This is a genomic window from Enterococcus mundtii (genome assembly GCF_002813755.1).
In the GTDB taxonomy this organism is placed as follows: Bacteria; Bacillota; Bacilli; order Lactobacillales; family Enterococcaceae; genus Enterococcus_B; species Enterococcus_B mundtii.
This window is the reverse complement of sequence record NZ_CP018062.1, coordinates 57672-147076: the sequence shown is the minus strand read 5'-3', so window position 1 is coordinate 147076 and position 89405 is coordinate 57672. Positions and strand designations below refer to the sequence as shown.

Genomic DNA, 89405 nt, shown 5'->3' with positions numbered 1-89405 from the left:
AACTAGAGTTTATTATTCAAGAAATTTACGCTCGTCTCATTATATACAACTTTTCAATGGAAATTGCTCAGGTAGTGGCGTTATCAGCTCCTTTAAAGCAGTTCTATCAGCTTAATTTCACACAAGCTATAGGCATTTGTAAAAGATTTTTTCTTGATCAAACCGTCAATGTAGAAATTTTGATAAGAAGATATCTCCTACCCATACGACAGAATCGGAGTGACCAGAGAAATATAACAAAAAAGAAATTTGTTGGTTTTTTATATCGTATTGCCTAATATTATAAATCGGACTATACCGTATAGGACGTTTTATTGTGTTGCTCAAAATATAAAATTAGGCAAGTTAATAAGAAAAAAAGCAATATACTTGAGACTATTATTTACTTTTTTTGGCCCTTAACTTAATGACAATTGGGGGTAATACCCTGTTGGACTAAAAATCAGTAATCTTACTGAACCCAATTTAAACGGGCTATCGAAAGAGTTTTAGAAATGAAATAATAAAAAAGGAACAAAAATTTACTAATTTTAACTAATCATCCTCAGCATAATGAATTACTTTTTTGTATATCCTTTGGAAAGATATCGATACGATTTTTTTAAAAGTCTTCCGATCTCAAATAGTATTCCTGCATAAAATTCATCTTCAGTAGTAAATATACTCTCTATGTGGTAAAAAGAAATTTTTTAAATTTATTGGAATCTGTATTCAAAATATTCTCCGTTGAACTTTACATAATCATAATATTTTTCTATATTAATGACTTCTTGAATACTAGTTATTCCTTTCCCTTTTATCTTCGCAGAATATTGGGAATGATGCCCCCCATGACAAATAGAAATACCTGTAGGATAATAAAATTTTATTTATTATATTTTTTTCCCCCTTTTTTTCTATCAAATTCGTTATCTTTTGTGGCAATACTTGTAATAGCGTTAACAACACGTTGGAGCCATCCATGGATTAAGAACAATAGGATTATTTGCTAAATCTATAGATAGATCATAGTCAATTACTTTATAACCTTCCTTTTTATAAGATAAAGTATTTTCTCTACTAGTTTTTTTCAATAGTATTTTACTAATCTTTTCAATTGACTGTTTTGAACCTTTTCCTTCAAAAAATTTTCAAACATATTGCCAATATCAGGATATGGGTTCGAATAAGAATTCATTGCTGCCTTTATTGTTATAATAATCTGTAATTTGCCTTTACAAAGCTAAAAATTGGGTGTAGCTCGTCTTCACAAATCGGTGATTCAGCGATAATAAATTTGGCTTGTTCTATATACTTCTCAAACCATTGGATTATTAGTGTGGTGTTGTAGTTTACTAGAATTAACCTTTAAGTAATCAGACATATTTTCCTCCCTATAAGTTATAAATAAAAGCTTCTGGTAATTCTCTTCTAGAATCCCAACTATTTTAAAAAATCTACATAAACACAAAATAAATAGGTTCATTGTAAAGCGACGTAAAGATAAAACTTCTTTCTCTTACCCTACCTTCTCGATAATATAATTTTGTATTCTTATTAAGTCTTAGGAGTGAAGTTTTAATGAAACATATCAAATTTATTACTATTGGTTTAGCAACTTTATCTTTATTATCTGCTACAGTTCCTGTAGGAACTACTCTTGTACAAGCTGACGAAATCAAAAGCGTTGCTTCAGAAAAAGATCACTTTAAAGGATTAAGTGATAACGAACTACAAAAACTGGGATTTTCAGCTGAAGAGATTGCTATCTATCACGATAACTTAAATAATCCTGTCTATCTTGAAAATGGTATTATTCTAAATAGCAAGGAACAGCACCAAGAAAGAGGTAAATTTACTTGGGCTGTAAAAGCTATTAGAAAAGGCTACAACAAGTTACCAACTTCAGTTAAAAGATATATTGCTGCACACACAGGATTAGAAACTTTATTAAGTTTCATAGAAAATGCAACTGGTACAATTCAAGATGCAGTATACAACGCATGTAGAAAAGTTGGTATGAGTAAAAGTGTTGCTAACATTGTAACAGCAGCTATTATGACTCTAATATTTTAATAAGAAATCCGATTAGTCAAAAAACTAGTCGGATTTCTTATTAATTTCATGTACAAGTAACCAAAAACCGTAAATAGTGAAACCACCCCATGCTAAAAAAAAGAGTATTAAAAAGATATTTAGTTTAGTGAGTGCAAAAAGGACGTACAACATTAAAATAATGATACTAATAAACCAATAAAAGCTTTTCTTTTCTTTCATTTTATTCAAATAATCTCTTCTTTCTTATATATACCTTATATATACGTTTATAAAACAAACTTTAAAATGATTAAAGCAAACCGTGTTTAAAATAATTTAAAGATATTATTATGGTACAAAATTAGTATCCACTTTCTTTTTCATACAGTTGAAATCATTATTCAACTTTTCCAATTCTTTATAAATTTGATGGATTTCTTGTTTAAATCTCATAACTTCTTTTGTATTCACTGGCCATTGCCCTCTTAATTCTTGATTCTTTTTCAACAAGTCATCGACAGAAACACTATAGATTTCTGATAACAAAATTAAGTTATCCATAGAGGGGACATGCTCGATCATTTTCCCAACTTGATATAGATTGACGACTTATGTGTAATTTATTTGCTAATACGATCTGAGATATCCCAACTCTTTCCCTAAGATATTTTAACGTGCTACCTAAAGTCATTATTTAACTCCTTTGTAACTAAAAATTTACTCAAATACATAGTAATACCAATACTAGGAAAATAGAAATTAATTTCATAAAAAGTTGTTTTAATATCATAATTGTACAAAAAGAAAGAAAGTCATTTAGTACAAGACCAATTGACTTTCCTTAATAAGTATTACTAGTTTTCATTTAAATCCTTTAACAATAATTTTGTGCTTTTAATCTTACATCAGTCGCATTTTTGCTAGTAAATAGTTCCTTTCATCCAAACCAGAAAAATATATAATGGAAATACTGTGAAAGATCATGACGTTACAAGTCAAACTGTATACAGAATTAAAAAGACAGCATGCGTAATGACTAAGATTTTTTCATTTCGTTTTTTTCATAATAAGAAGTTCCTTTACCATATTTATTCATAAAACCATCAAAATCAAGAATTTCAACAAGAGTATCTTTAGTCATAGGTGCGACCACCTCATATTCATTAAATCCCTTTTCTTTGAAGGAAGAGATATCAATTGCTTTTTCTGCTTTCATCACTATGACAAAACCTCGCAGATCCTTGCCTGAGAAATAATCAGAACCTATAACATCAACATCTTTCGTAAAAGATACCCAATGACTATTAAATTCAATACAGCTTATATCATTACGTGCCTTCCATAAATCATGCTTTTCACGGAATATTTTATCTTGATAATCTCCTCTATCAACGTAATCATCTAATACAGGTTCATCATACCCTCCAGAATGAACTCTAAATAGCAAATCCCCTTTTGGATATCTATATTCAGGATCACTATTATAGAAGTCTTCCCAATATTTATCAGATTTCTCCCAAGTTTTCTCTCCCATTTGATCCCATTGAATGATTAATCCATTGATCTAACATTAAATAGATTCCTCCCTTTATTTTTCACCATTTTTTATGATTTTAAAACAAATTATCTTTCTATTTGAATAATATATTAAAACATTTTTGGAACAAAAGTGATAGCACTTTTTTCTGTTTTCTTTTAAAAGTGACGTCACTTTTTTAAGCTTGGAATCTCAAAGTCAGCCTTTTCCTGTTCAATCAACAAATCCAAAGCAACACACATGATCTTTGACTCACTTTTATGATATTTTTCCTTCATCTTTTGGAGTTCCTTTTTTCTGTGATCATCTAAAGTAACTGGCAGCCTTTTATTTCCAATTGCAACAGTCATTTTATAAATCTCCTTTCATCGAAATATTCCTATAAAGAAAACTGTAAGGATCGCTTTCAAAATAAACCAGACAATAGCTACTATTAGACGCCAAAAAATTAAACAGAACAATAGTATTGCGATAAACAGTAAGGAATTCATGTGGAATCCTGTGCTTATATGACGCATGATTGTTTCACCTACAAATAATACAAATAGTAATGGAATAATTTTACTCATAATTTATAACCTCTTTCTTTTTCTTAGGGAAATCGGGCTTTGCCCGCTTATTTCGCACCACCTTAACGGCGGTGGCAGGTGGGAGTGTGGTGGTGCGAAATAAGAACGCATCTAATCTATTTTCGATAGACGATATTCTTATTTCAACCACACACTTTCACTTTTCAGTATAAATGCTAAAATTAACTATATTTCTTTAATAAAAACATTTGATAAGCAACTTGTTTTCTCTCTAACTCTACTAACATTTGTTCGGTCTCATCAAAATGAAATGTCTCATACAGTTCTTTACGCATTTCAGAGTTATTGCCCTTTGAATTTGCAACTTCTTTTTTGTACTCATCAAGAAATGATTGAGGTACTGTTAAAAAATATCCATTGCCAAACACTAATGCTAAATCAGTCTCGGCTGTTAGAAATTGAGCAAAAAGCACATAATAATCAAAGTGATTATATTCTTTTTGATTTAGCTCCTCCATTCTTTCTTCCATGTCCTTGCCACTTTCTACAAATGTTACATAGTCATTTTCTGAATAGTATTCTTTCCTAAGAATCACGCAATTAATATAATTTTTTACATACTCGTTGGTCTCTAAAAATACTTCCATGATATAATGGTCGGTCTCAAAACGTAAAAGAGTACTGTTATTTTCCATTTTAGGTAGAAGTGTATAATAATTAACCTTAGCTTCAACTTTTAAAACACTCGTTTGCTTCTCGTTATATAGCTCTTGTTCCACACTATTTACAAAGTACCCTAACTCTTCCATACAACTAAAAGAATGTTTCACTCTTCTTGTTACCTCATTTAAATGTTCCCTATTTGTCAAAAATTGACAAATGTCCTCCGTCGATAATTGATATACAACCTCACTCATCTTCATTTCCCTCCAATTCAAGTGTGTACAATGCGCCATATTCTTTGATTTTTTCAAATAAATCTAGCCATTTATTAGAAATTGTCTTAGCTTTTTTTGTTTCCGAATATTTGGCATAAGTAAGCTCTAACGCCTGATACTCGGAAGGAGTAATCGCACTCGGTTTAACACCTGAATCCAAGCACACCAGTGCTTGAAACAACCATTTTGGATTTTGTTTCTTCAACTGTTCCAAAGTTCGGTAATACGTTTCAATCAAATTGATTTCTACACTAGATTCAATCATTTCCTCGACAGCTACTGATAGCTGTTTTTTGTAATGTTTTTTTTGGCACACGAGTCTCATTGTAAAGAAAGGTCATATCTTCCATTTTTTGTGCCATTTTTTCCAAAGGTAATTTAGCAAATTCATCATAGTATTTTTGAACCATGTTTTATTCCTCCAAGTCATTTTCGATTAAAATGTAGTCGCCACGTACTAATGAATATTTTCTTCCACATGTCTTACACTGATAGCGATATACAGATTTTATAGAATCCGCTTTTTCTCCACAGTCACATGCAATCTGATGTGGTACACTTTTATACCTTATATTTGGTATTGGATACAACACACTAAAAGGTACACCCCAATAATCATATTTTTCTCTCACAGTTGACCCTGCCTCCTCTTAGGGAAAGGTTTTGAACCTTCCGCCGTTTCTTTCTTTATTGATTTGTTGCCCAGAATGAATCAACTAAAACAGCAAAGGACAAGGGCGCGCAGCGTGCATTTTACCTTTGTCCTTTGCTGTTTTTGGTGATAAAAGGCAACTTGTTGCCGGTCTGGCAAATCAATAAAGAAACAGCGGACTGGATCAAATCTTTCTACCAGAGGACGCCTTTACGATCCGTCTTGCGTAGCAAGACCCCATTTCTTTACGAACGCTTTGCGTTCGCTTTTCTCGAACGGCGGTGGCGGTTGGAGTGAGAGAAGGGTTTTACAATTGAGAAGGCGTTTACGCCTTCCTAATAAGGCTGTTTCATTTTTATGTATAAAAAAAGCTACCATTCCATAAAGAAATAGTAGCTTGTCTTTTATCTAAGTTAGATTCCCATACTCTTTGTATAATGGTCTGGATTCAATAAATCCATTGTTTCGATTACTAGTTGTTTTCTTTTATTGAAATGGCCAGTTACAGCGATATTGTATTTATCATCTTCCATAATCAATAACCTATCTGCAATATCGATATTTGCGACAACACAATTAATCGGTCCATTTGTTGTTTGTAACGTAAATCTTAACAGTAAAGGTTGTGTTTGAATTACTCTAATTTTATCAAGTAAACCAATATATTTTTTCATTACGCTCACCTCGTAAAGAGTATAGCAAAATCCTATAAAATTGGAAATTTCAAGTGTGCTATAATGTTATTGCTGTCTGCTACCCCGGCCTATTCTGGCAAGGGGAGGAGGTTATAGATTTGAAAATTCTTTTTGATTTTGTTTTTGCAATCATGGCAGAGGTAGCCGCACACTACATCTGCAAATGGCTTGATTGCAAATTTGCCAAGAAAGACAGTAAGCCTACCCGTTAATTCTTATAATAGAAACGTAAAAGAAAACCACTAGCCCGCCAGCTAGTGGTTTTCGGTTATAGATTGAAAATTCTTTTTGTTGTCTAAATTATAGCATAAACCGTATCAAATGCAACCTGTAGAAGAACCTATTTCGAATGGATAATCTCGTCATAACTGATATTAATTAGACGACTGTCAAAACATTATCTAATTGATAAATAATTTTTTCAAAAGAAAACACGCTAGTATTCCTTAATTTTAGCATTCTCAAAATTAAGCTATAGCATAATAGTCTAAATTTAAAGTATTATATTCATTTTGTTTTAAAAGTCGCTCAGTGTCTCCATGATAAACGAATATCGCGGTTAATAAGTTTTCCCTCAAATAATTGATTAAAGTAATACTTGTTTCATGATCTAAGTTAGCAAATACCTCATCTAACAAAAGTATGTCTGGTTTACTAAGCAAAGCTCGAATCAATTTAATTTTCTGTAATTGTCCACTACTTAAGTTTAAAGAAAATGCATTAACTTTTCGATTTAAATCTATTTCAAATTTGAATTTCCTAATTAAATAAAATAAAAAATCTATTTCATATTCAGGAAGTCCTTTTGTTAAGTTTTCCTTTACTGTCCCTTCAAACAAAAATTTTCCTGTGGTATATAAATAATTTTCACGTTTTTATCTATTTGAATATATCCAGTAAAATTTTTGTGATAATTTATTAAGCATTGCAATAAAATTGACTTTCCTATTCCATTCTTTCCTGAAATTTTTAAAAGTTCTCCCTTTTTTATATTAAAATTAAGCTCAGTCTTTAATAATGGTCTTTTTTCCACGTAAGGAATGAGCTTACTAACAGAGATCAAGCAATCATCAGAGCATAGAAACCTATCATAGATACCTTCTTTATATATTTCAGCTGGTATTTTTACCTCTTTAATTCTTTCAATAGATACCTTCAATTGAGAAATCATAGGGGATATATTCAATAACCTTCCTATAGGACTAAACAGCAGAGCTGTATAAGTATTGAATGTAATAAGTGATCCCAAACTAAGTTTGTTGTTAATGACTAAAAAGCTACCAACTAACAAAGTAATTAATGGCGTAATTACAGCAATTAAATTAGATATATTATTTAAAAAAGATATAATTGTATTTGTTTTTACATTCACATCTTTCAATTGCGTAGAAACCTTATAAAAATAGTTTGTTTCCTCTCTTCTTGCTCCATAGAGATCTATTAAAAGTTTATTACGAACATAACTATTTAAGAATTCAACTAGCCTATCTCGATATCGTTGTAGCTCTTTAGTAAGAACTGAAACTTTTTTTGAAGTAAAATACGCAATTAATAAAAATAGTGGCAGTCCTAATAAAAGGATTCCAACTAAAAAAGGATTCAAAAATATCAATATTGAAAGATATATGACAATCAAAAGTATATTAGGAAAACTATTAATTATAATATTTAATAATTGTTTCCCAATTAATTCGCAATCATTAGTTATTGTATTAATAAATAGACCATTCTTTTTAGAGTTTTCTTTACTATCAAAAAAAGACATACTTACGTTTTTACGTAACTCAAAAATAATTAATTGATTCCATTTTGAGCATAAATAACTCACAATAATATTCAAAGGAACTTGTACTACAATAAGGATCACTGCAACCATTATAATAACTTTTAACTTGTCTACTTGTTTTTTCATTAAGACTTCATCCACAATAACTTTTGTTAAATAAGGATACGAAGCACTTATACAGATCTGAATAACCATTAAACTAGCTAAAGTCAGAAGTAATAACTTTCTTTTTAATAGAATCTTTTTTACTTGAATAATCTTCATCTCCCAATTTTGAGTCACTTATTACAGAAATTCAGCTTGTGCTTTATAAAATTAGGCAGACTTCATATCCTTGAGTTTCTAAATATTGAAAAATAAATTCTCTAATTGAATTTGCTTTTGCTTCATCAAGTATGTCTAATATCTTTAGGCCTTTTTTTATTGATACTGAGTCCAGTGTTTGATTACTAATACTTGGAAGTAAACCTTTAAAAATCAATAAATAAATTTTAGCTTCTACAAATCTTGAATTAGCACTTACAATCTCAAGATGTCTTACAAATAAACTGGCTAAATTAGCATCAGCTCTTTCAAAACCTAAAAAACAGCCATTAATTAAAAATGTACTTATTAAACTATTGTAATGTGCCTTATCTTGTAATAACCACATCCGAGAAATTACATTCTCAAATTGAACAACTATTTCTTCACTATAAAAAATGAATAAAACATTGTTAAAAATGGTAAGTTCAAAATGACACCAATTCTCTACTTTAAATAGATACTCTTTAATTAGTCGGATAGCCTCATTTTTTTCTAATTCATTAATTTCCAATATAGCAGCTTTTAATATTTTTAGTTGAGCAATAATCATTAAGTAAAAATTGTCTTTGTGCTTACTATAGACATCTTCCAATTGAGTTAAATAAACTTCCAACTCTTTCCTATTAAAATTACTATTTATAATCTCTATAAATCTATTTATTACTTTTTCTTTTTGACTCAACAGATTATCACACAATAGAAATTGGAACTCGTCAAATTTTACATTTAACTTGTCTAAATACTTTAACAGAGCAGAAGAAGATAACTCTGTGTTCCTTCGTTCAAATGAACTAAGTGTTGTTCTCGTGGATATTCCTTTTGCTAACGCTTCTTGTGAAATTCCACGCTCAATCCTAAGTTTTTTTATAATATCCCCTTGCTTCACATTGGTCACCTCGAAAAAATCCTTTATTAAATATAACATATAAAAATTTCATACGATAACACTCGACGCATTTCTATACAATTCAAAATAACCAATATTTTTATGAATATACTTCTTAAATAAGGAGGTAAAAAATATGAAAGATACAGAAAGAGATTATTGGTTAATCGAAGCACAATAAAGGAGTATATAGTCATGGAAAATAAAAGAGTAAATATATTTGAACAAAATCGTGTGAAAGATAATTTTTTTATTGAAATACCGCTAGATACAGAGAAAAAACAGTTTGTGACGACTACTTGGACAGAAAAATTACTAAATTTATCAAAAGATCCTGAAATGTTACAAGCCTGTACCCAACAATCTATCAAACAATTTTTCACTCAATTGTTTAAAAATGAAATTTTAAAATCATCTAATGTTAAGAACAATAAAGCAAAAGTCGTTATGGGAGAAACATGGGTATATACGAACTTTACTATTGCTGTTGAAGGCGGAGGAGTTGTCCTTACTCTAGTTGCAGTAGCTGCAGAGATAGCATTAATAGCTGTGAAAGAAGATAACATAGCAGAAAACTCTTTACGTAGCGAAAAACATAGAGCAATTTCTAAATTTGCTACTAAAAATGGCGGTAGTGATTTTGGTAGCAAAGTTACAGAGATTTTCCAAAAACTTGAAGCCGGAGAATCAGTAAGGCTATAAGGAGGCACCTATTATGACCCATGAGAAAGAATTAGTAAATTGGTTGTCACCTACTAACGCAGCGATAATTACATCTTATAAATGTAATGCACAGTGTAAAGAGTGTTGCTTTGGATGCAGTCCCTTTCAAAAAATCAATACTAATCTCAAGGATTACACAACATTTATTGATAGTGTTATAAAATACAAATCTGTTAAATTTATTGTATGGACTGGTGGAGAGGCAACTTTACTAAAAGAAGAATTACTACTTGCTATTAAATATGCAAAAAGTAAAGGATTGTTCTCTAGGTTAGTAACAAATGGAGTCTGGGCTAGTAACTATGATCGAGCGAATAAATTTTTAAAGAACTTAAGAGATAATGGTGTAATGGAAATAAGCTTTTCTACCGGAGACAATCATTTAGAATTTGTTCCTTTGGATAGAGTGATGACAGGTGCATTAGCATGCATTGAAAATGGGATTAGATGCACTATTTCAGTTGAATCAACAAAACATTCTAAATTTAAGCAAGAACACCTTTTTTTACATGAGTTATATCAAAAAATTGAAAACCATCCTAACAAAGAATTATTTAGCTCCATAAGTAGTACTTGGGTTTCTTTCCATAAAGACACAATTTATGAGTATAATGAGCTAAATCCTTTAGAAGTACAAGATGGATGTAATAATCTTTTTGAATTTATAGGTCTTAATCCAAATAACGAATATATTTCATGCTGTGGATTAACTAATAAATATATTGCAGATATGAAACTAGGTCCGCAAAATACTACTGATCTCCAAGATATTTACAATAAACAGAAGAATGATTTTATGAAGCGTTGGTTGTATGTAGATGGACCAATTAATATACTTGACCAGGTCATTAAATGGAATCCAGATATTAAGCCACCAAAATTTAGACATCATTGTCAAACATGTGCTTATATTTATAATAATCCAGATATTCGTAAAACAATTATCGAAAACTATCCTCTGATAGTTGACGTTATTAACAAAAAATTTTATGATAAACTAAAATTAAGAAAATACCTTTATGCATAAAGGAGTTCATCCTATGAACAAGAAAAGTTTTGTTTTAGTTTGCCTTACATTGTTGTTTTTTTTAATTTCATTATTAGTTCTCCCACAAAATATAGTTTCCCATATAAACAAATTTGCTGTACCTACAGCTTTTAGCAACAAATATATTATGTTTCTAATGTTTGCAGTTATAGATATAGTTGGCAGTATTTTTTGGAATAATATAATCAATAAACTTCAAATAATGAAATTACTTCCCATAATACAAGAAAAATTAGCGATATACTTCAGTTTTCTAATGCTAGTGTTACTTCTTACACTTATGGTTTCTACAATATCTTCATTATTGGCTACCTGTTTATTAATAGGTGGACATATCGTATACGTTCTTTATTTGATTTTCAATATACAAAAATATTCCGTTAAATAAGGAATACATGTATATAATATAGAAACTTAAAACCCCATCAGCATACAGACCGATGGGGTTTTATGATATAAAGAATTATTTCTTTGCAATATAATTATAGTAATAGGAGATTGTAATTTCCAATTAATTAAAATGGTAACTCGTCATCGCTGATATCAATCAACCGACTATCAAAAGGATCCTCTACTTGATTAGTATCATCCTGTTTCTCAAAGTGAGTCGTTCTTGAACTATCTTGCTCTGGATTATACTTGGCACGATTTTCAGTGGCTGTTTTACTTTCTAACAACTGAAAATTATCGGCCACAACTTCTGTCACATATACGCGCTGTCCTTGCTGATTGTCATAGGTTCGAGTTTGAATTCGGCCAACAATACCAATCAGGCTACCTTTTTTAGCTAATGTAGCCATCGTTTCCGCTGGTTTACGCCAAATCACACAATTGATAAAATCGGCTTCTCGATTGCCACTTTGATTGGTAAAATTACGGTTAACGGCTAAAGTAAAAGTGGCTACTGCTGTACCACTAGCTGTATACCGTAAATCAGGATCTTTAGTTAACCGTCCTACTAAAGTTACATTATTGATCATTTTTATCTCTCCATTTCTCGATTCATCTGTTGGTGTCTTTGATAAGCTAGGTTTCGTTCTTTTTCTTCGACGTGAATCACTTTTTCCATCAAATTGCTAATCGAATTCATTGTCTCTTCGTACGTGATCGATGCAGCATAAGGATTACTTTTTTGATATTTCTTCCAAGTATCTTTTAGCTCATTACTATTTTTCAGTACATCCATATCTTTTTTATAGTAAGTCTTTAACGGATCAGTTTTTCCTCGACGTGTGAATGTATTTCTCACACTGTCTTTCAAGGTCTTCTCATCGATCTTCTCCATTTTAGGAATAGTATAGAGATCATAAAAATCTTTTCCTCTCGAATTGTCAGTTAAAAAATCAAAGGTTGCACTTAATTTTTCGGCAATAATTTGTTCTGTAGGATAAGATTCCAAAGGAATTGTTCGATCTTCAAACATCAATTTATGACTGTGAGTGATCGTTGCTGGATAGATCGAATCACCTGTAGTTACATCTACCTTAAAATCTGGCCGCATATTCTCTAAATGTGCCAGCACACGTAAGCTAAAACCAGGATAATAATCGGCTTCTTTCGTTTCTTTTATTCTTTGGATCTCAAATTGAATTCCTTCTTTCGTCGGTGTGGAGAAAATATCGTTTAAAACTTTTGTTAATGTCTCTTTTGTCACTTTCATTTCTCGTAAAGTCGTATCAATGTCTTTGGTTGTTCGATTTTCAATGCCATACTTTGATCCAATTAGGAAGCCGCCTTTTAAAACAAAATTTTCACGATAAGGAGATTCTGAGATTTTTTCCAAGAATTTTTCCATCATAAAATGTCTTAAAACGAGCTGCGGATCAACTTCTTTTTCTCTCGAAATATTCTTCACTTTTGCTTTTAACTGCGTAGGTGTCATGTTTCTTCTCCTTTAATTTAAAGCCATAATATAAGAGCGCATCGTTTTGTCTGTTGGCAAAATTCTTCGATACTCATTCAATTTTCTAAGATTTTTTCTATTCGATTCCATGTAGTTTTTGATTGCTTTTACTTTGATTTCATCCTCAACGTTATACCAGGGATTCCAAATGTCACACAAGGTTCTTTCTTGATCATAGGCTATAACAGGATTCCCATAGCGACTTTTTATTTCAACCTTACCTAGTTCATACCATTCTGTTTTTGTATAGTGTAACTCAACTGCGAATTCCTTCAATCCTTTTCCAGAAACGTGATAACCGTAAGGAACAGTCAAATCGATCTGTCTAGGAATCATATCTGTTAAATCATACAAATCTAACGCGGTAATATGTGAAATAATGCCGCGCTCATATTTCTTTTGCGCCATAAACAATTCATCAGGAAATTGGCCAGGTAAAGTGAAAAAACCTGGATACTCTCGATCCAGCTCCCCTCGATCTACCATACGTTTGATCGTTACAGGAGAAATGCCCGCTTTTTTGGCATCCTTCAAAGCCAAAGTTCCATTAAATTCTTCTAGCAGCTTGTATACCATTGCTTTTGTCATTTTCTCCCTCCTTTGTATACGAATAAACTTATAAATACAGTATAACATAAGTCTATTCGTATACAATAGTCAGGAAGATTTTATCGATCTAATTCGATTTCTTTTTGAATCCGCTGCTGATTCTTTAATTGTTGCAGTCTTCTTTTATTGGCACGTAATTTCTCTTGTTCTGAACGAATTTTTGCTTTTTGATTTTCGATTTCTTGTTGTTTGTGTGTTGTATTTCGCATAAGGTAACTCCTCCATTATTTTGTAGTGCGGCGTGTTCTTTTCTTATAGTTCGATTTTTTCTTTTCAGAAAACTCAAAGTCTGTTGTGAAGTCTTCTTTTAAAACGATCGTTGCTTCAAACGAACCTTTCTGACCTTTTAGTCCTCTGACTGGTTGGCTTGTTCGGCCGTTCTGAATGATCTCTTTCAGTTGTGTCGCTGTGAGTTTCTTTTTGGCAATCGTTACCCACAATTTAAAATCACAGGCTTCAGACGTGCAAGCCGCCACCTTCTGATAAAGTATGACCTCTTTTTCCTGGCACTTTGGACAAGATCCTAAATGACGCGCCGCTTCTTGCTTTTCAGTGGCTGCTTTCACCTCTTGTAACGTTGCTCCAAAATCAGTGGCTTGGATTTGTCCTGGGACGACTTCCAACAAGTGAGAGACAAATTTTTGGATATTAGCTAAGAAAGTTTCTTGTGTCCCTTTTTGCTCACCAATCTTTGTAAGATAGCTTTCCCATTTGGCGGTCATTTCGGCACTTGTTAGCAGCGGCTCTTTTTCCACGGCTTGGCAAAGTAAAATCCCTTTATTCGTCACCACAAGCTTATTTTTCTCTACCTTGATGTATTCCTTTTGTTTCAAAGTTTCAATAATATTCGCACGTGTCGCTTCTGTACCGATTCCTTCGACTTCTTTCAATATGGATTGTGCTTCTTCACTATCCACAGTTTTCCCAGCTGTTTTCATCGCAGTGATCAACGTACCTTCCGTAAAAGGTTGTGGTGGTTTTGTTTCTTTTTCCTGGACTTGTAGATCCACCGTGACCGTTTCTCCTTTTGTCACTTTAGGAAGTAGCGCTTCTTCTTCTTTCTCTTTTCTGTCACTCTCTTTGCCAAACAGCTTTTTCCAACCTAGATCTACTGGTACTTTTCCGACTGCCTTTAGCTGAAGCTGCTGGACTTGCGTCAAGATCGTTGTTTCTTCATAGGTATATTTTTCCGCAAACATGGCCACCGTTGTTTTTAAAACTTGTTCATAAATGGCCTGCTGCAGCGGACTTAGTTGTTCAAAAGCCGCTGCTGACATGACTGTTTTTGTAGGAATGATCGCGTAATGTTCCTGGACTTTCTTATTATTCACATACCGACTATTCGGTGTATGAGTAGGAGTCGGAATTGCTTCAGCCTTTAAAAATTTCTTGTAATCGTCTAAATGATCCAACAAATACGCATATTCCCCTTCTGTAATATAAGGGGTATCCGTTCGCGGATAGCTTAGATACTTTCCTTCATATAACCCTTGCATGGCTTCCAATGTATCTTTGGCACTAGCTTTCATGAGTTGATTCATTTTAGACTGAAGGCTCGATAAAGAAAAAAGACGTGGGCTAGCTGCACTTTTTTTCTCTGTTTCGACTTGAAGGATCGTGCCTGGCTGTTTTCCTACTTGAACACCTTTTTCTTTTAAATACGCTTCAAATGTTTCTTGCGTCACTTGGGTTTCGTTGGGATCAAGCTTCGCATCAAATGTGCCATTTTGAGCGGTTACTTGGGCTTTCCCTTCAAAATAGGGTTCTTTCTTGAAGTTTCTAATCTTTTCCTGCAACTGATAAATCATATAAAGCGTTGGAGTCTGAACTCTGCCTAAGGAGAAACTCCCTGGTATGCCTTTTTGCTGTAAGAGTAAACTATATAGTGGACTACCGTTCATACCGATCAACCAATCGGCGATCTGACGTGCTTGAGCTTCCTCAAATTTTGGATAGGTCTCTCCAGCGTCTCGTAACTGCTGGAATCCCTGATAAATCGCTTCTTTTTCTAATGAATTGATCCAAAGTCTTTTATAGGTTTTTCCCTGGTCTGCACCTGCTTGTTGAATGATCGACCAAGCAATCAATTCACCTTCACGATCGCTATCTGTCCCAATAACAACGGTATCGGCCGATTGAAGTTGCTGCTTCACTACGTTAAATTGCTTTTTCTTATCTTTAGGAACATGATAGCGATAATGTGTAGGGAAAATAGGCAAATGTTCTAGTGACCATTGTTTCCATTTCTCATCATACATATCAGGAGAATCTAACTCGACTAAATGACCAAAGCCATAAGTGATTACAATTTCTCCTGAAAATAATTGATCTTGAATTTCAAAATAACCGTCTTTTCGAGTGGCTTTAGAAAAGCTTTCTGCGTAAGCCTTCGCTTGTGACGGTTTTTCTGCTAAAATGACGGTTTTCATCGTGCTTACTTCACTCCCTTTCTTGTTGTCTGCTTTGTTGAAACAACATGGCACGTTTTTGTTTTCTGATTTCTTGTTGCTGGATCTCATGTTTCAATTGATCATTCCAGTCTTTTTTTACTTCAGATACAAATTCATGTTCATGTTTTTTATAGCCCTTATAGTACTCTTCCGCCTTATAAGAAAAAAGAATACTCGCATTCACATCTTTCATATCTGCTTTCTTACTATAAAAACGATCAAAATCATACGTACCATCAGATCGCTCACAAGCTTTTAATTCTTTGGCAACTGTAGTACAGGCTTTCTTTAAATCAATCGTTTCTACCTGTTCGTTGACTGTCAATTTCTTTCCAAATGCTGATTTAACATTATGTGCGGATACTAATTGATTGGTTGGCTCTAAATTATTTTCCGTCTTGTGGATTGCCATAATCGCTTCAGCTGCCACTTTCTCTTCTCTAGCAACTTCTTCATAAATTTCTCGATAGTCTTTAGGTACTTGCCAATCATTGGCAATGCCTCGTTCACACCGAACCCTTTCATTCGTAAACGGATTAACTGCCCCCATCATTTGTTCTTTTTCATAAAAAATATGCCCTGCTCGATCATTATCTACACAAACTTCAATTGATTTTGGAAACTCTTGTTTCTGACTCAGTTCAGAAACAGCTTCTCCAAAATAATGACTTATTACGTTGTGCTTTAAGCCTTCCATAGAAACTAGCCAGGTATCTTGCAACTTCTCACGATTTAACGCTGCATAACTGAGCATATCAATGCTGCTTTCAAAGAATTTTAAGTGCTTCGGATCACCAATTTTTAAATTGAATCCATGATTCGCTGTTGAGTTCTTATCAATATGTTTATACGTTCCTCTTTCACCAAATCGATCAAAGTCTATCTTTGTTCCTTGATAACTTGCTCCAACCGTTTCTTTTGTCTGGGGGTCTTTCCATAAAAAAGCAACGGCATAATCTAAGCGATCGTCTCGAACCAAGAAATTTTGCCGTTCATTTCTTGGCTTTAATTCGGCCAGCAACCCTTCGTTTTCCGCATAATCAATTAACCAACCTGGTAATTTACGTTCTTCCTTTAGATAACTTCTACCTTTTTCTGTAAGTGGTTGGTAATCATTAGGGTGATCTTTATATTGTTCTGTTTCAAAATGGAGATTATCGACTCGTTCTACTTTATTTTCACTCTTTAAAATGAAGTTCGTTGCTGCTTTAAATTGTTCTTTTGGATCTTGAATTTCCTTATCAATAAAGAATAATTTGGTTAATTCAATAATATCTCCATGAATATTTTGACTATTCCAGTGAAACCGTTGTTTTCGTCGATCAAAAACAAAAGAATCATGATCTTCTAACCGATAATCTCGTCCTTTATTAACCACAGCCATTCCATTATTTCGTGCAAAATCTACGATATCGATTTGTTTACATCGTTCTACAATACTCATTTTCTTCTCTGTCATTTTTAAACCTCCAAAAAGAAAAAAGACTATCTGCTTGTTCAGATAGTCTTTCTTGCTTGTTTTATACTCGTTCTTTTTGTGTCATTTGCTGCTCATGATAGATTTCATTTTTTCGTTTCGCCATTTCTGACACTGTTTCTTGCGAAAAATGAAATGGATTACCTAGCGCAAATTCCTCTGAAGATAATGCAGTCTGGATCTCTTTTCCATAACTTTTTCCTTTCAAAATCACTTGATTATGCTGCGGATCTTCAATAAACGCAGCTTCTTTCAAGGATAGCGTTCGTCCGGTATCTTCTTCCATAACTTTGCCGTCTTTCTTGTCGATCCAAAGGGAACCGACACGAACAACATTCTTTTGTTCTACCATTTCTACAGGATTTTTATGATCTTGCTTCACTTCTGCTTGTTGGATCTCAGGATCTCTTTCTCTGTACTGATTGATCTCCTTAGAAATGGTTTGAATGAATTCATTCGCGACACGGCTGACATCATTCATGATTTTCCCGCGTTCCGTTGCTTCTTTATCATCCAAAATCTGACCATTCTTCGTCCATGCTGCAATATAGGGAATTGCTTTTTCAGACATGTCCATTCCAAAGTGCTTGCAAACAATATAAGAGGTCATTTCTGCCTGCAGTTCTTTGGTCGCAGTGTCTAATTCTGAAAATTTGTGCATTCTGGCATGCGCTAATTCGTGAATACTTGTAGCTAAATGCTGCGTCGGTGTATTTCTAGTATTCATGACAATTTCTTCTTGGCCAGTAAATTCGTTATGAACATACGCCCCACGTGCTTGTCCTAATTCTCTTGGATAAACTTCACTCTCTGTCATATCTCGAATTTGTATACCAATAGTGTTGGCTACCGCTTGAATCCCAGCTTGTAGTTCTGATTGTCCTTTTTTATCCAATTGAAAATCAAACACACGGTTCGGAAAGATTTTCGGATAGTCTTCAGGTTTCAACTGTGTTTGTGTGATATCAAACACTTTTTCAATCGTGTAGTAAGGTTTTTTGATCACTTCGATTTGGCCACTTTCGATTCGTTTTTTATCTTCTGGTGTAGCCTCTGTTTCTCGAACAAAGCCACGTCCTTTATCATAGAATCCTTTGACCGTTTTTCTGACAAAGATCTTGTTACCTTGTTCTCCTTTTTTGATATAAATGCCTTCTTTTTTCAACGCGGCACGACCTAAACACGCCGTTGCTCCTGGAAATTGTTCCTCGATCAATAACTGATTTCTAAAAGATCGTTCTGGAAAACGCGACATAAAGTTCAAGAGTTCTTTGACGTCTTCAGGAGAATGGGTATATTTTTTCACCGCGTCCAGTGCCTGTTGGGAAAGCGATTTGACTTCTTGCTTAATCTCTTCTGTTGACCGTTTTTGATAACTTGGTTTCTTTGTCTCTACCTTTTTATCGTGGCTACCTATTTCATTTTTTATTACTTTTTCAGTATTCTTTTCTAATGTTTGGTCACATAACTCCTCTAGCTTTTGATAAATAGCAGCATTCAATTGTAACCCGTCTCCAACGTCTAGTCGTAACTGATTAACAACTTCACCTTCTTTTACTTCTTCAAAATAAAATTTGTGGTAGCTTGTTTTCCCTGTATAGTGTGTGTCTAACGCTTTGATTTGTTCAAGAAGTGATTGTGTCACGATTTCACCCTGATAGTTCCGCATTGTTCCATCATTTTCATTGAATTCTACACGATAATAATGATTGGGTTCTTGCTTTTGAACACCATATTCGGCCATCTTATTTTCAAGTAACTCACTCACAATTCTTTTTTCTTCTTCAGTCTTTGGTTGGTATCTTTTTGATACTTCAAATTCGCCTTGTTCATTCAACTCTAATGCCACTTTACGATACCCTTTAACAAAATATATAGTTGGATTTTTTTCCCACTGAGTAACGCGGCCACTTTCAATAATTGCCTGCGCTTCAGGCAAAATATTGGCTTTTCCTTTCTCTGATTTTTCTTTCAACTGTTCCAATTCAACTAATTTTTTTTGATACTTTTCGATTGTTTTTACTGAAAATTGAGATTTTCCATTCCTAAATTTTTCGATCTCCTCTTTGATTCGTGGAATATTCTCGATTGTAAGATCTAGCCCACCGTATTTGTTATATCCCATTTTTCTAAGCTCAGATTGTCTAGTCAATTTCTCAACATAATTTTCTTGTTTTTGAATCTCTTCTTGCAATTGATTAATTTTATTTTCGATTTTTTCTCTTTGACTAAACCAGCTAGATCCGTTTCTTTTATCATTCATTGGCTGACCATTTGTTAATTTCTGGTGTTCAGCCAGCCTTTCAAATGTCGTAACATACTCATTTCTTAATCGGATAAGCTTTCTTTGTGCTTGTGCAAGCCGACTATTTCCAGTGATTTCTTCTTCGTTTAAAGTGAGACTACTTTTTCCCTTTACCTCTTCTGGCAAAACTGGTGCAGTGAGTTCGCTAGTTGAAACTACTTTGGGGTAGTTTTCCATCATTCCTAACTCTTCAGCTGTCTCCCATAAACTTTCTGGAATATACATAACCCCACTATCTTCATATTGATCTAACCATTCTCTACGGGTTGCTTTGAAGGTGCTAACTTCTTTTTCTAACTCTTTGTATCGTTCTTCCCAACCCTTCCCTACAGGCGTCCCCAATCCTGTAAAAATATTTTCAGTATCCTTTAAATCATATTTCATTAAAGCAATTCTGAAATTAACAGGATTTTGAGAAAAGATCACTATAATTTCATTTTGTGCTTCACGTGAAAGTGATTCCCATTTCTTTAGTTGTTCTTGTACTTCAGGATTTACTTGTTGAGATTGTTCCATTTTGTTCACCATCTTTTCTTAAATAAAAGGATAATTTTCTGCAGCATCGACAAATTTTTTGGTAGTGAGATCTAGTATTAAGAGATCACCTGGTCGATACGCTTTTGCTTCTTTGTCTGTGACAATAAATGTTCTTTCTGATTCGACTTCTTTCACAAACACTAGATTGTCTCGACTCTTATCAACAATCACAGCTGTAATTAATTGGGCCATTTTTATTCACCTCCCTCCTCTTCCAACTAAAAAAATAGTTTGATATAATACGCTTGAAACACAGCACTCAGTGAATTGGCGAAAACAATTCATTGAAAAAAAGAGTCCTGAACAATCACGTTCAGGACTCTTTTACGTCTCCTCCTATTGTCTCTCTTGTTCCAATTGAATTCTTCGTTGTTGTTCCTCATATGTCTTTAAAGCTTGGTATTTTTCTTCATGGGCGCTAATTGTACGATTCAATTGTCGCAAGCTCCGTTGTGTGACCACGCGTTGTTGATATTGCTTTCTTTTTTTTATCCATTCTTCATAACTATATTTATACTCATGAGTTGGTAGCTGCTTGAGTGGTTTAAATGATTGTTGATTGTAAATCATCTGTAGATCGTCTAATCCTTCAATCAACGGCTTTATAGTGCTATCTTGTTTCTTCAATTCAGGTTGATATTGTTTTCTTTTCTTTATCCATTCTTCATATCTGTTTTTATACTCATCGGTTGGTAACTGTTTAAGTGTTTTAAAAGATTGTTGATTATAAATCAAATGCAGCCCATCTAATCCTTCAATCAACGGTTTTATAGTACTATCTTGTTTCTTCAATTCAGTTAAAATGGCATTTCCTGTTCGCTTTTTCAAATCAAAAAGAGCATTTTTTTCTGCATCCTTTGATTCCCTTTTACTTTCTCCGTAAAGACTTTTTGCTTCTTCTTTTAATGCTTTTGAAATCTGCATATATTCCTGATATTCAGGTTCATTTGTTAAAACATATTTGGTTAACTCATCGAGTTTCTCCCTAACGTAAGGTGAAAGCTTGGTTCGATTTTCATCCCCGTAGTTCCACTCAGAACGTTTTTCAGGTAAGTTCTTGTAAACTTCTTTTAACAAATTCAAAGCGTGTTGATCGTAACGTACTGGGTTTTTTACTACTTTTGTTAAGGTGTTACGTAAATCACTTTTCCGAGTCAATAAATTACGTTTCTCCATACCAATCATTCGATCTTTTTCATAAGAAAAACGTTCTAACTCATGTACATAATTGGTTTTCATGGCATCTAATGTTGCTTGCCTTCTCTTCCCTTTCGGTACGATATAACTCATCCCATTTTCAATCTCAGTGTACGGCTTGCGCGTATTTTCTTTTTCAACAATTGCAAAATGAATATGGATATGTTTCGTGTTTCGATGAATTGTTGCCATCCAGTAGCCTGTGTCATTTAGTTTCTCTTTCTCAAATAATGTCTCCATCATTTTTCTTCCAGCCGCTTTCAAACCTTCTTCATCTAAGGTGTCTGTTTTGGGATCGTACAGTCCTATGTTTTCAAGATACGAATGATCATGAGAGACAACATCTTGATAAATGATCGACCCTTTTTGTTGCCCTCTTTGGAAAATCTGCTTGATCTCTTTCAAATCACTTCCTTTCACTTCATCCGAAGCCATAGAAAAAACTCCAGGAAGATTTCCTGAAGTTTTTTGATGTGGTTCTGTTTGATATTTTTTCATTGCTTGGTTCAAGCGTTGGTATTCTTTTTGTTCACTTTGCGTAAGATTATTTTTTTGTTCTAACGCATAGTGACGTGTCATATAAGAAAGATATTTAGTAAAATCTTGTTCCTCTAACTTGTCAAAATTAATCCCATTTTCCATCAAGGATTTAGCTTCATTCGACGTTTCACTGAATTCTTTGTCTGTCTTACTCTCAGAAAAAGTTTCCCCTTTAGGAATATAAAAATCCTCTAAAGCATTCTTGATCAAACGCAATTCTTGTTCTTCTTCAGGTGTTCGTCGGTCTATTTCTTCCAGTGCTTTTTCTCTTGTCATATAGTCAATATACGTAGAAAAGGATTTTTTATTGGGTAATGTAAATTGACAAGTGAGAATAACCGCAGGCGATCTACTACTCATAATACTCTCCCTCTATATTTATCTTTTTAAAATCTTTGTTGGATCAAATGGGTTTACTCTTTCATGATCAGACTCATTCATTGGCTTCTTAACCTTAGGAGAATATTTCTTCGTTTGATTCACTTTTATCTTTCCTTCCACTCGCTCTTTTGCTTCTTGATAAACCGTTGAGTTTGTACCAAATAGTATTCCTGTATCTTTCAAATGAAGTTCAGCAAACTCTGAAACGATTTCCGTTAATATGGAAATTTCTTTGCTCATTCCATTTAACTTTGCTTGATTAGAATTTAATTTTTTCCCCATTTCAGGATCATAATTCATACATAAAAACCGAACAGCTTCACTATAATTTTTTACATCCGCATGAGTTGCAATGATTTCATCTAGAATATCTATATGGGTTTCGTGAAAATAAATGTGTTTGTCTATGACTTTAGACATGCTATATCTCTCCTCTATTCTGTTCAATTAAAAGTTCGATAATTTGATTATTCTGTCGAATATATTCTTCTAAAATTTCCGTATTATGACTTTGAACTACAGAAAATTTATCTAATAACTGATCAAATTTTTCTTGTTTATATTCCATCAAAGGACGATCAAAATCATTTTCAATGAGTAGCTTTAAATAGTCATTGCGACTCCATTTATTTCCTGTTCGATTGCTTAGTTCTTTACACCTTTGATCAATTTCCGTTATATATTTTGGATCAATGTGTCTTAAAATTAAATCCATCATTCATTAGGATAGCAAAGAGGAGCCTATCCTTTTTGCTATCCTACTACCCTCCTTTTACTATCCTTAGCTATCCTTTTACTATCCTAAATTAGATAATTTTGATATCAGATTTTTTTCTTAGAAACGTGGTAGGCACAGCCTACCTAGCACCTTTTTTTAAAAGGTGATATCACGTTTCCTTATGCTCTTTAAAAATTAAGAAGAACTTGAAGTGAAATCATTTGTACGGAATGGCTTCAACGACCTTTTTGATTTCATCAAGTTCTTGTTTATCTGGCAATGAATCGTATTTTCCATAACATTGCACCACTTCATAATTTCCATATTTTCTTTTCTCTATCTCAACTGTATAACGATGCTTCTTTCGTTCATATTTCCAAATAGTAGAACCACCTCTTTGTATTTTTCCTAAATAGCTATACACACAATGATGCATAGTTAATCCTTCTAGTAAGAGTTCCTTATTTGTTTCAATCAAAGTAAAATAAGGATGACTTCGTAAATGTTTGATAAGTAACCTGTATTTACCGTTCTGTTTTAATTTAAATATTTTTATTCTTTTAGCTTGCTTCAAATTATATTCTTCAACAATTTGATTATGTTGTCTTGATAATCCTCGTTCTGTTTTAAAATTGAATTCGAGTTTCTTATTTAAAGAAAAACTCATGTCGATTAAATCAGACAAAATAATTGTTGCAAAACTTGGTAAAATACATTTTTGAACATAACTAATTAATAAGTCTTTTACGAATTCACGACTGTTCTTCCTTGAAAACATAAATATTTCTGAAGGAAAAAGATCATTGTCTTTTTGTTCCATCGCAGCTTCTATTTTTCTAAACTGTTTGCTGGTTACTCTTGGTCTTAACTTGATCAACGCATAAGTATAACGTAGAGGATATTTGTTTACTTTTTTAGTAAATCTTTTTGATGGGTACTTCTTACACAACAATTCATATTTATTTTTTGCTTTTATAATTTCAGCCCAAGTGAAAGGTAATGAATCTTTTTCTCCCATCATTTCTTCAATAAACGGATTGATTTTTTTAAATATTGATTCACAGGAACAATCCATGAATGTGAGAGAACTCTCGTAAGATAATACAATTTGTTTTTTCCTTCTTCGTTCTAAAATAGTAAAACCATTTGCTTCATCTTGCAAAAACAAATGTTGAGAATCATTATAATGGACATAAAATGGTTGTGTGCTTAAATAAATAGATCGACCGATACTTTCAAATTTTAGTTGAATAAATTTCAGACAATCATATTCTTCACCACCATAGATTTGAAATCCTTGATCATCTTCTATCAGTCGTTGCTTTCTTTGATAATTGACTCTTACTAAATATTCTAAATTCGTTGTTCCATCAAATTTTATTTCTGAAATAGTTTCTTTATTTTTACTGATATAATTTTTGAATCGTCGTAAATGGGAAATGATTATTGATTCTTTAGGATCAATAATTTTTCCATCAAGACAAATAAATGTCAGATAGTTTTCTTCTTTTTCTAATTGGAATAATCGCATCAATTCATCGTTATCTTCAAATGAGAACTGTTGAAAGTGATTACTGATATCTTCAAACAATTCGTTTAAATTGATCATATTCATTGAATCTCATCTTCTTCCATAGGAAGTTTTTTAGGCATTTCTAGAACCCCACTTTTCCAATGAAAATAGGATTTGTTTTGTTGGATATTACTTCCATCTAACCTTACATGCCCGATTCCATATCGTAAGCTTGCTTCCACTTCATAAAAATTGTAGACCTTCTTTTGTCGATCAATGAACTTCCTTTTTTGCTCTCCTTGAATAGAGTCTTTGATTTCCTTATTCGTAACTTCTTGAATACTCGTGTGAACGGTATTCGTATGAAGCAACCCGTCATACTTTCCATAGTCAACATAGTACTCATAACCAAATAGTGTTGGTATCAAATCAATATCTATTTCTTTTTCAATTGAACGTTTAATGAATTTTGTAGAGACATACCCTATTAATGCAAGAACACATCCAGACACAAATAAATACATATATTCATTAATAAATTGAATGAACGTTGTCAGAAAGTCCTTCAATCCCTCGATCGTTCTTCCTGATTGTTCGATCCTTTCTGTTAGGGTAGTTAGAATAACGTTCATAAACAGTACATCGACCACAATTTCAAAAAGTCTTGTTATTGTTAGTGTTTCCCTGATTAAGTGGATAAAGAATTGACTACAAATAAACGCGAGATTGACAATGATCAACGTTATTAACACTGTAAAAATATCTGAAGCCGCAATTCTACTGGGATCATTTAATAAGTAATAAGCCGTTCCCAAAATTCCTATAGAATAAATGCTTTGAGTGAAAATAAGACGAGCTACGTATCTACAAATTTTTCCAAATGGCCATAATTGTAATATCCAAAATTCTTTTCGCTTGATATTCTCTTTCAATGGAAACCAAGTATGTTCCATCCAGTCATTGGATTGTATTTCGATTTCTTCTTTAAATTCTTTCTTATTTTCTTGCCAACTTGACGGTGTAAATTTACGAATCTCTAAACATAAAGCAATCAACACAATAAACGACGCGAAACTCATGAACCACTTAGTCGATAAATCTTCAGTAATAAACCAAAGGGATATTGTTCCGCCGATCACAGCCATACTAAAGAAAAAAAGCACGATTCCTGTAGAAATATAGCTAATCCATAAAAAATTTTGATATATTTTTTTCACTTGAATCTTCTCCTTTTACAGTGTCTCTTTGGTGACATGTGTGATTTTTTCTTGTAATTTCTTAATTGTTTCTTGTTCTTCTTTGATTTGTGTTTTACTGGTTTCATTCTCTTCTTGGTAATTGCTGATTTTTTGTTCAGTTGCTTCTTGATCTTCATCCACCTGATAAGTCAGTTGTTCTGACAATTCGGCAATCAGATTTTCATTCAACTCAATCGATGCCTGTAGAGCGTCGATGTTTTCTTGCGCTTTTTTCACTTCTTGTTGATAGTCTTTTACTTTGTAATCTACAGCATGTTGAGCATAATCATGATCCGTTAACTCTTTAGTTACTTTGTCTTGGTGTACGTAATAAACTAAATCTTTCGGTACTTGCATATCGACTTGAGAATCGATTTTGTTTGCTTTGATCGTGATCCGAATCGCTGCATACTCTTCAGGCATGTGTGTCATTTGCACCACAAGATAGTCTTTGGAAACAGGAATCAATTTTGTTTGAATTTCTTGATAATCTCCTTTGGCGGTTTTGACTTCGACCTGATACGTCAAGTTTGTTAACTCTTTTAATAAATTTTGGTCTTCATTTTCAATCGCAAATTCACAAACTAATTCTTGATTTTTTCCTTTTTCTTTCTCAACTAACTTCATTTCTTTCCCGCTTAAAAAGGGATTGGTACTAACTTCATCAGGTATATTGATACTTTTATGCGTATAAATTGGACTGCCTAAAATCAAAAAGCTGAGAATCCCTAGAATCCCCAGCCATTTGATATACTTCCTTCTTTTTTTGAATCTTGGTCTTGTTTCCTTTCTCTTCTTCATAACTTCCTCCTACCGTGTAAAGTAACTAAAATCAGTGACTTGCCATTGCCCATCGACTTGGCTTTCAGAAACTGTCAAACCACCTTTGATGGTTTGCGGTTTAACATCTTTAAACTGCGGATTATTAATCGTGTAATCGACAAATACCACAAACGTTCGTTTTCCTTCTTCTGTTTTAGTTTGAGCATAACTAGTGACGTCTCCTAATGTAAAAGAGTAATTGCCATAATCATCCTGTTGGTGATCTGTGTCTGACGGAATAAGCTTGTTGATGACTTCTTGAGTCGCGATACCTGTCAAGCTTTCCGTCATTTCTTGCGAACTCTTCGATTTATCAATCGCTGCTTTCGCAAAATCTTCAGCCAACTGTTGTTGTTCGGCTGTTAGTTCTTCTTCTGCTTTTAGTCCATTTTGGTTCTTCAGCTGGGCGATTTCTTTGTCTTTTTCTTGAATGTTTTCTTTTAACTTGTTCGTCTCTTCTGCGGCCTTAGAGGAATTTTTTTTGGCCTCTTCAGAGGCGTTCTGAGCGATTTCAGATGCTTTCTGGTCAAATATCGTTTGTTCTTGTTTCAACTGCCAGAACAGCGCGATATTGCCTAATAGGCTCACAATAAGTGCGACTACTAGCACTCTTTTCCAGTATGGATTTGCTTGATTATTTCGATTGATATTCATTATTTCATTTCTCCTCCGCTGCTGTTTAAAAGTGGTAATGGATCAATCCACGTGCCGTCATTGGTATAACCATGTCCTTGTGCTTCTAACCAATCCATTCGTGTAAATCCTAAATGCAAGTGTTCCGTATCTCTAATCGCGATGACTTGACCTACTTTTACCTGATCTCCAACTTTTACTCGTGCATTGCTGCCATTATTAGTAAATTCTTGATACACCATATTTAAGCCATCGTAATTAATCACGATTACACATGCCCCTAATTGTGATATTCCTGGATTACCTACATAGGTGACTGTTCCACTGTGAACTGCATGGATCTCACTCCCTGGGTGATCGACTGATCCAAAATCTAGCCCATCGTGGAAACCGTTTGGACGGAATTCGCCTCCTGGGTTCGTTCCAAATAATTGCCCCCCACTAAATGAACTTTGATCCAAGCTAGTGCCAGGAAATGGATTCGTCCACTCGCCGGTGATTGTTCCGTTACTTGAATTTCCTTCTCCCCAATGTTTGATCGCAAATTCGTCATATTCGGTTAAATGATTCGATTCAATAATCGACATACAGCCTTGATAATAAGCACTATCTTCAGTGATTCCAGCTGCTGCATAGCCACCACGACCCAAGATTAGTAAATCCGCTCCTGGGCTTTTATTACCGACACACGCATTAAAATTAGATTGCGTTGCCACCATGAATCCATAATAAGAGAAGGCTGCTTGAGAAGTAGGAAACTTCATATACCAACCTCCTTCAATTCCACCAACGCCACGAGCCGTTCCTTTTGGAAACAAACAACCATCAAACCAGGTGATCCCAAAATAGTTCAAATCATTCTTAGCAGATAAAGACGTTCCAAAAGCAGACTCATAGCCGTACTGCGAAAGAATGACACTGGGTAATAATTTGTATTTTACTGCTGCACCAACTGCGTATTGCGCTATTTCGTCTGAAAAAGGGCCACGTCCTTTGATTTCGTCATACATTGGGAGTCCTTCAGAATATTCACCCGTAAATGTAACGTCACCAACCGTGCCTCCGGACTGATCAGGAACTCCTGCTGCAAAAGCTATAAATAGTACAAGTGCTAGAACAAGCCCTAATAAAAACAAGCCTCCAGACGTCCCAAAAAGCCACAAAAATAAGCGCCGCTTCATACGACGCTTGATTTGTTGCTTGATCACATTTTCCACTTGCTTATCCATTATTTCCCTCCATCAAATAATTTCAATTGACGTTGGTTCGGTGTAAAGTGAACACGGATCGATTCTTTTGAACCAAAGGCAATGACCGCGTCACCTTGATTTTGTTGCGGAATAGATTCCAACTCAGAATTCGTCATCGAATTACCTACCAAACGTTCAATATGCCGTAGAATCGATTCGTCCATTCGCATAAAGATTTTAGTGGAAGAAAATTCAAAGACTTTTTTCAATTCCGAGAATTTATCTGAAGTCATGTTCTCTGGTACCATTTCCTGTGGCGATTGCGTAGCTAAAACCGTCATTGCTTCGACTTTACGCATTTCTCGTTGGAAATTGGTTACATAATTGACGGTTTCAATAAAATTCGGATTAATGACATTGTGACATTCGTCAATCACCGCTAAGAACCGTTGGAAATCTTCTTCTTTCAGCTTTCCTTCTTTAATTAATCGACGTTGCTTACGCCCTTGAAGTAATGCCTGATTCCAAATCAACGTCATTGCCAAATACATCTGGCATTGTTGGACACCACGATCTAAGCCGTCAATGGAGTCAATATCGAAGAACACAAATTGTTTCGTGTTCAAATGTTCAATCGTACTATGTCCATCAAAAATCATTCCATATGTCTTACATAAATCTTCGACGATCGATTCAATCGCTTCTTTTCGATTCTTTTTCTCCTGAGACGCATATGGTAAGTCGAGTTGTTTGAGATAAGAAAGAAAATCGCTGAAAGTCGGATAAGCTTCTGGCTCAAGCCCAGTTACTTTTTTTTGCGATTGCTCATTGCGTACTTTTGACGTCCCAAAACCTTTTGGTACAGTTCCATAGGCTTCATAGAATTCACTTAAATAAGTACGGAACTCTGATTTCATCGTCCCTTTCATATGCGGACTAACCAATTCAACTTGATACACCACTTTATCTAAATGCGCGCGATAAGACGCTTCTTCATTGATAATCAGTTCATTACTTTTTTCACTGTTTCGCTTCTTCTCGGCTGCTTCATCATACGTACGTGTCGCAAAGATCTCTAGTGGATTGATCATGCCGTCTGAGCCATCTAAACGAACGATTGTACCGTCGTATTCGTTTAGTAATGGAATAAAGTCCTTACCTTTTTCAAAGCCCCAAATCGAATCTCCTTTCGCTAGATGAGTTTCTGTGATCATTTTTAGCACTGTTGACTTCCCAGCCCCCATCATTCCTAAAAGCAAAGTGTTTGTCGATAAACGAACACTGTTCTTGTACGTCGCATTCCACACAAATGCTCCACCAGTCATTGTCTCCCCATAATGTGTTCCTCCTGGATCTTTCAGGGTTTGATGGTGAAATGGAAATCCGCCACCAATATTATTTGATGGCAATGATTGACCACGAATATTTCCAAACCATTCTTCCTGTTCATTAAAGAGTGTAAACAAAGCTTGCCAGTCACGTTTTGTCTTATGTAGATACGTAACTGCGTGATAGTCCATTCCTTTTAAATTCTCAATCAATTCCTGGGCGCGTTCATCGACTTCTTCTAAGGTATTACCATAAACGTGGATACGTACCTTGATTTGTTTTGAGATTTCTCCGTTCGAAGTTAACGATTGAGCGTATTCGGCTAATTCCATGTATTCTTGCGCACTTTTATTTCGATCGGTAGCCTTTCGTTCGTTTTCAGTACGATCGTCTAATTCATCTAAGGCACGGTTGATATTATTAATGATTTTTTGTTTCTCATCCGTTTTAATATCCAATGTGGCAATAGTATGCGGATTATTCATTAAGTTCGCTAACCAAAACAATGTGGGATCTTTCGTATAGCTGTAAACCGTGACACAACGGGAATAGCCATTCCCATAGGTCACATATTCTTCATCAAACTGGAGACCACCTTGCGGTAGTACTTGTTTTAAAAAATCCAGATCATAACCATTTTCCTTTAAGATTTCAATCTCTCGATTACCAAGTTGTTTCAATGGATCAATCACCTTTTGACTTTCTTGAGGTGAAAAAAACGTTTTTATCGCTTCTAGCATGAATAGTCTCCTCCGTTTTTCTTATTCGTCGTTCATATTATTCATTCGGTATAAAATTTTGATCAGTTCTTTTTTAGGCAAAGGTTTTAATCCTAATACACCACTAGCACGTAGTAGCTGTCGGTTTTGATTACTTAACTCCTTGATATCCTTTGCTTCGATTACAAAAAAGAAACTCAAATCTGGCCGTTCTAATTCTGCCCGTTTGAGTTCCTCGATTTCTTCTACTATTTTCTTTTCGTACTTCCTTAACTGTCTTAATTGTTTATTTTGCATTTGTTCTAAACGATTTTTGTTAAGCAACTGACGTTTTTGTGTAATTTGTTCACTTAAATCTGTTTCTGTCGTTAAACTGATCAACTTGATATTTTTAACGAATGTTCGCATGACGATTGTCAACTGATCCATACGTTCAACTTTTTCTTGCTCATTTAATCCTTCAACGTCGGTAGATATAACGCGATAAAAACGTTGATAACGGTTTTCTTTTGTCAATAAGATTCCTTGATCACTACATGATTTATAAGGAAATAAATCCAAAATCGATCGATCTTCAGGTTTTCCCATTCGGAATAGTGATTTTGTAGTCTGTGTGCTTTTTCCTTTTACTCGCATAATCCTTTTCCTTTCTTGGTTCTTTTATGATATATAAGAATATCATTAGGGCTAATAATACAAAATTTGTTGTTTTTTATACTCATAATTTTTAACTCCGGCCATGATAATTCCGGTTTGGATCAATCGAATGATAGTGGTTTTTATCAACAAAAAATAATGATTCAACGATCATAAAAAATTGACGTTGCCCTGGATTGTTATAGGGACGTCTAACCATTATTCCGCCAATGAGCAACCATAAAATATAATCAAGAATTGCAAACACCATTGATAAGTGGAATAAATTATTTAATCCTTTAGCTAATAGAAAGAAACCTATTAGGGTTAAAGCATCTAAAATAAAAACCGCGTAAAATTTCCACTCACCGTTGAAACGTGGCGGATTTTTCATTCGTAAGTACTTATTCATTACATTTGCCCCTTTCAAAAAGAGAAGATCTAATAATTAGACCTTCTCTTTTTCATTTTTTGCATTATTTAAAATTTGGTTTTTCAGTGCTGCCTCTTTTTCTTGTGTTTCCTTGCTAACAGTGAACTTATGTGACGTTGTGAAATTAATATTCGCTGGGCGATATCCACTGTGCGTTTTCGCCATTGGTTTTGACGCACGCTCTTTGGTTACAATCGATGTTTGATTTGAGCCACTATTTCCATCTTTTAATCCATAAGAAACCGTGGTCATGTTTCCATTTTCTGGTAGGCGACTGCGTGTTTGTTTCACTGAGTCAGCTGTTTTAGTGAAAGTATTATCCGTTTCACTAAAACTATCTAATTGACTATTTAATGCTGGAGTATTACCTGGAAGATTAATTTTTGTAGATTTCATTGATCCTACTTCAATTCCCTTATTTGGTAACTCGATTTTAGTGTCTGAGTGATCTTCATTTCGTTTTGGTAATTCAGCCATTGGAATTTTTTCTGATTTCGCTCCTTCTGGTATCGCTGCATTTGTCTTAAATTTATGTTGTGATAACACTGGTTGATTTTCTTCTTGTTCTTTTTCTACAGATGTTTTTGCACTTTCGTTGGCTTTAACAGCTGCTGAAACTTGTCCCTGTGCAAATGAATCGCCAACTTCATTTTTCAATTGATCAACTTTTTCCTTCTGTTTTTCTAATGCTTCAGAAGGATTTTTAATCGCATTCGCGACGTCTTTTGCACGTGTGTCTTCTAACTTGTCATTGACCGTTTCTTTTGCTTTTTCTTTTACGTCTTTTGCTGCTCCTTTTAGTCCACGTTCATGCAAGTAGCCAGCACCTTGTACGGCTTTTGATAACCCCTCTTTTCCTTTTCCAAGTACTTCTGATACCTTCTTAGTGCTTCTAGGTAAGCTAGTAGAGGCATTTCCGTTATCATTATCACTATCCGTACTTTCGTCATTTTTATTATGCTTAAATCCATTTTTACGGATCTCATTCAATTTACTTAGACTATTTTTACCTGCATTTACAACACTCTTCGCTCCTCCAGCGGCATTCTTCGCTGTTTGAGTCAAAGCAAAAGCACTCATGAGTGAATTTGCGCCATTCTTCAGACTCGTGTCGACACCAAAAATCTTTGTCACTGCCTGTGAGCCTTTGAATAAAGCTACTGTAAGAACAATTAAAGAAACGAGGTATAAGAAGCCATTCAGCTTTCCAGCTGTGTGTAAATCACCGATTCCTGAAAGGACTGTTACATAAATTTGTAGTTCTAAAATAGTAAAAGCTAACAATAAGAATGACTGAGATACGTCATTGATTGCCGTCTTCATTCTTTGCCCTGTTTCTAAATCTGTACTAGCTGCAATTACTAAATAAAATTTCTTGAATACTAGTTCAATGATACAAATCACAATAGTAAACAAAATGAATAAATAAGCCACCGCTAGAGAAATTTCCCCAACTAAGATCGTCCATGACTCACTGTAATATTGACGATAACCTGAAGTATAGACGTACTGTGCAAGTCCTGTATCATCGATTTTTACTGGTATTTTTTTCCCTGTATCATCTAATTCTAATTTGTACTGTAAAGCGTTAATTCGATCAATTTGAGTTTGGTTTAGTTCATTTTTTTTACTTTTTCCTATAATATCGTCAACTTCGTCAGGGGTTATAACCCCATTGATATCGGCGTATTTAAAATTTTCAGCTGTCAATGGATTACGTTGATCCGTTGGCAAACTTGTGACCTTATCTGGATCAGTATCTAGCACCGTGCTTATGTCATAAACATTGTTTTGAATCAATTGAAAGGCCGGTGAGTTACTTTTTTGCGATTGATTCGCTGAACTAATGTCCCCGTAAAAGCTCTGACTGAGATTTAACCCTTGATCGATCAACGAACTTCCACCAACAATAATCAACATGGCTAGCAATAGATTAATAAAAACATTTTTTATTTGTGGTGGATTCTTGCTTACTGAAAATTTGATCCCAATGTAAATCAATGTTACGACCATTAACAATGCCGCAAGTTTACTTATTAGATCTTGATAAAGTGTAGAAACCCCTGCTGCGTTCAACACATCTTTCAATGAAAAACTTTGATAAATCGTATCTTCTAAGGTCTTATTCAAACTGTAGAATAATTTGATCAACCCCCATAAAATCGTGTTACCGATCCAACTGAAGACGTCTTGATATTGGAGATACTGGCTATAATCTTGTAGGACTTTTGTAACCGCGTCACTGTCTACTCCGTCACCAAACAGTCCACTGAACCAATCTCCAATATCTGATAAGATTCCTCCAATCATTCACTCACCGCCTTTTCTGCTTCGATTATCAGTCGTTTACCGATCATTTCGGATAGTTCTTCATTTTTGATCAGCTTTTTAACATATTCTTGAAGACGATCAATTTCTTGATCTTCATACAATTGAAGCAATATTTTTTTTGCTGTTTTGTTTTCGATTGATTGGACAATTTTTAGGTACATATTTTCTTCTATTTCTTCAAATTGTTCATGTAACCCATGATACAGACGACGTGCATACTCATCTGGTAAAAAATAGTCATAGTCAATTTGAAGAGCTTTTAAATCCAAATCAGCATGGGTACAATGAATATTAATATCATTGATATCCCATGAAGGATTAAAATCTTCGATATATTGATAAGCATACGGACTATTGGTTTTTTCAGAATTAAAAATGGGATATGGTCTTATCTTGTTTCCATTAAGATCCCTTCTCTTTAATGGAGCAAGAACGATAGTCTCTCCTTCTAAAAGGGTTGATATCCGTTCTGGTGTCAAAATACGGTCAGAATCAACATTGCGATTAATATGCTTATTCATACCAAACATGTTGATCGTACTATTCTCTTGCTCAACGGTTTTATTTCCCACTTTCCTAGAGAATTCTTCAATCGTATCGTCATCTGTTGACATGATATAAATGTGCGTTTGACAATTTGCTTTTATAATCGCAGCATTTTGCTCCCCATATTTTGCGGTTAACTGTTGATAAGATTGGATAAATAGATCCCACAACATATTTCGGCCAGCAGTCACCGTCATGATTCCTTCCATATTATCCATTGGTGGCATATTTCCAAATTCATCTAAAATAAAATGGATTCTTCGATGACATTCGTCTCCTTTAGTTTTGACACATTGTGTTGATAATTCCTTATAAAGCTGACTAAGAAAGATACTGACAATGATATGGTTTGAGGGATCATAATCAGGCGTAAGCATAAAAATTGCCATTGGTTTATCGGTATAGTGCATCCGTATCGATTCCACCATTAAATTACTTCTTTCTTCCTCTAAAGTAAGCACCGCTTCTTTTTCTAACTCTGGCAAATGTGTTTCACCGCGTTTTTTTCGATACACGATTTCTCCATTTTCATCTTTCATTATCTTTTGAGAGAATTGATACCAAGCAACATAATTTTTGTTTTCATGAGTATACTTCAAACAAATCTTATCACCTTGCTCTAATTGACAATTAAAATTGATTTCACAAAATCCTCGGTATCCTACTTTTACATGTTCTTCATGGATTTTCTTCTCTTTATGATAAAAATCAACAATAATTCGTTGATTTAAGAGTGACTCATGTAGTTTCAAGTCTAAATACTTTGGAAAACCTACTGATTTATATTCAATAGTTGATTGTGAAGTCATTTTTGCAATTTTTGACAAAGTAAATGGATTTAATCCAGTAATAGCTGTTGAAAGAATATTACCTTTCGCCTTATCTGACCCAATTTTTGTTGCCCCATATTGCTTTTTGGCCATATTTCCTGGTGGCAATTGATTCATAAATTCATCTAAGGCATTAAGTTGCTTAAATTCATTCTCTGGATCTTGATAGTTGAACCCTCCAATTTCTGATAACAATTCTACAAGGTTATTGGGAGTTAATTTTGAATAATCACCTGTTTGATCCGCTTGTTCTAACAACGCAAAAATAAGCGCATTGACAGCCTTCTGCGCATTTTCATTAAAGTATTTGTTATCTGAAGCATTTGCGTCATAGTAAATCGTATTGGTAAAAGTATTGGTCAACTGTGTTGCAGTATCAACGTCTCCTCGTTGCCAATATTTAACAATTAACGCAAGCGGATTGTCACTCATTGATTGAAGAGGTTCTGTGATATTAAAGGCATAAACATCATAGCCCCGCGCCTCTAGTTCATCTTTACTAGCCACATACAACTCCGTTTTAGGATCATTTACAATGATAGAGCTTTGAATTTTTGCACGTGATAAGTTATCTATTGTTGCTAATACTTCTACTTGGCCTTTACCAGAACGTGAAGTACCAACAATACATGTATTGACCTGATCTGTCTGGATATACCACCGATTTTTATAATGCGTAATCGGAATCCCACCATATCCAGGAAAGATCTCTTTGGTTTCTGGTATCTCAGGAAAAATTTGTTGAATCTCTTTCAACGTTTTTAACCGGTTATCTCCCTTTTGACCGTCTGCTAAAGGACGAAACCACATATCCATTTTAAAACCCATGATAACGGCTGGTGCTAGACAAACCGATGAGACTAATAAACGCGTGCCTAAACTATTTTGTGCAACAATCGGATTCCAAAAACCTGAAGCATCGAATTCAATTAATTTGGGGAAACTCTCAAGGTCTAACCAATTGATTCCTTGTAAGCTACCAGGGATTAAATGAAAACGACTAAAGACTTCTGTAAATCTTGTGGCAAAATAATCAAGTGGCAAATAAACCAATCCTGTATACATCAGTTTTTGTTTGACTCGTTTGTCGTGCTTCTCTGGTAATCGTTCACCTGCTGGAGTATAACGATAGTAATGAGAAAGATATTTGGTTTTCTCAAGGTTAAAAAACTTGTCTTTTCGTTTCGTTGTTTCCCTGACGCGCATTATTTCACCTCATTTTGTTCTGTCTTTTTCTCTTCTGTCTTTTTCTCACTAGATTGAGTGCTTTGACTTGTTTTTTCTTCTGAATCTTTCTTAGTTTTGTTTTCTTTCTCTCCAGTTTCTGACACTTCTGCACTTTCCGGTGTCTTTTGACTCACTAGTTCTTGTAATTTCTTCTCATAAATCGCTTGTGCTTGTGCCTGGGCTTCTTGAATCGATTCAGTTGTCGCAACAGAATCTGCTTGCGCAGCTTGATGGAAGTGATTAAAAGTAGCGACTGATCCCCCACCGATCAATAAGCTAATACTTGCAATACAACCCGCCATCCAACCATTTACTGTTTTAGGGATCACAGGTTCTTTTGTCGATTCACTTGAGGGATTCGGCGGTTGCTTACTAGGCTGCATAAATTGATTAAGTTGTGCTTGTCTTAATTGTTCTAATACTAATTCGTGTTGTTCTTTCCGTTCTTGCCGTGCTGCTCTCTTTTCTTCTTTAACTTGTTCCAGTTCTTTCTCTTTCATTGCCAATTCTGCTTCTTTTAGCGCGACTTCTTTTTGTCGTGTTTGAAGCTCTTCTTGCTGTTGCTTTTCCTTCTGCACTGCCCTTAGACGAGCTTCTTCCATTTTTTGTTCTTTTTCGTGAGTCATTTTCCACTCAGGAGTTTTTTTAGTTAGTTCTTCTTGTATTTTTTGGTACTTTTCAAAAACAACCTGTAGTGTTCCTTGATACGTACGATTTAGTTCTTCACTAAGTGTTTGGCTGATTTTCGCTTTATCATTGGCAAGTGAATCATAATATGATTGTTTTAGTGCCATCATACGTTCCTGAAGTAATGCGTTCTTTTCTTTTAGGAAAGAATCCTGATTGTCGGATATAAATTGATTGATTCGTTCCACAATCAACGCATAGGTCTGTTCACGCTTTTTCTCGTACTTTTCCTTGATTTTACGGGTTTCTTCTTCAATAACACGTTGCTCTTCTTCTATTAGTGCAGCCTTTTTTTCTTCCCATGATTGATTCTGTTGGAGAGTATAATCATTGACTTCCTGGTTCATTTCTTCTTGTTTCTCTTCAAAAGTAGCCAGTAATTCTTCCTGTGCTAATTCATTCCAATTGATTGACTTCACACTTTCTAACTGTTCTTGTAACATACCTCGACTTTGTGCGATCAACTCTTGTTGTGTTTCAACAAATACTTTATAGGCCTGTCCTAATTCGAGCTTTAGATAGAGGTCATTTAAAAAGATTTTTTGTTTTTCTTTCATCCATTCCTCTTCTACTGGAAACTGCGCTTGAATATACTCTAGAAAAGTTTGTTGCTTGATTTCTTCTTGCTGCTTTTGTGCTTCTTCTAAAAAGAATGGTTCAATGAATTGTTGGATTTTTTCTTCTGTCCAATCTAACGGATCGGATTGAGACAAGGTTGTGATTGTATCCATGCTTTCCTCTTCTTGAGAAATTATCTCTTCTGTTTCCTCAAACGGATCTTTAAAATCACTCCCTCTTTCTTCCTGTTCAACATTTATATCTTCGAATTCATCGAATGAGGAATCGTCTTTAGCTTTGATCTCTTTGATTTCACTTTTTTCTTCAGAAGTTTCTTCGTCTTCAGTTAGAAAAATAGGTCTTTCCCACGGAGCAGGTTCTGTGGAGGTTGTTGCTTCGGTGTGGATATTTGAAGAATCCACCTGTGCTTCAGACTCCAAGGTTTTTTCCAATACCGCCATGATTTTCTCGTTCCTAAAAGATTCTTCAACACTCATATTTTCATCAGTATCCTTAAATAGATCTTCGCGGATTAAATCAACCAAAGTCGGATAAAACCCTTCGCTAATACGGAAAACAAGCGGTTCAAAGACATATGACGTTCCAGCTTTTTCAATACTGCCTTCTTCATCATGCAGTGTGATCACCAACTCAATTTCGGTTTGTTTTGCTTCTTCCAACACACGTCCTAACGTATGTAATTGCTTTTCGAGTTCAGCTGCTTTATATTTGTTCTTTTTACCAAACCCTAAAGAGCGGCCTTCTTCCTTGATTGCTTGTTTTAAAAACTTTTTCCCCTCTTTGGTTACTGCACTAATTGTAAAAATCATACCTAGTCTCCTTTCAAAAAAAGCCAAAAGTAACTAGCTACTTTTGGCTTTTACAGATTTATTTAAATTCCTGAAGGACTCATTCCAAACATTGAACATACTGATAACACAATAGATGTAGCTGCCACTGCAATAATAATTCCCAAAATCGTATTAAAAATTCTTTCCTTCCCTTGTTCGACCTGACGACGACCAATAAAAAACATGACACCACCAATTATGATTGACACTACTGCGATAATCGGTGCAATCACCATCAAAGAGTTTTTTAAATTATTTGCAGCAGTTGTGATACTTTGGAAAATATCTACAGCTCCTAAAACTTGCGTTTGTAAAAATAATTGAATCATCTTCTTCCTCCTACAATTCCTTTTTATATTTTATTGATTTCTTTTAATATGATTTTTTGTCGTTCTCGATTTAATACATACTCTTCTAAATCCTTATCTTGTCCGCGGAAAAATGCAAACTGTACTTTTTCAAGTGTGTTTTTTCGCCAATCCGTTTCAGATTGTCCACGTTTTTCTAGTACACGTGCCGCAGCTTCTTCTAAGGTTGATTTCTTTTTGGCCATCTTCTCACCTCCTTTCAAGCAACAAAAAAGACTAATGAGCATTCACTAGTCTTTCTACATAGAATATTTAACTTAAATTTATTTTTGCAATTTGTAATTATCACCGTATTTTCGAGAAAATTCTATTACTTCATCATGTGTTCTTCCACCTTCATTTTCTTTAGATGGTACAGCACCAAAAGATATCTGAGTTATCCCGTTTTCTTCTATCGGGATAACAAAAAATTCATGAGTACTACTAGTAAACTCTTTTACATCTGCAGAATCAATAATTTTGTACGTTTCAAAGCCAGTGTAATCCTCAATTCTTTCCACACTAATTTGTTTGCTAACTGGCATTGGACTATCTTTCGTATATTCCCAGGTACTATCGTCGATCACTTTTAATGTACTATTGTCATCTTTCCAGACTGTTCCTGGTTTTAGTAACGTAGAATCTTCTTTCTCGTTTGCTGCCGACGCTTGATTGTTTCCACATCCAACTAAAATAACAGCCAACGTTACTAATGACATTAACGTTAAAACTATTTTCTTTTTCATTTTAAGCCTTCTTTCTCAAACATTATACATAACAAAGTATATCAAATAACAAATTTAGTATCAATTTGATTGTAATTCCCCTTGTATAATGACTCGATTAGGCGTGTCTTGAACCGTTTGGCAAGTCACCAATGTGACTGTTGGCTCTCGTGTAAGATTTAAACAGGACGTATCCTGATAATCGACCACTTTATTGCTGGTGACTTGATAATGAAAGGTCTTTCCTGAAGAATCAGTTAAATAGATACTGTCGCCTTCTTTCAATTTGTAAATAGACGTAAACATGCTGCCTTCAACCCCCATATTATGCGAGGCAAGGGCGTAATTAACTTTTCCTATGGTTTGATTAGGTAGTAAGGTGGTTGCGCCGTATAACATCTTTTGGAACGTTGTTCCTTCTAAAATATTCAAGCTGAGATCAATCGAGGGGATCTCAATCTTTCCAACAAATTGATCCGAAACTTCATTCAAATGTTTTTGAGCTTCGTTCACTTGTTCTATTGTGGGACGCGCCATTGTTTCAAAATCTTCATTCGCTCCACCATTTTCGATTGAAGCGGGTTTCTGACTCTCTTTTTCCTTCTCCTCTGTCGAATCATTTCCTGTTCGATTATATGACCCGGTTGTTGCTTGCTGAGAAGAATCTGAGCTTTGTTCAAATGAATTTGACGTAATCACCTCTGTCTCAGAAGGACTCTCTATGTGAGTCACCCCATACCAACCAAGACAAGCAAAAGCAACGGCACTAAATGCCACTGCACTCCATACCGCCACTTTTTTACTTCTCTCTTTTTTAGTGATTGTTCTCATGGCTGTTTCCTTGTTTGCGTTTGATATAAAGAACGCCACCTAAGACTACTGCACCAATAACCATACCACTAGTTATTAGTAAACTTGGATTTGAGTGGTCTGTTGTTGCCCCTGTTGGTGGTAAAATACGAGGTTTTTCTTGTTCTACCACTACATTTACTTCGTTGGTTGGTTTATCTGTTTCACCAATTACTTGGTGTGCAACATTAGGGATAGTAATATTCCCTGAATCATCTACATAACTTGAAAAATCAGCCTCTTCTTTTACTGTACCACCGATCGTTAATCGATATTGTTTTCCAGCTAAGAGTGATCCGTCATCTACTGTCCAACTGACTTTTCCTGTTTTATCGTCCGTTGTCAATGTCCCTTGATCGGTCACATCTTTGAATTCTGCATCTTCACCTAAATCGGCCACTTCCATCTTGATTGTTTTATCTTCTAATTGTAAAACGTCTTCTAAATCATCGGAAATCGTCACTTTTTGACCAATTGCAGAATAAGGAACGCCTTCTGGATTTGAAATGACAAACTCAACAGTATCTCCTTGTTTAGCTTGAGTTAAATCAACTTCCTTACCTTCAGAATCAATAATTTTCTTAATTGGATCTTTGTCTGGCGTTTCATCGACATCGGTGTCTGTTTCGTTGGTTGGATTCTCTTCCCCATTAATTAAGGTTTCTGCTTGATTCGGGAAATGGTACTTATTGTCTTCCTTGTTATAATACTTCTCAAGACTCATACCCTCACGAACTTTTGCGTCAAAACTAAACGTGTAAGTATGACCGTAAAAATCTTGGCTTTTTAATGCTTCTTCTGTGGCTACGACATCAACCGTATTATCCTTAGATTTATCGGTAAAAAAGCTTGTACAATCTTTTCCCGTTTCATCAACAATTCTTACATCAGACGTACGTTCTAATTCAGGAATCAATTCATCTTTCATTTCAAATGACGTGTGATAGAACTGTGGCAATTCACCTAAAATATTTTGAGTGATATTAAAAGTAAATGTGTCACCCATAGTATCTAAATGGTTATTTGCCACATTCGTTTCATCTTTATCAGTCACTGCTTTTGTAGGGTTAGGGTCTTCTGATTTTGCTGGTTTTACGGCTGTATTTCCAAACCAATCCCATGCTCCCCAATCTGTTTCTACAGGTAAATCAGTTACTGTGTCCGCAGCACCAAAAGAAACATCAAACTTCGATAAGTCTTTAAACAGAACTGTAAACATAGCTGTTAGATCGTAGTCATCACTACCTTGGTTTTCAGTTTCAGCGAACGTTTTTGATCCGTCTTCATTTTCCGTCAAATCAAGCCAACAAGTCGAATCAGCAAGAATCCCTGTCGATTTGTCTAACATATCTTTATGAAGCGTGATATATTGCGTCCAGTCAATATCAGAAAAGGTGTAGAAACCATCTAAACTAATTGGTTCATTTGTACCTGCTTTTAGAAACTCAACCGTGTACGTGGCTTCATTGATTCTGTTTTGATATGCTCCTACCTGATCCACAGTGTTAAAAGCAATTGTTCCATCTGAAGCTGTGTTCCCATCGACATCTTTTGCTTCTTTATAGTCTTTAATCGTAAACCGTGCATCGACATCTTGACCGAATGCACTGACATGGTGGTAAATTACACCAGTTTTTCCTTTAACAACCTTATCTACAGGAATACTGATCCCTTTAGAGTCTTTTTCATTTTCTGCGGTGTGTATACCTTCGGTCCAACCCTCACCGAACGTGTCTACCGTTGTTTTACCTTTAATAAACTGAACAAAGAAGCTATATTCTGGTGAAATCATGGTGTCATCAGAAACAACTGTCGTATTGTCATCATCGACTAATTTCGTGGTATTTTTGTTCTGCGTTACTTTTCTGGCTTGTTCTAATTGCTCAGAATTAAGCGTAGTGCCTTTTTCTAAAGCTGTGGGGTTATCGTTGGCATCTGCGTAAACTACCCCTAGGTTGGTCGTTACGACCCCTAATAAAGCAGCAGATAGCATTAAACTTGATTTCAATTTAAAAGTTTTATTTTTTGAACTCACTATTTATCCTCTTTTCTCTTTTACTTGATAACAAAAAAAGACACGGAAGTTTTCCGTGTCGATTAGTACAAAATTATTTCTTATTTGGGAGTACCACGAATGAATTTCATTATTTCACCACTTTTTTATAGTTAAAATATTTTATTTTTGCTTCACTTGAATCATTTTAGTAAAAAAATTTTACCCAACTTACTCTAAGTTTGCTTACATTTAATTACTTTGATATACTAAAGGCAAGAAAAAGGAGCTATGCTCTAACATAGCTCCAGTGTAGACCCGTTAAAAAGACGGTGACATAGGTTTATAGTTTTTTTTAACCATCTAACTCCTAGCCAAAGTGTTTAGATGGTTATTTTTTTTGGTCTTTATGGTCAATAATCAGCAAAACTAACGTCGCAAAAGCGATCATCAGTTGAATTGCTTCAAAAGTTGACACTTGCTTACTCCCTTCTAGGGATAAAGCTATGAACCATAGGCATCACCCCTTTTTCAAGAGATTAGCCACCATCTTTTCACTTTTCTACTGTTTCACTATAACATAATTTTGCCTTCAATTTAATCAGCAAAATAGACAATATTATTCTTAGACTTTTTCTAAATATAGTTGTGTGCATCTTCCTTGTTTGATATAGGTTCTTTGTAGATTCGTAAACCCTTTGAAAGCTCCAAGTAATCGTAGTTTTTGTTTCGCTTCCTCTTGTCTCTTTTTCTTATCTTCCACCGATGATAGAAGAATACTAATGTACTCACATACTGACATACGTTTAACATGCTTTTGATTCATCATTTCTAAAAATTCTTGTTCTACTTCCTGTGCAACTTCATTACTTCTTTTTGATTCTTTTTCCATCAATATCATTCCTTTCATTGAAAAAATTGAAATAAAAAAAGCCTATGTAAAACATACGCTCAACGTTTAATATTCCTTTATTCTTGTTGATTTCAGATCTAAAATACCATTACCTTTACGCCAATAATCAAATTCCTCTCGTAGAAGTTTATCATCCATATTTGATCCTTTGGATAGCTCTCTAAATATATCTTTTACTGAGTACCCTTTTCTTAACAATTCAATATAGTTTGATCTTGTCAAAGTATCTATATTTATTGCTTCTAAAACTGGTCTCCCCATCTTCAGCATTCCCCCTCCTACTCAACAAGTTCTAGTAATTCTTTAACTAACAGTTCATACATGTATTTGAAGGATTTTTCGTCAATCAAATCAATATGTTCCAGATTACATTTATGATCTTCTAGAATTTCTGCTAATTCATTTTTAATAGTTTCTTCTGTCATTTGGTGTCCTCCTATACAAAAATCACTCCTTGCTAGAGCTGGAATTGCACTTTCATACTTAACATTCTTCGTTTTTATAGCAGTTATTTGTTTTGTTGTCCTCACATAGCGAAATCATTTAAATTAGAGCGTGATCAATGGCTAACACACAAGGTTTGTTGTCATTGACTATTTTAAAAATCTTGTTTGTCGATTCTTCTAAACCGATCGGTTGTAATGTTTCTTCACTAACTGATCTCGAATTTTTCTGAATCGCTTCATTTCGATCTAATTCTTGTAAACATTTAACGAATTCCTCACGATCTTCTATGTCTGTTACTACTCTCTCGTATAGATCCATACACTCTTCTTCATTCTTTGCTGCGATCAACGCATAATAAAATGGCTCTTTTACTTTGAAAAATCTCACTGTCTATTTCCTCCATCTATTGTTTTTATTCAGTCTTGATCAGCTATAAAATCAATAACTTCTACACCAACAATATAATCACTTAACTTCAGAATTTAGTGAATGGATATAAACCGCTCTTTGATTGTTTGAATTTGTTATCTGAACGGTGTAATTTTTTTTCCTTGTATACTCCTTGGATATACCTCCGTAAAATTTGTTAAGTTCATCTTTCATTTGTTGATTAGTTTCTGTTTCAATTTGAATCGTGACTGTGTCTCTCATTTTATTTTCTCCTTTAATATTTTGTTGATATTTTATCGTTTGCTCTTAATAATCAAAGTTTAAGCAGGTGATTTTTCAGCAATTACTCTGACTCATAATTGCTATTCCACCATCTTTTAGCCGTTCTACAATTGCTACTCCTCCATTAAGCAAACAAAATTCACCAACTTTATCGTATAAACCTTCATTTTTCAAAAAATCGATTTGCGCTTGTATATTGTGGTTCTTTTCAAATACATTCTTATTCAATTGAATAAAATCTCTTCCGGTCGTTTTTACGGGTATTCCACGCGCATTTTGGATTTTTATTATCATTCTCTTCAATGTTTTCAATGATTGTCCTCCTATTTAAAAAATATACTTTCTAACAAACTAAATAAAAAGTTAGAAATATACCATGAAATTAAACCGCCCACTATTACACCAACAAAAATTGCTAAAATCTCTAAAATCTTCATAGTAAAGACGATAATATTTATCATAGACGTTCTACTTCCTCCTGCCCTTTGATTCCTAACACAACATACCCATCTTTTTGCGCATAATCTGTGACATAAGTAATCGTTGCTTTGTATGCCCAACCTGTGAACTCCTCACTGTTCCATTCTCTTAATAACAGCTGTTCACCAACCTTATAATCACGATCATTTTTGCGGATCTCAAATTTCTTTTGCCCACTTGTTATTGCTCCAAAATATTCTGGTAGTATTTTTAGTTCGTGTTCGTTAATTACTTGGTGATTTGAAGTAAACATACTTTCCGATAATACACTTTCTAAAGCTACACTTACTATTAGCTCACACCACTTACTAAGTACTTCCTCCTCTTCAGGTTCTATATCTCCACAATCCATCCCAGCTTGAGTTAATACAAAACTAATGTCGCTGAAAAAATTTTTATTACGAGAAATTATTTTTTTCAATGTTTCAATCGTGATCTGTTTGCTCATTCTTCCACACCTCTTCTGCATCCAAAATAGTTTTACTTCATACCTAATATTTTTATCGTTTTACGTTTACTTAAAAATAAATAAGTCGACTCGTTTATGGCGTCCGATACGAGAAACCCTAGTAGACAACGGTAAATGCTCGATTGATCATTCGATCAATGTCCTGGCAAGTGCCTACATGTATTGCAGCCAACGACGCAGCGTGAGATACGCTACGCGTCCTCCCCATTACGAGAAGACCTACTCCCTCTTACATGAGTTTGCGTCAAAGCCTAAACCCCTTAGTAGCTGCTCTGATTAGTTTAGGCGCTATTCAAACTTGTCTAACCCTTAGATTTGCCCTTGTTTACTCCGGACATGTCATTTGTACAGATTCATTTCATCGACCTTCAACAGTCAACATTTACTCGACTGACCAATCTTTTGTGATATCAATCGTGAAAAACTACCCCGTTCACTCTCTTTCGAGAATTGTTGATAGCTTAAGTCTACTGAGCAATTTCCACTCGATTCCAAACGCCTCTAAGAGTCTCGACAATATTTTCAAGCAAGCGTAAAACGATAAAAATATTCTGAAGTCATTTTTAGCTAATTCTTTTGGCCATTCCTTTTGCAGTCGAACGTAAGCGTCCATTTCTTCTTCGTGCAATCAAAACACCGTTAGCATCATATACAAACTTAATTCGATCATATAAATCTTTCAGTGGAACAGGTTTTCCTAAAAGGAATTTTTTTTGTTTCCCAACAAAATAGTGGCGTTCCTCTAATGCTTCCCCATTTTTCAAAACAAACCGTTTCCCTTGTGGCACAATCCTGGTTGATCCATCTGCTAGTTCTTTCACAAGTCTTTCTGTGACAATAATACGTGATCCAAATTCACGTATATCTGCAATACTTACAATGCCTGTATACATTGAATTCACCCTTTCTAAAAACAAAGAATTGATTTCGTTCACAACAAAAAAAGAGGGAACGCATGCCTATGCGTTCCCTCTAACTCCAGTGTATAACATAGCAACAAATCACAACGACAACTTTCTAACAGACTGCATACGCATAAATTCATCAGCAAATACACTTTCAATTGAGTTCAATAAAAAGTGGTATCACTTTTAAATTTCTGTTATACTATTGCCGTTGCAGTTATGCTGCAACAACACTGGAGGGTTAACGCATTAAGGGTCGAGCTTAATGCGACGTGTATGGGCGCTGACGGAGATTACCAGTCTCCCGAGTCCATACCGCCTTCTATTTTGTTTTTAACTGTCACGATATTTCATCCGACGCTTCGAACGAAATCAATTCGAATAAAGCGTAGCAGACTTTTTAAATTATCGCAACTATAAAAAAACAAAATAATTATATAAAGATATTTTATACTCGGAAGTGACGCTTTTGTAAGGTGTCACTTCTTATGTTTTTTAGTATAAAACTTCACGAACAAATATTCCAATATTTTTATGACATTTATAATCCTTGTTTAATCCGATAATGCTTGTTTTAAGCATTATCTTTTTGTAACAATTGTGATATTTAAACTTTAATAAGGAAATAGAATCGTAGCTACTAAAAATCTATTTTTTCTTGATTTATCAATAAAAAGACGGCTAATTTTTCTAGCCTTAGTCTTCGGTTAGAATATTGATGCTTGTTTTTTTTAGATTTTTATTTATTGCCCAGCAATTTGAGCATCTGTTGGTTTTACTCCAAAAAAATCAAAAATATCAAACATTTTTTTCACCTCTTTTGATTAATATTATAAATCTGTATTAATACACCGATTTATGTTATAAAACTACCACCATTTTTTGAAAAAAAAAACTATTTTTTTGATTATATCAATTTTTAATATCGTTTATGAAAGGCTGTTAATCTATGTATAATTCAAACTTAATCTTTATCGACGGAATCGAGAAATTACGCCTTGCACGCAACATGACACAAAAAGAATTAGCTCAAGGGATCATTACACCACTCACTTATAGTCGAGTCAAACAAGGAAAAACTCGGTTAACGATTGTTGCTATCGAGCAACTAGCATACCGCTTAAATGCACGTATTGAAGATATTATTGATTACAGCAATTTCAATGACGATCCAGAAACAGCTTTACTTATCCAAGAATATGACTATATCATCGAAAATAAAGCTTCTGTACCGATTACTCGTCCAGAAAAGCTCTACAAAACTTTAGTGGATCAAAAAGAACTCGTTCCAGCCTTAATCCGCTTTAAATACTTATTGCAGAAGCACTTTTCAGAGCAAAGTTCTATTATTCCTAAGGTCGACCAACTTTATATCAATGAAAACTATAATCGAATCAATTACAGCACAAAGTTAACCTCCTACGACTTAGAATTTTTAGGAGATTTCACTGCTTATCTAAGTATGGATCAAATCAAATCACTTTACCCAAAAATTTTGGATCTAGATATCAACGTACGTAAATTTCACAACTCTTACTACTTGAAATACACAGGGATTTGTTTCGTCAATTTTGCAGATATGCTTATTGATAATAAAGACTTCGCTATGGCTCAAGAATTACTGAAAAACGTAGAAAAATACGCCACTACATTTGGACAAGCCAGCTATCACATTTGGTATTACTATTTTACTGCCATAATTGATATTTACAAAGAAAAGAAACAAGAAGAAAAACAAAAAAAATTAACTGAATTAGGTACCTATATCGACGGACTAAAAATTGTTTTAAATCACACTCGATTCTATCCTTTTTTCAAGAGCAGTTACGAAAGAATGGTAGATCGAAAAGGAAATCCTCCTCAAGTTCAAAAAGTGCACTATCTTTTGAAGGGATAAATTTGTCAATAAAAACTGTCCCTTGCTAGCGTTAATTAATAAAACAGGCTATAATAAAAAAGAGCTATGCGCGAACATAGCCCCTACGTAAAACCGTTAAAAAGACGGTGACAGTTATTAATTGTTTTTTTCAAACCATCTATAACCGGCCAAAGTGTTAGATGATTATTTTTTTGGTCTTTATGGTCAATAATCAGCAAAACTAACGTCGCAAAAGCAATCATCAGTTGAATTGCTTCAAAAATTGACCTTTGTCTACTTCACATTTGCGAGTTTAAAATTATTTTGCTATAATAGCAATAACAAAAGGAGCTATGCGTCAACATAGCTCCTATGTAGAACCGTTAAAAAGACGGTGACTGCGATATAAATAGAATTTTAACCATCTAAACGCCGGTCAAAGTGTTAGATGGTTATTTTTTGTCCTTATGGTCAATAATCAGCAAAACTAACGTCGCAAAAGCGATCATCAGTTGAATTGCTTCAAAAATTGACCTTTGTCTACTTCACATTTGCGAGTTTAAAATTATTTTGCTATAATAGCAATAACAAAAGGAGCTATGCGTCAACATAGCTCCTATGTAGAACCGTTAAAAAGACGGTGACTGCGATATAAATAGAATTTTAACCATCTAAACGCCGGTCAAAGTGTTAGATGGTTATTTTTTGTCCTTATGGTCAATAATCAGCAAAACTAACGTCGCAAAAGCGATCATCAGTTGAATTGCTTCAAAAGTTGACACTTGCCTACTCCCTTCTAGGGATAAAGCTATGAACCATAGGCATCACCCCTTTTTCAAGAGACTAGCCACCATCTTTTCACTTCTCTACCTCACGATTATACCATATTCAAACGACATGAACCTTGCTATCTTTCACGAGATACTAATTTACTAAACTATAATTACTAAAAGAAGCTATGCACAAACATAGTTCCTATGTAGAACCATTAAAAGACATAAAAAAGAAGCCATTCTTTTGACGAACGACCTCTCCTTTGATTTGTAAAGTCCAAAAATATTATAGCACTTTATTTTCTGCTGCGTTGTTTTCCTGAAAAAATTTATGATTTAGCAATAGACAAAAAATTCTACTCCATTCTACGAAGACAGACACTTCTTGTCAGTTGATATTCTTTGACTGCTCATAGAAATTTTCATGTGTTCCACATAACAATACAGGAATAACCATATTTTCTTGAATTTCATAAGCAATTCTATAAGTAGTTTCTGCATAGTTAAATCCCTTAGACCAAATACCTGCTAAATCCCCAGTCTTTTGACTTCCTGAATATGGATCAACTGCAATCTCATCATAAATCATATTTAAAAATTTCTCTTTTAAAGGTTTTTCTTTTATCTTTTTTAGATACTTAATCACATGTTTTGAAGGAACGATCTCATAACCCAACTTCTTTTGCCAGCTCCTCTTTAGACATAGCCTTAGAATTAGTAAGTGCATCTGTAGCAATATTTCTAAAAGAAGAGACCAAATTGCTTTTTCTATTCTTAAACTCTACAAGGATTTTATCTTTATCGTAGCCTTCAGCGATTATATCAGACAAAATATCTTCACTAAAATCAAAGAATTCCTTTTGTGGTTCAACAAATTCATAAAGAATGCCATTTTCTACAAGTTTTGCCTCAACTTCTACTCCATTCGGAACATTAAAGTCTTTAGGAACTGTCAACATAATAGAATTACCTTGTTTTCTTTTTTTTGTAATCATATATACTCCTCATTTCCAATATATAGTAATTACTTAGTAAGTACATTGTAGCAAAAAAGTGAGTAATTACGTGTAATTACCGAACGATTGAACACGTTAGTTATTTAGTTAGTTAACATAATCCCGAAAACATAGTATTTACCACTGAAGCACCAGGATATTGTGGCAGTTTTAGTAACTTCTTTTAATTGTCTATGAAGTTTAATTTCGATTAAGGATTTCAATTTAGGAACTTTGACGAATTTATTATCAATCAAAGCCACTGTTCCTTTTTGGTTATTAGTGATATAGCATTAAACCGGATTCTTCTTACTTTTGAACCGAGAAAATCCAACGGATTCATCTCTAAATTTATATGCTTTGAGGCGTTCCATAAAGTTCAACTCTATGTGTAATTGTTTCCTTGATTTTGAATATGTTTCGTTATATTTCTTGATGACTTAGATCGTGTACCAAGAATTGTCAAAAAACAAAAACTTTTAGAACAAAACATTTCTTTCAAAAGAAACTATTTGCTCTTGGAAAATCACGTTTTATCAATCATGAACTGGCACGTTAATAAGAATTGATAAATTTTGTCAATCCTGTTTTAGGGTAGACTTTGAACATAATACACATATAATCTTTGTCATGACTACGCTCAATTAAAGTAATATGATACGATTCTGATCTGAAATTCTGTCAAAAGGAGAAGATTTATTGACTCCCCTTTTTAACAAAATACCTCAAATCCCCTTCATCTTTTTCCGCCCCACATAATCTTCTTCTAACTCAAGAAGATCCAAATAAACCTCACTCATATTTTTACCAGCTGCTAAACTAAGCTCATAAATAAAGGAAACAGGTAAATTCTCTACAGACCTATCTCTTGAAATCCAACTAGCCACCGTCCCCTGCTTAAACCCATACAAGATACAAAAATCATCTACAGTCATCTCTAAATTACGAATAATAAAAGCATTGATCGGATGAGAATAAACATGAAAGTTTAAAGACATAATAGTCCCTCCTGATATTATTGCATACGTAATAATACTACAGAACAGTATCGGTAGCTAGGGAAAGAACAGACAAGTATCATAGATATATTGTAAAAGGCAATTGACGTGTTTTATTTTTAACCCGTATCAATCTCGAATAATTCCGTTTGAATCATGTCATTGGTTGTTGCGGCCAACTGTTCTAGTGTATGCTCAAGTTCTTGATCTTGAAGCCCAAACATGTCACAGATCTCTTTTACGTAGGCTTTTTTAGCTTCATCTTTGCTAATAATACTCTTAGCTAATAATGCCTTAACTGAGGCTAATACAATCCCACCGTTTCTTCCTCTTTTAATACGATAGAATACTTTATTTTCTTGTTTTAATTCTTCCAGAACGCGATCTAAACTGCGACTAGGCATACTTAACTCTTCAGACAACTCTTTTTTAGATAGCATGATATAAGGATTAGCTTGATCACTTTTTTTGGCTAAATAGCTGATTAGATCCTGTTTCCATTCATGCTTATGACTGTATTTTCTTTGTTCTCTTGGTTTCTTGAACTTCCACCAGCCACGACGTTGAATAAATAAATCTTTTTCTTGCACTCCTGAAGATACCCATTGCTGGCACAACTCTAAAATAAAATCACGTTGTGCTGCTTGGTATGTCCCAGAATAAGCGCTCATAACAATTTTTCTTACTTCCCCTTCAGCCAAAGGTTCATTTAGTCGCTCATTAAACTCAAACATGTTGTATTCACATGTTTCTAGCGCATATCCCGAAGAGAAATAAGCAAGAGCCAATGTGAAAATCACATTGTTTCGACCTAACCGGCCACCTCCACCGATAATATCTGCTTTACGTAATAATAGATCGAACCAGGGCTCGTCCACTTGTCGATACTCTTTTTTCTCAGGGAAAACAACAATTTTAGCTTCTCGTTTCGCTTCAGTTTTTTGACTAGAAGCTATTTTCATTGACCAATTCAACCATTCTGAAAATGCGTATTGATAAGCTTCTTCGTAAAAAACTATATTTTTTTTGTTTGGAAACCGTGCAATTCCAAAGTGATTACAGCCCACATCGATTCCAGGTAATTGCTTTGCTAACTGTTTACGAATCGTTGTAGAAATACGTTTTGCAACTTCGACTACCTTGAAGTTGCTCTTTTTCGTTACGTAAGCTGGGCTACTCAATGAAAAATACACTTGGTAACCATGATCAGATTCTAAAATCAATGTTGGCATATAACCAATTTGATCTAAACAAGCAAGGACGATCTCCCCTTCGTGATTAACTTTTGTATCGATATCGACAACAAAGGTATTGATTTGGCTTAAATTGTTTTCAGAATGTCCTTTAACGACTGATCGATTCTCGTCAGCATACGTTCCATATCGATACACATTAGGAGTCCAATGTGTAAGCTTGCTTTCGTTTTCAAGAATCGCTTCTTCAGATGTGATCACCATTCCACGTCCAGCATTCATCAACTGTTTCGTACGGTACGCAAAGATAGCACCATTCCTACTCGTATTTTCATACTGAATAGGCTTAATGGTGCTGTTTCGATATTTATATGTTCGAATACCGCTTTTCAATAGCGCTGTATATAAATTAATCAACATCAACTTTACGTCCTTCCCCAAAATTAAAAGAGAACACATTAAATATCTGCCGAAACAGCTATACTATGTGTTCTCTCATCAATGTTGATTAATATACTCATAAAAAGTACATCAAATAAACGTTTTTATGTTGAGTTGCTCGCCTTTTTTTGTTAGAATAAAGGTAATCGGAATTGATTTCCGAATCCTTTTAAATATAAGTAGTTGGTAGCTACTTACATATTCTTGAGACGAGCGTGAACACATGAAGTATGGTCATGTGATTCAGAAATAATAGATTTTGGTAGAATCTTTTATTTCCGTCTCTTTTTTTATGTAATTTTCTAATATATCTTACCGTATAAATCTTAAATCTGTAAATAGCAAGTTTAATGGAAAAACATCTGCTATAAGAAAGAATGCCTACATATCAACCTTTTCGTAACCTAAACATGTGGGTTCTAAATAAGGGATATGATTTTCCGTTAATAGAACATGACTATTGGTGTATATTTTGATTTTTAAAACATTGAATATGTAGGTTATTACTTAAAGCTTCTTAAAAATCAAGAACATTAGCACCTTTCAACCTAAATAGCTCCAATTCTTCCTCTGATTCAATCGATTGAATTAAATGATCAACCTGCTCTAACTCAAAAGAATGATTTTTTAGAAGCGGAGCATATAAACTAAACATTGTTGTTTCTAATTTATCTAACGCCTCTTCTCCAAAACTTCTAGATCCGTTATAAAATTCTCTTACATAACTTGGCGCTAAGCCAATTGCTTTGGATAAATCAATTCTGCTTATATGGTAATTTTGTATTAAAAATTTTAATACAAATCTATCGTATTCATTTCTAAATTCTTTTGTTTCTTTCTTCATAACTTCAATCTCCTCATTGTTGAAAACAACAACACTAACTTAGTGTTTATTCTAGCATTATCTTTTTTATTTTACAATCAATTTTACTAAATAAATTAACTATGATGGTAGCTGAAACTGTACAAATACAGGGTTATTTTGGATAGTAATATAATATATTACTATTACCTTACTATTATATTACTTATAGTAATAGTAATATAATATATTATTAAAATCAAAATACTTAGAAAGTTTACTGTTGTTGTTGAATTTAACAATGGTTAATGGTATCATCTGTATAAGTAATACAATATATTACTAAAAAGTAATATATTGTACGACCAATTTATTATTTTATACATTACTTTTATATTACTATAAATATTACTATTATATTACTTTCGAATTTTAGGAGGGATTTTTATGGCTGTAGCACTAACAGTAGCTGCAAACAAAGGTGGGGTTGGTAAAACTCTGATTACATTAAATCTAGCAGGAGCTATTAGAAGATCATTTCCTGAAGCAAATATTCTTGTAGTTGATACTGACGCTCAGGGAAATAGTACAAAATCATTTCGTGTGAAAGTTGGGAAAAATCAAAATACCATTTACGATGTTTTTATGGGAAATGCCACAGTTGAAGAATCGATTGTTCATACATACGATGACCACATCGATGTTCTACCTGCAAATTCAGATAATAATTATCTTGAATTTGATAAGATGGAAGAATTTCGTGATACTATTTTGGAATGGTTTATTTCCTTATTAAAAAAATTTAAAGATAACTTATCTGAAATTATGACTATTTCTGGCCTTAAAAAGAGAATGAACAAAATGATTGATCCAAGTGCTAATTATTTTAATGCTTTAGATGGAAAATTTGATGGTGTAATGGACAAATATGATTATATTATTTTTGATACTCCGCCCGAACTTAAACAAGTGACATCATCCGTACTATCAATTGCCGACGTGGTAATTGTTCCTTATGAGCCAGATCTTAACGGTGTTGACGGAGTAACTCATTTAATATCACGTGTAAATACATTAAAAGAAAAATACAATCCTTCACTACGTATTGGTGGTGTACTAGCAAATAAAGTATACAATACAAATTTACACGCAAAAATGATTAATGCAATGATGAAATATACTAATCGAAACAATTACCATTACTTTGATTCTGAACTACCAAGATCAATTACGTTTGCTGACAAGTTAGTTAGAAATGGTATGCCTATAACTATGAGTACCCCTGAAAATAAGTTTGCTCAAAATTTTTACAAATTATTGAACGAAATGAATGATTTAGGGCTACTTTCTAAAGAAGGAAAAGTACTTGAATTTCCTCAACAATTTTACATCGAAAGCGACGGTGACGAATAATGCCTAGAGTACCAAAAAACAAACCTTCAGGTGACTTTGAATCTTTTTTTGACGATGAATTAGAAGATTTAGATACTCCAGAAGACACTATCGATAGCATTTCGGAAAATGAAATAGAAACAAAAAATGAAATTGTTGAAAGTATATCAGAGAATTCTACTAACTCAACTCTGTTACCTACTCAAAATGAAAGTCTTGGTATTACTCATGTTGCAGCAGATAAATTTGGGTTAAGTAAAACAAAAAAAAATCAAGCAAATGAGCTTGTCGCTAGAACTTTAAAATTTGATACAGAAACCTTAAGACGTGTAGAAGATCTTATTTATAAAGATCAAAGACACTCAAAAAAAATTCCTGGAACAAAAGGATTTCTTTCAGATTTTATGGATAATGCAATCTGGCAACATCTTTACCAACTAGGTTTAGCTACTGAAGAAGAAGTAAATGAACATCTCAAAGACTACAGCAAATATCCTTTAAATTTTGATAAAAACCAAGAGAAGTAGCTTTTTAAAAGCTACTTCTCTTTTAGTAATATAATATATTATGTTACTATTATATTACTAAATGTATTACGTTACTTTTAGGTAAAACATTGTAGATAAACGTGGTCATATACGTGTTTATGTTTACTCAGCTTTGTGATCATTTTTTTTCCTTTGTTACCAAAATAATAGTAAGTCAAATACAAACTTGTCGAAGACTAATCTGTTTCTATGAAAGAATAAATCAGGTAAACTTAAATAGTAGTGGTAAAAGTTTATTTGTAAAATAGATCTATAATGGATGTTTTAAGCAAGCAATCATATTAATGGAGGTGAATGTTTTGTGCGGACGATATTTTTTTGATTTAGAATCTAATGAACTTAAAAAGTATCACGATCAAGCGGAAACAAAAGTAGCTGACAAAGATATACGACTTGCTACCAATGAAGTGTTTCCTTCAAATCATGTAGTGACCCTAGGCCTCAACAAAGAAGCCGAAGTTGTTCCTGATATCACCCGATGGGGCTTTGAGGGATTTAAAAAAGGACAGTTGATGATCAATGCACGTTCAGAAACAGTAGAAGAGAAAAAAACATTCTCGAAAGCCTTTAGAGAATCCCGCTGTATTTTTCCAATGTCTGGTTTTTATGAATGGGATCACAATAAACAAAAATTTTTATTCAAAGGAAAGGAGAACAGTACTTTATTTGTTGGTGGCTTTTATCGAATCCATAAAACTGAATCAGGATTTGAAACAGAATCAATTATATTGACGACCAAACCAAATACGTCAGTAGCTTCAGTACATGATCGTATGCCAGTAATTATAGAAAGATCCTCGATCAATGAATGGCTAAATAATCTTGAATTTGCAAGAAAGCATGTAACCAATGACATGCCAGAATTGGAATGCACAATGGTGGAAAAAAAGTAACGGTTCATAATCACGAAAACGCCCTTAGAGAATCTCTACTCTCTAAGGGCTTAATTTAGTCTTATTACTATATAAATTTGAAGCTAACAGAAATAACTATTTTTGCCGATAAACAACTTAGAAACTGAATCAATAGACGATAGAAAGTTATCTTTATTATTTACTACCATAATCATTAGTTCTGGTAGTAACTTTTTCACGGATAATAATAGTAGTAGATAATATATTCTCTTAGTACTATCGTACCAACGTTTCTACAAGTTACAATAGGACTACACTTATATTTAATTAAGGTAGTAGAATATAATATATTATTACTAGGTAAATTTTACATGAAATAACTTAATAGTAATATAGTAGTAATATAATAAATTACTATTATATTACTACTATAAATACTTTTATTTGAATATCCGCTTCAATACTATTTTTATAATTAATTCGATTACTTATAAAGCATTCAACGCATCAATCGTAGCAGCATTATCAATATGCGTATACAAAGTCGTGGTAGTAGTATTAGTATGCCCTAATTGCTGAGCTGTAAGAACAAGTGAATTAGTTTGTTTATATAACCTTGTGGCTAAGGTATGGCGTAGTTTATGAGGACTAACTTGTACTTTGAATTCTTTTGAATATTTCGCTACCATACGCTCAATTGCTATTCCTGTCATTCTTTTTGACTCTCCTTTATAAGTAGTCAAAAACATGGCTTTCTCGTTGTCAGGAGCCTTATAGCGACTACTACGAATAGCCAGATAGTTTGCCAAGTACTCCATAGCAAAGGCTGCTATATTGACCGCATCTCTTTTATTTCCTTTTCTGATTACCACAACTTTATTCTTATCTAAAGACAGATCCTCTACATTTATATTTACTACTTCAGATAACCGTAATCCAGAGCCTAAGATCAATGCATTGATAGCAAGATCTCGCTCAACATCTCGTAAGTAATAGGAGAGAGCCTTAGGACTCAAAGAATCCTTGTATTCAAACTCAATGTAATCTAAATAATTTTGAGTATCTTCATCTAAAAATAGTTGTTTTTCGATTGAATTTGCTCGAGCTGCAAGTGTCGTTCTGTCTGTTATTGTCGCAACATGTTCCATAGGGTTAGTATTGAGATAGGGCACACCATTAGGATTATTGGAACTAGAGGAGAGATACTTGAATAAAACCTTCAAGGCAGTAATATTTCGATTGATCGTTGCAACAGACAATCCTAAATTATTACTATCTTGCAAATAGTGTTTCGTAGATACTTTTTTTATATTCTCTTTAGAACGTCGTTTTAGATATGATTTATATAAATTTAATTCATAAGGAGTCAATTCTCTCAATGAATGAATAGAAGTATCTGCTACAACAGCTTCACTAATTAACCATTGAAAAAATAATTTATAATTTTTCAAATATTCTAGTGTAGTTTGTGGGGATTGATCTTGGTCGTCACGAGCCTGTACAAAATCTTTTATATAATTTGGCATATGACTTAATAATTCATCGATTTTTTTATATGCGTCTTTATAATTCATTAAAATCAACCTTTCTTTACAAGTAGGGGAGGGAATCGCTATAATTGGACTATACCAATTATAGCGGGGTATGTCAACAAATAGAGTGCCTTTTACGAAAAATAAATTTTGTATCACTAACTATATAGAAAGACTCATCTTTCTATATAGTTAGTGATAAGAGAGTACGGTTGATTTAATATCAACAAGCGTATATACAAATAAAAAAAGGAGGAGAGAGAAGACTATAGCAATTGAAGAAAGAAAATTCAAAAAAGTGGGGAATTCAGTAGTAGTATTAACAATTTCAAAGGAGTTTCTTAAAGAAAATGGGTTACATCCTGGAGATACATTTTTTTAGATTTTTAGATAAGAAAAAATTCAAGCAGCAATGCAAAAAACAAATCTTAATTGAAGATGGATGTATTAATATCTCAAGCATCAACAGAGTACGATCCTGCCTTTCAAGAGCTTGGTGATAAATGATTATTCACTTTTTTCATCAAAGTGGTAATGATAATTCGTCTATTATCTATTAATTGTTTTTTTTAGTAGATATGGTATAATTGTTTTAACGAAAAGGTAATTCATGATACACCAAAAACCACTAGCTGGCGGGCTAGTGGTTTTCTTTTACGTTCTATTCAGATTAACGGGTAGGCTTACTGTCTTTTTTGGCAATAATTTTGCAATCAAGCCATTTACAGATGTAATGCGCGGTTACTTCTGTTACGATTGCAAAAAACATATCGAAAAGGTAATTCATAATACAACCTCCTCCCCTTGCCAGAATAGGCCGGGGTAGCAGACAGCATAAATATTATACCATAACTGAAAATCTCATTTTAGTACATTTCTATATATATATTGATAAACCATCACAATAAAACATACCATGAGTAAAAGAAAAACTTCTTATTAAACTCAATATAACTTATAAAACATCCAATTGTATAGAAAACGGTAATTTTCTATACAATTAAAAAGGTTAAATTAATTACTAAAAAACTATATTATAAGCTTTATGCTATAATTTTAGAAAACACATTAGGAGATGTATTCTATGTTTTTATGGCCTATAGCCCTACAATATTTCATATATACAATTTGTATATTACTCATCGATCATCAAATAATACATAAATCTCTTTTTCTAATTGTTACTTGTTTAAATGCTATCCTATTAAGTTTCTTGTACCCAATATTTGGTATTTTTTCTACACTAATAGCAATTTTTATGTTAGCTATGATATTCCATTTTTTATCTTCATCACATCGACAATTAGTTTATGCTTTAACTTTGGGATTATTATCTTCTCTGCTAGGAGATCATCTAGCAAGTATAGGAGACTTTATAGTACTTGGTTCTTCCGTGATCGAACCCGGAGACGCCTCGCAGTACTTTCATATTGCACTTTCAGCTCTTTTGTCTTTTATCCTTGCTTATAGTTTTAGAAAAGCCCTTGATAATTGGTCTTATGCAATTGATTACCAAATAATCGGTACAATCGGTGTATTTATTCTTTCAACTTATTATATTATTATCTTATATACTCGTTTTTCGGGAGGAAATCCGGAAGTACTTGCGTTAAATACTACTTTTTTTATTCTATATTTATGTATTGGTTTAATTATTTTTATTTATTATTGGAAAATTTCAAATGCAAAAATGGAAGAACAACTATTGGAGCAACGTATCCAGCTACAACAAGATTATATAAGAGATATTGAGAAAAATTATCAAGAACTTAGGGAATTCAAACATGACTATCAGAATCTATTATTTTCGATGAATAGTTATATTATTGAAGGGGATCTGGAAGGGCTAAAAAAATATTACGATCAAAATATATTGCCTACACGTGAGATAATGAATCTTTCCCCAGCAAATCTTAGTTTATTGGATAAAATAAATGTACCGGAAATAAGAAGTGTATTGTCATTAAAATTAATGATGGCAATAGAGAAAGGTATCTCTCTACAGATAACCATACCTGAAGAAGTCAAAATTGATTCCAAGCATGCGGTCAATTTAGTTCGTATACTTGGTATTGTCTTAGATAACGCAACAGAAGGAGCTGCTGTGACAAAAAAGAAAAAAATCGAATTGTTAATTTTAAAGAAAAAGAATTCGTTAGTTATTCGAATAGTTAATACAACTATCAATACACTGCCACTTAACCAATTAAAACAAAAGGGTTTTTCTACGAAGAGCAATCCTAAAAATGAAGGCCTAGGTCTGCATATCCTGGATGAGTTGGCAAAAACGAACCCTTATCTATTGATTGAAACTTCAATTGAAAATCAGCGTTTTTCTCAAACAATTTATATACAAACACATTAAAAGGAGCTTTTTAATGATTCCAATATATATATGTGAAGATGATCCGAAACAACTGGAGTTGATAACTACTGTCATAAAGAATCGAATCATGATCGAAAACTTAGGCTGCTATATCCATTTCGTCACTTCAAATTCCCAAGATTTACTCACAAGTGTTCAAATAAATACATCTCCTTTCGGTATTTATTTTTTAGATATCGAATTAAAAGACAGTGAATTGAATGGGATTGAACTCGGTAAAAAAATTCGTGATCTTGATCCATCTGGTAAAATAATTTATGTCACTTCCTATACTGATCTTTCGTTGATTATTTTAAAAAATAATATTGAACCTACTGATTATATTATCAAGGAAGATATTTTACATTTAAAAGATAATATCGAACGTATTTTAAGCAAGCTATTTAAAGATCTTCAAATAGCTCCTTTAGAAAAAGAGATGTTTAAAATCGAATTCAACGATGAAATCAAATTTTTACCTGTTAAAGATATCCAATACTTTTCTACTTCTCCTGGTGTACCTCATAAATTAGAGGTACATCTCCCTTATAGTCAATTACAGTTCTATGGCAACATAAAAGAGATTGAAGATAGAAACCATCACTTTATTCGTTGCCATAAATCATTTGTAGTAAATACCCAGAATATTCAAATGATTAATAAAAAGATACGGGAAGTCACTTTAGAAAATGGGGACATTATTCCAGTATCCATTCGTGGTCTGAAAAAACTAATTACTTGAAAATTAAATTTAAGTGGCTATTTATATAAAATACCACACAAACTGAAGTTATCATTCAGTCTGTGTGGTATTAGTAATTTCAACAAAAGATACTCTACTCAACAAAAAATTTTATTATTTAGAGACTAATGTTGGTATATTCCACGTGAATTATTGCGAATTAATTCAAAAAATAAATTGAATAATTTAATATAGTAGCAAATATTACCCATAGATAGTAGGGAATCATCAATAGCACGGCGTTACGCCTATTCACCCACAATTGATAGAGTAAAATCGTTAAGAAAATTAAAAGTAAACTGATATCAATAGCTGCAATAAAACTATTCTTTAAATTAAAGAATAGTATCGTCCATAAAAAATTACAAACAAACTGAATCGTAAATAAGATTAATAATTTGCCTTTCATTTTTGTAGAAGGCAGATTTATTATTAAATACAACGCGCCCCCCATCATAATATATAGGAGGGTCCACATCGGTCCGAATATCCAGCTAGGCGGTGCAAATGGTGGTAATTGTAAAGAATAGTAATAGTCTCCTGGGTTGCCACTAAAAATACTTGATAAAAATCCTAACCCAACGATTCCTACAAGACATAACCATAAACGATAATCTTTTAAATAATTCATGTTTGAGAAATTCCTTTCTATTATTTAATCACTTTCTATCAACTTTTTTACATCATCTTATCTTTATCGAGTAGAAATTCCAGCAGTTTAAATGATATGTTTTTCTTTTAACCTATTTACACTATTTTCTTTATTTCCTTCCTTTAAGAAAATTATAATATGAATATAAAAGGATAAACTATTTTTTTCATAAAGTGTTCTTTTTAGAGCATAATCGTATCTTACTCAAAATTTCATTCATTAAATATGAATTATCCTACTAAGTAAAAATTATATATATTAATAATTTATGTAAGTTCAAACTTGATCCTTCTAAAAAAACTAAAACGAGTTTCCCTGAATTTACTCCTATACAAAGAAAGGAAAGAGAACGATTCTCTTTCCTTTAATTACCAGGAACTGCACTTAATTCCCATGTCAGCGTTGTCGAATAACTAGTTGCTTCTGGATTCGTTCCTCTCGGTACATAGAGACCGACACTTTTATTTGCCGTTTGTTGATTCCCTAAACGATAGATCCATGTTCCCGTCCCAGATTCTTCATCTGCTTGTAACAAGATTTTTTTTGTATTTGGTATGATTCTTTGAGTAGTTTCTTCTTGTAACGTAGGCGCCATTCCACCTTGTGCAGTCACTAATTCTTGATTGAATAACTGTATTTCAGAGCCAATTAATTCATGTCCGCTTTCATTACGGAATTGTTCATTTTGAGTAACTGATAACTGCCAACCACTGCGTTCATTGCCGGCACGACGATCACTGATCTGCACAAAGTTTGGTCTTTCCTCGCTTTCATTCACTGTTCCATCTTCATTTAATAATCGTTGCGGTTGTGCATAATACGTTTGATCACTAACAGATATTTTTTGCGTATCAAAGTTAAATTGAGACACAAAATCTAGACTCAAACGTCCTTGATCTTCTGGTATTTCAGGCTTATTCTCTGGGGCAATTTCCGTTTCAGGATCTAATGGGTCCACTGGTGCCACCACAATTTTTTCCTCTACAATTGTACTAGCAGTATCATTTTTTCCATTTAAAAAAGCATAGGCTGTCACGGTATTCCCAGCAGTAAACCGTCGATCTTCCGGTAATTCATAGCGATAATCTCCATTCTCATCTGCCGTTGTATGATACTTTTCACTTTCAGAAATATCAGGTGAAGTAATAGAGCCTGAAGGAATCGCTGGATCGCCTGAGAAGCGGATCACACTATTAGGATTCGCCTTTCCAGTAATCGTATGAGAATTCAATTCATTCGGATCTTCTGTTAACGGATCAATTGTGACTTCGACATCTGGAATTTTTTCAAATAAAATCCGTTGGACATTTTGCGTAGTGAAATATTGCTTAAAACTATCTGCCGTTTCTTGTGAAATCGAAGAAACAGTCTCAATACGAGGAACTACTCCTGTATAGCGTAGATTCAAATTAAAGATCGGAGTCCATGAATGATCGGGTGTCGCTTCAAAATTCCCTCTTGCCCATTGTTTCAGTGATTGGACATCGATATCTAATAACCCGGTGCTTCCTGCGATATTAATCAATCCGTTGGCGGTCGACGTTCCGGCGATCGTTCCAGTTCGTTCTAGATTGACTTCTTGAGCATCAGAAAATTCAAAGGTTGAACCCGCAGAAGCGAAGTACATCAAATTTTGAGCGTTTGAAGTACTGTCACTTTTTATATTCAAGGTAGCATCTTTGCCGATGGATACCGTCGCATTCCCATTAACATGTACAATATTTGATGGTGAGGCAGCCATTTCAGTGGCAACAATATTCAATATACTCCCACTTTCTACTAGTAGATTGCTTCCTGCCGCCATCCAAATAATATTATATAGAGCCCCATTGGCATTCGCCTTTGTTCCTTTAGAATCGATGGTAAGAACACCTTTTTCTTTTATTCTGAGCGATGAGTTCGCAGTACGTAAAGAAATTGCTGATCTTAGATTTTGTGGTACTAAGTTCAGCTTTGCACCCTCATCTATTTCAACACTGCCTCTTCGAACGAGTAAACTTGTTCCATCAGCTTCGCCAGCATTTCCTTTTGATACAGCATTTAAAGATGAATTTTTTTCCATTCTAAAGTTGTTATTGGGGTGTACTACTCCTCCTAAATCTAAATTACCTGCGCTAATTGTTTCTAATTCAACCTCAGCATCTTCAACTATCGTTAAATTTGAAGCATAGATATTCGTTTGATCTAGTGCATTGATGCGCCACGTACCAAAAGAGGAAGTATACTCTGATACTTGTTTACTACTTGATTTACCTGAGATTTTAATACTACTGTAAGGTGAATGAATCAGTTGATTTCCGTAGTTCGTAATATTATGGTAAGTGATCTGACTAGCAGTTTGATTCGTAACGTTCAAATCATTGAAAGTCAACGGTCCATAATAGTTTCCGTGGTATATCTCTAAATCTTTTAACGCGATATTCCAAGGAGTTGAAGAATTAGCCGTAATATTGTTAAAACATAAAGTGATTGCGCGAAAATCAATTTGATGGCCATTTCCTTCGACCGTTAGATTTCTAGAGATATTAGCTACATTAAGATAAACAAATGCTGTTCCACCATTAGGGTTATTCGTTCCACCTGTCGTAATATCCGTTAGATTGAGTCGAGGATTATCTGGTGTTTGGAAATCAGAAATAACATTAATCGTTGTTATTGACGGATCTACAAATGCACGGATGAACTCTTCCCAATTCGCCACATCTTGGACACTTGCTTCTTTTGTTGACCGAGCGCTTTCTGTTACTTGTTCTGGATCATTTTGCGAAGTATCTGTGGGTGATGATTTTTCATCACTTGATACACTCGCTTCTTCTTCGACTGTTGATTCTTCGGTCTTCGCTATTTCTTTTTCTTCCGAGGAAGTGACTCCTTGTTCACTTGTTTCTTGGCTCTCCTCTGCTTGAATGTTAAGCGTTATTTTTGATTCTCCGACAGCTATCTCATATGCTCCTGCTTTTTCTACAACTAGTGGAATGGAAAAGGTCATTTGTGGAGAATTCGTCCGTACTTGCCACTGGTTTCCTTCTATATTATTGAACTTACTATCAGCAGATTGCTTGTCTTCTACGATACTGACTCCCTCTGGGAGATTCAACACAAACTCGGAAACATTTTGACTGGAACGTACGACTAATTGAAACTGTTTATTTGCTATAGGTGGCTCTTGATTTTCTTCGAATGAGAAAATAGGCGCCTTTGTTTCTGTTGTACTGGTCAGTGGATTTATCAATTCTGATTCTCTCGATAGTTCCACAGAATTCTCAATGGCAGACACAGGAATACTCGTTGAAATCACTGGGAAAAAGAGCGAAGGAAAACAAAGAAGACTAACACTTGCCATGACCAAGACCTTTTTAATTTTCATCTCGCTGGTCCTCCTTATTTTTAGCTCTTTGCTTCTTAATAAGTAACCAAACAATAATCAACAACAAGAAAAGAATCAGGATGACCGCGGCAACGAGCCACCAATTGATACTCGTATCAATCGTGACATCTTGCTGATTCAATGCTCGGGCTTCATCTGCTTCAATAGTAAATTTCCGTTCCCATTGCCATTCCTCTTCTCCTGAACGTGCCATCATTTTCAACAGATACTCGCCACTTCGAAAGCGATCACCTTCTAAAGAGATTGGAAAGTTGAAATTAGAATTAGGTGCCATTTGCATCTGTTCTTGCTTGGCTCGATAGAGAATATCGTTCTCCCCCTCTTTTTGCACCGTTGCTTCTACTTCTAAGTGATTGACAAAGGTAGGTGTAAAGTTCTGTAAGTTCGCACTGATCACATTGCGATAGTTGAGTTGATCGGCAAAGACATCCAATAAATCTAAATCAGGCTTTACGGCAGAGCGGTCATTACTTGCCACCACTCCTACGACATAGGCAAATTCATTTTTAATCGCCACACCTTCTCCACTTGTTTCTGTTTCCTGTGGCTCTTCGCTCACCTCTGCGATTCTTAAGCCACCCGCTAAAAATCCTGAAAATGCTTCTTTAGGCATATTTAGCGTGACTTTGACAGTCTTCGTTTCGTTTCCGGCCAATTCAATAGGCGTCGGGGGTTCAATTAAGTCTGCTAAAGAATAGGGTAATGTTGGGTCTGCCTTTTCGGCATCTTTACCATATTCCACCACTCCTTGGACATTAGTAAATGCCGTATGAGCCGTGATTTCAATCGTCTTTGCTTGATCATTGGCATTTTGAATTTTCAGTGTCAATTCCTCTGTACTTCCAGGTTCACTGTTAAGGTCGAAGTAACGGCCACTTCCTTCTACTTGACTGTCTGGAAACTCTGGTGTGACATAAAAACTTAAATTTTCTTCTGCAGAAACAAGAATTGGAGAGTACAAAAACGATAACATAATAAGTAATAGCCCCCCCCATTGAAACCTCCTCTTTATTTGATATGTCGTACTTTTTATCATCAAACACACTCCTTCGATGTTTCATTCAAAAAAGCAGCGCTACACATTATGTAACGCTACTTTAGTCATGTGCGACTTACGCCCTAATCCTTCATTAGATACATAAATCTATTAGGCCCCTACATCGCTACCTGGTGTAGTCGTTAATTCCCATGTCAATGTTGAGGTATAAGTGGTCGCGTCTTTGGCTGACGCGCCAGGTACAGATAATTGAATGGCATTGTTTGTCACAGGCGCACTTGCATTTGCCTCAACTTGGGCATCTAAGTCTGCTTGATTTCCCCAAACAACAGATGAGCGTCCCGCTCCTTTGTTTGATTCAGCGGTCATAACTGAAACAGCACCACTATTAGGCACCAATTCCAAATTATTTGCATGTGCAGCTGGAGCTAACTCTTGATTATTCCCCGTGTATTGAATTTGTGGATCCTTTAAAGTAACTTTGGCTCCTCGCAAGATAGCATTTTGCGTATTTTCCGCTTGAAAGTCACTTAGACTGACTTTCAAATCCCAACCTGCATTGCTTCCTCTAGTATCAGAAACTTGTGCAAAACTGACATAAGGAACTTTATTCTCATCACCAGTCGTTCCGGTCTTCTGTTGTCTTTCTGCAATAATATTGTACGTTTGATCTTGATTTGAAATCACTTGTGAACCAAAATTCATTGTCGCAGCCTTTACAATTGACAAAGGACCCGTGGTTCCAGGAACTTCTGGTTCAATCTCTACATCCGGTTCTTCTACTGGTGGAACAACGATTTCTGGTTCGTCTGTACTAGGTGTAAATTCGATATTTCCGTTGGTCGTCACTTGACGAGTCTCGTCGGCAAACACAGAAGCCGCTCCTCCGGCGAAAATAGTAGTTGATAATGCTGCAATGGTTGCTAATCTAACGAATTTCATATATTTAAATCCTACTTTCTTTGTTTATTTTTTCTTTTTGTTTTTTCCAAAACCAAAAGCTAAGTGTGACTACGGTGATCAGAAGCCCCAACATTTTCAAAATATTCATATGATTCTCATTCGTTTGCGGTAATCTTTTGTGCCTACTCTTTCTCACTTCTAATGGTGATTGAGCGATTTCTTTGGGAAAAATTGTTTTTACCTCAACTTCGGGTGCGGGCTCTGGCAGTCCAGGTGTTTCATATACCCCAGTGAAACCAATTGTTCCTTCAGTTTCCACCGAACGTACTTCTGTCCCATAAACACCTAGTGGTGCATACACTTGAATGAGTAAGATCCCTATACTTAGAATGTATCGTTTTTTGTGTTTCATATCCCTCCCCCTATAACTTTTGTTAGATATCTCAAAAATCTTCGTTTTTAAGGAGACGACAAAAAAAGACATCCGATCGCATCAGATGTCTTGAAAAAGTGATTAAATTAGGTTTTGTTATTTATATATAAATAACAAATTAAAATTACTAAAAACGAAGATTTTTGAGAAATAAAATCAATCCAATAGCTATTATATATTGATTTCACTTATATTATACTATACCAGAAATATTTTTAAAAATAAAGTGATATATTTATTTGGTCACTAAATAGATACTTGCCATGAGCATTAACTCTATTAAGAAAGATTCCTCTCTTGTTTTAAATAGCGATAAAAAGTTGATTGTTTAATCCCAGTTTTTTTACAAACTTCTGAGACAGATAATCCTTTTATAAGATGTAATGAGAGTGATTCTTGAAGAACCTCTTGATTTACTTTTGGCCGTCCACCAACCTTACCTCTTGCTCGTGCAGAGTTTAATCCTTCAAGGGTCCTTTCAACAATAATATCTCGTTCAAATTGACTAAAAGCTTGGAAAACAGTGATCATTAATTTCCCCTGGGGAGTTTGAGTATCAAAATTTTCTTTTATACTGATTATTTTAACTTCTTTTTTCTCAAAAAAATAAACAAGGTTAATTAAATCTTTTGTGCTACGTCCAAACCGTGAGAAGCTCTCAATGACTATTTGATCACCGGACTTTACACGTTTTTTTAGTTTATTTAGTTCAGGACGACTTGCACGGACACCACTAATTTTTTCAGTATAGATTTTTTCACAGTGATAAGTTTCTAATAAATCTAATTGCCGCGAAAGATCTTGTTGTTTAGTTGAAACCCGAGCATAGCCGTAAATTTTTCTAGTCATATAATTCCTCCAATAAGTTATCTAATAAAAAACTCATAATTATCAATAATATATTTATAGAATAGATATGAGTAGAGACAATTATACAATGACTTAACTGTAAAAATTACTACTGTAATAAAAAAACATCTAACGAGTCGCTTATGGATACCGTAACTTTCTAAATTTCCGTAGTATTTTTGCTTGATTCAGAACTTAGTTTAACAAAAACAATTCAGAACAAAAAATAATCAATCGAAGTCTTTCACCATAACCATTACATAAAATACAATACTCTCAAGAGTCGAATAAATCTATTTACTTTTTTTAAAAAATCTACTTACAATCAACCATAGAAGCACAATAAATAGAATAGTCAGTATAGTAACGATATACATAAAATACTTTTCAATGAATTTTTCTTTTTTATAAACAGAGGACTTATTCAATTTCTCGGCTACTTCTGCTTTAATTTTAAAGTTTTTCGCAAATGACCATTTATTTCCTTTTCCATCAGTTAGATTAATATTATAAGTATATTTTCCAGGATTAAATTGCTTATTCCACTCTGTCATAAGATTAAATTTAGAATTGGGAGCAAAACTCAATTGATCTTTTGTTTGTTCAAGAATAGGAGTTTTCTTCTCCTCGTTTTTTATAGATATTTCTGATTTTACGTTTGAGATGATGGTTGGTGTAATGTTTCTTAATTCAAAATTAACATTATTTCTCAAGTTTTCTTGAGAGATTATTACTTCTCCTCCTTCTAATTTTGGAACAATGTCTTTAGCTGTTTCCGCAAGCTGAATTGCTAATGTTCGTGTAAATACATTGTTTACCCCTTCAGATCCCTCTTCTGTAGTGGGTTCTACAGTAATCCCGCCTAGAGCTATGCCTTCAAATGGGATTTATGGAATAGATAGTTTAAGAGAAACTTCTTTTTCACTATTTGCAGGAACGTCAACATATTGTTCCTTTAATGTTAAACAATCTTTTAAAGATAGTTTCAATGACTCATCTTTTTCAAAATCAGTGATAGAGTAATCGATAATTCCTTTTTGATTGGTAGTTGCTGTATTTACATATAGGTTGTATTTCACACTTTCATTAGAGTTATTCTTAATTCTTATTTTGAGCGTTTGTTTTTGATTTGGTGTGACAGTTAATTCAAAATAGCTTAGAACATCAGGATTCTGATTTTCTGTTAATACAGGTACAACAGAGAAATCATTGCTATCAGCTAATGCTAGTTGTTCAAAACTGAAAGTTGAGAAAACAAACATAAGGACTAATGCAAATTTCTTTATTAATATTCTCATCATTTTCTCCTCTGTAATAAAAAGCCTCCTGTTATGGAGGCCCTTTATGATTTATACTTTATTTGGTTCCTGACCCTTCAGCCAAATTCCATACGATAGTCGTTGTATAAGTAGTAGCTAATTGTTTTTCTGGAACTGTTAACTTAGCATTCAGACTAACATTTGTATCAAAGTCTGTTTTCTTAATGTCAGCATCTGCAACTGTTGCAATCATCTGTGGCTGAGAATTTAAATAAGCAGCTGATCCAGGTTTAGCTACTGTGGCATTTGATTCAATCTTTGTTGTAACATTTAATCCCATTCCTTTAAAGTTTTCATCCTTTAATTTAGCTGTTAATGTCCACCCTTTACTACTTGAACCACGTAAGTCTTCAATGGTAATACTTGATTTATCTTTTTCTGTCGCTGTTGTTCCACCTTTTTTTACGGTTACATCATTGAAATTAATATTTTTAGTGTCAGAGATTTTAATCCCTCCAGATTTAACTAATACAGAAGCTGTGGTTTCTTCCGCATGCACTGATTGTCCTAATCCCAATACACCTATTGTTGCTAAACCTACTACTAAACTAATCTTTTTCATTCTTATCTTCTCCTGGGGTGAATGTGATTTGATCCTCGGTTGTCATCTGATGGACTTCGCTTGTTTATTCCGATTCCCCCATCAGCAAAAGCTTGAACGCCTCCAGCTAAAATGGTAGTAGATAATGCAGTAACAGTTTTTAAAAGAAGAAATTTCATGTATAATTTCTTCTTTTGTTTTCTATTTTTTGTATTCTGGGTGTTTCTTCTGACACCGACGATGGCTGCTAGGGTAACGAATAGCGCTCCTATCCGAAGCCAGTGTCATTGGCATGCCGTATTGGTTTGAGGCATTTCTCGGCTATCAGATGGATTGGATGGTGGTGGACTCGGTATTTCTTCTGGTTCATGGAGTACCGTAAACCGAATCGTTCCCTCCGTCTCTGTAGATTGAACCGATGACGCATAGCCGCATTCCTAGGATCAGGCCCCCCATAAACAGACAGTGACAATCCAAATTTTTCTTTTCATTCCCCTCCTCCTCTTTATGGAGTGGCTCATAATTCATGGATTTTGATAAATGGAATCGAATAATTGGAGCACTGATCATTGTGTATTATACATCTACTACTTTACCTGAATAGTACATTTAATAAAAATCATTATTGTCATTTCAAAGTTTAAATATAGAAACCTTTATATTTTATATGAAACAAGGACCTTAGTATCACTACATCAATGTTTCTTCTCTGAATATGCCGAAAGTAAATGCTAAGCAAAATATCAGATAAATTTCTCTATCTTCTAAGAATCATCATAGTTTTGTGTTAGAGTAACCTTAAGTTAGTAAATAAATGTGCTTTGCGTTTACAGAAATTTCAGGAAGGATTCTATTCGGATAATTAATTATTGAAAAAAATTGAAGTTTCTTAACCTCACTGCTTACTCGAAGAATACAATGTAACAACCAGATTAAAATAACTGAAAATGATTATATGGTTTCTAAGCTATGAGTATAGCTACCTGGGAATTATAGGAGGAATGATATGGAAAAATTTTATCAACGAACAATAAAGGAAACATCAAAGTTCTTTAAAACAAATCAAAAACAAGGACTTACCGACGAAAAAGTAAAAGAGAATTTAGAGAAATATGGAGAAAATTCAATACGGCAACAAAAATCACCATCGGCATGGAAGTTATTGTGGCATAATTTGAATAATTTGATTGTTTATTTATTATTTGCTGCGGCAGTACTCTCTTTTACAATGGGAGAAATTACAGAAGGAATTGCTGTATTAATTGCTGTATTAATTGCTGTAGCTACTGGTTTCATTACTGAATTACGCGCTCAAAAATCAATTGATTCTTTGCAAAAAATGATTTTTACAACTGCTAAGGTTATTCGTAATGGACACCTTATGGAAGTAGAATCTTCTACGGTTGTTCCAGGAGATATTTTATTTTTAGAAGAGGGGGATGCAGTAGTTGCAGATGCCCGTTTGATTGAAAGTAAGAATCTTGCTTGTATAGAATCTGCGCTTACAGGAGAAGCAGAGTCAACTGACAAAAATGCAGAAGATATATATACGGAAGAAACTCCACTCGGTGATCGATGTAATGTCATTTTTGCTGGAACAGCAGTTACCCGTGGGAATGGATATGCTATCGTTACTGAAACAGGTATGCAGACAGAAGTTGGTAAGATTAGTAATATGTTGACTGGTGATAAAAACAGTAAAACACCATTAGATGTTGAGTTAGATAAATTAGGTAAGGCAATTATTATTGCAGCATTAGTTGCGGCTTTTGCTGTTTTGATTGCAGGAATACTAACAGATCAACAATTTATTGAAATGGCACATATTGCAATCATTTTAGCTGTAGCAGCTATTCCTGAAGCTATGCCGGCAGTTTCAACAATCACTTTGTCACGTGGGATGAAAATCATGGCTGAGCATAAGGCATTGGTTAAAAGCCTTTCTGCTGTAGAGACATTAGGTGCTACTAGTATTATCGCTAGTGATAAAACAGGTACATTAACTGAAAACCAAATGACTGTGACTGCAATTACTTTAAGCAGCGGTGAAAAGTATAAAGTTACTGGTAATGGTTATGAACCCAGTGGCAGTTTTATGGAAAATGGCAAAATTATTAGTGTGAATGATCATCCCGATTTAGCTGAAATTATTCTAAATGGAGCATTATGTACTACATCGACTTTAAAAGAAGATAATGGACATTTCGAAATTCTAGGAGATCCAACTGATGGTGCATTTGTGGTTTTGGGTCAAAAAGAAGGAATTAGTCGACAAAATTTACTAGAAAAAGGCACTGTGAAAATTGGAGAATTACCTTTCAATTCAGACAACAAATTTATGATTAGTGTTTACGAAAAAGATGCAAAGAGGACTCTTATCATAAAGGGAGCACCAGATGTCTTAATCGAGCTTGCTCACCCTGAGAAACAAGAAAAAGAAAAATTCTTTCATATCAATCACGAATTGGCGTCAAGTGGGCAGAGAGTAATGGCTGTGGCACAGATTAAAGACTATACAGGTGGATTAACAGAAGATGAGTTGATACACTCTTTTAATGGCCTTAAGATACAAGGCTTTTTTGGAATTGTTGATCCACCACGGAAAGATGTTAAAGAATCAATCAAGATAGCTCAAGAAGCAGGTATTCAAGTCAAAATGATTACGGGCGATCATCCTCAAACTGCATCGATGATAGCGCGTGAAATAGGATTAAACGGTTATGCTAATACTATGACAGGTATAGAAATCGACCGATTTTACAAAGACGGGAAACTCAAAGAGCACATAGCAGATACTGCAGTTTTTGCTCGTGTATCTCCAGAAAACAAACTACAATTAGTAAAGGCTCTAAAAGAAGCAGGAAATATTGTTTCTATGACTGGCGACGGAGTTAATGATGCACCAGCTTTAAATGGTGCTGATATTGGAATTGCTATGGGAGTTCGTGGAACTGAAGTTGCTAAGGAAGCTTCAGATATGATTTTGACAGATGATCGATTCGGTACAATTATCGATGCTATCAAAGAGGGGCGTATTATTTTTGATAATATAAAAAAATATGTTTCATTCCTTTTCTCGTGTAACATGGTAGAAATTATAACAATATTTTTAAGTGTTATTTTTTTATTACCAATGCCAATTCTTCCCCTTCATGTTTTATTTCTAAATCTAGTCATTGATATTGGTCCAGCAATGGCTTTAGCTTTTGAACCAGCTGAAGACGACATAATGAAACGACAACCAAGAAGCAGATTTGATAGTTTGGTGAATAAAAAATTCCTAGGACGTATTATATTAAGTGGGATCGTTATCGGAATAGTTGCATTTGGATTTTTTAATATTCTATTACACACTAATCACACTCTTGAGTATGCACAAACAGCAACATTTACTTTTATGGCCGTTGCACAACTAATGCATATATTTAATGTTCGTAAAAATAGTGGTTTTGGGTTGGATAAATCATTTTTTAAAAATAAAATATTGATTTTTGCAATACTTATATCTATTGGTCTTCAATTAATTGCCGTGTACGTACCTTTTATGAACGATTTACTAGGTACTACTCCTATTCAAGCTTCAACATGGTTAATCATCTTAACAACTGCAATCATTGTGACATTTGTTGTTAAGGGATTAAAAAAAATGTTCCAATTAAAGTAAGATCTCTATTTCATAAACTTTGTTATTTCAATTATTTATGGGAAATAATATGAGATTTATACAAATTTTTCTAGGAATAAAAATTTTAACTAGGACAGAGCAAAATAAGTTCTGTTCCAGTTTTTTTTATTCCTAATTACATATGTTTTTTTAGTGAACTACTCACCACTTAGCTAAACATGACGGTTCTTAACGCTTGAAGTGGGAGGTTCTTGGGAAAAGAGCATACTTGATAGCTTATTTCGTTACTAACAGCGGTGTCACTTATTGACCAAGCTACCCCCGTAGTTCCTACGGTTCTTGTTTATTTGATCTAAGCCATTCCCACAGAATGTAGCCTTAGACCTTCGGTCAGAATATTGATACTAGCGTTGATATCTCGTTCATGATGAGTATGACAAATAGGGCAGTCCATTCTCGCATTTCGAGAGATTTCTTGCCGTCTTTATGTCCGCATTACGAACAGATTTGACTAGATGGAAACCACTTATCCACTTTGATGATTTTCCGACCGTACCATTCAGCTTTGTAGTGTAATTTAGTCACAAAACTAGACCAAGAAACATCCGAAATACTTTTCGCTAGTTTATGATTACGCAACATACCTTTTGTATTTAAGTCTTCAATACAAATGATATCGTGATTTTTGATCATTTCTGTACTCAACTTATTCAGAAAATCAGTATGTTGGTTCATTACTTTTTCATGCAAGCATGCTATTTTTCGTTTTTGCTTTTGATAATTCTTAGCTTCACAAAGTTCTATGCCTTTCTTTTTAGCTAACAACGCACACCTTGACAACTTACGTTGTTCACGTTTTAGTTTTTTCTCCATCTTAGAAGTAAATTTATTATTATCAATTTTTTGACTGTCAGAAAGAATTGCGAAATCTGTAATACCTAAATCAATATCAAAATTAGCTTTAGGCAGTTCACTAATTTCTTCTTTACACAACAGAGAAATATAGTATTTACCACTAGAATAACGTGATATTATAGCAGATTTGATCAAACCTTTAGGTTATCTATGAAGCGTAATTTTAACTAACGATTTCAACTTAGGAAGTTTGACGAATTGATTCTCAACCAAAGCGATTGTCCCATTATGATTGTTGGTTGTGTAACTTTGAACCGGATTTTTCTTGCTTTTGAAATGGGAAAATCCGACGGATTTATCACGAAAGAAATTCTTGTACACCTTATCTAGATTGAGTTGTGCATTCGCTAAAGCGAGACTATCCACTTCTTTCAAGAACGGAAAATCTTGCTTGTATTTTACAGGCGTTGGAATACTCATTTTTTTTAGAGGAATCATTCTTAGTTTCTTCATAAGCTTTTAGTCGGTCCATAAGATTCACCTACTCTCTATTTGAGATTATTTCCCTGACTTTGAATATACTTCTTGATGACATTGATAGGTGCGACAACAGTTATCAAAAGGCAAACACTTTTAGACCAAAAGATTTCTTTCCAAAGAAACTGTTTAACTCGTGGAAAGTCACGTTTTATCAGTGGAATCCTCCATAACAGATGAACGTCATCTGGCACCACATGTCATTCTAATATTTCCTCCCTCTTATATTTACGTAACCATTTAATAATCTCTTGAATACTTGCTCGATATTAATTATCTATGATTTTTCTTCTATACTTTAGTGTGTATACAATGTGGTATTTACATAGCTATTTTGTATAGGCTAAACTATTGGCTTTATTAGCCATTTCTTATCCCTTCCTTTCGTTATCAATATGACCTGAACAATCATATTTTAACGATATGAAGAGCTTTTTGGTAGAACCATTGACTAGCTCTTTTGAGTAATCAAGCATGTTTTTCTCCCCCACTTCACATATCGTAAACGTACGTTTGCATTCGCAGCGAGGATCTTCTCTAAACAAAAAAATAGCCAGACAACTGTCTGACTATAATAAACCTATTTATTTTTTTCGTTTAATAGTTGGAAGTCTTGATCAATAAATTGGTAACAATTACCACAATTTTTACAATGATATTGTTTCGTTTGAATATTGAGTTGAATCAATTCACCACAAGCACAATCAATTGATACAGCCGTTCTTCGTTCTAAGCCATATAATGGACGACCCCAGAAAGTATAGCCTACTTGTTTTTCTTGCACATGCTTTCTCCCTTCCTAAAAAATTTCTATCCGTAGCAGGTAGAATACTGCATTCAACCAATGATACGTCTCAATGGGTGAACCTTACCTTAAAAATGCTCCTATAAACTACATTTTTTTGAATAAAAAAATTCGTTCCTATAGCGAGCTAATACTCAAGGATTTTTTAGCAAGATAAAGATAATAGGATCTTGCTGTCATATAAGGGACACTTCCATTAAATTTAGTGAAAAAATAAGCTGGAATTAGAAATCCTCAAATAATTTTAATTCGGTCATACTTAAACCAACTGAATTATCTGTATTATCCTATATATAACCAAAAGTTCTTTTTGAATGCAATATCGTACAGATTTTGAATTTCAGGCATCAATATACCCCACAGCAATTCGAGTTAGTAGATCTAATAACAATTGGATTCTTAGAATCAATAAATAAATCGACTAAAATCTCAGATAATTAGACATACTCTATTATTTCATAATCTGATTTATTCTCTATTGTTTCAAAACTATTCTTGTCATATAAAATATATTCAAAACCTTCTGTTTTCTTGACGATTACATATTGTTTCTTTTCACCATTTTTATCCTTAGCTAGCTGAACTTCTTCATAAATAACTTTTAAATCCACATTATGTGCTACAGCATTGCCTCTGTTAAAAAAAACTGATTCTTCCATTGAAAATCACCCTTTCCTACTATTTTTCCTTTGATATTGAATTTAATTTGCTATCTCTAATTCTCTCTATTTCGTATGAGATTTTCGATAATTCAGCCGTAAATATCATACATATAACAATAACAGTTTAATAATATCACTTTATCATGTGAATTTAAAAGTTTTCAATGATATTTAAATCCGTATATGGATGCACAATGAAAAATAAAATAAACTACATCCATTTTATACTGTCGCAATGAACGTAGTTTATTCTAATCAACTCACAAATTATCAATAACTCTATATATATTATCTGGCAACAAACTCTTATAAAAATAAACTTTATTTTTTTTTGATTGTAATACCATTAATATTATTTTATCTGTACACTCCTTTAAGCATTGTTTTAAAATTGCTTCTCCTTCAGAAATTTCGCTTGCTCCTTTGTCTTCATCAAATCCCCTACAAGACAATAATGCAAGATCAAATTGATAGATGTTTAACTGGTTTATTGCTGTAACTGAATTTACTGTAAATTTTTTTTTAGTGACCGTTCCCCCAATAACGGTCACTTCAACATTTGTGTGTTCGGAGAGAAGTGTTGCTGTTAAAACGCTATTTGTTACTACCCGTAGACCATGAAATCTGTTTAGATAAGGAATTAGGTGGAGTGCTGTACTAGAACTATCAATGAAAATAGTCATATAATCTTCTATATATGTTATGGTTTTTTCAGCAATCGATCGCTTTTCTTCATCGTTTACATAATTTTCCACTTTTGTAAGATAGGCAGCGTCAACTTTTTCAGCATCAATTAATATTGCTCCCCCTCTGGTACGTCTGATTTGTTCCTCGTTTTCTAGTTCAATTAAATCTCTTTTAACAGTAGTACTACTATAATGCACAAATTCAACCAATTCCCCTAAAGAAGCAAATTTGTTTTTGTTCAGATATATCATGATTTTCTTTTTCCGATCATCTTTTGCTGTTCCCATGCCAAAACTCCTTTTGAAAAAAATGCGACGACAATAAATAAAGAAAAACAATAATCTATTAATATACAACTATTCTTCAATATGACCAACGATCACCGTTATTAAAAATAATCTCTCAATGATAGTTAGTGTAACAAATTGCTGTCACAATTCACTTTTTTCATTACCAAATTCTCGATAAGCATTGATCCATTTTAGGACCTGATGAATTTGATTTCAGCCCATATTTCTTTGATAAATAAGATGCGCTTCCTTTCTTCTCAAGATACTCTTGAACGATTTTTAGCTTGAATTCAAAGCTATATTTTGCCATAAAAATACCGACCTCCAAAAGTTAGATTTTTTGCTCTAACTTCTGGGGATCGGTACATTTGAAGTGTGCCCCTTAAGTTAGACCACAAAATCTATCTTAGGGGTTATTTTAGTGACTAAAATTATAAATACTTTTAATTACCAACTCTGCAGTTAAACTGATAAGTGCTTATCTATTAATAAATAGATTAAATAGATTAAATAGATTAAATAACTCCAGTATCTCCTATATATTCTTTATATACGTGTCAAATTTTTTCTTGTCTATTAAAAATTAAGCACGTTTTACTGGAAAAGTCATACAATGTGGACCTCCACCAGCTTTTAAAATCTGTTCTAGTGGCAGTTTAATAACTTCTATTCCTTCAGCTTCCATGGCTTTATTAATAGATTTATTATTTTCGATTCCCAGCACTTTACCATTGCCTATAGCCTGAACGTTACAACCATGCTTAAATACTAATTCACTTGGTATATCGATAATCTTATAATTACGTCGTTTTAACATTTGAATAAAGTTATAAGGTAATTGTTCTGTAGCAGCAATGCATATTTTTTCTGCTATAATGTTAAAGACCATATCTAAATGTAAGTTTTCTGGTGGGATTGGCACACCTACCACAGTATAACCAAATCGTTCTAGTTGTTCTCGTAAGTTATCTACTCCGGCTTGATCTGTTCGATCAACTAAGCCAAATACAAGAGTATGATTATCAATCATCCAAAAATCTCCACCTTCAAAACAACCAGCATTGACACGAGCTATAATTGGAACACCTAATTCTTTTAATTTTGCTTCATATATATTCGTTTCTTTTTGACGTTCTGGATGACGGAAATTTCCAATAATCGCTCCTTCTTTTACCATAGCACCAAAATCTCGAGCAAATGTCTGTACCTCAAGCTCTTTATGAGCTTGTACTTCATGCACAACTACACCATTATCTCTATACGCATCTAACAACGTTTGCCATTCAGCAACCATAAGTTCATTTTGCTCAACTTCTCCTTTTTCCATCCATGATTTAGTAATCTCATTAATTGGATTGAATACATAGAACTTAGGAGAACATACAATTACTTCTTTTAATACATTGGTTGCATTTCTTACATAAATATCTTTGCTCAATTTTAAATCACTCCTTTAAAATTATTATTCTTTATGAAAATATTGTGATATCTAATAACAAAAGTCCGACGCAAGCTATAAAAAGTATTAAAATATATTTTGCACTTACCTTAATCCATGTACCATAATCTACATGAACAGCTTGTGTACAAGTCATTACAATAATTGAAGTTGGTGCAATCATTTTTACTAAGCCTAATGCAAAATTATAAATAACAATCATAGTAGATTCATTTACCCCCGAAAAAATTGCTAACGGTGCCATAATAGACATTGTTGCTGCTGCTAATCCTGTCGAACTAGGAATAAACATAGCTAATATAATATAAACACCGAAACAAATAATTACAAAAGCAGTTGTAGGTAAACTACCTAAAGTTTTTTCGCAAGCATTTAAAACAGTAGCCATGATATTACTATCTGTCATAAGAACTTCAATTCCCCGAGCTAACGGAACAATAAAAGCTGTTGATACTAAAGCTGCAGATCCTTTAATTAGAATTTTGATAATTTTATCTGCATCGTACCTCATAACAAATCCAGATAGGAAGGTCATGATTATCAACAAACCATTAATTTCATTAAAATACCACTCTCCAAAAGGCACTAAATTATTTCCAAATATTGTACCTACAACTATATTGTTATTCATCCACTTTGTAGCATTTTCAAAAAAAGTAAAATTTTTATTTAATTCTGTCCATGGAATTAAAGATACTATCATAATTAAGAAAGTTACTAAAAATATATAAAATACTTTCTTTTGTCTTTTGTTTAGAACTTGTATTTTTCCTTCTGTATTCGTAAATTCTTCTAAATCTTGTTTATAACGATAGTATTGTACTGATTTTTCTGGATATTTTTGAACTTTTTTTGCATACTGACAAATTAAAAATGAACATAACGACATTAATATAAAAAAAGAAAATGTTCTAAAAATTATTCCTTCTCCTGGGCTAATTCCCGCAATTCCTGAAGCAATTCCCGTTGAAAATGGGTTAATAATAGATGCTGCACATCCAGCCTGTGTGCCAAAAATAATAATCATTAAAGCTGTAATTGTATCTAATCCCAAAGATAAAATAATTGGTAAAAACATCAATAAATAAACGAATCCTTCTTCATATGCCCCTTGAACTGTACCAAATATCCCCATAATAAAGGTTAAAATTGTAATTAATATAGCAGTTTTATCTTTGTATTTTGTTGCAATACCTTTTAGTGCAATATTTATAGCACCAATTGTATCCATCATTTCTAGAAATGCCCCAAATAGCATTACGTTTAATGAAATAGTAATTGCGCCAGTAATTTCTTCATTTCCGACCATTCCAATAATAGGTGCCATGACAACATCCCATAGACCTTGACGATTAGCTGGAATTCTTGAATAAGTTCCCGCAATATTTTGTCCAGCTTCATTTACTTCATAGCTTCCTCCAGGTATAAACCATGTCAATATTGCTATAATTATTAATATAAAGAAAATAATGACATACGTGTTTGGAGATTTAATATTTTTCTTATCCTTTTCCATCAATTACTACTCCTTTACAACTATAGTCTCCTCTTTGCCTACCAGACATTTAGAAAGAAAATCAATCGATGTAATAAAGCCTAATAAATTTTCTTGGAATTGAACAAAATCAATTATCGTTTCTACTTTAGACAGCAGCGAATGCTGACTAAAGTGTTTTTTATAAAATGACATTAATAGCTTAACGTTTACATTCTGTAATGTATCTTGATTATTTGGTAATTTATATATATATGTTAGGGACAGCTGTTAGAATAAGTAAAATATATGTCTCTAGTAATCATGCGTTAGCAAGATTTTTATTTATCACATCTGAAATATCTTGATATTAATTAAAATTTTTGATATAGAAACACCAAGCAAGAAAACGTTTACATATTTAAAATTATTTAAAATACCTTATTCAACAATATCCCTTATTAGTATCTTCTTTAAATATATAATAGTATTGACCAAAAAAGGTATTTTTTTAATTAAATCACCGATATATTTAATTTGATCAAATGTATTAGCAGAATCTGAAATGATAACTATTTGAGTAATAATTATTAGCATCATTTTCTGAATATTTCATTTATAGCATTGCATTACAGAAAGGACTTTGGATATGAATATTTAGCGAGTGATGTTACTTCATAAATACTAAATTAATCATCCTATCTTTCCGGTCACTTCCATGAGTAACAATTAGATGACACCATTCTGCAACTAAATTTGTTAATGATGTAATTATTTTCTTATTCTTCAGCATTATCTCCTAAAATATTTTATAGTAAATCAATTACTATCTTTGCCCTCTATTCACTTAATTACCTTATTTCTCTTTTTCAGTATTTTAAACTTTCTTTATTCTATTTAATTAGCCACAGCAGCCAGAATTGCTTTAATTGAATGCATTCTATTTTCACTCTCATCGAATATAACCGATTGACTACATTCCATTACTTCATCAGTAACTTCTTCTCCACGATGGGCGGGTAAACAATGCATAAAAATAGCATCTGATTTCGCCTTATTCATTGCCTCCATTGTAATTTGATATGGGAGATATGCTTGTTTTAAACGTGCAATTTCTTTCTCTGTTTGTCCCATACTATATTGAGACATTCCATATACAACGTCTGCCTCTTTAAGTGCTTCATCAAAATCTTGTGTAAATACAATTTTAGCTCCTGATAGTTTAGCACGTTCTTTGGTTTCTTGCCATATTTGATTATCTGGTTCTAATCCTTGGGGACAAGCTATATACAAATCCATTCCTAATGTGGCACACATAATCATAGTTGTATAGCATACATTATAGAGATTTCCTGAGTAACAGATTTTTAATCCTTCAAATTTTCCTTTTTTTTCTTTAATTGTCATCAAATCTGCAATCCCTTGAGTCGGATGTTCTAATGAGGTTAAGCCATTAATAACAGGATTTTTCATCCAGTTAGCACATTCTTCTACGATTTCATGACCAAAAGTGCGAATAAATAATCCATCAAAGTATCTATCTAAGACACGACAAGTATCTTTTAAAGGTTCTCCCCGAGTCATTTGCATCTCATCGGGGCGCAAATAAACAATTTTAATTCCTAAATCGGCTGCCGCACGTTCTAAAGCATTTCTTGTTCGCGTACTGTTTTTTTCAAATAGTCCTGCCCAAACCTGTCCTTTTAAATATTCATGAGGTTCTTTTGCTGTCCACTTTCTTTTAAAATCCAAAGATAAATCTGTAATAAATTCAATTTCTTCACGCGTCATATCTTTGAATCCAAGATAGTCTTTTCCTTTGAATCTATTTCTCATATTAACAGCTCCTTATCTATTCATACTTACATTTTATTACAGTTATATTAATAATAAAATTGTTCTAAAGTACAAAAGGAAACAGAAGATTTTGTACTTTAGAACAATCGGTAATTTATTCAGTTACTAAATGATATATTTGAAATGATATATATATATTCATTAAATTATCAGGGTGTTTTATATCCACATCCAAAATTTGTTCAATTCTTTTTATTCTTGCTCGTAAAGTATTTTTATGGATGAAAAGTTTTTCGCTTGTTCTACTATAAGAAAAACCACAGTAAAAAAATGTTTCCAATGTAGATAATAATTCTGTTCGATTTTTATTATCGGTTTCCTTAAGTGGAAAAATATATGTCTCAAGCATTTTATCTCTGTACAACTGATTAATTTTCCCCTGATCATCAATAAACATTTTTAATATTCCTAATTTACTATATAAAAGATATCTTTTAGAAGGATAGTTAGAAACTAATATATTTATTGACTGTTCTGCTTCCTTATAACCAAGTGATAATCGCCAATAAGGATGACTCTCACTGACACCAATGAAATAATTACTATGTTGATAAAAATCATCTAACAAATTAACCAACGACTTTAAAAATTCCTCCAGATCGATATTTGTTACTGGCATTAACAAAATCCAATAATTTTTTCTCGAAAAAATGAGAAAACTATCATTAATATATTTTTGATTAATTAAAGAATTTTTAAAATTAATAAAGTAAGCATCTCCTTGGCTAAATGTATAGTTACTCTTGGTTGAAATCTCTTTAATCATTACCACTCGGTAGAAATCCAATACTTTAGTGCCCAATAAATAACTTATTTTTTCTTTTGTACTTTTATTTGCTTCATTAAGTTGTAATAAATCTTCAAAAATTATATTTTGGTAATGACTATTTATCAATTTATAATTCATTTGAAAAGATATTTTTAACCGATATATTAACAGAAAACTTTCTATTTTGGCTAAAAGATCTTCTGATAAGGTTTCTGTGTTTTTATCTTGCTTTAATATCATATAAGATTTTTTTTGAAAAGCTCCTGAAATAGGGATATAAAAAAATTTAAGATTATTTTCTGATAAGTTTTTTCTTTGATCTAAAATACCTATGACATCTTTTCCTTCATATGAAGTTCCAATTTTGTCAAAAACATTGAGAATACTTTTTTGTGTATTATCAATGTAATTTAACCAATTAAATCCTGAAGAATAATTAAGTAATAAAAAATTTTCATCAATAATTGCCACAGGCCAACCTATTAATTCGTAAAAAATTTCACATATATCTTTATGCATGCTCTTATCCGATACCGCTAACAACATTGTTCTATGAAAATGTTCAACATCTACTAACATTTTACTTTGATTCCTGATTATTAATGATTGAATGGGAGAAATAATATCACTCCAACTATATGAATTTTCTACAAAAATTATTGGTACATGGTACCTAGTACACAATGTTACATACTCTTTCTTAATATAACATTGATATCTTTTTTTTGTGATAATCCCCCCTATTTCCTTTTTTAATACTTTTGAGAGATATTTTTCAGTAAAAAATATTTTGATATATTCTCCACCAACAATAATAATTTCACCTTTTTTGATCCAACTGTCCATGTTATTAGTATCCATGACATTAATTCCAGTTATACTAATATTAATATCTTCTAAATTCATAGTACAATCTGCGGAAGATAATTCCTTTAGTTGAATAATTTCTAATGGTTTTACCATTTCGTTTACCTCCTATGGCTAATCATATAATATTTATTGATAGATAATACTTTTTTACAAGAAAATTTTAGTTTAGGTTAGGAGAAACACACTTTATCACATCATTATTTGCAATTATAAATTTCATCAATTCTATTTTCAATTGTACTTTAAACATAAAATTAATATGGTCTCTATCATGATTCCACTCAACTAAAGTTAAATGATGTGATACTGCAATTCCTCTTAAAAATTATTGATATTTTATCATCAATTGCCTATATACGATACTTAGTTACTAGTATAAGATGATAACAAAGAAAAAATATTGAATGATTATCAGTGTCTAATTTGACTTTTGTATTAATCTTTATATATATATATTAATTATATCACTAGATAAAATTAGTAAGTCAACAAACCTTATATATCAGTTTTCGAGTTGAGAATGATCAGCCTCACGTCGATAGTCATTTGTTACATCTGTAGAGAATGACGATGAATGCCCCTACGTCAATCCAAAAATTAGGAATATTTGGGTAGACATTGTTTTGATAAGTCCAACAAATAATTAGACCTGTTTTTTAATTAAATCTAACAAATTGGTTAATTATTTCGAATCTAAGGTTTCGCCTCTTAAGGCTACGTCACTTAAATAAGAATTTATTCTTTGAAGAATAATATCCATTGTTAATGGATCGACCGTGACTTCGACATCTGGAATTTTTTCAAATAAAATCCGTTGTACATTTTGCGTAGTGAAATATTGCTTAAAACTAGTTGCTGTTTCTTGTGAAATTGAAGAAACTGTCTCAATACGAGGAACTACTCCTGTATAGCGTAGATTCAAATTAAAGATCGGAGTCCATGAATGATCGGGTGTCGCTTCAAAATTACCTCTTGCCCATTGTTTCACTGATTGCACATCGATATCTAATAACCCGGTGCTTCCTGCGATATTAATCAATCCGTTGATTGTCGAGGTTCCGACAATTGTCCCAGTTCGTTCTACATTGACTTCTTGAGCTTCAGAAAATTCAAAGGTTGAACCCGCAGAAGCGAAGTACATTAAATTTTGAGCGTTTGAAGTACTGTCACTTTTTATATTCAAGGTAGCATCTTTACCGATTGATACCGTAGCATTCCCATTAACATGTACAGTATTTGATGGTGAGGCAGCCAGTTCAGTTCCCTTCCCCTATAATCTTTCTCAGATATTGAATCTATCTCAAAAATCTTCGTTTTTAGGGAGACGACAAAAAAAACATCCGATAGAATCAGATGTCTCGAAAAAGTGATTAAATTAGGTTTCCTTATTTAGGATATAAATAACAAATTAACATTACTAAAAACGAGTTTTTTGAGAAATTGAATTTAATTCAATATCTATTATATATAACTTCGACTTATATTATACTATACCAGAAATATTTTTTAAAAATAAAGCGATATATTTATTTGGCCAGTAAAAAGATACTCACCATAAGCACTAACTCAATTAAGAAAGATTCCTCTCTAGTTTTAAATAGCGATAAAAAGTTGATTGCTTTATCCCAGTTTTTTTACAAACTTCTGAGACAGATAATCCTTTTGTAAGGTGTAATGTGAGTGATTCTTGAAGAACCTCTTGATCTACCTTTGGCCGACCACCAACCTTACCTCTTGCACGTGCAGAGTTTAATCCTTCAAGGGTCCTTTCAACAATAATATCTCGTTCAAATTGACTAAAAGCTTGGAAAACAGTGATCATTAATTTTCCCTGGGGAGTTTGAGTATCAAAATTTTCTTTGATACTGATTATTTTAACTCCTTTTTTCTCAAAAAAATAAACAAGGTTAATTAAATCTTTTGTGCTACGTCCAAACCGTGAGAAGCTTTCAATGACAATTTGATAATCTGTCTTTACACGTTTTTTTAGTTTATTTAGTTCTGGACGACTTGCACGGACACCACTAATTTTTTCAGTATAGATTTTTTTGCAATGATAAGTTTCTAATAAATCTAATTGTCGCGAAAGATCTTGTTGTTTAGTTGAGACCCGAGCATAGCCGTAAATTTTTCTAGTCATATAATTCCTCCAATAAGTTATCTAATAAAAAACTTATAATTATCAATAATATATTTATAGGATTGGTATGAGTAGAGACAATTATACAATGACTTAACTGTAAAAATTACTACTGTAATAAAAAAAATCCAACGAGTCGCTTATGGATAACGTAACTTTCTAAATTTCCGTGAATATTTTTGATTGATTCAGAACTTAGTTTGCCAAAATCAATTCAGAACAGAAAATAATCAATCGAAACTTACTTCTGCTTGGATTGATTAACGGTGAAATTATTTCAATGGAATTCATCAATGGTTCTTGTGCTTTTTTAATTTCGCTATCTTGTGTTTTAGTTTCTATATTCCATATACCCTAATACCATGTCATTTTCTATATAGATTATCTAACTAGGACTAATAGACAACCCAAATTTCGTCTTCGCTAGATCAATATATTTTAATGTAACTTGATCTGAGTTTACAAATGTTAAGTTATTTAAAATTTTTGCCACTTAATGATATAAATATATGCTAAATAAATAGAAAAATGCTATCAATTTTGCTTTTCCCAAGAGTGTCTTTTTACGGTGTACCCTAAATAGACAAAAGCGTATCGCAAAAAAATCTAGATGTCATTTTTTTAGAGGCAAAATATTACACAAATTATTATTACCTACGTAACCATTTTACTTATCAAAAATACCTGACAAGAGTTATCCTGACAGGTATTTTTGATAGCAACAACCGCTTTTAATATATTTAGTAAACTGAAAGTTAGTAGATCCGCAGTAAAATCATCATATTCAAAAAATAATAATTCTTAAATTTGTTGTGAAAGAGAGATCATCTCAATTAACCCTTGAGCAGCTTCACTACCTTTATTCCCTGCTTTCGTACCTGCTCTTTCAATTGCTTGCTCAATAGTTTCTGTGGTTAATACACCAAACATCACTGGAATATTGGACTCTAGGTTAATATGTGCGACTCCTTTGGCTACCTCATTGGAAACCAATTCATAATGAGTAGTTGCTCCTCTGATAACCGTCCCTAACGTAATCAATCCATCATAACTATCCTTTTTGCTAAGTTTTTTGGTGATAAAGGGAATTTCAAAAGCTCCCGGTACCCAATAAATATCAATTTGCTCTTCTTTCACACCATGTCTTTTTAAATTGTCCAATGCTCCTTGCAACAATTTTTGATTGATAAATTCATTAAATCGCGCGACTACTATTCCTATTCGAAGATCCTTTGTAGAATAATTTCCCTCATAAATCGTCATGTCTTTACTCCTTTATTTTTATACTGATAAATAATGATTAAACTTATCTTTTTTTGTTTTTAAATAGGCTTGGTTTTCCTTTTGTGGAAAGGTTTCAATTGATACTCTTTCTACAATCGTAATTCCATCTCGTTGTAACTCTGTTACTTTATCGGGATTGTTTGTAAGTAACCGAATAGAAGTTGTACCAATTGATTTTAAAATGTCTGCTGCAAAATGATAATCCCGTTCATCCGGAGCAAAGCCCAATTCAATATTTGCTTCATAAGTATCAAATCCTTGTTCTTGCAATTGATAAGCTTTTAACTTATTTCTCAATCCGATCCCACGACCTTCTTGACGAAGATAAAGAATAGCTCCAGTACCCTCTTCTGCAATCATTCTCATTGCTTCATGTAACTGTTCACCACAATCGCAACGATGAGAACCAAAGACATCACCAGTTAAACATTCTGAATGAACACGGACTAATGTAGGTGACTGACTATTTTGAATATCTCCTTTTGTTAGCAATAAATGCTCCATTTTGTCTCCATCTTCATAAATAGTCAATTTGAAATCACCATAATCTGTCGGTAAATTTACTGTTATATGACTACTTTCTTCTAAAAAATTTACCAACTCATCAATAGTGATCAAGGGTAATTGCCATTCTTCAGATAAACGTATCAGATCTTTCATCCTTGCCATCGTGCCGTCCTCTTTCAGGATCTCACAAATATAAGCGGCCTCTATACTATTAGCTAATTTGGCTAAATCAATTGCAGCTTCGGTGTGTCCTCGACGTATAAGCGTTCCACCCTCTACACTAATCAAAGGAAAAATATGACCTGGTCTAAGAAAATCACTTGATTTCGAATGAGGATCAGCCAATGCTTTAATGGAAGTAGCTCGATCAAATGCTGAAATACCCGTCTTTGTATGTTTATGATCCACACTAATCGTAAAAGCTGTACCAAACGCATCCGTATTATGAGTTGTCATTTCTTCTAAAGATAAGTGTTGCGCAATCTTCTTCGATATTGGCGCACAGATTAATCCTCGACCAAATTTGGTCATGAAATTAACCGCCTCAGGTGTGACATATTCGGCTAAACCAACCAAATCTCCTTCTGATTCTCTATCTTCATCATCAGCTACAATGATTAGCCCCCCCTTTTTCAAAGTCTTTATTGCCTCAGTAATATTACTCATAGTAAGTCCTTCTCCTTGTACATCTCAAATTTATTTCTCTGTGCCTTTACATATTTTCCAATGATATCCGTTTCTATATTCACAAGATGTCCCACACCTAAATTCCCCAGATTTGTCAAAGATTTGGAATGTGGAATCAGACTAACTGAAAAGCTTGCTATTGTTGTATCCGTAACGGTTAAACTTACTCCATTAATTGCAATTGATCCTTGTGGAATGATTTCACCTGCATATTTAGTTGGGTAAGCAAATGTCAAAACTAATGCGTTTTGATTCTCTATTTTCTTGATCAACCTTGTAACAGTATCAATATGTCCCGCAACAAAATGACCTTCAAAGCGTTGCATCATGGAAACTGCTCGTTCTAAATTTACCCTATCTCCAACTTTTAAGGTGGAGATAGTGGTCCGTTTAAAGGTTTCAGGCATTATTTCAGCTCTAAAAAAAGTACTTGAAGTCTCAATAGCAGTTAAACATACCCCATTAACTGCCATACTATCTCCAATTTTGTAATCACGTAGGACACTGTTGGAAGCTTGAAAAGTAAGTTGGATCATTTGTTGGCTTCGTCTAATTTCTTTGACTGTTCCTTGTTCAATGATTAATCCTGTGAACATTGCTTTCGTTTCCCCCTAACTCGAATGTCTTCTCCAAGCTGTTCAACTTCCAAAAATGCTAATTGTTGTTCTTTAGAAACTAAACGTTCACTATGAAAGGACATCGGACTTTTTCCACCAAAAAGTTTGGGTGCGATATAACTGATGAC

General features: G+C 33.6%; 86 protein-coding genes and 11 pseudogenes (1 of these 97 only partly in view). 11 read left to right on the top strand and 86 right to left on the bottom strand.

Features of this window, described 5'->3' with window-relative positions; all coding sequences use genetic code 11:
- Nucleotides 1-2: 2 nt before the first annotated feature.
- Nucleotides 3-278 (top strand): annotated as a pseudogene (locus tag EM4838_RS16410) (IS4 family transposase); the annotation flags it as partial.
- A gap of 417 nt (nt 279-695) precedes the next feature.
- Here the strand turns inward: EM4838_RS16410 and EM4838_RS17230 are convergent.
- Nucleotides 696-839, bottom strand: a complete 144-nt coding sequence (locus EM4838_RS17230; RefSeq protein WP_418255457.1) for a DUF6710 family protein — start codon at nt 837-839, stop codon at nt 696-698.
- A gap of 721 nt (nt 840-1560) precedes the next feature.
- Here EM4838_RS17230 and EM4838_RS16405 point away from each other — a divergent pair.
- On the top strand, nt 1561-2055 hold the full coding sequence (locus tag EM4838_RS16405) for a hypothetical protein (RefSeq protein ID WP_071867397.1): 495 nt from the start codon (nt 1561-1563) through the stop codon (nt 2053-2055).
- A gap of 309 nt (nt 2056-2364) precedes the next feature.
- Here EM4838_RS16405 and EM4838_RS16395 read toward each other — a convergent pair whose 3' ends face one another.
- The 11 genes and pseudogenes from EM4838_RS16395 to EM4838_RS16340 all read right to left on the bottom strand — a co-directional run bounded on the left by EM4838_RS16395 (nt 2365) and on the right by EM4838_RS16340 (nt 9346).
- On the bottom strand, nt 2365-2577 hold the full coding sequence (locus EM4838_RS16395; protein WP_100917316.1) for a hypothetical protein: 213 nt from the start codon (nt 2575-2577) through the stop codon (nt 2365-2367).
- Nucleotides 2570-2707: a helix-turn-helix transcriptional regulator gene (locus tag EM4838_RS17225; RefSeq protein ID WP_100917315.1), complete on the bottom strand. Its 138-nt coding sequence runs from the start codon at nt 2705-2707 to the stop codon at nt 2570-2572. The genes EM4838_RS16395 and EM4838_RS17225 overlap by 8 nt, the downstream gene beginning before the upstream one ends.
- A gap of 345 nt (nt 2708-3052) precedes the next feature.
- Complete coding sequence (locus EM4838_RS16385) at nt 3053-3550, bottom strand: hypothetical protein (RefSeq protein WP_233433787.1); 498 nt, start codon at nt 3548-3550, stop codon at nt 3053-3055.
- Nucleotides 3551-3723: 173 nt separating this feature from the next.
- Entirely contained in the window at nt 3724-3903 is a 180-nt protein-coding gene (locus tag EM4838_RS16380; RefSeq protein ID WP_071867393.1) for a hypothetical protein, read from the bottom strand.
- Nucleotides 3904-4304: 401 nt separating this feature from the next.
- Complete coding sequence (locus EM4838_RS16370; protein WP_071867391.1) at nt 4305-5000, bottom strand: hypothetical protein; 696 nt, start codon at nt 4998-5000, stop codon at nt 4305-4307.
- Nucleotides 4993-5431: pseudogene (locus EM4838_RS16365) on the bottom strand (hypothetical protein). The gene EM4838_RS16370 and the pseudogene EM4838_RS16365 overlap by 8 nt, the downstream one beginning before the upstream one ends.
- A 3-nt stretch (nt 5432-5434) precedes the next feature.
- Nucleotides 5435-5653, bottom strand: a complete 219-nt coding sequence (locus EM4838_RS16360; RefSeq protein WP_071867389.1) for a DNA helicase UvrA — start codon at nt 5651-5653, stop codon at nt 5435-5437.
- Between the two features lie 433 nt (nt 5654-6086).
- Nucleotides 6087-6347 (bottom strand): hypothetical protein, encoded by a 261-nt coding sequence (locus EM4838_RS16355; RefSeq protein WP_071867388.1) that lies wholly within the window; start codon nt 6345-6347, stop codon nt 6087-6089.
- Nucleotides 6348-6835: 488 nt separating this feature from the next.
- A complete protein-coding gene (locus EM4838_RS17015; protein WP_100917314.1) occupies nt 6836-7207 on the bottom strand; it encodes an ATP-binding cassette domain-containing protein in 372 nt (123 codons plus the stop codon).
- A complete protein-coding gene (locus tag EM4838_RS16345; RefSeq protein WP_250645102.1) occupies nt 7189-8349 on the bottom strand; it encodes an ABC transporter transmembrane domain-containing protein in 1161 nt (386 codons plus the stop codon). Before EM4838_RS16345 ends, EM4838_RS17015 begins: the two co-directional genes overlap by 19 nt.
- A 112-nt stretch (nt 8350-8461) precedes the next feature.
- Complete coding sequence (locus tag EM4838_RS16340; protein WP_071867386.1) at nt 8462-9346, bottom strand: helix-turn-helix domain-containing protein; 885 nt, start codon at nt 9344-9346, stop codon at nt 8462-8464.
- A gap of 195 nt (nt 9347-9541) precedes the next feature.
- Between EM4838_RS16340 and EM4838_RS16335 the strand changes: the two genes are divergently transcribed.
- Together EM4838_RS16335 and EM4838_RS16330 are read left to right on the top strand one after the other, a co-directional pair.
- The gene (locus EM4838_RS16335; protein ID WP_071867385.1) at nt 9542-10048 is read left to right on the top strand and encodes a hypothetical protein; all 507 of its coding nucleotides are present in this window, start codon (nt 9542-9544) and stop codon (nt 10046-10048) included.
- A 13-nt stretch (nt 10049-10061) separates the two neighbouring features.
- Nucleotides 10062-11096, top strand: a complete 1035-nt coding sequence (locus tag EM4838_RS16330; protein WP_081367449.1) for a radical SAM protein — start codon at nt 10062-10064, stop codon at nt 11094-11096.
- A gap of 536 nt (nt 11097-11632) precedes the next feature.
- Here the strand turns inward: EM4838_RS16330 and ssb are convergent.
- From ssb to traE, 36 genes and pseudogenes are all read right to left on the bottom strand, one after another.
- Entirely contained in the window at nt 11633-12097 is a 465-nt protein-coding gene (ssb, locus tag EM4838_RS16320; RefSeq protein WP_071867382.1) for a single-stranded DNA-binding protein, read from the bottom strand.
- A gap of 2 nt (nt 12098-12099) precedes the next feature.
- Nucleotides 12100-12999: a nucleotidyl transferase AbiEii/AbiGii toxin family protein gene (locus tag EM4838_RS16315; protein ID WP_071867381.1), complete on the bottom strand. Its 900-nt coding sequence runs from the start codon at nt 12997-12999 to the stop codon at nt 12100-12102.
- A gap of 12 nt (nt 13000-13011) precedes the next feature.
- The gene (locus EM4838_RS16310; protein WP_071867380.1) at nt 13012-13608 is read right to left on the bottom strand and encodes a type IV toxin-antitoxin system AbiEi family antitoxin domain-containing protein; all 597 of its coding nucleotides are present in this window, start codon (nt 13606-13608) and stop codon (nt 13012-13014) included.
- Nucleotides 13609-13688: 80 nt separating this feature from the next.
- A complete protein-coding gene (locus EM4838_RS16660) occupies nt 13689-13838 on the bottom strand; it encodes a hypothetical protein (RefSeq protein ID WP_164885436.1) in 150 nt (49 codons plus the stop codon).
- Nucleotides 13839-13853: 15 nt separating this feature from the next.
- Nucleotides 13854-16058, bottom strand: coding sequence for a type IA DNA topoisomerase (locus EM4838_RS16305; RefSeq protein ID WP_071867379.1), 2205 nt, complete (start codon nt 16056-16058; stop codon nt 13854-13856).
- A 10-nt stretch (nt 16059-16068) separates the two neighbouring features.
- Nucleotides 16069-17538 carry a toprim domain-containing protein gene (locus tag EM4838_RS16300; protein WP_071867378.1) on the bottom strand — a complete coding sequence of 490 codons (1470 nt, stop codon included), beginning with the start codon at nt 17536-17538 and terminating at the stop codon, nt 16069-16071.
- A 61-nt stretch (nt 17539-17599) separates the two neighbouring features.
- A complete protein-coding gene (locus EM4838_RS16295; RefSeq protein WP_233433786.1) occupies nt 17600-20377 on the bottom strand; it encodes an ArdC-like ssDNA-binding domain-containing protein in 2778 nt (925 codons plus the stop codon).
- A gap of 18 nt (nt 20378-20395) precedes the next feature.
- Nucleotides 20396-20590, bottom strand: a complete 195-nt coding sequence (locus EM4838_RS16290) for a hypothetical protein (protein WP_071867377.1) — start codon at nt 20588-20590, stop codon at nt 20396-20398.
- 144 nt (nt 20591-20734) lie between these two features.
- A pseudogene (locus tag EM4838_RS17220) lies at nt 20735-20923 on the bottom strand (hypothetical protein); the annotation flags it as partial.
- 84 nt (nt 20924-21007) lie between these two features.
- A pseudogene (gene mobP2, locus EM4838_RS16285) lies at nt 21008-22495 on the bottom strand (MobP2 family relaxase); the annotation flags it as partial.
- 18 nt (nt 22496-22513) lie between these two features.
- Nucleotides 22514-22936 carry a hypothetical protein gene (locus EM4838_RS16280; protein ID WP_071867376.1) on the bottom strand — a complete coding sequence of 141 codons (423 nt, stop codon included), beginning with the start codon at nt 22934-22936 and terminating at the stop codon, nt 22514-22516.
- 1 nt (nt 22937) lies between these two features.
- Complete coding sequence (locus EM4838_RS16275) at nt 22938-23231, bottom strand: hypothetical protein (protein ID WP_071867410.1); 294 nt, start codon at nt 23229-23231, stop codon at nt 22938-22940.
- Between the two features lie 220 nt (nt 23232-23451).
- Nucleotides 23452-24849 (bottom strand): PcfJ domain-containing protein, encoded by a 1398-nt coding sequence (locus tag EM4838_RS16270; RefSeq protein ID WP_071867375.1) that lies wholly within the window; start codon nt 24847-24849, stop codon nt 23452-23454.
- The gene (locus tag EM4838_RS16265; protein WP_071867374.1) at nt 24846-25964 is read right to left on the bottom strand and encodes a hypothetical protein; all 1119 of its coding nucleotides are present in this window, start codon (nt 25962-25964) and stop codon (nt 24846-24848) included. Before EM4838_RS16265 ends, EM4838_RS16270 begins: the two co-directional genes overlap by 4 nt.
- Before the next feature lie 15 nt (nt 25965-25979).
- On the bottom strand, nt 25980-26786 hold the full coding sequence (locus tag EM4838_RS16260) for a coiled-coil domain-containing protein (RefSeq protein ID WP_071867373.1): 807 nt from the start codon (nt 26784-26786) through the stop codon (nt 25980-25982).
- 9 nt (nt 26787-26795) lie between these two features.
- The gene (locus tag EM4838_RS16255) at nt 26796-27461 is read right to left on the bottom strand and encodes a hypothetical protein (protein WP_071867372.1); all 666 of its coding nucleotides are present in this window, start codon (nt 27459-27461) and stop codon (nt 26796-26798) included.
- Complete coding sequence (locus EM4838_RS16250) at nt 27461-28669, bottom strand: glucosaminidase domain-containing protein (protein ID WP_071867371.1); 1209 nt, start codon at nt 28667-28669, stop codon at nt 27461-27463. The genes EM4838_RS16255 and EM4838_RS16250 overlap by 1 nt, the downstream gene beginning before the upstream one ends.
- Nucleotides 28669-30699: a VirB4 family type IV secretion system protein gene (locus tag EM4838_RS16245; RefSeq protein WP_071867370.1), complete on the bottom strand. Its 2031-nt coding sequence runs from the start codon at nt 30697-30699 to the stop codon at nt 28669-28671. Before EM4838_RS16245 ends, EM4838_RS16250 begins: the two co-directional genes overlap by 1 nt.
- 21 nt (nt 30700-30720) lie before the next feature.
- On the bottom strand, nt 30721-31314 hold the full coding sequence (locus EM4838_RS16240) for a hypothetical protein (RefSeq protein WP_071867369.1): 594 nt from the start codon (nt 31312-31314) through the stop codon (nt 30721-30723).
- A 91-nt stretch (nt 31315-31405) separates the two neighbouring features.
- Nucleotides 31406-31726 carry a DUF5592 family protein gene (locus EM4838_RS16235; RefSeq protein WP_071867368.1) on the bottom strand — a complete coding sequence of 107 codons (321 nt, stop codon included), beginning with the start codon at nt 31724-31726 and terminating at the stop codon, nt 31406-31408.
- A gap of 36 nt (nt 31727-31762) precedes the next feature.
- Nucleotides 31763-34057, bottom strand: coding sequence for a pLS20_p028 family conjugation system transmembrane protein (locus EM4838_RS16230; RefSeq protein ID WP_071867367.1), 2295 nt, complete (start codon nt 34055-34057; stop codon nt 31763-31765).
- Nucleotides 34054-36660, bottom strand: coding sequence for a VirD4-like conjugal transfer protein, CD1115 family (locus EM4838_RS16225; protein ID WP_071867366.1), 2607 nt, complete (start codon nt 36658-36660; stop codon nt 34054-34056). The genes EM4838_RS16230 and EM4838_RS16225 overlap by 4 nt, the downstream gene beginning before the upstream one ends.
- Nucleotides 36660-38756, bottom strand: a complete 2097-nt coding sequence (locus EM4838_RS16220) for a hypothetical protein (RefSeq protein WP_071867365.1) — start codon at nt 38754-38756, stop codon at nt 36660-36662. Before EM4838_RS16220 ends, EM4838_RS16225 begins: the two co-directional genes overlap by 1 nt.
- 62 nt (nt 38757-38818) lie before the next feature.
- The gene (locus tag EM4838_RS16215) at nt 38819-39106 is read right to left on the bottom strand and encodes a TrbC/VirB2 family protein (protein WP_071867364.1); all 288 of its coding nucleotides are present in this window, start codon (nt 39104-39106) and stop codon (nt 38819-38821) included.
- Between the two features lie 23 nt (nt 39107-39129).
- A complete protein-coding gene (locus tag EM4838_RS16210; RefSeq protein ID WP_081367448.1) occupies nt 39130-39330 on the bottom strand; it encodes a DUF5415 family protein in 201 nt (66 codons plus the stop codon).
- 78 nt (nt 39331-39408) lie between these two features.
- Nucleotides 39409-39870, bottom strand: a complete 462-nt coding sequence (locus tag EM4838_RS16205; protein ID WP_071867362.1) for a hypothetical protein — start codon at nt 39868-39870, stop codon at nt 39409-39411.
- Nucleotides 39871-39930: 60 nt separating this feature from the next.
- Nucleotides 39931-40680 (bottom strand): class A sortase, encoded by a 750-nt coding sequence (locus EM4838_RS16200; protein WP_071867361.1) that lies wholly within the window; start codon nt 40678-40680, stop codon nt 39931-39933.
- Nucleotides 40664-42733, bottom strand: a complete 2070-nt coding sequence (locus EM4838_RS16195; RefSeq protein ID WP_071867360.1) for an isopeptide-forming domain-containing fimbrial protein — start codon at nt 42731-42733, stop codon at nt 40664-40666. Before EM4838_RS16195 ends, EM4838_RS16200 begins: the two co-directional genes overlap by 17 nt.
- Before the next feature lie 349 nt (nt 42734-43082).
- The gene (locus EM4838_RS17215) at nt 43083-43169 is read right to left on the bottom strand and encodes a putative holin-like toxin (protein WP_219842351.1); all 87 of its coding nucleotides are present in this window, start codon (nt 43167-43169) and stop codon (nt 43083-43085) included.
- A 147-nt stretch (nt 43170-43316) separates the two neighbouring features.
- On the bottom strand, nt 43317-43583 hold the full coding sequence (locus EM4838_RS16190; RefSeq protein WP_071867359.1) for a hypothetical protein: 267 nt from the start codon (nt 43581-43583) through the stop codon (nt 43317-43319).
- Between the two features lie 66 nt (nt 43584-43649).
- Complete coding sequence (locus tag EM4838_RS16185) at nt 43650-43865, bottom strand: hypothetical protein (protein ID WP_071867409.1); 216 nt, start codon at nt 43863-43865, stop codon at nt 43650-43652.
- 17 nt (nt 43866-43882) lie between these two features.
- A complete protein-coding gene (locus EM4838_RS16520) occupies nt 43883-44029 on the bottom strand; it encodes a hypothetical protein (RefSeq protein WP_157811382.1) in 147 nt (48 codons plus the stop codon).
- 118 nt (nt 44030-44147) lie between these two features.
- Complete coding sequence (locus EM4838_RS16180) at nt 44148-44438, bottom strand: hypothetical protein (protein WP_071867358.1); 291 nt, start codon at nt 44436-44438, stop codon at nt 44148-44150.
- A gap of 339 nt (nt 44439-44777) precedes the next feature.
- Complete coding sequence (locus EM4838_RS16170; protein ID WP_071867356.1) at nt 44778-45035, bottom strand: hypothetical protein; 258 nt, start codon at nt 45033-45035, stop codon at nt 44778-44780.
- A gap of 145 nt (nt 45036-45180) precedes the next feature.
- Nucleotides 45181-45651 carry an ASCH/PUA domain-containing protein gene (locus EM4838_RS16970; RefSeq protein WP_233433785.1) on the bottom strand — a complete coding sequence of 157 codons (471 nt, stop codon included), beginning with the start codon at nt 45649-45651 and terminating at the stop codon, nt 45181-45183.
- Between the two features lie 584 nt (nt 45652-46235).
- The gene (gene traE, locus EM4838_RS16160; protein WP_071867355.1) at nt 46236-46565 is read right to left on the bottom strand and encodes a type IV conjugative transfer system protein TraE; all 330 of its coding nucleotides are present in this window, start codon (nt 46563-46565) and stop codon (nt 46236-46238) included.
- A 961-nt stretch (nt 46566-47526) separates the two neighbouring features.
- On the opposite strand from traE, the gene EM4838_RS16155 reads away from it, so the two are divergent.
- Complete coding sequence (locus EM4838_RS16155; protein WP_071867354.1) at nt 47527-48474, top strand: helix-turn-helix domain-containing protein; 948 nt, start codon at nt 47527-47529, stop codon at nt 48472-48474.
- 83 nt (nt 48475-48557) lie between these two features.
- Here EM4838_RS16155 and EM4838_RS17210 read toward each other — a convergent pair whose 3' ends face one another.
- The 10 genes and pseudogenes from EM4838_RS17210 to EM4838_RS16120 all read right to left on the bottom strand — a co-directional run bounded on the left by EM4838_RS17210 (nt 48558) and on the right by EM4838_RS16120 (nt 53679).
- The gene (locus EM4838_RS17210; RefSeq protein ID WP_414458040.1) at nt 48558-48719 is read right to left on the bottom strand and encodes a putative holin-like toxin; all 162 of its coding nucleotides are present in this window, start codon (nt 48717-48719) and stop codon (nt 48558-48560) included.
- Between the two features lie 168 nt (nt 48720-48887).
- Nucleotides 48888-48965 carry a putative holin-like toxin gene (locus EM4838_RS17205; protein ID WP_414458041.1) on the bottom strand — a complete coding sequence of 26 codons (78 nt, stop codon included), beginning with the start codon at nt 48963-48965 and terminating at the stop codon, nt 48888-48890.
- Between the two features lie 168 nt (nt 48966-49133).
- Nucleotides 49134-49217 (bottom strand): putative holin-like toxin, encoded by an 84-nt coding sequence (locus EM4838_RS17200; protein WP_219336905.1) that lies wholly within the window; start codon nt 49215-49217, stop codon nt 49134-49136.
- Between the two features lie 379 nt (nt 49218-49596).
- Nucleotides 49597-49884 carry a type II toxin-antitoxin system RelE/ParE family toxin gene (locus EM4838_RS16150; RefSeq protein ID WP_071867353.1) on the bottom strand — a complete coding sequence of 96 codons (288 nt, stop codon included), beginning with the start codon at nt 49882-49884 and terminating at the stop codon, nt 49597-49599.
- The gene (locus tag EM4838_RS16145; protein ID WP_071867352.1) at nt 49874-50203 is read right to left on the bottom strand and encodes an AbrB/MazE/SpoVT family DNA-binding domain-containing protein; all 330 of its coding nucleotides are present in this window, start codon (nt 50201-50203) and stop codon (nt 49874-49876) included. The genes EM4838_RS16150 and EM4838_RS16145 overlap by 11 nt, the downstream gene beginning before the upstream one ends.
- A 128-nt stretch (nt 50204-50331) precedes the next feature.
- Nucleotides 50332-50565 (bottom strand): annotated as a pseudogene (locus tag EM4838_RS16965) (RNA-guided endonuclease TnpB family protein); the annotation flags it as partial.
- A 23-nt stretch (nt 50566-50588) separates the two neighbouring features.
- A pseudogene (locus EM4838_RS16960) lies at nt 50589-50872 on the bottom strand (transposase); the annotation flags it as partial.
- A gap of 56 nt (nt 50873-50928) precedes the next feature.
- A complete protein-coding gene (locus EM4838_RS16130) occupies nt 50929-51201 on the bottom strand; it encodes a type III secretion system protein PrgN (protein WP_071867351.1) in 273 nt (90 codons plus the stop codon).
- Nucleotides 51202-51320: 119 nt separating this feature from the next.
- Complete coding sequence (locus EM4838_RS16125) at nt 51321-52814, bottom strand: primase C-terminal domain-containing protein (protein WP_071867350.1); 1494 nt, start codon at nt 52812-52814, stop codon at nt 51321-51323.
- A 538-nt stretch (nt 52815-53352) separates the two neighbouring features.
- Nucleotides 53353-53679 carry a helix-turn-helix transcriptional regulator gene (locus EM4838_RS16120; RefSeq protein ID WP_071867349.1) on the bottom strand — a complete coding sequence of 109 codons (327 nt, stop codon included), beginning with the start codon at nt 53677-53679 and terminating at the stop codon, nt 53353-53355.
- A gap of 405 nt (nt 53680-54084) precedes the next feature.
- Here EM4838_RS16120 and EM4838_RS16115 point away from each other — a divergent pair, with 405 nt between their 5' ends.
- From EM4838_RS16115 to EM4838_RS16105, 3 genes are all read left to right on the top strand, one after another.
- Nucleotides 54085-55050, top strand: coding sequence for a ParA family protein (locus EM4838_RS16115; protein ID WP_071867348.1), 966 nt, complete (start codon nt 54085-54087; stop codon nt 55048-55050).
- On the top strand, nt 55050-55556 hold the full coding sequence (locus tag EM4838_RS16110) for a hypothetical protein (RefSeq protein WP_071867347.1): 507 nt from the start codon (nt 55050-55052) through the stop codon (nt 55554-55556). Before EM4838_RS16115 ends, EM4838_RS16110 begins: the two co-directional genes overlap by 1 nt.
- A gap of 320 nt (nt 55557-55876) precedes the next feature.
- On the top strand, nt 55877-56470 hold the full coding sequence (locus tag EM4838_RS16105) for an SOS response-associated peptidase (protein WP_071867346.1): 594 nt from the start codon (nt 55877-55879) through the stop codon (nt 56468-56470).
- Between the two features lie 449 nt (nt 56471-56919).
- On the opposite strand, the gene xerS is transcribed toward EM4838_RS16105, so the two are convergent.
- The gene (gene xerS / locus EM4838_RS16100; RefSeq protein ID WP_071867345.1) at nt 56920-58005 is read right to left on the bottom strand and encodes a tyrosine recombinase XerS; all 1086 of its coding nucleotides are present in this window, start codon (nt 58003-58005) and stop codon (nt 56920-56922) included.
- A gap of 1042 nt (nt 58006-59047) precedes the next feature.
- On the opposite strand from xerS, the gene EM4838_RS16090 reads away from it, so the two are divergent.
- Both EM4838_RS16090 and EM4838_RS16085 read left to right on the top strand, forming a co-directional pair.
- A complete protein-coding gene (locus tag EM4838_RS16090; RefSeq protein ID WP_071867344.1) occupies nt 59048-60328 on the top strand; it encodes a GHKL domain-containing protein in 1281 nt (426 codons plus the stop codon).
- A 13-nt stretch (nt 60329-60341) separates the two neighbouring features.
- Nucleotides 60342-61070: a LytR/AlgR family response regulator transcription factor gene (locus EM4838_RS16085; RefSeq protein ID WP_071867343.1), complete on the top strand. Its 729-nt coding sequence runs from the start codon at nt 60342-60344 to the stop codon at nt 61068-61070.
- Nucleotides 61071-61230: 160 nt separating this feature from the next.
- Here EM4838_RS16085 and EM4838_RS16080 read toward each other — a convergent pair whose 3' ends face one another.
- From EM4838_RS16080 to EM4838_RS16040, 9 genes are all read right to left on the bottom strand, one after another.
- Nucleotides 61231-61701: a TspO/MBR family protein gene (locus EM4838_RS16080; RefSeq protein WP_071867342.1), complete on the bottom strand. Its 471-nt coding sequence runs from the start codon at nt 61699-61701 to the stop codon at nt 61231-61233.
- A 385-nt stretch (nt 61702-62086) separates the two neighbouring features.
- A complete protein-coding gene (locus EM4838_RS16075; protein ID WP_071867341.1) occupies nt 62087-65089 on the bottom strand; it encodes a WxL domain-containing protein in 3003 nt (1000 codons plus the stop codon).
- Nucleotides 65079-66146: a WxLIP family cell surface protein gene (locus EM4838_RS16070; RefSeq protein ID WP_071867340.1), complete on the bottom strand. Its 1068-nt coding sequence runs from the start codon at nt 66144-66146 to the stop codon at nt 65079-65081. The genes EM4838_RS16075 and EM4838_RS16070 overlap by 11 nt, the downstream gene beginning before the upstream one ends.
- Before the next feature lie 111 nt (nt 66147-66257).
- On the bottom strand, nt 66258-67049 hold the full coding sequence (locus EM4838_RS16065; RefSeq protein ID WP_071867339.1) for a WxL domain-containing protein: 792 nt from the start codon (nt 67047-67049) through the stop codon (nt 66258-66260).
- A gap of 4 nt (nt 67050-67053) precedes the next feature.
- Nucleotides 67054-67422, bottom strand: coding sequence for an LPXTG cell wall anchor domain-containing protein (locus EM4838_RS16060; protein WP_071867338.1), 369 nt, complete (start codon nt 67420-67422; stop codon nt 67054-67056).
- A 300-nt stretch (nt 67423-67722) separates the two neighbouring features.
- Nucleotides 67723-68292 (bottom strand): recombinase family protein, encoded by a 570-nt coding sequence (locus tag EM4838_RS16055; protein ID WP_086335701.1) that lies wholly within the window; start codon nt 68290-68292, stop codon nt 67723-67725.
- Between the two features lie 293 nt (nt 68293-68585).
- Nucleotides 68586-69149 (bottom strand): DUF3324 domain-containing protein, encoded by a 564-nt coding sequence (locus tag EM4838_RS16050; protein ID WP_254905482.1) that lies wholly within the window; start codon nt 69147-69149, stop codon nt 68586-68588.
- Nucleotides 69150-69179: 30 nt separating this feature from the next.
- On the bottom strand, nt 69180-69590 hold the full coding sequence (locus EM4838_RS16045; protein ID WP_157811381.1) for a DUF916 domain-containing protein: 411 nt from the start codon (nt 69588-69590) through the stop codon (nt 69180-69182).
- 58 nt (nt 69591-69648) lie between these two features.
- Nucleotides 69649-70173 (bottom strand): WxL domain-containing protein, encoded by a 525-nt coding sequence (locus EM4838_RS16040; RefSeq protein WP_071868025.1) that lies wholly within the window; start codon nt 70171-70173, stop codon nt 69649-69651.
- Between the two features lie 985 nt (nt 70174-71158).
- On the opposite strand from EM4838_RS16040, the gene EM4838_RS16035 reads away from it, so the two are divergent.
- Nucleotides 71159-73816, top strand: coding sequence for a cation-translocating P-type ATPase (locus EM4838_RS16035; RefSeq protein WP_071868024.1), 2658 nt, complete (start codon nt 71159-71161; stop codon nt 73814-73816).
- A 313-nt stretch (nt 73817-74129) separates the two neighbouring features.
- Here the strand turns inward: EM4838_RS16035 and EM4838_RS17010 are convergent.
- The 18 genes and pseudogenes from EM4838_RS17010 to ribD form a co-directional block, all read right to left on the bottom strand.
- Nucleotides 74130-75170: pseudogene (locus EM4838_RS17010) on the bottom strand (RNA-guided endonuclease TnpB family protein); the annotation flags it as partial.
- Nucleotides 75171-75180: 10 nt separating this feature from the next.
- Nucleotides 75181-75327: pseudogene (locus EM4838_RS17195) on the bottom strand (transposase); the annotation flags it as partial.
- A gap of 45 nt (nt 75328-75372) precedes the next feature.
- Nucleotides 75373-75483 (bottom strand): annotated as a pseudogene (locus EM4838_RS17190) (IS200/IS605 family transposase); the annotation flags it as partial.
- Between the two features lie 266 nt (nt 75484-75749).
- Nucleotides 75750-75953: a DNA helicase UvrA gene (locus EM4838_RS16020; RefSeq protein WP_071868023.1), complete on the bottom strand. Its 204-nt coding sequence runs from the start codon at nt 75951-75953 to the stop codon at nt 75750-75752.
- A 458-nt stretch (nt 75954-76411) separates the two neighbouring features.
- Nucleotides 76412-76633, bottom strand: coding sequence for a hypothetical protein (locus tag EM4838_RS16015; RefSeq protein ID WP_071868022.1), 222 nt, complete (start codon nt 76631-76633; stop codon nt 76412-76414).
- 263 nt (nt 76634-76896) lie between these two features.
- A complete protein-coding gene (locus EM4838_RS16010) occupies nt 76897-77610 on the bottom strand; it encodes a DeoR/GlpR family DNA-binding transcription regulator (protein WP_071868021.1) in 714 nt (237 codons plus the stop codon).
- Nucleotides 77611-77769: 159 nt separating this feature from the next.
- Nucleotides 77770-77923 (bottom strand): annotated as a pseudogene (locus EM4838_RS16005) (transposase); the annotation flags it as partial.
- A gap of 273 nt (nt 77924-78196) precedes the next feature.
- A complete protein-coding gene (locus EM4838_RS16000; protein WP_071868020.1) occupies nt 78197-79051 on the bottom strand; it encodes a dimethylarginine dimethylaminohydrolase family protein in 855 nt (284 codons plus the stop codon).
- Between the two features lie 31 nt (nt 79052-79082).
- Nucleotides 79083-80588 carry a YfcC family protein gene (locus EM4838_RS15995; protein ID WP_071868019.1) on the bottom strand — a complete coding sequence of 502 codons (1506 nt, stop codon included), beginning with the start codon at nt 80586-80588 and terminating at the stop codon, nt 79083-79085.
- 855 nt (nt 80589-81443) lie between these two features.
- Nucleotides 81444-82382 carry an ornithine carbamoyltransferase gene (gene argF, locus EM4838_RS15990; protein ID WP_071868018.1) on the bottom strand — a complete coding sequence of 313 codons (939 nt, stop codon included), beginning with the start codon at nt 82380-82382 and terminating at the stop codon, nt 81444-81446.
- Nucleotides 82383-82497: 115 nt separating this feature from the next.
- Entirely contained in the window at nt 82498-84135 is a 1638-nt protein-coding gene (locus EM4838_RS15985; protein WP_071868017.1) for a helix-turn-helix domain-containing protein, read from the bottom strand.
- A gap of 109 nt (nt 84136-84244) precedes the next feature.
- Nucleotides 84245-84482 (bottom strand): annotated as a pseudogene (locus tag EM4838_RS16945) (transposase); the annotation flags it as partial.
- A 242-nt stretch (nt 84483-84724) separates the two neighbouring features.
- Nucleotides 84725-85225, bottom strand: coding sequence for a hypothetical protein (locus tag EM4838_RS15980; protein ID WP_130029268.1), 501 nt, complete (start codon nt 85223-85225; stop codon nt 84725-84727).
- A 387-nt stretch (nt 85226-85612) separates the two neighbouring features.
- Nucleotides 85613-86182, bottom strand: a complete 570-nt coding sequence (locus tag EM4838_RS15975) for a recombinase family protein (RefSeq protein ID WP_100917310.1) — start codon at nt 86180-86182, stop codon at nt 85613-85615.
- 801 nt (nt 86183-86983) lie between these two features.
- Nucleotides 86984-87445, bottom strand: coding sequence for a 6,7-dimethyl-8-ribityllumazine synthase (gene ribH / locus EM4838_RS15970; RefSeq protein ID WP_071868071.1), 462 nt, complete (start codon nt 87443-87445; stop codon nt 86984-86986).
- An 18-nt stretch (nt 87446-87463) separates the two neighbouring features.
- A complete protein-coding gene (locus tag EM4838_RS15965) occupies nt 87464-88639 on the bottom strand; it encodes a bifunctional 3,4-dihydroxy-2-butanone-4-phosphate synthase/GTP cyclohydrolase II (protein ID WP_071868070.1) in 1176 nt (391 codons plus the stop codon).
- On the bottom strand, nt 88636-89256 hold the full coding sequence (locus EM4838_RS15960; protein ID WP_071868069.1) for a riboflavin synthase: 621 nt from the start codon (nt 89254-89256) through the stop codon (nt 88636-88638). The genes EM4838_RS15965 and EM4838_RS15960 overlap by 4 nt, the downstream gene beginning before the upstream one ends.
- On the bottom strand, nt 89241-89405 hold the final stretch of the coding sequence (gene ribD, locus EM4838_RS15955) for a bifunctional diaminohydroxyphosphoribosylaminopyrimidine deaminase/5-amino-6-(5-phosphoribosylamino)uracil reductase RibD (RefSeq protein WP_071868068.1). Its footprint extends 909 nt past the window's final position; only the last 165 of its 1074 coding nucleotides appear in the window; its start codon lies beyond the right edge, outside the window — the gene reads right to left on this strand; the stop codon is at nt 89241-89243. Before ribD ends, EM4838_RS15960 begins: the two co-directional genes overlap by 16 nt.

Bases quoted from the DNA above. Each gene is read 5' to 3' on its own strand.
- EM4838_RS16405 (WP_071867397.1), top strand. From the start codon at position 1,561: ATGAAACATATCAAATTTATTACTATTGGTTTAGCAACTTTATCTTTA.
- EM4838_RS16395 (WP_100917316.1), bottom strand. From the start codon at position 2,577: ATGGATAACTTAATTTTGTTATCAGAAATCTATAGTGTTTCTGTCGAT.
- EM4838_RS17225 (WP_100917315.1), bottom strand. From the start codon at position 2,707: ATGACTTTAGGTAGCACGTTAAAATATCTTAGGGAAAGAGTTGGGATA.
- EM4838_RS16385 (WP_233433787.1), bottom strand. From the start codon at position 3,550: ATGGGAGAGAAAACTTGGGAGAAATCTGATAAATATTGGGAAGACTTC.
- EM4838_RS16380 (WP_071867393.1), bottom strand. From the start codon at position 3,903: ATGACTGTTGCAATTGGAAATAAAAGGCTGCCAGTTACTTTAGATGAT.
- EM4838_RS16370 (WP_071867391.1), bottom strand. From the start codon at position 5,000: ATGAGTGAGGTTGTATATCAATTATCGACGGAGGACATTTGTCAATTT.
- EM4838_RS16355 (WP_071867388.1), bottom strand. From the start codon at position 6,347: ATGAAAAAATATATTGGTTTACTTGATAAAATTAGAGTAATTCAAACA.
- EM4838_RS16345 (WP_250645102.1), bottom strand. From the start codon at position 8,349: ATGGTTATTCAGATCTGTATAAGTGCTTCGTATCCTTATTTAACAAAA.
- EM4838_RS16335 (WP_071867385.1), top strand. From the start codon at position 9,542: ATGGAAAATAAAAGAGTAAATATATTTGAACAAAATCGTGTGAAAGAT.
- EM4838_RS16330 (WP_081367449.1), top strand. From the start codon at position 10,062: ATGACCCATGAGAAAGAATTAGTAAATTGGTTGTCACCTACTAACGCA.
- ssb (WP_071867382.1), bottom strand. From the start codon at position 12,097: ATGATCAATAATGTAACTTTAGTAGGACGGTTAACTAAAGATCCTGAT.
- EM4838_RS16315 (WP_071867381.1), bottom strand. From the start codon at position 12,999: ATGACACCTACGCAGTTAAAAGCAAAAGTGAAGAATATTTCGAGAGAA.
- EM4838_RS16310 (WP_071867380.1), bottom strand. From the start codon at position 13,608: ATGACAAAAGCAATGGTATACAAGCTGCTAGAAGAATTTAATGGAACT.
- EM4838_RS16660 (WP_164885436.1), bottom strand. From the start codon at position 13,838: ATGCGAAATACAACACACAAACAACAAGAAATCGAAAATCAAAAAGCA.
- EM4838_RS16305 (WP_071867379.1), bottom strand. From the start codon at position 16,058: ATGAAAACCGTCATTTTAGCAGAAAAACCGTCACAAGCGAAGGCTTAC.
- EM4838_RS16300 (WP_071867378.1), bottom strand. From the start codon at position 17,538: ATGACAGAGAAGAAAATGAGTATTGTAGAACGATGTAAACAAATCGAT.
- EM4838_RS16295 (WP_233433786.1), bottom strand. From the start codon at position 20,377: ATGGAACAATCTCAACAAGTAAATCCTGAAGTACAAGAACAACTAAAG.
- EM4838_RS16290 (WP_071867377.1), bottom strand. From the start codon at position 20,590: ATGGCCCAATTAATTACAGCTGTGATTGTTGATAAGAGTCGAGACAAT.
- EM4838_RS16280 (WP_071867376.1), bottom strand. From the start codon at position 22,936: ATGTCTAAAGTCATAGACAAACACATTTATTTTCACGAAACCCATATA.
- EM4838_RS16275 (WP_071867410.1), bottom strand. From the start codon at position 23,231: ATGGATTTAATTTTAAGACACATTGATCCAAAATATATAACGGAAATT.
- EM4838_RS16270 (WP_071867375.1), bottom strand. From the start codon at position 24,849: ATGAATATGATCAATTTAAACGAATTGTTTGAAGATATCAGTAATCAC.
- EM4838_RS16260 (WP_071867373.1), bottom strand. From the start codon at position 26,786: ATGAAGAAGAGAAAGGAAACAAGACCAAGATTCAAAAAAAGAAGGAAG.
- EM4838_RS16255 (WP_071867372.1), bottom strand. From the start codon at position 27,461: ATGAATATCAATCGAAATAATCAAGCAAATCCATACTGGAAAAGAGTG.
- EM4838_RS16250 (WP_071867371.1), bottom strand. From the start codon at position 28,669: ATGGATAAGCAAGTGGAAAATGTGATCAAGCAACAAATCAAGCGTCGT.
- EM4838_RS16245 (WP_071867370.1), bottom strand. From the start codon at position 30,699: ATGCTAGAAGCGATAAAAACGTTTTTTTCACCTCAAGAAAGTCAAAAG.
- EM4838_RS16240 (WP_071867369.1), bottom strand. From the start codon at position 31,314: ATGCGAGTAAAAGGAAAAAGCACACAGACTACAAAATCACTATTCCGA.
- EM4838_RS16235 (WP_071867368.1), bottom strand. From the start codon at position 31,726: ATGAATAAGTACTTACGAATGAAAAATCCGCCACGTTTCAACGGTGAG.
- EM4838_RS16230 (WP_071867367.1), bottom strand. From the start codon at position 34,057: ATGATTGGAGGAATCTTATCAGATATTGGAGATTGGTTCAGTGGACTG.
- EM4838_RS16225 (WP_071867366.1), bottom strand. From the start codon at position 36,660: ATGCGCGTCAGGGAAACAACGAAACGAAAAGACAAGTTTTTTAACCTT.
- EM4838_RS16220 (WP_071867365.1), bottom strand. From the start codon at position 38,756: ATGATTTTTACAATTAGTGCAGTAACCAAAGAGGGGAAAAAGTTTTTA.
- EM4838_RS16215 (WP_071867364.1), bottom strand. From the start codon at position 39,106: ATGATTCAATTATTTTTACAAACGCAAGTTTTAGGAGCTGTAGATATT.
- EM4838_RS16210 (WP_081367448.1), bottom strand. From the start codon at position 39,330: ATGGCCAAAAAGAAATCAACCTTAGAAGAAGCTGCGGCACGTGTACTA.
- EM4838_RS16205 (WP_071867362.1), bottom strand. From the start codon at position 39,870: ATGAAAAAGAAAATAGTTTTAACGTTAATGTCATTAGTAACGTTGGCT.
- EM4838_RS16200 (WP_071867361.1), bottom strand. From the start codon at position 40,680: ATGAGAACAATCACTAAAAAAGAGAGAAGTAAAAAAGTGGCGGTATGG.
- EM4838_RS16190 (WP_071867359.1), bottom strand. From the start codon at position 43,583: ATGGAAAAAGAATCAAAAAGAAGTAATGAAGTTGCACAGGAAGTAGAA.
- EM4838_RS16185 (WP_071867409.1), bottom strand. From the start codon at position 43,865: ATGGGGAGACCAGTTTTAGAAGCAATAAATATAGATACTTTGACAAGA.
- EM4838_RS16520 (WP_157811382.1), bottom strand. From the start codon at position 44,029: ATGACAGAAGAAACTATTAAAAATGAATTAGCAGAAATTCTAGAAGAT.
- EM4838_RS16970 (WP_233433785.1), bottom strand. From the start codon at position 45,651: ATGAGCAAACAGATCACGATTGAAACATTGAAAAAAATAATTTCTCGT.
- traE (WP_071867355.1), bottom strand. From the start codon at position 46,565: ATGTATACAGGCATTGTAAGTATTGCAGATATACGTGAATTTGGATCA.
- EM4838_RS16155 (WP_071867354.1), top strand. From the start codon at position 47,527: ATGTATAATTCAAACTTAATCTTTATCGACGGAATCGAGAAATTACGC.
- EM4838_RS16145 (WP_071867352.1), bottom strand. From the start codon at position 50,203: ATGATTACAAAAAAAAGAAAACAAGGTAATTCTATTATGTTGACAGTT.
- EM4838_RS16130 (WP_071867351.1), bottom strand. From the start codon at position 51,201: ATGTCTTTAAACTTTCATGTTTATTCTCATCCGATCAATGCTTTTATT.
- EM4838_RS16125 (WP_071867350.1), bottom strand. From the start codon at position 52,814: ATGTTGATTAATTTATATACAGCGCTATTGAAAAGCGGTATTCGAACA.
- EM4838_RS16120 (WP_071867349.1), bottom strand. From the start codon at position 53,679: ATGAAGAAAGAAACAAAAGAATTTAGAAATGAATACGATAGATTTGTA.
- EM4838_RS16115 (WP_071867348.1), top strand. From the start codon at position 54,085: ATGGCTGTAGCACTAACAGTAGCTGCAAACAAAGGTGGGGTTGGTAAA.
- EM4838_RS16110 (WP_071867347.1), top strand. From the start codon at position 55,050: ATGCCTAGAGTACCAAAAAACAAACCTTCAGGTGACTTTGAATCTTTT.
- xerS (WP_071867345.1), bottom strand. From the start codon at position 58,005: ATGAATTATAAAGACGCATATAAAAAAATCGATGAATTATTAAGTCAT.
- EM4838_RS16090 (WP_071867344.1), top strand. From the start codon at position 59,048: ATGTTTTTATGGCCTATAGCCCTACAATATTTCATATATACAATTTGT.
- EM4838_RS16085 (WP_071867343.1), top strand. From the start codon at position 60,342: ATGATTCCAATATATATATGTGAAGATGATCCGAAACAACTGGAGTTG.
- EM4838_RS16080 (WP_071867342.1), bottom strand. From the start codon at position 61,701: ATGAATTATTTAAAAGATTATCGTTTATGGTTATGTCTTGTAGGAATC.
- EM4838_RS16075 (WP_071867341.1), bottom strand. From the start codon at position 65,089: ATGAAAATTAAAAAGGTCTTGGTCATGGCAAGTGTTAGTCTTCTTTGT.
- EM4838_RS16070 (WP_071867340.1), bottom strand. From the start codon at position 66,146: ATGATAAAAAGTACGACATATCAAATAAAGAGGAGGTTTCAATGGGGG.
- EM4838_RS16065 (WP_071867339.1), bottom strand. From the start codon at position 67,049: ATGAAATTCGTTAGATTAGCAACCATTGCAGCATTATCAACTACTATT.
- EM4838_RS16060 (WP_071867338.1), bottom strand. From the start codon at position 67,422: ATGAAACACAAAAAACGATACATTCTAAGTATAGGGATCTTACTCATT.
- EM4838_RS16055 (WP_086335701.1), bottom strand. From the start codon at position 68,292: ATGACTAGAAAAATTTACGGCTATGCTCGGGTTTCAACTAAACAACAA.
- EM4838_RS16045 (WP_157811381.1), bottom strand. From the start codon at position 69,590: ATGAGAATATTAATAAAGAAATTTGCATTAGTCCTTATGTTTGTTTTC.
- EM4838_RS16040 (WP_071868025.1), bottom strand. From the start codon at position 70,173: ATGAAAAAGATTAGTTTAGTAGTAGGTTTAGCAACAATAGGTGTATTG.
- EM4838_RS16035 (WP_071868024.1), top strand. From the start codon at position 71,159: ATGGAAAAATTTTATCAACGAACAATAAAGGAAACATCAAAGTTCTTT.
- EM4838_RS16015 (WP_071868022.1), bottom strand. From the start codon at position 76,633: ATGGAAGAATCAGTTTTTTTTAACAGAGGCAATGCTGTAGCACATAAT.
- EM4838_RS16010 (WP_071868021.1), bottom strand. From the start codon at position 77,610: ATGGGAACAGCAAAAGATGATCGGAAAAAGAAAATCATGATATATCTG.
- EM4838_RS15995 (WP_071868019.1), bottom strand. From the start codon at position 80,588: ATGGAAAAGGATAAGAAAAATATTAAATCTCCAAACACGTATGTCATT.
- argF (WP_071868018.1), bottom strand. From the start codon at position 82,382: ATGAGAAATAGATTCAAAGGAAAAGACTATCTTGGATTCAAAGATATG.
- EM4838_RS15985 (WP_071868017.1), bottom strand. From the start codon at position 84,135: ATGGTAAAACCATTAGAAATTATTCAACTAAAGGAATTATCTTCCGCA.
- EM4838_RS15975 (WP_100917310.1), bottom strand. From the start codon at position 86,182: ATGACTAGAAAAATTTACGGCTATGCTCGGGTCTCAACTAAACAACAA.
- ribH (WP_071868071.1), bottom strand. From the start codon at position 87,445: ATGACGATTTATGAGGGAAATTATTCTACAAAGGATCTTCGAATAGGA.
- EM4838_RS15965 (WP_071868070.1), bottom strand. From the start codon at position 88,639: ATGAGTAATATTACTGAGGCAATAAAGACTTTGAAAAAGGGGGGGCTA.
- EM4838_RS15960 (WP_071868069.1), bottom strand. From the start codon at position 89,256: ATGTTCACAGGATTAATCATTGAACAAGGAACAGTCAAAGAAATTAGA.